Annotated in this window: 111 protein-coding genes, 3 tRNA genes and 1 pseudogene (1 of these 115 running past the window's edge); 52 read left to right on the forward strand and 63 right to left on the reverse strand. The window is 69.4% G+C overall.

What is annotated here, in order from left to right; all coding sequences use genetic code 11:
* Positions 1-387: 387 nt before the first annotated feature.
* Positions 388-1,716 (reverse strand): M20/M25/M40 family metallo-hydrolase, encoded by a 1,329-nt coding sequence (locus RZO50_RS00005; protein ID WP_322597669.1) that lies wholly within the window; start codon positions 1,714-1,716, stop codon positions 388-390.
* A gap of 83 nt (positions 1,717-1,799) precedes the next feature.
* Here RZO50_RS00005 and RZO50_RS00010 point away from each other — a divergent pair, with 83 nt between their 5' ends.
* Both RZO50_RS00010 and RZO50_RS00015 read left to right on the forward strand, forming a co-directional pair.
* Entirely contained in the window at positions 1,800-2,783 is a 984-nt protein-coding gene (locus RZO50_RS00010; protein WP_322597670.1) for a Gfo/Idh/MocA family protein, read from the forward strand.
* 19 nt (positions 2,784-2,802) lie between these two features.
* On the forward strand, positions 2,803-3,657 hold the full coding sequence (locus RZO50_RS00015) for an NYN domain-containing protein (RefSeq protein WP_322597671.1): 855 nt from the start codon (positions 2,803-2,805) through the stop codon (positions 3,655-3,657).
* Positions 3,658-3,724: 67 nt separating this feature from the next.
* On the opposite strand, the gene RZO50_RS00020 is transcribed toward RZO50_RS00015, so the two are convergent.
* From RZO50_RS00020 to RZO50_RS00035, 4 genes are all read right to left on the reverse strand, one after another.
* The gene (locus RZO50_RS00020) at positions 3,725-5,242 is read right to left on the reverse strand and encodes an ATP-dependent DNA ligase (RefSeq protein ID WP_322597672.1); all 1,518 of its coding nucleotides are present in this window, start codon (positions 5,240-5,242) and stop codon (positions 3,725-3,727) included.
* Positions 5,236-5,670, reverse strand: coding sequence for a DoxX family protein (locus tag RZO50_RS00025; protein ID WP_322597673.1), 435 nt, complete (start codon positions 5,668-5,670; stop codon positions 5,236-5,238). Before RZO50_RS00025 ends, RZO50_RS00020 begins: the two co-directional genes overlap by 7 nt.
* A 54-nt stretch (positions 5,671-5,724) precedes the next feature.
* A complete protein-coding gene (locus RZO50_RS00030; protein WP_322597674.1) occupies positions 5,725-8,265 on the reverse strand; it encodes an ATP-dependent Clp protease ATP-binding subunit in 2,541 nt (846 codons plus the stop codon).
* A gap of 115 nt (positions 8,266-8,380) precedes the next feature.
* Entirely contained in the window at positions 8,381-8,836 is a 456-nt protein-coding gene (locus RZO50_RS00035) for a DUF3817 domain-containing protein (protein WP_322597675.1), read from the reverse strand.
* A gap of 67 nt (positions 8,837-8,903) precedes the next feature.
* Here RZO50_RS00035 and RZO50_RS00040 point away from each other — a divergent pair, with 67 nt between their 5' ends.
* Entirely contained in the window at positions 8,904-10,007 is a 1,104-nt protein-coding gene (locus RZO50_RS00040; protein WP_322597676.1) for a class I SAM-dependent methyltransferase, read from the forward strand.
* A gap of 3 nt (positions 10,008-10,010) precedes the next feature.
* Here RZO50_RS00040 and RZO50_RS00045 read toward each other — a convergent pair whose 3' ends face one another.
* From RZO50_RS00045 to RZO50_RS00065, 5 genes are read right to left on the reverse strand one after another with little or no spacing between them, the layout of a single operon-like run.
* Positions 10,011-10,400 (reverse strand): DoxX family protein, encoded by a 390-nt coding sequence (locus RZO50_RS00045; protein WP_322597677.1) that lies wholly within the window; start codon positions 10,398-10,400, stop codon positions 10,011-10,013.
* A 36-nt stretch (positions 10,401-10,436) separates the two neighbouring features.
* Entirely contained in the window at positions 10,437-11,939 is a 1,503-nt protein-coding gene (locus RZO50_RS00050; RefSeq protein ID WP_322597678.1) for an ABC transporter ATP-binding protein, read from the reverse strand.
* Entirely contained in the window at positions 11,936-12,712 is a 777-nt protein-coding gene (locus RZO50_RS00055; protein WP_322597679.1) for an ABC transporter permease, read from the reverse strand. Before RZO50_RS00055 ends, RZO50_RS00050 begins: the two co-directional genes overlap by 4 nt.
* 59 nt (positions 12,713-12,771) lie before the next feature.
* A complete protein-coding gene (locus RZO50_RS00060; RefSeq protein ID WP_322597680.1) occupies positions 12,772-13,758 on the reverse strand; it encodes an ABC transporter permease in 987 nt (328 codons plus the stop codon).
* Between the two features lie 5 nt (positions 13,759-13,763).
* A complete protein-coding gene (locus tag RZO50_RS00065) occupies positions 13,764-15,398 on the reverse strand; it encodes an ABC transporter substrate-binding protein (RefSeq protein WP_322597681.1) in 1,635 nt (544 codons plus the stop codon).
* A 136-nt stretch (positions 15,399-15,534) separates the two neighbouring features.
* Here RZO50_RS00065 and RZO50_RS00070 point away from each other — a divergent pair, with 136 nt between their 5' ends.
* The gene (locus RZO50_RS00070; RefSeq protein ID WP_322597682.1) at positions 15,535-16,779 is read left to right on the forward strand and encodes an alpha/beta hydrolase family protein; all 1,245 of its coding nucleotides are present in this window, start codon (positions 15,535-15,537) and stop codon (positions 16,777-16,779) included.
* A gap of 81 nt (positions 16,780-16,860) precedes the next feature.
* Here RZO50_RS00070 and nrdF read toward each other — a convergent pair whose 3' ends face one another.
* The 4 genes from nrdF to nrdH are packed head-to-tail and all read right to left on the reverse strand — an operon-like array spanning position 16,861 to position 20,699.
* The gene (gene nrdF, locus RZO50_RS00075) at positions 16,861-17,835 is read right to left on the reverse strand and encodes a class 1b ribonucleoside-diphosphate reductase subunit beta (RefSeq protein ID WP_322597683.1); all 975 of its coding nucleotides are present in this window, start codon (positions 17,833-17,835) and stop codon (positions 16,861-16,863) included.
* Between the two features lie 24 nt (positions 17,836-17,859).
* A complete protein-coding gene (nrdE, locus tag RZO50_RS00080) occupies positions 17,860-20,016 on the reverse strand; it encodes a class 1b ribonucleoside-diphosphate reductase subunit alpha (protein ID WP_322597684.1) in 2,157 nt (718 codons plus the stop codon).
* The gene (gene nrdI, locus RZO50_RS00085) at positions 19,998-20,462 is read right to left on the reverse strand and encodes a class Ib ribonucleoside-diphosphate reductase assembly flavoprotein NrdI (RefSeq protein ID WP_322597685.1); all 465 of its coding nucleotides are present in this window, start codon (positions 20,460-20,462) and stop codon (positions 19,998-20,000) included. Before nrdI ends, nrdE begins: the two co-directional genes overlap by 19 nt.
* Before the next feature lie 3 nt (positions 20,463-20,465).
* A complete protein-coding gene (gene nrdH, locus RZO50_RS00090) occupies positions 20,466-20,699 on the reverse strand; it encodes a glutaredoxin-like protein NrdH (protein WP_322597686.1) in 234 nt (77 codons plus the stop codon).
* Between the two features lie 384 nt (positions 20,700-21,083).
* Here nrdH and RZO50_RS00095 point away from each other — a divergent pair, with 384 nt between their 5' ends.
* Positions 21,084-22,289 carry an MFS transporter gene (locus RZO50_RS00095; RefSeq protein ID WP_322597687.1) on the forward strand — a complete coding sequence of 402 codons (1,206 nt, stop codon included), beginning with the start codon at positions 21,084-21,086 and terminating at the stop codon, positions 22,287-22,289.
* Positions 22,290-22,299: 10 nt separating this feature from the next.
* Here RZO50_RS00095 and RZO50_RS00100 read toward each other — a convergent pair whose 3' ends face one another.
* Complete coding sequence (locus RZO50_RS00100) at positions 22,300-22,704, reverse strand: pilus assembly protein CpaE (RefSeq protein ID WP_322597688.1); 405 nt, start codon at positions 22,702-22,704, stop codon at positions 22,300-22,302.
* A 38-nt stretch (positions 22,705-22,742) separates the two neighbouring features.
* Positions 22,743-23,747 carry a TIGR00341 family protein gene (locus tag RZO50_RS00105; RefSeq protein ID WP_322597689.1) on the reverse strand — a complete coding sequence of 335 codons (1,005 nt, stop codon included), beginning with the start codon at positions 23,745-23,747 and terminating at the stop codon, positions 22,743-22,745.
* A gap of 76 nt (positions 23,748-23,823) precedes the next feature.
* On the opposite strand from RZO50_RS00105, the gene RZO50_RS00110 reads away from it, so the two are divergent.
* The 4 genes from RZO50_RS00110 to RZO50_RS00125 all read left to right on the forward strand — a co-directional run bounded on the left by RZO50_RS00110 (position 23,824) and on the right by RZO50_RS00125 (position 27,137).
* On the forward strand, positions 23,824-25,002 hold the full coding sequence (locus RZO50_RS00110; protein ID WP_322597690.1) for an acyl-CoA dehydrogenase family protein: 1,179 nt from the start codon (positions 23,824-23,826) through the stop codon (positions 25,000-25,002).
* A gap of 67 nt (positions 25,003-25,069) precedes the next feature.
* Positions 25,070-26,275 carry a DUF445 domain-containing protein gene (locus tag RZO50_RS00115; protein WP_322598704.1) on the forward strand — a complete coding sequence of 402 codons (1,206 nt, stop codon included), beginning with the start codon at positions 25,070-25,072 and terminating at the stop codon, positions 26,273-26,275.
* Between the two features lie 19 nt (positions 26,276-26,294).
* Entirely contained in the window at positions 26,295-26,636 is a 342-nt protein-coding gene (locus tag RZO50_RS00120; protein WP_322597691.1) for a gamma-glutamylcyclotransferase family protein, read from the forward strand.
* Between the two features lie 30 nt (positions 26,637-26,666).
* Positions 26,667-27,137 carry a SixA phosphatase family protein gene (locus tag RZO50_RS00125; RefSeq protein ID WP_322597692.1) on the forward strand — a complete coding sequence of 157 codons (471 nt, stop codon included), beginning with the start codon at positions 26,667-26,669 and terminating at the stop codon, positions 27,135-27,137.
* A gap of 15 nt (positions 27,138-27,152) precedes the next feature.
* Here RZO50_RS00125 and RZO50_RS00130 read toward each other — a convergent pair whose 3' ends face one another.
* Positions 27,153-27,626 (reverse strand): YbaK/EbsC family protein, encoded by a 474-nt coding sequence (locus RZO50_RS00130; protein WP_322597693.1) that lies wholly within the window; start codon positions 27,624-27,626, stop codon positions 27,153-27,155.
* Positions 27,627-27,747: 121 nt separating this feature from the next.
* Between RZO50_RS00130 and RZO50_RS00135 the strand changes: the two genes are divergently transcribed.
* Complete coding sequence (locus RZO50_RS00135) at positions 27,748-28,827, forward strand: Glu/Leu/Phe/Val dehydrogenase family protein (protein WP_322597694.1); 1,080 nt, start codon at positions 27,748-27,750, stop codon at positions 28,825-28,827.
* Here the strand turns inward: RZO50_RS00135 and RZO50_RS00140 are convergent, their stop codons facing one another.
* Positions 28,828-29,454, reverse strand: coding sequence for a hypothetical protein (locus RZO50_RS00140; RefSeq protein ID WP_322597695.1), 627 nt, complete (start codon positions 29,452-29,454; stop codon positions 28,828-28,830). It lies immediately after the preceding gene.
* Between the two features lie 76 nt (positions 29,455-29,530).
* Here RZO50_RS00140 and RZO50_RS00145 point away from each other — a divergent pair, with 76 nt between their 5' ends.
* Complete coding sequence (locus RZO50_RS00145) at positions 29,531-30,199, forward strand: TetR/AcrR family transcriptional regulator (protein WP_322597696.1); 669 nt, start codon at positions 29,531-29,533, stop codon at positions 30,197-30,199.
* 19 nt (positions 30,200-30,218) lie between these two features.
* On the opposite strand, the gene RZO50_RS00150 is transcribed toward RZO50_RS00145, so the two are convergent.
* The 5 genes from RZO50_RS00150 to galU form a co-directional block, all read right to left on the reverse strand.
* Complete coding sequence (locus RZO50_RS00150) at positions 30,219-31,838, reverse strand: MFS transporter (RefSeq protein WP_322597697.1); 1,620 nt, start codon at positions 31,836-31,838, stop codon at positions 30,219-30,221.
* Between the two features lie 77 nt (positions 31,839-31,915).
* A tRNA-Ala gene (locus RZO50_RS00155) sits at positions 31,916-31,991 on the reverse strand.
* 59 nt (positions 31,992-32,050) lie between these two features.
* Positions 32,051-32,932: a large exoprotein gene (locus RZO50_RS00160; protein ID WP_322597698.1), complete on the reverse strand. Its 882-nt coding sequence runs from the start codon at positions 32,930-32,932 to the stop codon at positions 32,051-32,053.
* A 72-nt stretch (positions 32,933-33,004) separates the two neighbouring features.
* Entirely contained in the window at positions 33,005-33,634 is a 630-nt protein-coding gene (locus RZO50_RS00165) for a GNAT family N-acetyltransferase (protein WP_322597699.1), read from the reverse strand.
* 25 nt (positions 33,635-33,659) lie between these two features.
* Positions 33,660-34,547 (reverse strand): UTP--glucose-1-phosphate uridylyltransferase GalU, encoded by an 888-nt coding sequence (gene galU, locus RZO50_RS00170; protein ID WP_322597700.1) that lies wholly within the window; start codon positions 34,545-34,547, stop codon positions 33,660-33,662.
* 57 nt (positions 34,548-34,604) lie between these two features.
* Between galU and RZO50_RS00175 the strand changes: the two genes are divergently transcribed.
* Genes RZO50_RS00175 through mscL form a run of 3 tightly spaced genes read left to right on the forward strand, consistent with a single transcriptional unit; the run spans position 34,605 to position 35,952 of the window.
* Positions 34,605-35,201: a 5-formyltetrahydrofolate cyclo-ligase gene (locus tag RZO50_RS00175; RefSeq protein WP_322597701.1), complete on the forward strand. Its 597-nt coding sequence runs from the start codon at positions 34,605-34,607 to the stop codon at positions 35,199-35,201.
* Between the two features lie 21 nt (positions 35,202-35,222).
* Entirely contained in the window at positions 35,223-35,504 is a 282-nt protein-coding gene (locus tag RZO50_RS00180; RefSeq protein ID WP_322597702.1) for an FmdB family zinc ribbon protein, read from the forward strand.
* A gap of 22 nt (positions 35,505-35,526) precedes the next feature.
* A complete protein-coding gene (mscL, locus tag RZO50_RS00185; protein ID WP_322597703.1) occupies positions 35,527-35,952 on the forward strand; it encodes a large conductance mechanosensitive channel protein MscL in 426 nt (141 codons plus the stop codon).
* Positions 35,953-35,964: 12 nt separating this feature from the next.
* Here mscL and RZO50_RS00190 read toward each other — a convergent pair whose 3' ends face one another.
* Both RZO50_RS00190 and RZO50_RS00195 read right to left on the reverse strand, forming a co-directional pair.
* Positions 35,965-36,150, reverse strand: a complete 186-nt coding sequence (locus RZO50_RS00190; protein ID WP_322597704.1) for a hypothetical protein — start codon at positions 36,148-36,150, stop codon at positions 35,965-35,967.
* A complete protein-coding gene (locus RZO50_RS00195) occupies positions 36,137-39,871 on the reverse strand; it encodes an AAA family ATPase (RefSeq protein ID WP_322597705.1) in 3,735 nt (1,244 codons plus the stop codon). The genes RZO50_RS00190 and RZO50_RS00195 overlap by 14 nt, the downstream gene beginning before the upstream one ends.
* A gap of 182 nt (positions 39,872-40,053) precedes the next feature.
* Between RZO50_RS00195 and RZO50_RS00200 the strand changes: the two genes are divergently transcribed.
* From RZO50_RS00200 to RZO50_RS00220, 5 genes are all read left to right on the forward strand, one after another.
* Positions 40,054-40,557, forward strand: a complete 504-nt coding sequence (locus RZO50_RS00200; RefSeq protein ID WP_322597706.1) for a methylated-DNA--[protein]-cysteine S-methyltransferase — start codon at positions 40,054-40,056, stop codon at positions 40,555-40,557.
* An 88-nt stretch (positions 40,558-40,645) separates the two neighbouring features.
* Positions 40,646-41,497 carry a helix-turn-helix transcriptional regulator gene (locus tag RZO50_RS00205; protein ID WP_322597707.1) on the forward strand — a complete coding sequence of 284 codons (852 nt, stop codon included), beginning with the start codon at positions 40,646-40,648 and terminating at the stop codon, positions 41,495-41,497.
* A gap of 55 nt (positions 41,498-41,552) precedes the next feature.
* Positions 41,553-41,894, forward strand: coding sequence for a histone-like nucleoid-structuring protein Lsr2 (locus tag RZO50_RS00210; protein WP_322597708.1), 342 nt, complete (start codon positions 41,553-41,555; stop codon positions 41,892-41,894).
* A 41-nt stretch (positions 41,895-41,935) separates the two neighbouring features.
* A complete protein-coding gene (locus tag RZO50_RS00215) occupies positions 41,936-42,292 on the forward strand; it encodes a Fe-S cluster assembly protein HesB (protein WP_322597709.1) in 357 nt (118 codons plus the stop codon).
* A gap of 131 nt (positions 42,293-42,423) precedes the next feature.
* Complete coding sequence (locus RZO50_RS00220; RefSeq protein WP_322597710.1) at positions 42,424-42,894, forward strand: MarR family transcriptional regulator; 471 nt, start codon at positions 42,424-42,426, stop codon at positions 42,892-42,894.
* A 1-nt stretch (position 42,895) separates the two neighbouring features.
* On the opposite strand, the gene RZO50_RS00225 is transcribed toward RZO50_RS00220, so the two are convergent.
* The 3 genes from RZO50_RS00225 to RZO50_RS00235 all read right to left on the reverse strand — a co-directional run bounded on the left by RZO50_RS00225 (position 42,896) and on the right by RZO50_RS00235 (position 45,958).
* A complete protein-coding gene (locus RZO50_RS00225; protein WP_322597711.1) occupies positions 42,896-43,204 on the reverse strand; it encodes a DUF7882 family protein in 309 nt (102 codons plus the stop codon).
* A gap of 67 nt (positions 43,205-43,271) precedes the next feature.
* Positions 43,272-43,535: a hypothetical protein gene (locus RZO50_RS00230; RefSeq protein WP_322597712.1), complete on the reverse strand. Its 264-nt coding sequence runs from the start codon at positions 43,533-43,535 to the stop codon at positions 43,272-43,274.
* Positions 43,535-45,958, reverse strand: a complete 2,424-nt coding sequence (locus tag RZO50_RS00235) for a phosphoketolase family protein (RefSeq protein WP_322597713.1) — start codon at positions 45,956-45,958, stop codon at positions 43,535-43,537. Before RZO50_RS00235 ends, RZO50_RS00230 begins: the two co-directional genes overlap by 1 nt.
* Positions 45,959-46,101: 143 nt before the next feature.
* Between RZO50_RS00235 and RZO50_RS00240 the strand changes: the two genes are divergently transcribed.
* The 3 genes from RZO50_RS00240 to RZO50_RS00250 are packed head-to-tail and all read left to right on the forward strand — an operon-like array spanning position 46,102 to position 48,119.
* Positions 46,102-46,743, forward strand: a complete 642-nt coding sequence (locus RZO50_RS00240; protein ID WP_322597714.1) for a TetR/AcrR family transcriptional regulator — start codon at positions 46,102-46,104, stop codon at positions 46,741-46,743.
* On the forward strand, positions 46,736-47,149 hold the full coding sequence (locus RZO50_RS00245; RefSeq protein ID WP_322597715.1) for a nitroreductase/quinone reductase family protein: 414 nt from the start codon (positions 46,736-46,738) through the stop codon (positions 47,147-47,149). The genes RZO50_RS00240 and RZO50_RS00245 overlap by 8 nt, the downstream gene beginning before the upstream one ends.
* A 10-nt stretch (positions 47,150-47,159) precedes the next feature.
* Positions 47,160-48,119, forward strand: coding sequence for an aldo/keto reductase (locus RZO50_RS00250; RefSeq protein ID WP_322597716.1), 960 nt, complete (start codon positions 47,160-47,162; stop codon positions 48,117-48,119).
* 42 nt (positions 48,120-48,161) lie between these two features.
* Here the strand turns inward: RZO50_RS00250 and RZO50_RS00255 are convergent, their stop codons facing one another.
* Positions 48,162-48,578: a glucose-6-phosphate dehydrogenase gene (locus tag RZO50_RS00255; protein ID WP_322597717.1), complete on the reverse strand. Its 417-nt coding sequence runs from the start codon at positions 48,576-48,578 to the stop codon at positions 48,162-48,164.
* A 137-nt stretch (positions 48,579-48,715) separates the two neighbouring features.
* On the opposite strand from RZO50_RS00255, the gene RZO50_RS00260 reads away from it, so the two are divergent.
* Positions 48,716-49,039 carry a hypothetical protein gene (locus RZO50_RS00260; RefSeq protein ID WP_322597718.1) on the forward strand — a complete coding sequence of 108 codons (324 nt, stop codon included), beginning with the start codon at positions 48,716-48,718 and terminating at the stop codon, positions 49,037-49,039.
* A 477-nt stretch (positions 49,040-49,516) separates the two neighbouring features.
* Here RZO50_RS00260 and RZO50_RS00265 read toward each other — a convergent pair whose 3' ends face one another.
* Positions 49,517-50,662 (reverse strand): restriction endonuclease, encoded by a 1,146-nt coding sequence (locus RZO50_RS00265; RefSeq protein WP_322597719.1) that lies wholly within the window; start codon positions 50,660-50,662, stop codon positions 49,517-49,519.
* A 512-nt stretch (positions 50,663-51,174) separates the two neighbouring features.
* Between RZO50_RS00265 and RZO50_RS14695 the strand changes: the two are divergent.
* From RZO50_RS14695 to RZO50_RS00275, 3 genes and pseudogenes are all read left to right on the forward strand, one after another.
* Positions 51,175-51,321: pseudogene (locus tag RZO50_RS14695) on the forward strand (DUF4236 domain-containing protein); the annotation flags it as partial.
* Between the two features lie 93 nt (positions 51,322-51,414).
* Positions 51,415-52,245: a hypothetical protein gene (locus RZO50_RS00270; RefSeq protein WP_322597720.1), complete on the forward strand. Its 831-nt coding sequence runs from the start codon at positions 51,415-51,417 to the stop codon at positions 52,243-52,245.
* A 167-nt stretch (positions 52,246-52,412) separates the two neighbouring features.
* Entirely contained in the window at positions 52,413-53,303 is an 891-nt protein-coding gene (locus tag RZO50_RS00275) for a dihydrodipicolinate synthase family protein (protein WP_322597721.1), read from the forward strand.
* A gap of 103 nt (positions 53,304-53,406) precedes the next feature.
* Here the strand turns inward: RZO50_RS00275 and RZO50_RS00280 are convergent.
* From RZO50_RS00280 to RZO50_RS00310, 7 genes are all read right to left on the reverse strand, one after another.
* Positions 53,407-53,478, reverse strand: a tRNA-Arg gene (locus RZO50_RS00280).
* Between the two features lie 43 nt (positions 53,479-53,521).
* A complete protein-coding gene (locus RZO50_RS00285) occupies positions 53,522-56,938 on the reverse strand; it encodes an error-prone DNA polymerase (RefSeq protein ID WP_322597722.1) in 3,417 nt (1,138 codons plus the stop codon).
* Positions 56,938-58,521 (reverse strand): DNA polymerase Y family protein, encoded by a 1,584-nt coding sequence (locus RZO50_RS00290; RefSeq protein WP_322597723.1) that lies wholly within the window; start codon positions 58,519-58,521, stop codon positions 56,938-56,940. Before RZO50_RS00290 ends, RZO50_RS00285 begins: the two co-directional genes overlap by 1 nt.
* Entirely contained in the window at positions 58,521-59,240 is a 720-nt protein-coding gene (locus tag RZO50_RS00295) for a hypothetical protein (RefSeq protein ID WP_322597724.1), read from the reverse strand. Before RZO50_RS00295 ends, RZO50_RS00290 begins: the two co-directional genes overlap by 1 nt.
* Before the next feature lie 113 nt (positions 59,241-59,353).
* A complete protein-coding gene (locus tag RZO50_RS00300) occupies positions 59,354-59,851 on the reverse strand; it encodes an HNH endonuclease (protein WP_322597725.1) in 498 nt (165 codons plus the stop codon).
* A 316-nt stretch (positions 59,852-60,167) separates the two neighbouring features.
* Complete coding sequence (locus RZO50_RS00305) at positions 60,168-61,094, reverse strand: M23 family metallopeptidase (protein WP_322597726.1); 927 nt, start codon at positions 61,092-61,094, stop codon at positions 60,168-60,170.
* Between the two features lie 212 nt (positions 61,095-61,306).
* Positions 61,307-62,008: a metal-dependent transcriptional regulator gene (locus RZO50_RS00310; RefSeq protein ID WP_322597727.1), complete on the reverse strand. Its 702-nt coding sequence runs from the start codon at positions 62,006-62,008 to the stop codon at positions 61,307-61,309.
* A gap of 112 nt (positions 62,009-62,120) precedes the next feature.
* Here RZO50_RS00310 and RZO50_RS00315 point away from each other — a divergent pair, with 112 nt between their 5' ends.
* Entirely contained in the window at positions 62,121-62,480 is a 360-nt protein-coding gene (locus RZO50_RS00315; protein ID WP_322597728.1) for a three-helix bundle dimerization domain-containing protein, read from the forward strand.
* Between the two features lie 49 nt (positions 62,481-62,529).
* Positions 62,530-63,645 (forward strand): phosphoserine transaminase, encoded by a 1,116-nt coding sequence (gene serC / locus RZO50_RS00320; RefSeq protein ID WP_322597729.1) that lies wholly within the window; start codon positions 62,530-62,532, stop codon positions 63,643-63,645.
* A 21-nt stretch (positions 63,646-63,666) separates the two neighbouring features.
* Here serC and RZO50_RS00325 read toward each other — a convergent pair whose 3' ends face one another.
* Positions 63,667-64,257, reverse strand: coding sequence for a DUF3027 domain-containing protein (locus RZO50_RS00325; protein WP_322597730.1), 591 nt, complete (start codon positions 64,255-64,257; stop codon positions 63,667-63,669).
* The gene (locus RZO50_RS00330; protein WP_322597731.1) at positions 64,241-64,624 is read right to left on the reverse strand and encodes a cold-shock protein; all 384 of its coding nucleotides are present in this window, start codon (positions 64,622-64,624) and stop codon (positions 64,241-64,243) included. The genes RZO50_RS00325 and RZO50_RS00330 overlap by 17 nt, the downstream gene beginning before the upstream one ends.
* Before the next feature lie 152 nt (positions 64,625-64,776).
* Here RZO50_RS00330 and RZO50_RS00335 point away from each other — a divergent pair, with 152 nt between their 5' ends.
* The 7 genes from RZO50_RS00335 (at position 64,777) to RZO50_RS00365 (ending at position 72,644) form a co-directional block, all read left to right on the forward strand.
* On the forward strand, positions 64,777-65,043 hold the full coding sequence (locus RZO50_RS00335; RefSeq protein WP_322597732.1) for a multidrug ABC transporter ATPase: 267 nt from the start codon (positions 64,777-64,779) through the stop codon (positions 65,041-65,043).
* Positions 65,044-66,759 carry a helicase-associated domain-containing protein gene (locus tag RZO50_RS00340; protein ID WP_322597733.1) on the forward strand — a complete coding sequence of 572 codons (1,716 nt, stop codon included), beginning with the start codon at positions 65,044-65,046 and terminating at the stop codon, positions 66,757-66,759. It begins immediately after the preceding gene.
* A gap of 45 nt (positions 66,760-66,804) precedes the next feature.
* Positions 66,805-68,448, forward strand: a complete 1,644-nt coding sequence (locus RZO50_RS00345) for a DNA repair helicase XPB (RefSeq protein ID WP_322597734.1) — start codon at positions 66,805-66,807, stop codon at positions 68,446-68,448.
* A gap of 50 nt (positions 68,449-68,498) precedes the next feature.
* A complete protein-coding gene (locus RZO50_RS00350) occupies positions 68,499-69,704 on the forward strand; it encodes a saccharopine dehydrogenase family protein (protein WP_322597735.1) in 1,206 nt (401 codons plus the stop codon).
* 64 nt (positions 69,705-69,768) lie between these two features.
* On the forward strand, positions 69,769-70,461 hold the full coding sequence (locus RZO50_RS00355; RefSeq protein WP_322597736.1) for a response regulator transcription factor: 693 nt from the start codon (positions 69,769-69,771) through the stop codon (positions 70,459-70,461).
* Between the two features lie 158 nt (positions 70,462-70,619).
* Complete coding sequence (locus RZO50_RS00360; RefSeq protein WP_322598705.1) at positions 70,620-72,224, forward strand: sensor histidine kinase; 1,605 nt, start codon at positions 70,620-70,622, stop codon at positions 72,222-72,224.
* 132 nt (positions 72,225-72,356) lie between these two features.
* Positions 72,357-72,644, forward strand: coding sequence for a WXG100 family type VII secretion target (locus tag RZO50_RS00365; protein WP_322597737.1), 288 nt, complete (start codon positions 72,357-72,359; stop codon positions 72,642-72,644).
* A gap of 79 nt (positions 72,645-72,723) precedes the next feature.
* On the opposite strand, the gene groL is transcribed toward RZO50_RS00365, so the two are convergent.
* The 5 genes from groL to RZO50_RS00390 form a co-directional block, all read right to left on the reverse strand.
* Positions 72,724-74,343: a chaperonin GroEL gene (gene groL / locus RZO50_RS00370; RefSeq protein ID WP_322597738.1), complete on the reverse strand. Its 1,620-nt coding sequence runs from the start codon at positions 74,341-74,343 to the stop codon at positions 72,724-72,726.
* A 182-nt stretch (positions 74,344-74,525) separates the two neighbouring features.
* On the reverse strand, positions 74,526-74,729 hold the full coding sequence (locus RZO50_RS00375) for a cold-shock protein (protein WP_322597739.1): 204 nt from the start codon (positions 74,727-74,729) through the stop codon (positions 74,526-74,528).
* Between the two features lie 137 nt (positions 74,730-74,866).
* Positions 74,867-75,466 carry a LytR C-terminal domain-containing protein gene (locus RZO50_RS00380; protein WP_322597740.1) on the reverse strand — a complete coding sequence of 200 codons (600 nt, stop codon included), beginning with the start codon at positions 75,464-75,466 and terminating at the stop codon, positions 74,867-74,869.
* A gap of 44 nt (positions 75,467-75,510) precedes the next feature.
* The gene (locus RZO50_RS00385) at positions 75,511-75,756 is read right to left on the reverse strand and encodes a DUF3263 domain-containing protein (RefSeq protein ID WP_322597741.1); all 246 of its coding nucleotides are present in this window, start codon (positions 75,754-75,756) and stop codon (positions 75,511-75,513) included.
* A 27-nt stretch (positions 75,757-75,783) separates the two neighbouring features.
* Entirely contained in the window at positions 75,784-76,761 is a 978-nt protein-coding gene (locus RZO50_RS00390) for a DUF2332 family protein (protein WP_416211470.1), read from the reverse strand.
* A 90-nt stretch (positions 76,762-76,851) separates the two neighbouring features.
* Here RZO50_RS00390 and msrB point away from each other — a divergent pair, with 90 nt between their 5' ends.
* Both msrB and RZO50_RS00400 read left to right on the forward strand, forming a co-directional pair.
* Entirely contained in the window at positions 76,852-77,259 is a 408-nt protein-coding gene (gene msrB / locus RZO50_RS00395; RefSeq protein WP_322597743.1) for a peptide-methionine (R)-S-oxide reductase MsrB, read from the forward strand.
* A gap of 17 nt (positions 77,260-77,276) precedes the next feature.
* Positions 77,277-77,810: a nitroreductase family protein gene (locus RZO50_RS00400; protein WP_322598706.1), complete on the forward strand. Its 534-nt coding sequence runs from the start codon at positions 77,277-77,279 to the stop codon at positions 77,808-77,810.
* A 2-nt stretch (positions 77,811-77,812) separates the two neighbouring features.
* On the opposite strand, the gene RZO50_RS00405 is transcribed toward RZO50_RS00400, so the two are convergent.
* The 3 genes from RZO50_RS00405 to RZO50_RS00415 form a co-directional block, all read right to left on the reverse strand.
* Positions 77,813-78,742, reverse strand: a complete 930-nt coding sequence (locus tag RZO50_RS00405) for a DMT family transporter (protein ID WP_322597744.1) — start codon at positions 78,740-78,742, stop codon at positions 77,813-77,815.
* Positions 78,743-78,778: 36 nt separating this feature from the next.
* A tRNA-Thr gene (locus tag RZO50_RS00410) sits at positions 78,779-78,851 on the reverse strand.
* A 31-nt stretch (positions 78,852-78,882) separates the two neighbouring features.
* A complete protein-coding gene (locus RZO50_RS00415) occupies positions 78,883-79,884 on the reverse strand; it encodes a DsbA family protein (protein WP_322597745.1) in 1,002 nt (333 codons plus the stop codon).
* Between the two features lie 223 nt (positions 79,885-80,107).
* Here RZO50_RS00415 and RZO50_RS00420 point away from each other — a divergent pair, with 223 nt between their 5' ends.
* Together RZO50_RS00420 and RZO50_RS00425 are read left to right on the forward strand one after the other, a co-directional pair.
* Positions 80,108-81,211 carry an ABC transporter ATP-binding protein gene (locus RZO50_RS00420; protein WP_322597746.1) on the forward strand — a complete coding sequence of 368 codons (1,104 nt, stop codon included), beginning with the start codon at positions 80,108-80,110 and terminating at the stop codon, positions 81,209-81,211.
* 70 nt (positions 81,212-81,281) lie between these two features.
* Entirely contained in the window at positions 81,282-82,586 is a 1,305-nt protein-coding gene (locus RZO50_RS00425; protein WP_322597747.1) for a DUF4032 domain-containing protein, read from the forward strand.
* A 6-nt stretch (positions 82,587-82,592) separates the two neighbouring features.
* On the opposite strand, the gene RZO50_RS00430 is transcribed toward RZO50_RS00425, so the two are convergent.
* The 3 genes from RZO50_RS00430 to cysS are packed head-to-tail and all read right to left on the reverse strand — an operon-like array spanning position 82,593 to position 85,662.
* Positions 82,593-83,231 (reverse strand): NAD(P)-dependent oxidoreductase, encoded by a 639-nt coding sequence (locus tag RZO50_RS00430; RefSeq protein WP_322597748.1) that lies wholly within the window; start codon positions 83,229-83,231, stop codon positions 82,593-82,595.
* Positions 83,232-83,258: 27 nt separating this feature from the next.
* The gene (gene rlmB / locus RZO50_RS00435; protein ID WP_322597749.1) at positions 83,259-84,260 is read right to left on the reverse strand and encodes a 23S rRNA (guanosine(2251)-2'-O)-methyltransferase RlmB; all 1,002 of its coding nucleotides are present in this window, start codon (positions 84,258-84,260) and stop codon (positions 83,259-83,261) included.
* On the reverse strand, positions 84,253-85,662 hold the full coding sequence (cysS, locus tag RZO50_RS00440) for a cysteine--tRNA ligase (RefSeq protein ID WP_322597750.1): 1,410 nt from the start codon (positions 85,660-85,662) through the stop codon (positions 84,253-84,255). Before cysS ends, rlmB begins: the two co-directional genes overlap by 8 nt.
* 73 nt (positions 85,663-85,735) lie before the next feature.
* Between cysS and RZO50_RS00445 the strand changes: the two genes are divergently transcribed.
* Both RZO50_RS00445 and RZO50_RS00450 read left to right on the forward strand, forming a co-directional pair.
* The gene (locus RZO50_RS00445; RefSeq protein ID WP_322597751.1) at positions 85,736-86,656 is read left to right on the forward strand and encodes a DMT family transporter; all 921 of its coding nucleotides are present in this window, start codon (positions 85,736-85,738) and stop codon (positions 86,654-86,656) included.
* 25 nt (positions 86,657-86,681) lie between these two features.
* Positions 86,682-87,158 (forward strand): GNAT family N-acetyltransferase, encoded by a 477-nt coding sequence (locus RZO50_RS00450; RefSeq protein WP_322597752.1) that lies wholly within the window; start codon positions 86,682-86,684, stop codon positions 87,156-87,158.
* A 31-nt stretch (positions 87,159-87,189) separates the two neighbouring features.
* Here the strand turns inward: RZO50_RS00450 and ispD are convergent, their stop codons facing one another.
* Together ispD and RZO50_RS00460 are read right to left on the reverse strand one after the other, a co-directional pair.
* Positions 87,190-88,395 (reverse strand): 2-C-methyl-D-erythritol 4-phosphate cytidylyltransferase, encoded by a 1,206-nt coding sequence (gene ispD / locus RZO50_RS00455; RefSeq protein WP_322597753.1) that lies wholly within the window; start codon positions 88,393-88,395, stop codon positions 87,190-87,192.
* 20 nt (positions 88,396-88,415) lie between these two features.
* Positions 88,416-88,898, reverse strand: coding sequence for a CarD family transcriptional regulator (locus tag RZO50_RS00460; RefSeq protein WP_322597754.1), 483 nt, complete (start codon positions 88,896-88,898; stop codon positions 88,416-88,418).
* 128 nt (positions 88,899-89,026) lie between these two features.
* Here RZO50_RS00460 and RZO50_RS00465 point away from each other — a divergent pair, with 128 nt between their 5' ends.
* The gene (locus tag RZO50_RS00465; protein WP_322597755.1) at positions 89,027-89,548 is read left to right on the forward strand and encodes a DNA modification methylase; all 522 of its coding nucleotides are present in this window, start codon (positions 89,027-89,029) and stop codon (positions 89,546-89,548) included.
* Between the two features lie 60 nt (positions 89,549-89,608).
* On the opposite strand, the gene RZO50_RS00470 is transcribed toward RZO50_RS00465, so the two are convergent.
* Complete coding sequence (locus tag RZO50_RS00470; protein WP_322597756.1) at positions 89,609-90,292, reverse strand: response regulator transcription factor; 684 nt, start codon at positions 90,290-90,292, stop codon at positions 89,609-89,611.
* A complete protein-coding gene (locus RZO50_RS00475) occupies positions 90,289-91,488 on the reverse strand; it encodes a sensor histidine kinase (RefSeq protein WP_322597757.1) in 1,200 nt (399 codons plus the stop codon). Before RZO50_RS00475 ends, RZO50_RS00470 begins: the two co-directional genes overlap by 4 nt.
* Positions 91,489-91,645: 157 nt before the next feature.
* On the opposite strand from RZO50_RS00475, the gene phoU reads away from it, so the two are divergent.
* The gene (gene phoU / locus RZO50_RS00480) at positions 91,646-92,329 is read left to right on the forward strand and encodes a phosphate signaling complex protein PhoU (protein WP_322597758.1); all 684 of its coding nucleotides are present in this window, start codon (positions 91,646-91,648) and stop codon (positions 92,327-92,329) included.
* 71 nt (positions 92,330-92,400) lie between these two features.
* On the opposite strand, the gene RZO50_RS00485 is transcribed toward phoU, so the two are convergent.
* Positions 92,401-93,150 carry a phosphoglyceromutase gene (locus tag RZO50_RS00485; RefSeq protein ID WP_322597759.1) on the reverse strand — a complete coding sequence of 250 codons (750 nt, stop codon included), beginning with the start codon at positions 93,148-93,150 and terminating at the stop codon, positions 92,401-92,403.
* 33 nt (positions 93,151-93,183) lie between these two features.
* Between RZO50_RS00485 and RZO50_RS00490 the strand changes: the two genes are divergently transcribed.
* Positions 93,184-94,026, forward strand: coding sequence for a class I SAM-dependent methyltransferase (locus RZO50_RS00490; RefSeq protein WP_322597760.1), 843 nt, complete (start codon positions 93,184-93,186; stop codon positions 94,024-94,026).
* Positions 94,027-94,033: 7 nt separating this feature from the next.
* On the opposite strand, the gene RZO50_RS00495 is transcribed toward RZO50_RS00490, so the two are convergent.
* From RZO50_RS00495 to RZO50_RS00510, 4 genes are all read right to left on the reverse strand, one after another.
* Positions 94,034-95,128: an FUSC family protein gene (locus RZO50_RS00495; protein ID WP_322597761.1), complete on the reverse strand. Its 1,095-nt coding sequence runs from the start codon at positions 95,126-95,128 to the stop codon at positions 94,034-94,036.
* Positions 95,129-95,138: 10 nt separating this feature from the next.
* A complete protein-coding gene (gene ygfZ / locus RZO50_RS00500; RefSeq protein WP_322598707.1) occupies positions 95,139-96,236 on the reverse strand; it encodes a CAF17-like 4Fe-4S cluster assembly/insertion protein YgfZ in 1,098 nt (365 codons plus the stop codon).
* A gap of 5 nt (positions 96,237-96,241) precedes the next feature.
* The gene (locus RZO50_RS00505) at positions 96,242-96,844 is read right to left on the reverse strand and encodes a nitrobindin family protein (RefSeq protein ID WP_322597762.1); all 603 of its coding nucleotides are present in this window, start codon (positions 96,842-96,844) and stop codon (positions 96,242-96,244) included.
* A 134-nt stretch (positions 96,845-96,978) separates the two neighbouring features.
* Positions 96,979-97,269 (reverse strand): hypothetical protein, encoded by a 291-nt coding sequence (locus RZO50_RS00510; RefSeq protein ID WP_322597763.1) that lies wholly within the window; start codon positions 97,267-97,269, stop codon positions 96,979-96,981.
* A 113-nt stretch (positions 97,270-97,382) separates the two neighbouring features.
* Between RZO50_RS00510 and RZO50_RS00515 the strand changes: the two genes are divergently transcribed.
* From RZO50_RS00515 to RZO50_RS00530, 4 genes are read left to right on the forward strand one after another with little or no spacing between them, the layout of a single operon-like run.
* Positions 97,383-98,084 (forward strand): response regulator transcription factor, encoded by a 702-nt coding sequence (locus RZO50_RS00515; protein ID WP_322597764.1) that lies wholly within the window; start codon positions 97,383-97,385, stop codon positions 98,082-98,084.
* Positions 98,085-98,132: 48 nt separating this feature from the next.
* Positions 98,133-100,298, forward strand: a complete 2,166-nt coding sequence (locus tag RZO50_RS00520; protein ID WP_322597765.1) for an RNA degradosome polyphosphate kinase — start codon at positions 98,133-98,135, stop codon at positions 100,296-100,298.
* A complete protein-coding gene (locus tag RZO50_RS00525; protein ID WP_322597766.1) occupies positions 100,295-101,236 on the forward strand; it encodes an NUDIX hydrolase in 942 nt (313 codons plus the stop codon). The genes RZO50_RS00520 and RZO50_RS00525 overlap by 4 nt, the downstream gene beginning before the upstream one ends.
* A 1-nt stretch (position 101,237) precedes the next feature.
* Positions 101,238-101,738 carry a hypothetical protein gene (locus RZO50_RS00530; RefSeq protein ID WP_322597767.1) on the forward strand — a complete coding sequence of 167 codons (501 nt, stop codon included), beginning with the start codon at positions 101,238-101,240 and terminating at the stop codon, positions 101,736-101,738.
* 9 nt (positions 101,739-101,747) lie between these two features.
* Here RZO50_RS00530 and RZO50_RS00535 read toward each other — a convergent pair whose 3' ends face one another.
* The 3 genes from RZO50_RS00535 to RZO50_RS00545 are packed head-to-tail and all read right to left on the reverse strand — an operon-like array spanning position 101,748 to position 107,597.
* Complete coding sequence (locus RZO50_RS00535; protein ID WP_416211568.1) at positions 101,748-103,025, reverse strand: M1 family metallopeptidase; 1,278 nt, start codon at positions 103,023-103,025, stop codon at positions 101,748-101,750.
* The gene (locus tag RZO50_RS00540) at positions 103,019-106,969 is read right to left on the reverse strand and encodes a Pls/PosA family non-ribosomal peptide synthetase (RefSeq protein ID WP_322597769.1); all 3,951 of its coding nucleotides are present in this window, start codon (positions 106,967-106,969) and stop codon (positions 103,019-103,021) included. Before RZO50_RS00540 ends, RZO50_RS00535 begins: the two co-directional genes overlap by 7 nt.
* A gap of 1 nt (position 106,970) precedes the next feature.
* Positions 106,971-107,597, reverse strand: coding sequence for a hypothetical protein (locus tag RZO50_RS00545; RefSeq protein ID WP_322597770.1), 627 nt, complete (start codon positions 107,595-107,597; stop codon positions 106,971-106,973).
* Positions 107,598-107,781: 184 nt separating this feature from the next.
* Here RZO50_RS00545 and RZO50_RS00550 point away from each other — a divergent pair, with 184 nt between their 5' ends.
* The 4 genes from RZO50_RS00550 (at position 107,782) to pstB (ending at position 111,862) form a co-directional block, all read left to right on the forward strand.
* Positions 107,782-108,885, forward strand: a complete 1,104-nt coding sequence (locus RZO50_RS00550; protein WP_322597771.1) for a phosphate ABC transporter substrate-binding protein PstS — start codon at positions 107,782-107,784, stop codon at positions 108,883-108,885.
* A 112-nt stretch (positions 108,886-108,997) separates the two neighbouring features.
* Entirely contained in the window at positions 108,998-109,966 is a 969-nt protein-coding gene (gene pstC, locus RZO50_RS00555; RefSeq protein ID WP_322597772.1) for a phosphate ABC transporter permease subunit PstC, read from the forward strand.
* A complete protein-coding gene (gene pstA / locus RZO50_RS00560) occupies positions 109,966-111,057 on the forward strand; it encodes a phosphate ABC transporter permease PstA (RefSeq protein ID WP_322597773.1) in 1,092 nt (363 codons plus the stop codon). The genes pstC and pstA overlap by 1 nt, the downstream gene beginning before the upstream one ends.
* 25 nt (positions 111,058-111,082) lie before the next feature.
* Entirely contained in the window at positions 111,083-111,862 is a 780-nt protein-coding gene (gene pstB, locus RZO50_RS00565; protein ID WP_322597774.1) for a phosphate ABC transporter ATP-binding protein PstB, read from the forward strand.
* A 57-nt stretch (positions 111,863-111,919) separates the two neighbouring features.
* Here pstB and RZO50_RS00570 read toward each other — a convergent pair whose 3' ends face one another.
* Positions 111,920-112,775 carry the 3' portion of an aminodeoxychorismate lyase gene (locus RZO50_RS00570; protein ID WP_322597775.1) on the reverse strand. 29 nt of this gene lie beyond the right edge of the window, so 856 of the gene's 885 nt are visible here — the last part of the coding sequence; its start codon lies beyond the right edge, outside the window; it ends in the stop codon at positions 111,920-111,922.

The raw sequence follows: 112,775 nt of genomic DNA on the forward strand, positions 1-112,775 counted from the left end.
AAAAAAGTGGCCGAGGTTATTTGGCATTTGACAAGTGCACGCTGTTGAGTTCTCAAAGATCGGATGCACCAACCAGCCCACAACCAAGCAGGCCCAGAAGGGCAACTTCACAAACATACCCCATCCCCACCACACCCGCAACCCAGCACGCTGTCACACGCACCAGAAAGGAATGCACCCGATGAAGGAGAGGAACCCATCCTAGACCCGAAAGCCACAGCCCTACAAGAGAGCCACATTCAGAGGGGGTGGTCCGCTACTTGAGGGGGCGGGGCCTTCCGGCCGCTCCGCTCTCCCCTTTGGGGCGAACAACAAGAACATTACGCACAATCCCCCCACCCAGCAAACCCAACCCACACCCCGGGCGTGTCGCGAGAGCGGTTCCGGTTAGGACGCGGTGAGAAGTGCCCGGTAGAAGCCGATTCCGCGGGTCCACACGTCGATCCGGATGCGCTCGTTGTGGGAGTGCAGGGCATCCCGCTCCCCGCGCGTGAGGTGGAAGGGGGTGAACCGGTAGACGTGGTCGCTGAGCGAGGTGAACCATCGACTGTCGCTGGCGCCGAGCTGCAGGTACGGCGTGGTCACCACCTCGTCGCCGAGCGAATCCCCCACTGCCTGCGCGATGCGCCTCCACGCCTCGCCTCGCCACGGCGAGACCGGCGAGGGCTCTGAGGCATGACGCACCTCGATCTCGATGCTCGGATCGGCGATCACCCTCCGCATCCGTGCCGTGACCCCGGCCACGGAGTCGCCGGTCAGCAGTCGCACATTGACGGCGGCGCGCGCCGTCGTGGCCAAGACGTTCTCTCCCGGCGCCCCGCTCAGTTGCGTGGTCACCGCCGTCGTCCGCACGATCGCGCGCATCTCCGGCCCGAGTGCGCCGAAAGCGCGCACCACCAGCGGCGCGGTGAGACCCAGATGGGAGAAGATCGCGCGGAGCGGCTGCGGCGCGTGCGGAGCGACCGTGGCGAGCATCGCCCGCACCGGAGGCGCCATCCGCACCGGGAACGGATGGCGGTGCAACCGGTCGATCGCCCGCGCCAAGCGGGCCGTCGCCGGTCGCCGAGGCGGCGTGGAGGCGTGCCCGCCTTCCTCACGCGCGGTGAGAAGCACCGTCATGATGCCCCGCTCGGCCACCCCGACCATCGCGGTGGGAACCGCGAGCCCCGGTATCACGCCGTCGACCACCGCTCCGCCTTCGTCGAGAACGAGCGCCGGGCGCACCCCGCGTGATGCGAGGGCCTCGACCATCGCCGCAGCCCCGTCGCCGGCGGTCTCCTCGTTGTGCCCGAACGCCAGATAGACATCGCGCGCCGGCGTGAACCCCTCCGTGAGGAGAGTCTCGACGGCCTCGAGGATCGCCACCAGCGCACCCTTGTCATCGATCGCGCCGCGCGCATGGAGGGCAGCGTCGCGCCCCTCGCCGACCACGGTCGGCACGAACGGATCGGTCTCCCACTCCTCGTCGACGACCGGCACCACATCCTGGTGGGCCATGAGGACCAGCGGATCTTCCGCGACGGCGCCCCTCCAGCGGTAGAGACGGGAGTACCCGGCGACGACCTCGCATTCGAGCAGGTCGTGCACCCGGGGGTACAGGCGCTCGAGCGCATCGGCGAAGTCATCGAACGCGGCCCAATCGGTGGCCGTCTCGTCCGCGGACGAGACGGTGGGGATGGCCAGGAGCTCGCGGAATCGCTCGAGGGAGGATGTCACCCTCCGAGCGTATCGGTCGCGTCCGGCCGACGGCCGCGTGGCCGTTGTCGAAGGCGTCGTGCGCTCCCCGATACAGTCGAGGCATGACCGGACTTCGTTGGGGAATTCTCGCCACGGGTGGCATCGCCCATTCCTTCGCCCGCGACCTGCGCACGGCAGGTCTCGATCTCCAGGCGGTGGGATCTCGCCGACCCGAAGCGGCTCGGGCCTTCGCGGAGGAGTTCTCGATCCCTCGCGCACACGCGTCGTACGAAGAGCTCGTCGCCGACCCGGACGTCGACATCCTCTATGTCGCCACTCCGCACCCGATGCACGCCGAGAACGCCCTGCTGGCCCTCGAGCACGGCAAACACGTGCTCGTTGAAAAACCCTTCACCCTCACCGGCGCCGAGGCGGTCGCGGTGCGTGACGCCGCGCGCGCGAGGGGGTTGCTGGCGATGGAGGCGATGTGGACCCGCTACCTCCCGCACATGATTCGGGTGCACGAGATCATCGCCGCCGGCACCCTCGGTGAGATCCGCGCCGTCTTCGCCGACCACACCCAGCGCATCTCAGCCGACCCCGGGCACCGTCTGAACGCCTTGGAGCTCGGCGGTGGCGCACTCCTCGACCTCGGCATCTACCCGGTCTCCTTCGCATGGGACGTGCTCGGCGCCCCCGAGTCCGTGAAGGCGACGGCGCGCCTGGGCGACACGGGCGCCGACACCGAGGTCGCCACGATGTTCACGCATGCCTCCGGCGCCGTCTCGACCACGCTGTCCGCTTCGCGCAGCGCAGGACCGAACACCGCGCACATCGTGGGCACCGAGGCGCGCATCGACATCGACCGCGTCTGGTACACCCCCACCTCGTTCCGGGTCACGGGCCCCGACGGCGCCGTGATCGAGGAGTTCACCTCCGACGTCGAGGGACGGGGGATGCAGTTCCAGGCCCTCGCCGCGGAGGAGATCATCGCCTCCGGCCGCACCGATTCCGACCGCCTGCCCATCGACGAGTCCGTCGCGATCATGCAGACTCTGGACGAGGTGCGCCGCCAGATCGGGTTGCGCTACCCGCAGGAGCACTGACCCCGGATCGAGGAGCCCCATGGCCGACCTGCAGAGCGAACGCGTCGCCGTCTACATCGACTTCGACAACATCGTCATGTCCTGGTACGACCGCGTGCACGGACGAAACGCCTACTCCCGCGACCGCCAGAAGATCATGCAGGATCCGACGGCGGAGGAGATCGCCGGCCGCCTGTCGGCGGCCACGATCGATGTCGGAGCGATCATCGACTACGCGGCGTCCTTCGGCACGCTCGTCCTCACCCGTGCCTACGCCGATTGGTCGTCGCCGGTGAACGCCGAGTACCAGACGCAGCTCGTGGCTCGCGCGGTCGATCTGGTGCAGCTGTTCCCCGCGGCCGCGTACGCCAAGAACGGCGCGGACATCCGCCTGGCCGTCGACACCGTCGAGGACATGTTCCGGCTCGAAGACCTCACCCACGTCGTGATCGTCGCGGGCGACAGCGACTACGTGCCGCTCGCGCAGCGCTGCAAACGGCTCGGCCGCTACGTCGTGGGCGTGGGAGTGTCCGGTTCGACGGCCAAATCGCTCGCGGCGGCCTGCGACACCTTCGAGGCCTACGACACGCTGCCCGGGGTCACCGCACCGTCGGCCGACACGGCCGGCACGCGCAAGAGCCGCGGACGCAAGAAGGCGGTCGACCCGGGTGCGGACCTGCTGGAGCGCGCACTCCGGCTCGAGAACGACAAGGAGGCGGCCGAGTGGCAGCACGCCTCAGCGGTGAAGAGTCTCATCAAGCGCCTGGACCCCTCCTTCAGCGAGAAAACGCTCGGCCACAAGAGCTTCACCGATTTCGTCAAGGCGCACCCGAAGGTCGCCGAGATGGACGAATCGGGCAACATCGTGCTGATCCGGTTGGCCGCCGACCGCTGAGACCGTTCACGTCCGCGCCGGAATGGCGAGCGCGCCGCACCGGTCGGCCGCCAAGACCCCGTCGCCTTCACTCCCGCAGCAGCGTTCGGAGCGTTTCGATCGTGTCGCTCTCGGCGGCGGGTTTGTCCGGTCGGTACCCGCGGACGCGCGCGAACCGCAGCGCGACCCCGCCGGGGTAGCGGGTCGAGCGTTGGACGCCGTCGATCGCGATCTCGACGACCGCGTCCGGACGCACGCGGATCCCCGCCTTCGTCCGCTCCGTCTCGCGCGATCGGAAGAGGTCGGTCTGCCAGCGCAGGGTCTCGTCCGTGAGCCCCTTGAAGGTCTTGCCGACCATGACGAACCCCTCCTCCGCGCCCCGCAGGGGATCGCGTGCGCCGAGGTGGAGATTGGAGAGCAGCCCCGCTCGTCGACCCGAGCCCCACTCGACCCCCAAGACGACCAGGTCGAAAGTGAGCACCGGCTTGACCTTCACCCACCCCGTGCCGCGACGACCTGCCGAATAGAGGCTGTCGACCGCCTTCACGACCACCCCCTCGTGCCCGGCGGCGAGCGCCTCCCGCCAGACGTCTTCAGCGGCGTCGGGGTCCGAGGTGATCCGCCCGGGCACATGCCACCGGCCCGCAACCCGGGCGAGCGTCTCTGCGCGCCGCTCGAGCGGATCGTCGAGCAGATCTCGACCGTCCAGGCGCAAGATGTCGAAGAACCACGGCTGCAGCGCGATCTGCGCAGCCGATTCCGATCCGAATCGCGCCATCGTGTCCTGAAACGGCCGGGGTGCACCCGCGTCGTCGAGGGCGAGGGTCTCCCCGTCGAGGATGACCTCGCGGGCGGGAAGCCCGCGGACGACCTCGACGATCTCAGGCACCCGCCGTGTGATGTCCGCGAGGCTGCGCGTGAAGACACGCACCTCGTCGGCGGACCGGTGGACCTGAATGCGCGCGCCGTCCAGCTTGTACTCCACCCGCGCTCGCCCCGTCATCCCGAGAGCCAGAGAGACGCTGGGCGCGGTCGCAGCCAGCATCGGGGAGACCGGGCGGGAGACCTCGAGCGTGACCGCATCGAGGTCCGCAGCCGACCCTCCGAGCGCGATTTCGGCAGTCTCCCCCAGATCGCCGGTGAGCATCGCAGCCCGACGCACCGCGGCGACGGAACGGTCGCCGGCCGACGCGATCGCGTCGGTCAGCACCCCGTCGAGTGCGCCGGTGCGCAGCTCGCCGAGGATCACGCGGGATACGAAGTCCCATTCCGCTGCGGTGCACGCCGTAGCGAGCGCCTCGAGCACGGCGGTGCGCCGTGCTCCCGACCCGGCCCCCGAGGTCGCGGCCAACCGGTCGAATGCGGCATCCACGTCCAGGACCGTCAGCGCCGAGCGGGCGGCATGCTCGGTACGCGGCCGGGAGAGCGTGCGCCAGCCCACCCCCAGCCGGCCCTGCCTCGGCGAGGCGGTCAGCCAGCCCACGACCGCCCGGAGTTCCCCGATGTCGGCGCGGTCGAGCAGTCCGGCGAGGACGGACACCTTCCGCGAACGCGACCGGGTCGCTCCCAGAGCGTCGGCGGCCTCGACGACCTCGTCGATCAGCATCCGCGCTGCCTTGTCGCCCAGAGCGCCCAGGCCACCAGCAGCGGTTGCAGGAACAGCCTCCCGAGGCGAGCACGGTCGGTCGCCAGACCCGGAGCAGAACGGCCGGTCCGCCACTGGTGGACGTTCCCGGGGAAGACCGCGACGAAGAACGCCGCCACGAACCCGCCGACGCGCGCGCGATCGGCCGGGAAGATGACGAGAGCCGCAGCCGACAGGACTTCGACGGCGCCGGATGCCACCACGATCAGGTCCTTGTCCGTTCGCAGCAGTCGTGTCGCCCAGTCGGGAACGACGATGCGGTATCCGCGGCGACCCCAGGTGAGGTGGGACAGACCTGCGGCAGCCAGCAGCGCGGCCATGCCTGCACGCGCCGCGGTCCGCGCACGCTCACGGCGCGGCTGCGGGATCTCGATCCGGCGGCGTCTCATGTCTCGAGCATGCCCCATCCAGAGCCTGTCGGGGCCGGGACGGGGCACACCCGGTCAGGCGACGAGGGGGGCGACGCGGCGCGCGGAAACGCGAAGTCCTGTGTCGTCGGAGTCGACGGTGATCGTGTCGCCCTCGACGAGGTCGCCGGAGACGAACAGGTCCGCCACGCGGTCCTCGATCTCGCGCTGGATGACGCGCCGCAGCGGACGAGCCCCGTACTCCGGTTCGTGCCCGAGTTCCGCCAGACGCGCGACGGCCGCGTCGGTCACGTCGAACCCGATCTCGCGGCTCGCGAGGCGCGACGACGTCGCCGTCAGCAGCAGACGGACGATCTGCTGCAGGTGCGCGGCCTCGAGCTTGCGGAACAGCACGATGTCGTCGATCCGGTTCAGGAACTCCGGGCGCATCGCCTCGCGAAGCTTGCCCATGACCCGGTCGCGTAGGTCCTTCTCGGAGCCGAATCCGGTCGCGCCGCCCCCGTCTGGCAGGAAGCCGATGGCCCCGCCCCGGGACGCGAGGAATTCGGATCCCAGGTTGGAGGTCATGACGATCACGGCATTGCGGAAGTCGACGGTGCGACCCTGACCGTCGGTCAATCGTCCGTCGTCGAGAACCTGCAGCAGCAGGTTGAAGACGTCCGGGTGGGCCTTTTCGATCTCGTCGAAGAGGACGACCGAGTAGGGGTTCCGCCGCACACGCTCCGTCAGCTCACCCGCATCGTCGAACCCGACGTAGCCGGGAGGGGCGCCGACCAGGCGCGAGACCGTGTGGCGTTCGCCGAACTCGCTCATGTCGAAACGCACGACCGCCCGGTCATCGTCGAACAGTGAGCGCGCGAGCGATGTGGCCAGCTCGGTCTTGCCGACCCCGGTGGGGCCGAGGAAGAGGAAGGAGCCGACCGGTCGCCGGTGGTCGCCCACGCCGGTGCGGTTGCGGCGAATCGCCCGCGCGACGGCGGCGACGGCGTCGTCCTGCCCGATGACACGCTCGTGAAGCTCGTCTTCGAGTGCGCCCAACCGCTCCCGCTCCGACTCGGTCACCCGGTTGACGGGGATCCCGGTCGCACGGCTGACGACAGCGGCGATGTCGGGCTCGTCGACCACCCCGGCCATCTGCCCGCCCGGGGCGGCCGCACGGTCGATCTCGGCCTGCACCTCGGCGATGCGGTCCCGAAGGAGGGACGCCTCCTCGTAGTGCTCGGCGGCGACGGCCGCGTTCTTCTCGGCCTCCAGGGTCGCCCGGCGCTCGACGAGGGCCGTCACGTCGAGCGCCGGCCCCCGCGCGAGTCGACGCCGGGCTCCGGCCTGGTCGATGAGGTCGATGGCTTTGTCGGGCAGCACGCGATCGACGAGGTACCGGTGGCTCAGCTCGACCGCTGCGCGGATGGCCGCGTCGGTGTAGGTGATGCCGTGGTGATCCTCATACGCGGGGGCGACCCCCGCCAGGATTCGAACGGCGTCTTCGACGGAGGGCTCACCGACCCGGACGGGCTGGAAGCGGCGTTCCAGCGCGGGGTCCTTCTCGATGGTGCGGTACTCCTTCAGGGTGGTGGCTCCGACCAGGCGGAGCTCGCCGCGGGCGAGTCGGGGCTTGAGGATGTTGCCCGCGTCCATACCGCCCTCCCCGCCACCGCCGGCTCCGACGACGGTGTGCACCTCGTCGATGAACACGACGAGGTCGTCACGGTGCGCTGCGACTTCGTCCATCGTCCGCGTCAGGCGCTCTTCGAAATCACCGCGGTACCGCGTACCCGCCAGCATGGCGGGCAGGTCGAGGAGGACGACGCGGGTGTCCGCGAGCTGCCCCGGGACCGAGCCGGCCGCGATCGCCTGGGCGATGCCCTCGACGACCGCCGTCTTGCCCACACCCGCTTCGCCCACCAGCACGGGGTTGTTCTTGGTGCGGCGGCTCAGGATCTCGATGGTCTGCTCGATCTCGCCGTCACGCCCGATCACGGGGTCGAGGGCGCCCTCGCGCGCCTGGGCGGTCAGGTCGGTGCCGAACCGATCGAGCATGGGGGTGTGCGAGGGGTCGGTCTCTCCTCCGGGAGCCGTTTCGGGATCACCGGCGACCGTCTCGCGGACTTCCTGGGTGAGGGACTCCGCCGTGACGCCGGCTCGGGAGAGGATCTGTCCCGCCGGGGTGTCCTGCGCCAGGACGAGCGCGAAGAAGAGATGCTCGGGATCGACATAAGTGGACCCCGACGATCGCGCGACCTGGTACGCGTGGAACAGCGCCCGTTGAACCGACGGTGTGATGACGGCCCCGTCCACCGGCGCCGCCGCGGTGGCGGCCGGGAGTCGCTCCTCCGCCGCTCGGACAATGGCGCGCGGATCTGCCCCGACGCGCTCGACGGCGTCCTTCGACGGGGAGCGGTCCACGAGCACGCGCAACACGTGCAACGCATCCAGTTCCTGCTGCCCGCGCTCCAGCGCGTAGCGACCCGCCGCCTGGAGGATGTGCTGCGTCGCGGCACCGAGGAACCGGCTGAGGTCGATCGACCGCTCCGCGCGGGCGCGCTCGCCCGCAAGGTAGCGCGCGAGGAACTCGTCGAAGGCGCTCTGGCCGTCGTCGGGGGTGAAGTCTTCGGGCATTCCCGCTCCTTGCATCAAAGATGAGTCACGTGCGCTCAAGATTAAGAGTTGAGCGATCGCATATCAACTTCAACGTCGACGGGGCGATGCTATTCCGCCGAAGCCCGAGAGATCGTCATTTTCCGCCGGGAGGGCCGAGGATCAGCAGCACCACGAAAATCACGGCGACCGCGGCGACCAGCAGCAGAGCGAGCACCCACGGGCGCCGCAGGAACCACCGCATCAGGGGGTCGTACCACCGGTCGGCCTCCGGGCCCGGGTCCAGCCGCCAGGGCCCCTCCAGTCGCCCCGATCGGTGCAACCAGATCTCGGTGGGGACGGTCGCGTACGGGATCACCGCGCTGACGACGGCCACCGCCGTCGGCCCGAACGCCCACCGCTGGTTCATCGCCACCAGCAGCGCCGTGGCCCCGTAGGAGAGAAAGACGAACCCGTGGATCCCGCCCCCGATCGTCACCGCGATCGACAGGTCGAGGGTCGCTCGGAGGATCAGCCCGGCGATGAGCAGCGTCCACGAGACGACCTCGGCGAAGGCGAGGATGCGGAAGAGCGATAGCGGAGTGCGGAACACGGGTCCTCCAGTCGGGTCGCCCCCAGCCTAAGCGGGAGGAGGGGGCCGCACGGGCTACCGTGGGACGGTGCACCCCGAGCTCGACCGCCTTCGACGGCGTCCCGATGTGGAGGCGCCCGGATTGCTCGCGGTCGACGCCGCGGACCGGCTGATCCTCGACGCGTCCCTGGACGCACGCCGCACCGCCGGGGCTGGTCAGCTGTGCGTGATCGACGACGCGTACGGCGCCCTGACAGTCGGATCAGCACTCGCCGGGGCGGAGCAGATTCGCGTGCATCAGGATGCGGTGACCGGGGAGCGCTCCCTCGCCGCCAACGCCGCCGAGCTCGCACCGTCGGCCTCGTACCGCTCCCTCTCCCTCTCGCGCGAGCTGGTCCACGGCGCGACGGTGGTCCTGCTGCGCCTGCCCCGCTCGCTGGAACGACTGAACGACCTCGCGGGGATCATCGCCGCATACGCCGACCCGGATGTCACCGTGTTCGCCGGCGGGCGCATCAAGCACATGAGCGTCGCGATGAACGACGTGCTCTCTCGCCGATTCGCCCGGCTGGACATCACGCACGCCCGCCAGAAGTCGCGCGTCCTCATCGCACGGGCGCCTCGCGACGGCGCCGACCCCTCACCGCGACGCGCGCTGCACGATGGGTTGACCGTCTGCGCCTACGGCGGCGCCTTCGCCGGAGCCTCGATCGACGTCGGGACGCGCCTGCTGTTGTCCCACCTCCCGACGCCGCGGGAGACTCCGGCCATCGACATGGCGTGCGGGACCGGCATCGTCGCCGCCACCTGGGCGAACCGTTTCCCGGAAGCCCGCGTCATCGCGAGCGACCAATCGGCCGTCGCGGTCGCCTCGGCCTGGGAGACGGCGGCCGCCAACGGCGTCGCCGACCGGGTCCAGGTGATGCGCGACGACATGCTCGGTTCGCAGCCGGATGCGTCGGCGGACCTGATCGCGCTCAATCCACCGTTTCACTCCGGCGCGGCCGTGACCGATCGGATCGCGCCGAGGATGTTCGCCGACGCAGCCCGTGTGCTCATGCCGGGCGGCGAGCTGTGGACCGTGTGGAATTCCCACCTGGGCTATCGGGCCGCACTCGAACGCACGGTAGGGCCGACCCGCCAGGTGGCGCGCAACGCCAAGTTCACGCTCACCGCGTCGACGCGTCGCTGACGCTCACCGCCGCGGGTCGCGCGTGCACCACAGGGCCCAGCACACCAGCACGGGCTGGAAGAACAGCCTCGCAAGGCGCTTGGCATCGGTGTCCAGACCGAAGCCGTCACGGCCGCGGGTGAACTGCTCGACGTTGCCGGGGAAGATCGCCGCGAAGAATGCCGCGAGAAGAGCTCCCACCCGTCGTCGCGAACCCGGGAGCGCCACCAGAGCCGTCCCGAACATGACCTCGACGACGCCGGAGGCCACGACGACGGCGTCCTTGTCGAGCCCGGTCTTCTCGACCGCGAAGTCGGGGACCTGCGCCTGAAACTCCTTTCGCGCCCAGAAGAGGTGACTGATGCCCGCGAACACCATCGCGGAGGCCAGAAGCCAGCGGGAGAAGGTCCTCATGCTCCGATGCAACCATGCCGCTGCGGACCGCGGCGGTCACATCGGCGGCGCGGCGGCGATCAGTTCGCCGGTGAACGGATCCTTCGGCGCGGCGAGCACCGCCTCAGTGTCACCGTGTTCGACGACGCGTCCCGCCTTCATGACGACGATCCGGTCACTGACCCGTCGGATCACAGCCAGGTCGTGCGAGATGAAGACCATGGCCAGCCCCTCCCGTCGCTGCAACCCGATGAGCAGATCGAGGATGTCTCGCTGGGTGGTCACGTCCAGGGCCGACACCGGCTCGTCGCAGACGAGCAGTCGCGGTCGAGCAGCCAGCGCACGAGCAATGGCCACACGCTGACGCTGCCCGCCGGACAGCGCCGCCGGTCGACGGTGCAGCACCTCCGCACCGAGTCCGACATCGGCGACGAGCTCTTCCGGTGAGCGACCCGATGTCCCGGCCGCCGTTCGAAGGATGCGCTCCACCCGCCACCGCGGATCGAAGGAGCCGAGCGGGTCCTGCGGGATGAGCCGGATCCGGCCCGCGAGACTCGTGCGGACCTCTCCCCCGTCGGGCCGTTCGGCTCCGACCAGGATCCGAGCGAGGGTGGATTTCCCGGATCCCGATTCTCCGACCACCCCCACGACCTCGTTCGCGCGCACCGCGAGGTCCACATCCGCCAGGGCCGACATTTCTCCACCGGTCGGGAGGCGATATCGCCGCGTCAAGGCGGTTCCGGACAGGACGCTCGGTCCGGCATCGACCCGACCCGATGAGGGCTTCGCTCCGCGCGGCACGGCATCCCGCAGCGCGCGCGTGACGGCGTGTCGCGGTGCCCGCCAGACGTCATCGACCGTTCCCACCTCGACGACCCGCCCCGCATCGAGTACGACGACACGGTCGGCGACCCGACGCACCGCGTCGAGGTCGTGGGTGATCAGCAAGATCCCCTGTCCCTCGTCGCGCAACCGCGCCAGCAGCGCCAGGACGCGGGCGGCGACGGTGGCATCCAGCGCCGTGGTCGGCTCGTCGGCGATGAGCAGCTCGGCGCCTCCCGCGAGGGCGGAGGCGATGAGCACCCGCTGCCGCATGCCGCCGGACAACGCCTCCGACCGTTGCCCCAGCCGGGCGCGGGCATCGGGCAGCTCGGCCTGCTCGAGCGCCTTCACAACGCGGTCTCGCCGCTCCCGCCGCGGCACACCGTTCACCGCCAGGACTTCCGCGACCTCCGCCTCCACCGTGCGCAGCGGATCGAGCGACTGGAGCGCATCCTGCAGCACCAGCGCGACCCCGCCGCCGCGCAGCGCACGCCATCGCCGCGCCGTCGCCCGCCGCATGTCCTGACCGTGGACGTCCAGCACCCTCGCCGAGACCTGCGCGCCCGGTTCGACCTGCGTGAGCCCGAGGAGCGTCCGCGCGAGAACGGATTTTCCCGCCCCCGAAGGCCCGACGATCGCGACACACTCCCCCGCGCCGACGGCGAGGTCCACATCGTCGAGCACCACTCCGGATCCCGGCATCGCCACCCGCAAGCCGGCCACCTCGAGGACGCTCATCGCTCGCCCCCGCTCGACAGCCGGCGCCCCACCACCGTGAGCACCAGCGCGGTGACGACGATCGCGAGCCCCGGGAACACGGTCATCCACCACGCCGAGGTGATGTACACGCGTCCCGCGTTGAGCATGGCGCCCCACTCGGGCGAGGGCGGCACCGCTCCCAGACCGAGGAAGCTCAGGGCGGAGACCCACACGATCGCCTGCGCGACGCCGACCGCCGCGATCGAAGCGAGCGGTGCGAGTGCATTGGGGAGGATGTGCCGTGTGAAGACCGTGCGGGCGGATGCGCCCTCGAGCCGCGCGAACCCGACGTAGTCGCTGCGGACGACCGTGCGTACGCGAGCCCGCAGCACACGCGCGTAGCCCGGCGCGGTCGCGGCGCCGATCGCGATCACGGAAGCGGCCACCCCGGGTCCGATGATCGCGACGAGCAGGAGCGCCATGACGAGGGTCGGCAGGGCGAAGAGGACCTCGATGATGCGGCCCAGCGCCGCATCGAGCCGGTCCGGACCGAGTCCGGCCGCGAAGCCGAGCACGAGGCCCGCCCCCACGCCGATCGCCGTGGCCGCCAGCCCGACTCCCGCCGACGCGGCAGCCCCGTGGACCACACGCGTGTAGATGTCGCGTCCCGACTCGTCCGTCCCGAACGGATGACCCCAGCGCGGCGAGAGGAAGGCCTCCGTGGGCTGGATGGCGAGGGGGTCGCCCGGTGCGAGCAGTGCCGGCCACAAGACCGCCACCATGATCAGGCCCAAGACACCCGCCGCAACCATGCCCCCTCCCCCGAGTCGGGTTCGCAGCGCCGTCGCCCCGACACGCGGCGCGGGCGCCATCACGAACCGACCGCCACGTCGGGGGCCCGCAGGAGCCGCGGATGACGGCCGCGCAGGCGAGGATCGATCACGAGTTCGAGCGCGTCGGTGATGATCACGACGGCGACGTAGAGGAGCGCGACGACCACGACGGCACCGATCACGAGCGGCACGTCCCGCTGCATCGCCCCGTCCAACAGGAGGCGGCCCAGGCCCGGGCGTGCGAAGAGCGACTCGACCACGACCGCACCGGAGATCAGGCTGCCGAATGCCCAGCCCGACAGGGCCAGCGCGGGCAGCACGGCGTGGCGGAGGGTGTGACGCAGACGAAGCCGGATCTCCGATGCCCCCCGCGCGCGCACCGTCGTGGCGAAGGGCGCCCGGTCGGCCTCCTCGAGCGATTCTCGGAGGACGAGCGAAAGGAACCCCGCGATCGGGATCGCCAGGGTCACCACCGGCAACACGAGCCCCGCCGGGTCCAGACCGGCGCTGGTCGCCGGCAGCACCCCCCACCCCGCGGCGAAGACGAGGATCAGCACCGCGCCGAGCCAGAACTGCGGGGTGACCGTCGCGATCACCTCCACGCCGCGCAGCAGACCACCCAGCGGCCGTGCGGCACGACCGCGCGCGGACGCGACGATCACGACGCCGACCACCGCCAGCGCCCACGCCAGGAGCAGGGAGAAGAACGCGAGGACAAGGGTGGCAGGCAGCTGCGCGGCGACGAGGTCGAGGACCGGCTGCCGCCTCGCGTACGAGTCGCCCAGCTGAAGAGTCGCGATACGCCAGAGCTGCGACAGGTACTGGACCACGAGCGGCCGATCCAGCCCGTACGCCTCGCGGGCACGGTCGGTCGCCTCTTCGCCGGCCTGCGAGCCGGGGCCGCCCAGGATCGCCTCGAGCGGGTCGCCCGTGGCTCGCAGCGCGAAGAAGACGATCGTCGCGACCAGCCAGACGACCAGGATCGCCCGCGCCAGTCGCGCTCCGACCCAGCGGACGACCCTCACCCGATTCAACCCACCAGGCGGGCGTCGATGAAGGAGGGCGTGGCGACGGTGCCGAGGACGGCGACATCGGTCACGCCTCGGGTGAGGAAATGGTTCTGCTGGTCGTAGAGGGGCAGGATCGCGTAGGACTCCAGGACGATGCGCTGCGCCTCGTCGTAGAGCGCGGCACGCTGCTGCTCATCGATCGTCGCGGACGCCTCATCGAGAAGGGCGTCCAGCGCCGGGTCCGACAGCTGCGCGTGGTTGGCGAAGTAGCCCGAGGGCGCCGGCACGATCCCGTCCGAGTGGTAAAGGATGCGCAGCACGTCCGGACCGACCTTCGTATACGGCGCACTGACGACCTCGTACTCGTCGGCGGCGAGGGTGGCGTACCAGGTGGACAGATCGGTCGGGTCCAGCACGACCTCGAACCCTACTGCGGCGGCGTTCGCCTGGATCTGCTCGAACAGCGACTGCTCCGCCGCAACAGACTGGTTCGTACTGACCGGGAAGCGCACGGTGAGGCGTTCACCGCCCTTAGTGCGCACGCCGTCGTCGTCGCGCCCGGTCCACCCGGCATCATCGAGCAGACCTTCGGCGCGGTCGACGTCGGTGACGAACAGCTCCGGGACCGACACGGCGGTCGCCTCGGTGCTGGCAAGAGGTGAGTACGACCGGGTGACGGTTCCGAGGTAGAGCGTCTCGATCCCGGGTTCGGGGTCGGCCGCGCGGATGAACGCCTCTCGGACGAGGGGGTCGTCGAAGGGCGCATGCCCGGCGTTCAGTTCGAGTCGGTTGACCGATCCCGGGCGCGGCGCGTCGATGTGGTCGATCTCGTCCGATGACTGCGCGGCCGCGATCGCATCCGGCTGGGGGTTGTCGATGACGTGCACCTCGCCCGAGGTGAGGGCGGCCTGCCGCGTGGCCGCATCGGGGATGAATCGCCACTCGATCGCGTCGAGATGAGCGACCCCATCGTGCTGCGCGTCGGGCGCGGGGGTCCGGTAGTCGTCGTTGCGCACGAAACGGATGTGATCCTGCACCACCCACTCGTCCACGACGAAGGGCCCCGTCCCGATCGGGGCGAGGCAGTTCTCCTCCTGCCCGCGTGCCATCCCGGCGGGTGACTGCATCGCGGTCCACTGCTGACTCAGCGACTCCAACAAGGCCGAATCGGGCTCCGAGAGGTGCAGCCGCACCACATCATCGGCGACCACTTCGACCTCGACGACCTTCTGCACCGCCAGGTACCCCGTGGATGACCCCGTGTCGGGATCCTGAAGGTGTTCGATGTTCGCCTTGACCGCCGCGGCATCGAAGGGCGTGCCGTCGGTGAAGGTCAGGTCTTGCTGCAGAACGAAGTCCCACGCGAGTCCGTCCTCGCTCACGCTCCACTCCGCAGCGAGCCAGGGCTGGATCTGGCCGGTCGCATCCCTGCCGACGAGCGGTTCGAGGTACTGCGTGGACACCAGCGCTTGCGGGTAGTTCCCGCCGACGTGCGGATCCAGGCAGGTCGGCTCGGCATCCCCGGAGGCGTACACCAGCGTGCCCCCCTCCTGGCTCTCGACGGATTCGGCGTCCCCCGCGGCGCAGGAGGTGATCACCAGTCCGACAGCGAGAAGGAGCGGCACGGTGCTGGACAGACGGGCGCGAACGGACATCGTTCCCTTTCCGGGAGGCTTATTTATGGATGCGATCCAATAATAGACACTGTTCGAACGGTGGGGATTCACCCCCTTGCCCCCACCGGCGCGGGGTGGTTTCCTGGCGGCGTCCACCGACGACGAGGGGGCCGCGATGGGGAATCCGTCGGCGCATACAGAGGGACCGTTCGTTTCGCCCTTCGCAGGCGACTTCGCCGCAGACCCCGGCTTCGACTTCGACGTGCGCCTCGCGGTCGGGCATGCCGCGCACGGAGGCGCGGATCCCGGTGAGGTGCTCTCGGCCGTGAGGACGGTGCCCGCCGGCGACACGTCCGGGTGGTTCGACGCGTGGCGCACTCTCGGCGAGCGCGTGCTCGCCGCGGCCGACGACGCCGACGCGGCCGGTCATATCCAGACCGCCGCCGCCCGCTACCTCCGGGCAGCGAACTACCTCGGTTTCGCGGTGTCGTCAGCGGCGGCGCTGCCCGACGTCGACCCCCTGGTGACCACCTTCCACGCGCACCGTCGCGCGTGGACGTCGTTCGTGGCGCGATGCGGCCACCCGACCCGCAGCGTGTCGGTACCCCACGGCACCGTTCCTCTGCCCGGGGTGCTGTTCCTGCCCTCCGGAGCGGGCCCCCATCGCACTGTGGTGTTGAACAACGGCAGCGACGAAGCGATCAGCCGACTGTGGACCGACCTCGCACGCCCGGCGCTGGCGCGCGATTGGGCGGTGTTCGTCTTCGACGGACCGGGCCAGCAGTCGCAGCTGTTCGAACACGGGGTGCCCTTTCGCCCCGACTGGGAGCAAGTCCTGCACCCGGTGGTGGATGTTCTCAGCGCCCGAGAGGACGTGGACGCCTCCCGCCTGGCTGTCTGGGGAGTCAGCCAAGCCGGCTATTGGGTGCCGCGCGCTCTCACCGCGGAGCATCGGTTCGCGGCGGCGGCCGTCGACCCCGGCGTCGTCGACGTCTCGGCGAGCTGGATCGCCCACCTCCCGTCGGAACTGGTCGCACTCCTGGACCGGGGCGAGACAGCCGCGTTCGATGCAGCGCTGCGAGAGGGAGTCGATCCGGATTCCGCAGAAGCCGCCATGATGCGGTTCCGCTCGCGCCCGTACGGCGTCGGTGAGAGCTTCGGCGAGGCGTTCCGCGCGGTACGCGCCTACCGGCTGACCTCGGACGACGCCGCTCGCATCCGGACGCCGCTGCTGATCGCCGATCCCGACGGGGAGCAGTTCTGGCCGGGCCAGTCGCGCGCGCTCGCCGCGATGACATCCGGGGTGGCCACCCTCGCGCACTTCCCCGCGTCCGAAGGCGCCGGCCTGCACTGTGAGCCCCTGGCCCGACTCCGTGTCGCCGAGGCGGTTCTCGACTGGTTCGACGACACCGTGGGCTGAGCGCCCGCGGACGGACTCTCCGCACGGCGGAGGGGCCGGCGCATCGTCTGCGCCGACCCCTCCGCCATCAGGATCCAGAGATCAGAAGTCCCAGTCCTCGTCCTCGGTCGCCTCGGCCTTGCCGATGACGTACGACGAGCCCGACCCCGAGAAGAAGTCGTGGTTCTCGTCGGCGTTCGGCGAGAGAGCCGAGAGGATGGCCGCGCTCACGTCGGTGACGCTCGAGGGGAACATCGCCTCGTAGCCGAGGTTCATCAGCGCCTTGTTGGCGTTGTAATGCAGGAACTTCTTGACGTCTTCGGTCAGACCGACACCGTCGTAGAGATCCTGCGTGTACTGCACTTCGTTGTCGTAGAGCTCGTACAGCAGCGAGAACGTGTAGTCCTTGATGTCCTGACGGGTGGCCTCGTCGACCTTCTCGAGCCCCTTCTGGAACTTGTAGCCGATGTAGTAGCCGTGGACGGCCTCGTCGCGGATGATGAGGCGGATGAGATCCGCGGTGTTGGTGAGCTTCGCGCGGCTCGACCAGTGCATCGGCAGGTAGAAGCCCGAATAGAACAGGAACGACTCCAGCAGGGTCGAGGCGACCTTGCGCTTGAGCGGCTCGTCGCCCCGGTAGTACTCCATGACGATCTGAGCCTTCTTCTGAAGGTTCGGGTTCTCGATCGACCAGCGGAACGCCTCGTCGATCTCCTTCGTCGAGCACAGCGTCGAGAAGATCGACGAGTAGCTCTTGGCGTGCACCGATTCCATGAACGCGATGTTCGTGTAGACCGCTTCCTCGTGGGGCGTGATCGCATCCGGAATCAGCGACACCGCACCGACGGTGCCCTGGATGGTGTCGAGCAGGGTGAGCCCGGTGAACACGCGCATCGTGAGCGTCTGTTCCTCCGGGGTGAGGGTGTTCCACGACTGGATGTCGTTGGACAGCGGCACCTTCTCGGGCAGCCAGAAGTTGTTCACGAGGCGGTTCCACACCTCGAGGTCTTTGTCGTCCTGGATGCGGTTCCAGTTGATCGCCTGGACCTGATCCAGGAGCTGCAGCTTCTCAGCCATGGTTCCTTCTTCTCGGGTGATTCGTCACAACATGCAGGAGACGCACTCGGACATGTCGGTGCCCTCGAGGGCGAGCTGACGCAGGCGGATGTAGTAGATCGTCTTGATCCCCTTGCGCCACGCGTAGATCTGGGCCTTGTTGATGTCACGGGTGGTGACGGTGTCCTTGAAGAACAGCGTCAGCGACAGGCCCTGGTCCACGTGCTGGGTCGCGGCGGCATAGGTGTCGATGACCTTCTCGTAGCCGATCTCGTACGCGTCCTGGTAATACTCCAGGTTGTCGTTGGTCATGAACGGCGCGGGGTAGTAGACCCGACCGAGCTTGCCCTCCTTGCGGATCTCGATCTTCGACGCGATCGGGTGGATCGAGGACGTCGAGTTGTTGATGTACGAGATCGAACCGGTCGGCGGGACGGCCTGCAGGTTCTGGTTGTAGATGCCGTGCTCCATGACGCTGGCCTTCAGCGCACGCCAGTCGTCCTGGGTCGGGATCGACATCCCCGCGAACAGCTCCTTGACCTTCTCGGTCTGCGGAGCCCACTCCTGCTCGGTGTACTTGTCGAAGAACTCCCCCGAGGCGTATGTCGAGTCGCGGAATCCGTCGAAGGTCGTCCCCCGCTCCCGGGCGATCGCGTTCGATGCGCTGAGGGCGTGAAACAGCACCGTGTAGAAGTAGATGTTCGTGAAGTCCAGGCCCTCTTCGGAGCCGTAGTGGATGTGCTCTCGAGCAAGGTAGCCGTGCAGGTTCATCTGGCCGAGACCGATCGCATGCGAGCGGTCATTGCCGTCCTCGATCGAACGCACCGAGCGGATGTGGCTCTGGTCGCTGACGGCCGTCAGCGCACGGATCGCGGTGTCGACGGTCTTCCCCAGATCTCCCCCGTCCATGGCCAGGGCGATGTTCATCGACCCGAGGTTGCACGAGATGTCCTTGCCGATCTGGTCGTAGGACAGATCGTCGTTGTAGGTGGTCGGGGTGTTGACCTGCAGGATCTCCGAGCACAGGTTGGACATGTTGATCCGACCCTTGATCGGGTTGGCCTTGTTCACCGTGTCTTCGAACATGATGTACGGGTAGCCGGACTCGAACTGGATCTCGGCGATCGTCTGGAAGAACTCCCGCGCGTTGATCTTGGTCTTCTTGATGCGCGGATCGTCGACCATCTCGCGGTACTTCTCAGTGACGGAGATGTCGCCGAAGGGCACGCCGTAGACACGCTCGACGTCGTACGGCGAGAAGAGGTACATGTCTTCGCCGTTCTTGGCCAGCTCGAAGGTGATGTCGGGCACCACGACACCGAGGGAGAGGGTCTTGATGCGGATCTTCTCGTCGGCGTTCTCGCGCTTGGTGTCGAGGAACCGCATGATGTCGGGGTGGTGCGCGTTGAGGTAGACCGCGCCGGCCCCCTGACGGGCGCCGAGCTGGTTGGCGTAGCTGAAGCTGTCTTCGAGCAGCTTCATGACGGGGATGATGCCGCTGGACTGGTTCTCGATCTGCTTGATCGGCGCACCTGCTTCACGGATGTTCGACAGAAGCAGCGCCACGCCGCCGCCGCGCTTGGACAGCTGCAGGGCGGAGTTGATGCCACGGGCGATCGACTCCATGTTGTCTTCGATACGCAGCAGGAAGCAGGAGACGAGCTCCCCACGCTGCGCCTTGCCGGTGTTCAGGAACGTGGGCGTGGCCGGCTGGAAGCGACCCGCGATGATCTCCTCCACGAGTTCGACGGCCAGCTTCTGGTCGCCGTCGGCGAGTCCGAGCGCGGTCATCACGACGCGATCCTCGAAACGCTCGAGGTATCGCTTGCCATCGAAGGTCTTCAGCGTGTAGCTGGTGTAGTACTTGAAGGCACCCAGGAAGGTCGAGAAGCGGAACTTGCGCTCGTACGCGAGGTCGTTGAGCTTCTGGATGAACTCGAACGGGTACTTCTCGAGGACCGAGCCCTCGTAGTACTCCTTGTCGACCAGGTAGTCCAGGCGCTCCTTGAGCGAGTGGAAGAAGACCGTGTTCTGATTGACGTGCTGCAGGAAATACTCACGCGCGGCACGACGGTCGGCGTCGAACTGGATGTTCCCGTCGGCGTCGTACAGGTTCAGCATCGCGTTCAGCGAGTGGTAATCCTGCCCCTCGAACCGCGGGTTGCTCTTGAAGTCCGTCTCGGTCACTGCTGCTTCCACCATCGTTCCAATCCCTCGCTGACGCGGTCGATGTCTTCCGGCGTGCCGAACAGCTCTATGCGGTACAAGTGCGGCACGCGGCACTTGCGGCTGATGATGTCTCCGGCGACACAGAAGTGTTCGCCGAAGTTGGTGTTCCCTGTCGAGATGACACCCCGGAGCAGTGATCGGTTTCCCTCGTCGTTGAGGAACCGGATGACCTGCTTCGGGACGGCGCCCTTCTCCTCACCTCGACCCTGACCACCCCCGTAGGTGGGGGTGATCAGAACGAAGGGCTCCTCGATCCGGAGACTCGGCTCCGTCGAGTGCAGGGGAATGCGCTCAGCCCGCATGCCCAGCTTCTCGATGAGACGTGTCGTGTTGCCGGACACGCTCGAGAAGTAGACGAGCAGGGGCACGGCGGCCCGGTCGGCAACCGCGCCGCGCTGGTCTGCGACAGCGGTTGCCACGGGTCAGACCAGACGGCCGGCGAGCTCGTCGATCTTGTCGGGACGGAAGCCCGACCAGTGGTCCTCGTCGGTGATGACGACGGGCGCCTGGAGGTACCCCAGGGCCTTGACCTGCTCCAGGGCCGAGGCGTCCTCGGAGAGGTCCAAGACCTCGTATTCGATGCCCTTCGAGTCCAGTGCCCGATAGGTCGCCGTGCACTGCACGCAGGACGGCTTGGTGTAGACCGTGATCGCCATTCTTACCCTTTTCTCCCCTCACATCCGGTGGTGTCACCGGCAGCACGCCACCGGGACCTCAATACTACATATGGGTGCGGACATTGGATAGCACCACAAGGGATAGTAGTTACATCCGTGTCATTTTCCACCGCCGTCAACACTCTCACCACAGGTTCTCCACCGATTCATCCACAGGATCAGCGGGTCGCCGAGATGCTCGGATCCGCCCGATTCCGCGGTCGTCGGGCAGCCTCCGCGTCCCTGTCCACAGAACGGACGCTAAACCGCACCTCCGACATCCCACAGGCTGTGGACGCGCCGATCGGCGTGTCGCCGTCGGGACCGGCCCGGCGCCTCGAGCGGATCACCGCCGCGACCCCCGCCACCGCGTATCGTTGATCCGTGGCGGGATACCGGGAACTGCTGCGCACACCGGGGGTGGGGCGCATCATCGCCGCGCAGCTGACGGCGCGTTTCCCCAACGGCATGGCGAGCCTGGCTCTGCTGCTGCACGTCGAGCAGGTCACCGACTCGTACGGTGCCGCCGGTCTCGTCCTCGCCGCGGCCTCCATCGGTCAGGGCATCGCGGGCCCCGTCACCAGCCGGTGGATGGGCGTCTGGGGGATGCGAAAGGTCCTCACCCTGACGCTCATCGTGTGCGCCGCCTCGATCGCGACGATCGCCCTGGTGGAGATGGTGGTCCCGGCCTATATGGCACTGGGACTCATCTCGGGCCTTGCGACCCCGCCCGTGCAATCGGCGGTGCGCACGATCTATCCGAAGATGGTCAACTCGCGGCAGCTGACGCCCCTGTTCTCCCTCGATGCGTCCCTGCAGGAGATCATCTGGATCCTCGCCCCCGTGGTCATCACCTTCGTCTCCACGCAGGTCGGCACGGTGGAGGGGCTCCTCCTGGTGGTGGTGATCCTCGTCGGCGGCGGCGCATGGTTCATCTCCTCTCCCGAACTCGGCCGCGTTCGCATCCCCCGCAGTCGTCGGCGTCTGGGGATCGTGCTGACCAAGCCGCCGGTCGTGCTGGCGACGGTGTCGGGGTTCCTCCTCATCGGCGCGTGCGCCGCCGTCGAAGCGGGTGTGGTGGCGACCTTCGGGCACAGCGGATTGGAGGCAGGCCTGGTCCTGGCCGTCTTCGCGATCGGCAGCCTTGCCGGCGGGCTCGGGTTCGGTCACCTCCCCATCGGGCGGTGGGCGATGGCACGTCGCCTGGCGATCGTGGCTGCAGGCCTCGCCCTGGCGATGATCTCGCTCGATGTCTGGTGGCTGGGCGGCACCCTGCTGCTCGCGGGGGCCGGTATCGCGCCCGCCTTCGCGGTCATGTTCGCGATGACCTCGGTCAGCGTGAAGTTCAGCGAGACCGCCGAGGCCTACGGCTGGATCGGGACGGGCCAGTTGATCGGCGCCGCCGCCGGCTCCGCGGTGGCCGGGTTCCTCATCGACGGCGTCGGGCCGCAAGGCGCCTACGTCGCGGCGACGGCGTTCGCGGTCGTCGGGACGGTCGTCGCGGTCGTCTTCGTCCGGGGCTTCCCCGACCTGCGCGGACGTGACGCCTCACCCATGCCCGACACGGAACCCGTCTCGACGATCCTGTGAGCTGCGCCCCTCATGCCGCGCGGCGCAGCAGCTCCAGAACGGCCAGCGCGTATGCGTCGCACGGTTCTGGATGCTCGAAGACGAGGTCTTCCTGAGCCACGCGAATCGCCACCTCGTGCGTGTCGGCCAGGCGACGCAGGCTGCGGAAGGTTCCCCGGAGCATCTCCCTCAGCTGGGCTTCGTGCGGGAGCCACAGGGCGTCCTCCAGCGCGACCGAGTCGAGCGCCCATTCCGTGGTGCCGTTGAAGGCCAGGATGCGCCCCGTCGGGTACTCCCGCGGCTCCACGGTCATCTCGCTCACCGTGAACACGTCCGCCTCGAACTCCGGTTCGTCGAGCTGGAACCGGTCCCCGGACTCGGGTCGCCAGACCAGGCCCGCCTCGCGCAACGCCACGGCCATCTCGGTGGAGATCATCCCGCCATTCTTCCGCGCCTCGACAGAGCCGGGGCCGCTCAGCGAGGGAGCACGACGTGTTCGACGGCCGGAGAGACGACGACGTCGACCTCGATGAACGAGGGCAATTCGGCTTCGAGGTCCTGCCGCAGCGGTTCGAGCGGGGGAATGTCGCCGTCCTCGGTCGTCACGTCGACCGTCGCCGTGGTGACCGTCCAGGTGATGCTCTGCACCTGGGCATCCTCGTCTCCCGAGAGCCACGCCACGGTCGAGGCCCGGATGAGTGTGGTCCAGTGGGTGACCACCAGCGTGACGGCGGTGTTGAGCAGGAGGGGCACGACGATGATCACCGACAGCACCGCGACCACCGCGTACGCGCGACGCCGGTTCGCCGTGCGCGACGCCCCGGGCTCGCGCGCGTACCCGGCGAGGGTGAACACGATGCTCCCGGCGATCACGAGGGAGACCACGTTCGATGCGAACAGCAGCAGCGCGCCCAATGCTTCCTCCCACGCCCCCTGCCCCGCACACACGCCGACGACCCCCAGCGGCGGCACCAGCGAGATCGCGATGGCCACCCCCGGCAGGACCGCGCTGAGGTCGCGCCGGGTCATCGCGAAGGCCCCGGCCGTTCCGGTGGCCAGGGCCGCGACGAGATCCATCAGCTGAGGCGAGGTGCGTCCGGTGATCTGCGAGTTGTTGTTCAGCTCAGCCGGATCGGCGATGAAGGTCGACAACACCCATCCGATCACGACCACGATGAGCAGTCCCATGAGCACCCACAGGAAAGAGCGCGCGACCAGGCCCCGATGACCGGTGACGATCCCCGCGGCGACACCGAGGATCGGCGTTCCCAGCGGCGCGATGATCATGGCTCCGATCACGGTGGCCGTGGAATCCGACAGGACGCCCGCCACAGCGATCACCGCCGAGAGCACGAGCATGATGAGGAACCCGCTGCGCTTGGCCAGAGCGTCACCGCGCCGCAGATCCACCGCCTGGAGCAGATCGGCCATGGACTGCCGTTGCGAATCCGGTATCAGCAGCTGCGACAGACGGGACATGCGATCATCATGGTCCATGCTCGGTGTCGGATCGACCCATCGGCCACCGGCCACTCCAGCGGGGCAGAATGGCGGCATGGCCTCCGATGCGTTCGACCCCGCCGACCACCTCGACGACGCGTTGCTCGAGCGCATCAGATCCCGCGCCGCGACCCACGATCGCGAGAACACCTTTCCGCATGATGACCTCGACGACCTCCGCTCCGCGGGCTACCTCGCCGCGCTCGTGCCCACCGAGCTCGGCGGGCGCGGCCTGACGCTGGCCCAGATGGCACTCCTGCAGCAGCGTCTTGCCGGGGCGGCGCCGGCCACAGCCCTCGCGGTCAACATGCACCTGGTGTGGACGGGAGTCGCCAAGGTCGCCTCCGATCGGGGCGTGGACGCGCTGCGCTTCGTGCAGGAGGGCGCCGTGGCCGGCGAGGTGTTCGCCTTCGGGATCAGCGAGGCGGGCAACGACCTCGTGCTCTTCGGCAGCGACACCGAGGCGTCTCCGCGTCAGGACGGCGGGTACACCTTCACCGGCACGAAGATCTTCACCTCGCTCGCACCCGCGTGGACGCAGCTGGGCGTGCACGGGCTGGACACCACCTCCGCCGACGGGCCGCAGATCGTGTTCGCCTTCGTCCCCCGGACGGAGGAGCACGACGGACGCATTAACACCTCGGACGACTGGGACACCCTCGGCATGCGTGCGACGCAGTCCCGGACGACCCGGTTGGACGGGGCGCTCGCTCCGGCCGACCGAGTCGTGCGCCGCCTCGCGCCGGGCCCGTCGCCCGATCCGATGGTGTTCGGGATCTTCAGTGTCTTCGAGATTCTCCTCGCCTCGGTCTACACCGGGATCGCGCGCCGGGCGATCGACGTCGCGATCGAGACCGCTGCGGCGCGGACCTCGAAGCGGACCGGGCGCTCCTACGCGCAGGACCCGGACATCCGGTGGCGCGTGGCCGACATGGCCCTGGCCTACGACGCCCTCCCCCCGCAGATCACCGCACTCGCCCACGACGTCGACACACTCGTCGATCATGGCGCGCGCTGGTTCGCCCTGCTGGCGGGCCTCAAGCATCGCGCGGTCACCAGCGCCAAAGACATCGTCGGCGAGGCGATGCTGGTCGCCGGGGGTGCCTCCTACTTCTCCGGTTCGGAACTGTCGCGCCTGGCCAGAGACGTCCAGGCGGGCCTGTTCCACCCCTCCGATCCCGAGTCGGCCCACTCCGCCCTCGCCACGGCCTGGCTCGGCCCGCTCGAGGACTGACGTGGAACGGCGCGGCGCCGCCCCGCTGAGCGCGGCCGACCGGGTGCGCCTCGCGGGTCTTCGGCGGATGAAGGCGGTCGCCCTGGGCGCACTCGTCGCCATGGCCATCCTCTTCGCCGTCGCCTTCCCCCTCCAGGACGACATTCCCGCGATGGCATACGTGCGAGCGGCGGCGGAGGGCGGCATGGTCGGAGCCCTCGCGGACTGGTTCGCGGTCACGGCCCTGTTCCGGCACCCGCTTCGGATACCGATCCCCCACACCGCCATCATCCCGCGCCGCAAGGATGAGATCGGCCGAACCCTGGGCGAGTTTGTCGAGACCGAGTTCCTCCGCACAGACGTGGTGCGCGACAAACTCGAAGCCGCGTCGATCTCCTCCCGCGTCGGCGCGTGGCTGACCGACCCTGACAACTCCCGCCGCGTGGCCGCAGAGGGCGCGGCGGCCGCTGCCGGCGTTCTCCGCGCCGCCAGCGACGACGACGTGCGCGACATCATCGAGTCGCTCGCCCGAGAACACCTGATCGAGCCGGACTGGGCGCCGCCGCTCGGCGAGCGCCTCGCGCGCGTGGTCGATGCCGACGCCCACCGGCCCGCGGTCGACCTCGCCGTCGAGACCGTCTCGGCCTGGTTGCACGCAAACCGCGCGTCGTTCTCCGGACTGGTGTCCAGACGGCTGCCCTCGTGGGTGCCGCGAGTGGCGCACCGGCTCGTCGACGACACCGTCTACAACGAGGCCGTCGCTTTCGTCGACAAGGTCCGAACCGACCCCGACCACCAGGCGCGCCACGCGATCGACGGCTACCTCTCGCGCCTGGCCGACAATCTCCAGAACGATCCGGCCACAATCGGACGGGTGGAGGATGCGAAGACCTCCGTCTTCGACAGCCCGCGGGTCCGATCACTCGCCGCGGATGCGTGGGGCACGGCGAAGACCGGCCTGCTCGCCGCGCTCGCCGACGAGCACAGCGACCTGCGGCGACGCAGCGTCGAGGCGCTGGTCCGAATCGGAGAGCGCCTCGGCTCCGACGACGCGCTGCAAGACCGCGTGGACGCGTGGATCACGGACGCCGCGGTGTTCGTCATCGACCGCCACCGCCACGACATCGCCTCGGTCATCTCCGACACCGTCGCCGGATGGGACGCCGAGGACACCTCCCGGAAGATCGAACTCATGGTCGGTCGCGACCTTCAGTACATCCGCCTGAACGGCACCGTGATCGGCGCGTTGGCCGGCCTCCTCATCCACACGATCGCCCACGCGCTGCTGGGGTGAGCGCCGCTACGCTATCGGCGTGGACGCCCCGCACCTGCTGTTCAGCTACGGCACCTTCCAGCACCTCGGCATGCAGTTGGACACGTTCGGTCGGCCGGTCGACGCGGAGGATGACGTCCTTCCCGGTTTCACCGTCGACTACGTCGAGACCGACGCCGGACGCGACTCCGATCTTCCCGGCGCGGACGTGCAGCCGGTCCTGCGCCGGACCGGGGACGCGCGCGACAAAGTCACCGGGGTCGTTCTGCACGTCACCGACGATGAACTCGACGCGGCGGATGAGTACGAGGTGGCGCAGCACCGTCGCGTCGCGACCGTCCTCGGCAGCGGACGCACCGCCTGGGTGTACGTCGCCGCCTGATCGCCGAATGAGCTCGTCCGAAAGGAAACCATGATCCGTCTCACGATCGTCCGCCACGCCAAGTCGGACTGGTCCTCCCCGGACCTGGCCGATCACGACCGCCCGTTGAACGCGCGCGGACGTCGCGACGCACCGGTGATGGCGGAGCGCCTCGCCTCGACCGGTGCGCGGCCGACGGTGATCCTCTCGAGCACGGCGGTGCGGGCGCGCACCACGGCGGAAGCCTTCGCGCGCGTACTCGGGGTCGACGTCCGCCCCGACCCGGATCTCTACGGGGCCTCCGCCGCGGACCTGCTGGCCGCGGCGTCGGGGTCGGGGCTCTCGGACGTCATGGTCGTCGCGCACGACCCGGGGATGACCGATCTGGCCGATCGCCTCTCGCGCGGTCGTATCGACCGGATGCCCACATGCGCGATCGCGACCTTCGCGTGGGATGTCGAGGACTGGTCGCTGATCGATGCCGTCGATCCCGTGAGCTGGGAGCACCTGACGCCGCGATGAGGGGCGCGTCCCTGCTCAGTCGACGCGACTGACGGTTCCCCCGGTCAGTCGCACGAGCTGGTCGAAGTTCACGGGGAAGACCGTATGCGGCGTGCCCGCCGCGGCCCAGATCTCATCGACGTCGGCGAGGTCCTGATCGACGATCGTGCGCAGCCGCTCGGGATGCCCGCACGGCGCGACACCCCCGATCGCCTGCCCCGTCGCCTCGCGCACCTGATCCGGGGTCGCCCGCCGGATACCGGCGATCCCCAGCCGCTGAGACAACCCTGCGGTGTCGACGCGGTGGGCGCCGCTGGTCATCACCAGGAGCGGCCCGTCGTCGGTCCAGAACACCAGGCTGTTGGCGATCGCACCGACCTCGACGCCGAGGGCGGCGGCGGCCAGCGCCGCCGTCGAGGCCGCCTCGGGAAGAACCACGATCTCCCCGTCGATTCCCTCCTCGCGCAGTCGATCGCGGACGAGGACACTGCGCGCCGGGAGCTCTGCCATGGCCACAGACTAGCGTCGCCCCTCGCCGCGCCGCGTGCCGAGGGGCACAATGGGGGCACGGACGACGCAACGCCGCGATGTTCCGCAGAGCAGCCCACAAGGCCGGCCGAAAGAGGAAGCGATGACGCACACCCTGCCCCTGCCCGACTTCACCCACGAGCGCGTGGAGGTGACGACGGGCCCCCGCAGCGGCCTGTTCATCGCCGTCGCACTGCACTCCTCGACACTGGGTTCCGCGCTGGGCGGGGCTCGCATCTGGAGATACCCGCACTGGAGCGACGCCCTCGGCGATGTCCTCCGCCTGTCTGCCGCGATGACGCTCAAGAACGCCGCCGCCGGGCTGGCCGCCGGCGGCGGAAAAGCCGTGATCGCCCTGTCTCCCGACGAGAAGCTGGATGCCGCACGTCGCCGCGACGCCTTCCTCGATCTCGGGGACGTCGTCGATTCCTTCGGCGGCGCCTACCGCACCGCGGAGGATGTCGGCTCCACGACCGACGACATGCTGACGGTGAGCGAGCGCACCGCCCACGTCGTCGGACTCCCCGACAGCGTGGGCGGTTCCGGGGAACCTGCCGGGCCGACGAGCATCGGCGTGTACGAGTCCCTCCGCGCCACGCTCGAACGGGTCACCGGCACCGCCGATGCCGCCGGCCGGCGCATCACCGTGTCCGGTCTCGGCCAGGTGGGCAGCCGCCTGGCCGTTCGGCTGGCGACCGACGGGGCCGTCCTCACGGTGACCGATGTCGACCCGGCCAAGCGCGACCTGGCCACGCAGCTGGGTGCGTCCTGGGTGGAGCCCGGGACCGAGCACCGCGTCGAGGCGGACGTGTTCGTGCCCGCCGGTGTCGGCGGCGTCCTCACCGACGAGGTCATCGACACTCTCGCCGCACGGGCGGTGTGCGGGCCCGCCAACAATCCCCTCGCCGATCGAGGCGGCTCCGATCGACTGGCCGAACGCGGCATCCTGTACGCCCCGGACTTCGTCGCCAACGCCGGCGGGGTCATCTACCTCGACCTCGAAGCCAAGCGGATGGGCACACGTGCCGAGATCATGGAACGCGTCACCGGAGTGGGCGAGACCATGCGGCGCGTCTTCGCGCTCGCGGAGGAACGAGGAGTCACCCCGCTGGTGGCCGCGGAGGCACTGGCCGGCGAGCGGTTGCGGTCCGGTGCCGGCGGCGCTGCGACGGTGCCGGTGTGATCAGATCCTGATCGGGAAGGTGAGGAGGATCCCCACCCCGACGAGCCCGACGAGGACCCCGAGACCGAGGAAGACCCGCGAGGCCCACGCGGCGATCTTGCGTTGCGACATCGCCGTGAGGAACAGCACCAGCGCGAACAGCACGGTCAGCAGTGAGTAATCGTCGCCGCGTTGGTTGTTCTCGAGCGCCTCGGCGAACTTCTCGTCCGCACGCGCGGAGTACTCCGCCGCCTGCTCCGTTCCGGCGGGGACGTACTCGTCTTGGACGAACGGACCGCCCTCGTCGCCGCCCTGCGCTTGCCAGGCGTCGAAAGCGACACGGAAGTCGGGGTGGAAACGCTCTTCGATGAACGCCGCCAACTGCTCGTTGCCGGCTGCGGTGGCCTCGACCCACGAGGCGTAGACCGTCAGGTCGAACTGGCGCTGATCGCGCGCTTGGCCGTCGTAGTTCGTCGCCTGGACCCGGGCGCTGGAGGCCTGACTGAACGCGATGGACATCTCCCCGCCCCACTTCGAGGCTTGGAAGCCGCACCATGCCGTCAGGACGGCCATGGTCGACAGCAGCACGACGGCGACGATGTCCCGCAGGTCGCGGGAACGGGTGCCGTCGGATGGGGCCTCGGACATCGACTCTCCTCATATCCGGACAGGGTGAGATGAGCGTAGCGCCTCCGACACCCGCGACCGGTTACCCTCGATACTCATGAGCGCACCCCGGGCACCGCGACCGGAGGTCGCCCGCAGCCGCGAACAGCTTCTCGACGCCGCCGAGAAGCTGTTCGAGACCCGTGGGCTGGAGTTCTCGCTCCACGACCTCGCCACGCAGGCGCGCCTGGGCGTTGCGACGACCTACCGACGTTTCTCCTCGCACGATGACGTGATCCGCGCGTTGCACGCACGTGCCTATGAGTCGTACGTGGGCATCTACGACGATCTGGAAGGTCTCGGCGATGGCTGGAGCACGGTCGTGGGGTACCTCGAGCGCGCCGTGGCGATGAACAACGCACATCCGATCTTCCCTGCCACCGCCCGGCGGATGGCCCACATCGATCCCGATTCGACGGTGGGCGCCGACCTCGCGCCTCGGCTGCAGGCGCACGTCGAGCGCGCTCAGGCCGAAGGGACCCTGCGCTCGGATGTGAACGGCGTCGACCTGGTCGCGATCGTCGCTGAGCTCGGAGTCCTCACCGTCCTCGCTGAGCCGGCCCGATCGACGATGGCCGCCCGGCATCTCCGGCTGATCACGGCGGGCTTGCGCGTCGAGTCGCAGGCTTTCGGGGATCTGGGCGCGAGCGCCGCAACCGACATGGCACGGCTCCGCGAGCTCGCAACGCGGTCGGCTGCCTCCGGCCGGCGGGACAGCCCGGCCTGACGGCGGGTCGCCCGACGAGTCACCCGGCGGTCCCGCGCGCCTCCTCGTTCGCCGCACCCACCTTCGGTGGCAGGTTCCGCGAGAGCAGCAGGGAGATCACCAGCAGAGCGAAGACGATGAACACCGCCTGCTGGAGGGCTTGGATCTGCGAGTCGGCGTAGTCCTGGGCGATCGCGGCCGCGACCTCCGGGGTCGCGCCGCCCTCACGCATCAATTGCTCGGCCTCATCCTGCGACACGATCGGCACCGCCCCTTCGATCGAGGTCGTCAGCTGGTTGCGCTGAGCGGCGGTCACATCGGCGCTCTCGGACACCGCCGCCGTGAACCCGCCGGCCAGGAGCAGGATGAACACCGATCCGACCACGGCGGTGCCGAACGACGAGCCGAGGTTCTGGAACGTGCCCTGAAGACCGCCGACCTCGGAGGTGTCGGTCCGGTCGACCGCCGACATGTTCACATTCCCGAGCTGAGAGGCGAGCAGGCCGAACCCCGCACCGACGACGAACATCCCCACGGCGAAGGGCCACCCGGCCAATTCGGGCCGGATCGACACGAGGATGAAGAGCAGGCCGATGGCCATCGTGATCTGACCCGTCTGGGCGATGCGGCGCGCCGATCGTCTCGCCGTGAGCCAGGAACCGACCGCGGAGAAGACAATGAGTCCCGCCGACAGCGGAAGGATCTTCAGGCCGGTCCCCAAGGCGTCGTACCCCTGCATCGTCTGCAGATAGACCGGGATCACGAAGAAGAGCGCCGCGATGGCGAAGTACTGCACCAGGAATCCGGACAGCCCGCTGCGGAGGGCGCCGATCCGGAACAGATCCACTTTCAGCAGCGGCACACGGTCGGTGCGGGTCAGCATGCCCTGCCGCCCCGCGAACCACCACAGCACGATGCCCCCGAGCAGAATCAGGTAGGTCACCGGTGATACGCCGAACGGTGCGACCTCCACACCGGCCACCGTCGGCGGCGCGAGCGGGACGAACCATCCCCAGGTCTTGGACTGCAGCACACCGAAGACCACGAGCGCCATTCCGCCGGCGGAGAGCGCGACGCTCGGCACGTCGATGCGCAGCGTCCGGTCCGCGGGCGCGTCCCTGATGCGCCCGGAGGCGAGAAGGATGGCGATCATCACGACGGTCTCGCCGACGAAGACGAACCGCCACGACGCGTAGGTCGTGACCAGTCCGCCGATGAGGGGACCGGCGGCAGCGGCGAGTCCGGTCACGGCACCGAGAGCGGAGAACGCGGTGACCCGGGCGCGACCGTCGTAGTTGATCGCGGCCAGTGCGGCGATCGCGGGGATCACCAGGACGGCGCCGAGCCCCTCGACCAGGGACCAGCCCAGAAGCAGCACGGTCAGATTCGGACTCAGCGCGGTCACGAGCGACCCGACGCCGTACACCACGGCACCGATCCGGAACGCTCGGGCGCGCCCCCACCTGTCACCGAGTTTCCCGCCGGTCAGCATGAATGCCGCCATCGTCAGCGTGTAGAAGGTGATCGCGGCTTGCATGCCGGTGATCGTCGTGTCGAGGTCGGCCGCGACCTGCGAGATCGACACGTTCATGACGGTGCTGTCGAGCACCATCACGAACTGGGCGACGGCCAGGATGACGAGCACTCCCCATCGGTTCACAGGACCGACCCTACCGACCGGCACCGGCCGGCCGAAGATGCGAATGCCCCTCGGCGTACCGAGGGGCATTCGGGTTTTGGTGGACCTGAGGGGATTCGAACCCCTGACCTCTTCATTGCGAACGAAGCGCGCTACCAACTGCGCCACAGGCCCGTGAACCTCAGCAACACTATCACGCGGATCGGGTGGGCCTCCCCCGCCCGCTGGGCGGGTCAGCCGGCGGCGCGGCGGGCGAGCAGGTCTCGTACGTGTTCCTCGATCTCGGCGTCGTCGACGAAGCCCATCCGCGCGTACTCCGGACGCGCTTCCCGAGCCGCCGGCTCCGGGATCGCGACGGGCCGACGACGTTCTTCCTCGGCGCGCATCGCCTCGTCGAGCGCGGCGGCTCGCAACGAACGGCGCGCGTCTTCGACGTCGAGTGCAAGGGAAGCACGCGATCCCGTCGATGCAGTGAGCGGGCGCGGCAGGTTCCGCGGAGTCCACGTGGGCCGCGACGACGGCGCCAGGGCGAGGTCTTGCACATCGGCAGATGTCCGCGGCGCGGCGGCGACTGCGGCCGGTCGCGCCGCCGCGCGGACCGCGACGCGCCACATGCGGTGCAGCAGGACCGCGCACAGCGCCGAGACCGAGGCCCCGCCCCACAGCCACACGCTCGAACCGCCCAGCATCGTCGACCACGCGCCGGCGATCGCGACGACGATGGCGACACCACCGGTTCCCGTGAACACGGCACGGGCACGGCGTCGCGCGCGACGTCGCCGTGCCTCCGGCTGCGCGCGGGCCACGGCGCGTTCCAGTCGGGCCTGCTCGAGGTCGAGCCGCTGCTTCTCCAGCGCCGCCTGTTCCCGTTCGGCGGCGGCCTGTCGCGCGAGCTTCTGCTGGGCGGCCGCGGTGCGGGCGTTCAGCTCGAGTCGGACCTCCTGCGGGGTCTCACTCGTCTCGGCGAGCACACGAAGAGCCTGATTGAGCCGCACCGCATTGCGCTCGGCCGCGTCGAACTGGCGACGGCTGTTCCAAGAGGGCAGGAGGTAGACCAGCCACAGCAGCACCGCGACCAGTACGATCACGCCTCCGCCGAGCACCTGTCCACCCATGGCGTCCACGGTATGCGACCGCGACGGTCGGATGTCGCATCCATCGGCGTGTCGTGTGCGACGGGGCCTTTCTCACGCCGGCAGACGATCGGCCGGCGGAATCATCGCCGCATCGCGCGGGGCTCGCCCCTCGACCCAGCGACGCAGCACCCCCTCGGGCACTTCTTCGGCCACCAGCGCGAAGCAGTAGTGGTCACGCCAGTCCCCGTCGATATGGATATAGCGTCGCCGGAGCCCCTCGTAGCGGAAACCCAGCTTCTCCACGACCCGAAGGCTCGCCTCGTTCTCCGGGCGGATGCAGATCTCCATCCGGTGCAACCGCAACTCCGTGAAGCAGACGTCGGTCGCCAGCGCCACCGCCGTCGGCGTGATCCCCCGACCGGCGAACCGCTCGCTGACCCAGTAGCCGATGGTCGCGGAGGCGAGGGAGCCTCTCGCGATGCCCCAGACGTTCAGCTGTCCGGCGACGACGCCGTTCTCCTCCATGACGAAAGGGATGCCGCCGCCCTCGCGGTACTGCTGCAGCAGTCGTCGCACCGCCGAGCGCATGTCGAACGAGACGGGCCCGTCGGGATTCGTCGCCTCCCACGGTCGCAACCACGTGCGGTTGGTCAGCAGCTCCTGCTGCAGCACGCGGGCATCACGCTGTCGGATGAGCCGGATCGAGACGGGCCCGTGAGCACGGGGAGACGCGAGGTCCATGCGCTCCCCTCCTGCTCGCGCGGCGTCAGAGGGACGCCGCGAACTCCTTGAACCAGGGGCGCAGGTCCGGACCGAGGTCGTCCCGGTCGGCGGCGAGCTGCACGATGGCCTTGATGTAGTCCACCCTATCGCCGGTGTCGTAGCGGCGTCCGCGGAAGACGACGCCGTAGACGCCGGGCCCCTCGGGGTCGGCGGCCATCTCCTGCAGGGCGTCGGTGAGCTGGATCTCGCCGCCCTTGCCGGGGCCGGTGCGCTCGAGGATGTCGAAGACGGCAGGGGGCAGCACGTAACGGCCGATGATGGCCAGGTTCGACGGCGCGTCTTCGCGCTTGGGCTTCTCCACGAGGCCCTTGACCTTCACCACGTCGTCCTGGTCGGTCTCCTCGACCGTCGCGACGCCGTACATGTGGATGTGCTCGGGGTCGACTTCCATCAGGGCGATGACGGCCGCGCCGGTGCGCTCATGCTCTTCCATCATCTTGGTCAACAGCACATCGCGCTCGTCGATGAGGTCGTCGCCGAGCAGCACCGCGAAGGGGGCGTCGCCGACGTGGGCGCGCGAGCGGAGCACCGCGTGACCGAGTCCCTTCGGCTCGCCCTGACGGACGAAGTGGATGTCGGCCAGCTCGCTGGACTTCTGCACGCGGGCGAGCTTGTCCTCGTCACCCTTCTCCTTCAGCTTCACCTCGAGCTCGGGGACCGAGTCGAAGTGGTTGGAGAGGTTGTTCTTGTTGCGACCGATGATGATCAGCACATCGTCGATGCCCGCAGCCGTGGCTTCTTCGACCACGTACTGGATGGCGGGCTTGTCGACGACGGGGAGCATCTCTTTGGGCATGGCCTTCGTCGCGGGCAGGAATCGGGTTCCGAGTCCTGCGGCGGGAATAACGGCCTTGAAGGGCTGTGACGGCATGGCCAGATCCTACCTGCCGCATGTGTCGTCCCTGTGACGGCGACATACAATCGACCCATGTCCGACACGACCGACGACGCCAAGCGCGCCCTCCGTGCCGAACTGCGCGAGCGCCGACAGCTGCTCTCCGCGCACGCCGTCGAATCCGCGGCGGACCAGCTGCATGCGCGACTGGACGAACTCGTCGCCCGTCATGATGTCGCGGCGATCTCCTGCTTCCTGTCGACCCCGTTCGAACCGTCCACACGCGCCTTCGTCGAGGGCGCCGTGGCCCGGGGCATCCGCGTGCTGCTGCCCGTCACACGGGCCGACGGCCTTTTGGACTGGGCGGTGGCCACGGAGGACGGCGACATCTCGGAGGGCCTGTTCGGACTTCCCGAGCCGGTCGGCGAGCTCCTCGGCCCCATCGCCGTCGGCGATGTCGACCTGATGATCGTTCCCGCCGCGGCCGTCGACCGCACCGGCATGCGTCTGGGGTGGGGCCGCGGGTACTTCGACAAGACGATCGGATCGATGGAGGGGTGCCCACCCGTCTATGCGGTCGTCTACGACAGCGAGGTCCTCGACGAGGTCCCCGCCGACCTGCACGACCAGCCGGTGACCGGCGCGGTCACCCCCACCCGCATCCTCGATTTCGCCACCGCGGCGAGCTGAGCCGATCATCGAAAGTCGCCCATGCCCACCTACGCCTACGCGTGCAAGCAGTGCTCGCACCGTTTCGACGCCGTTCAGTCCTTCTCCGACCCGACCCTCACGGTGTGCCCCGAATGCGGTGGCACCCTCCGCAAGGAGTACGGATCGATCGGTGTGACCTTCAACGGCTCCGGCTTCTACCGCACCGACTCCCGCTCGGGCTCGTCGTCGGGCGCGGCCTCCGCCAAGACTGGCGAGGGCGCGTCGTCTTCGACATCATCGAAGTCCGAGTCCACATCCGCCCCGGCGCCGTCGAGTGCGTAGGGACAGCCCAGAAGGAGAGGCCATGATCAAGGGTTTCCGGGAGTTCATCCTCCGCGGCAATGTCATCGACCTGGCTGTCGCCGTCGTCATCGGCGCCGCTTTCACCGCCATCGTGACGGTGCTCGTCGAGTCGCTCATCAATCCGCTCATCAGCCTCTTCTTCAAGGCGGACAGCCTGCAGGAGGCCCTGCAGCTCACCGTGCCCTCCCTGATGGGCGGCGAAGCGACCTTCGCCTTCGGCGCGATCATCGCGGCGGTGATCAACTTCCTCGCCGTCGCCGTCGTGGTCTACTTCGTCTTCGTCCACCCGATGAACCGCCTGAAGGAGCGCCAGGCCGCGCGCGTGAAGTCCGACGAGCCGGAGGAGGAGCCGCTGCCGACCGAGACGGAGCTTCTGGTGGAGATCCGCGACCTGCTGAAGAAGCAGGGTGAGACCCCGAAGGTCTGAGGCCGTGCCGCCTCAGTAGTGGGGCGGCACGTCACGGCGCATCCGCTCGTCGTTGGGCCCGGATGCCGATGTCTGCACATCGGTGTCCGGGCCTTCGTCGTCGGAGCCCGGCTCGGCGGTGGTTCCCGGCGCCGGCGTCAGCTTCGCTCGGCGCGCGCCGCGCACCTTCTCGACGCGCTGCCGCTCACTCGATGACATCGATGGGCTGTGTGTCGGCGTCGGCCCGGGGCCCCTCCGCCGAGACCCCGAGAAGCCCGGCGATGCGCTCCGCGACCGACGCGGGGTCGCTGTACAGATCGAAAGAGTGCACGCGCACGTAATGCCATCCGAGGCGCCGCAGGATCTGCGGTCGCAGACGCAGCGACTCGCGCAGCGAATCGGCGACGGTCTCGGGGTCGCTCTCGACCACGACGGCTTTGCCGTCGTGCTGGGCGACCAGCGGAAGCAGGCCCCGGTAATCGACATCCACCGCGACCCCCAGGCGCCGCAACTCCCGCGCCAGCGAGCGGGTGAGCGGATCGGCGAGGTCCTCGAGGCGGGCATCGCGCTGACGCGCGGCGAGCCCCCCGAGGATGCTCATCAGGGTCGCCGCGCCGTGCTCGAGTCGACCGTCGTCGAACGAGGAGGGCCGGATGGAGGAGACGATGACCATCGAACGGCGCGCGCGAGTCATCCCGACGGTGAGCAGCCGATCGCCGTCGGGTCTGGACAGATCACCGAAATCGCTCAGCACCCGCCCGTGTCGGGTGAGCCCGAACCCCAGCGAGAAGATCACGCGGTCGCGGCTTTCGGCCACCGACTCCTCGAGGCTGAGCACAGCGAACGGCTCCGCGGTGTCGCGCGAGACGAAGTCGGCCACATCCGAACGCCCGGCGAACGCCGCCTCCACGGCGGCTCGCACACGCGCAGCGTGTTTCGCACTGGCCGTGACGACCATCAGGGATTCCTGTCCTCGGTTCACGGCGTGCTCGACGACCAGGGTCACCACGCGCGCGACTTCGGCGTCGGGGCTCTCGACGGCGCCGGTGACCGGGTCGGGCACCCCCGTGCCCCCCTCGACGTAGTCGACGCCGAGGCTGCCGCGCCCGAGGTAGGACCCGGCCCACGGCAGCGAGGAGAGCTCGCCGCCGTAGAAGGCGTCGTTGACGAGCTCGGCAAGGTCCTCGCCCCCGGCCCGGTAGCTGCGCGTGAGGGTCGCGATCGGCACCAGTTCGGCGACGCGTTCGAAGACGCTGACGGCGTCGAAGGGCTCGGCCTCCTCCGCCTCGAGGACGTCGTCCTCCGACATCGCACCGGCCGCGACGCGGAACGGCGTGGGCTTCTGGGTGACAGGGTCGCCGAAGACGACGACCTGACGCGCGCGCCGCAGCGCGGGCACGGCTTCGGCCAGGGCGAGCGAGGCGGCGTCGGCGACGATGACCACGTCGAAGCCGGCCGCCTCCGGGATGGCCGGCACATCGTACGGGGACGCGAGCCAGACGGGAGCCAGCGTGCGCATCAGGGTCGGGGCCGCCTCGAGCACCTGCACGGCACTCGCGGAGTCCTTCAGAGCTCGTTTGAGAGCAGCGGCCTCGTCGGCGTGGTCGACCAGACCGATGCGCCACTGCGTGGCCAGCTGCGCCGCCAGAAGTGGCCCTGACGCGGCCGCGTGGGCTTCGTCGACGAGCCGGAAGTCCCGCTCGAGTCGGTCGACGACCGCGGTGTTGGCGCCCAGGAGCGCACGGTCGGCGCGGAGAACGTGCTCGAGAGCGGACTGCCACCACGCGAACTCGAGCTCGGCACCGACGGCTTCTTCGGGGACGTGCCGCACCGACAGCTCCGACAGCAACGGCTCCAGCCCCATCTCGGCCAGCTCGGTGCGGAGGGTGGCCCGCTCGACGAGGTTGTCGAAGTACGACGATTGCGCGGCCAGAGACGCGAGCGTGCGCACGAGAGCGGCCACGGGCAGCGACGCCAGCGTCTGCGAGCCGGTGCGGCCGAGCACCGCATCCAGTTCTGCCAGTTCGGTGTCGACGCGCTGCCACGCCGAAACGACGTCGGCGAGCCCCAGCGGCACCTCGGGCGCGATCCCGGCATCGACCAGACGCTGCCAGCGCGTGCGCTGCTGCTGGATGCGCACGAGCGCCTCGTACATGTCGGGAACGTGCACGCCCGGGCGGATGTACTCCTTCGACAGACGCTTCAGCCGACGGCGGTTGGCGCCGCTCATGGTCGTGGCTTCGCGGCGTGGCGCGTGGGCCTGGATGAGCTCGGCGAGCGGACGCTCGAACACGGTCGGGCTGAACCGGTCGAGCGAGTCCCGGATCCCCTGCAGCACCTCGAGGTATTCACCGAGGTCGGCCACCGTCCGGAACGGATGCATGCGCGTCTGGGCGATCAGCTCGTACCCGCGCTCGAGAAGGGCGGGCACATCGGCCCGGTGCAGGCGCCCGGCGAGGTCGTGCGCGGCGCGAGCGGCCTCGGTCGAGGCGAAGGAGACGCCGTACCAGGGGGAATCGTCGGGTCCGAAGCGGAACTCGCCGAGTCGCGCCGCCGCGGCGAGCTTGGCGGCGGCGGTATCCCGCGACGACGCCAAGCGCAGCAGCGTACCCACCGGGAGCCGGGCGGTCGTCGACGGAGGCACCTCCCGCGCGGCGAGTCGTGAGAGAGCGCGGAGGATATCGAGGACGGACACCTTCAGGGCGTCGTCGGTGCGGGTGACGGCGGTGCGATAGTCGCGCAGGACACCGCGCAACCGCACCAGTGCGTCGTCGATGTCGGCCACCTTGGGCGCCTGGGCCTTCTCGTTGCGCCCGATGGCCCGGATGAGGTCGCGTCGCAGCGAGCGGGGCGTCACGGCCAGACCGGACAAGCCGATGCCCGCCATCCGGTGACGGATGCCGTCGAGCGTCGACCGGCGCGCGCTGACGACCAGCACGCGTTTGCCGTCCCGCACCAGCGCACCGACGGCGTTGATCACCGTCTGCGTACCACCGGTGCCCGGGAGGGTGTGCACCGCGAGGGACTGCCCGGCGAGGATGCGGGCGAGCACCGCCTCCTGTTCCGCGTCGGCGTCCAGCAGGAGCGTGTCCGCGCCCGGCGGACGCTCGTCGGGGTGCGGTGCCGCGGGGATCTCGCGCCGTGCGGTGAGCACCTCACGGTCGGCGAGGTGTCCGGCCAGAGCGTTCAGCACGGGGTGGTCGAGGTCGCGTGTGTCGCGCGCCATCGTCTCGCCCACGTCGGCGAAGCACGACACGACCAGGCGCGGGTGCACGCGGAAGTGGTCGAAGGATCCCGTCAACGCGCGAAGATGATCGATCACCGGCTGGGGTTTGAACACCCCCTGGTCGTACGCCAGCGCGGCCAGCGCGTCGCCGTCGAGGTCGATGCCGAAGTGCGTGCGAAGAGCGCGCACCAGCTCGGGGTTGACGGAGAACGAACCGTGGAGTTTCACCTCGAAGTCGTTGTGGTGGCGGCGGATCGCCAGGGGGCGCAGGAGCACCGGAGCCGAGCACTCCAGCCCACCGAGCCGCCACGTGGCCAGCCCGACGGCGAGGTGCACCGTTTCCAGACCGCGCGCGGTGCGCAGCTCCACGTTCTTGGCGGTGATCTGCTCCGCGGCGATCCGAGCGGTGCGCAGGGCGACCTCATCGCGGAACAGGTTCGACAGCAGCGTCGACCGACCGGTGATGAACTGGGGCAGGCTGCCGGGGTGGGCGTTGGTGATCTCGATGCCGGCGTCGACCGACTCGTCGAAGTGCAGCAGCGTCGACCGGCCGCCGAGGCGGGCGGCTTGACGCCGCAGCCGGTCGCGTTCCGGCTCGGCGACATGGGTCACCCGCACACCCGGCTCCGAGAGATCGAGGTCGCCGGGGGTCACGGTCGCCGCCGGTCCGGCCACCTGCTCACCGACCGCGACGCTTCCTTCTGCTCGCCACACGACAGTCACACTATGCGCGCGAGGGGCTCTGCTCTTGCATCCCGGCAGAGTTTCGCGGTATTGGAGACCATATGCGAGGTCCTGGATGACTTCCCCTCCCCAGGGAACGCACCCGCACCGTCACTCCCCCAAGCCGGTCGGAGAGTGTGCGAGCACGGCGGCGGCACGGGGAGGATGTCGACATGACGACGCGTTTCCTGGTCCATCCGACGCCGATCGGCGACGTCCTCCTCACCGCCGCCGATGACCTCGTCCGCTCACTGCACCCGGTCCGAGACCTCCACGCCGAGCTCATCGGCCACGAGCGCGTGGCCCTGCTCCCCTTCGACGAGGACGACCCGCTCGCCCGGCGCTGCACCGCCCAGCTCGATGAGTACTTCGCGGGTGCGCGACGCGAGTTCGAGATGCCGCTGGATTGGGACCGCGTGTCCGGCTTCACCCGGGCGGCGTTGCAGGCGGTGTGCGAGATCCCCTACGGCGAGACCGCCGGGTACGGGGAGGTGGCCGCGATGGCCGGGTCGCCACGCGCCGCCCGTGCTGTCGGAACCGCTTGCGCCACCACGCCGTTCTCGATCGTTGTCCCCGTGCACCGCGTGGTCCGGGCCGACGGATCGCTGGGCGAGTACGGCGGGCGCCCCGAGCTGAAGCGACGTCTGCTGGATCTGGAACGGGCGGCGGACGAGTAGGCCGTCCGCCGCCCGGTGACGGCCCGCACCCGCGGTGTTATCGTCGACCTCGACGGCACCGGGGCCGTCACCGACCACCGGGAACGGCATGTCTGCGGGAATCAGCGGCGAGAGCGAGGACGCCCTCATCGAGCGTGCGGTCACGCGGCTGACCGAGCACACCCCGTTCCCGGTCGCTTTCGGGGGGTACACCCGCGACGGCGCCGTCCACGTCAGCGCGATCTCCGGCCGTCACACGCATACGCTGCGCGGACTGGTCGTCCACGAGAACCGTGGCCTGGGCGGGCGGGCCATGGTCGAGGCCCGGCCCCGCCTCGCCCTCGACTACCGCGTCTCGCGAGCGATCACCCACGACTACGACGGTGCGATCCTGGGCGCGGGCATCGTGACGCTGTTCGCCGTGCCCGTCGTCGTCGGCGGGGTCACGCGCGGCATGCTCTACGGCGGCTCTCGACGCGCCACGCCCGGCGGCGACTCCGTCGCCCGCCCGGCGCTGGCAGCCGCGGAGGCGATCGCCGGCGAACTGCGCATCAGAGATGAAGTCGAACGCCGCCTGGCCACGATGACCCACGCGGGCGAGGACCGACCGTTGTCCCCGGCCGCGCGGGAGGAGGTCAGAGAAAGCTACGCCGAGCTGCGCAGCATCGCCGCCGAGGTGGACGACCCGACCGTGCGCGAACGTCTCGGCCGCCTGGAGGCGCGATGGGCGGCCCTGGCCCTCGGCGAGGTGCCCGCCGTCACGTCGGCCTCGCTGTCGCCGCGGGAGACCGATGTCCTCGCCGGTGCCGCGCTCGGATCGACCAACGCGCAGATCGCCGCCTCGCTGGGGCTGAAGGAGGCCACGGTGAAGTCCTACCTGCAGTCCGCGATGAGCAAGCTCGACGCGCCGACGCGTCATGCCGCCGTCGTGCGTGCGCGAAAGAGCGGGCTTCTTCCCTGACCGCGACGGCGCGCCGCGGGTCGTGCCATGGCGCGCTGCTCAGTAGGGTGGCCGCATGGCCCGCAGAATCGTGCACCAGCTCGTCGACGACCTGGATGGCAGCGTCCTCGAAGTCGGAGAGGGCGAGACCGTCCTCTTCTCCCTCGACGGCACCGCCTACGAGATCGACCTCACCGACCAGAACGCCGCCGCGTTCCGCGAGGTGCTCGCCCCCTACGTCGACGCAGCGCGACGCGTCTCGGCGTCCCGTTCGAGCTCCACCGCGGCTCCACGCCGGCGCAAACCGAGCCAGGACTACGCCGCCGTCCGCGAATGGGCGAAGGAGAACGGTTACCAGGTCTCCGACCGCGGGCGGGTTCCCGCCACCGTCCTCGAGGCGTACGAAGCCGCCCACTGACCGCCGCCTGCGCAGCGTGGGAATTCCCTGACAATGGCGGCGTGCGGTTGCACCGCTCGTCGAATCTCGGAATCGTGGCCGACTCGAACGTCCCGAACGAGAGGAGAGCCTTCATGCTCACGCTCACCGAGAACGCCGCCACCGCGGTCAAGACGATCATCGCCCAGCTGCCCGACGCCGACCAGGGCGGCGTGCGCATTCGCGACACCGGCTCGCAGGAGACCGGCTTCGAGCTCGCCGTCGCGTCGTCGCCCGAAAACGGCGACCAGGTCGTGGAGGACCACGGCGCACGTGTCTTCCTCGACGACGGCGCGAACACCGCGCTCGATGACCGCGTCCTCGACGCGGAGATGAACCAGGACGGATCGGTGCGCTTCGCCATCGCCAGCCAGTCCTGACCCCAGGTCTTCCGAAGGGGCCCGGCGCGCATCGCGCCGGGCCCCTTCGATGTCTCCGGGCGACGCAGCGGCGTCGCCCGTTCGGTAGCATCGTGACCCACGCGTGACGTCGTCGACGGAGTGAGGGTGACATGACCGACATCGCTGAAGCGGCGGACGACACCGCCCTCGATCGCTCCGAAGTGGCACGCTCCATCGAACGTCTGCGACTGGCGGAGAATCGGCTGGCTCGGCGGCGTCAGAACGCGTGCGGGCCCAGCGAGAACGCCCGCGCCGCGACACGGTTCATCTTCGACATGAGCGATCAGGGCATCCTCGTGACCCCGACCGAGGTCGCGGAGCACCTGGAGATTTCGACGCCGTCCGTCACGGGTATCCTCAATCGTCTGCGCGCGGGCGGCCTCATCACCTTCCTCCCGCATCCGGACGACGGTCGCAGCAAGTACGTGGTGCCGCTCGATCGTGACGACGACCTCGACGGAATCGATCCACTCACCGCGCAGATCCGGGGCCTCGCCGATACGCTGTCGGCCGATCAGGCCGCCGCGGTGGCCGCGTTCATCGACCTCGTCACCGACGCCGTCGACGACGAGTGCCGCTGACTCAGCCCGCGACGGTCGCCGTCTCGGCCGGTTCCGGACTCACCGACAAGCCGTGCGGTCCGCTGGCGTCCTGCAGCAGGTTCTCGATCCAGGCACGGTTCAGCGCGGGGTTCCTGCTGCCGTAGAAGTGGAACACGATCGAAACCGATGGATGCACCCAGACGCTTCGGCTGCCGACCGTCTCGGGGTGGTGGAAGAAGAACGGCTCGGCGCGGCGGAGCTTGTTCATGAAGACCACCCGCAGGTGTGCGAGGGTGCGGTCGTCGATGTCGAACGAGTACCCGTCACTGCCATAAATGAGTTTTCCCACCGAGATAAGCTACACGGAGGGAGCAAACGAAGTAACTCCGATTAGGCGACCTAACTAGTTTCGGGTTTCAGAGCCACGAATCGATGTCGAAGTGCTGGTCGCTGAAGGGGTCTGCGGGGAGGTCCGACTCGATCACGTCCGTGTGTTCGATCCGCACGTTGGAGTGGGGTGTGATCAGAACGTCGGTGACGGTGGCATCGGTGGTCGCGAACTCGACGTAGCCCCCGCCGTCGAGGACCGCCTCGAGCACCGCCTGCTTGGTGTCTTCCGCAAGGGCCTCCTCGGAAAGGACGTAGGTCCTGTCGTCGATGACGAACTGGTGCCGACGCATCACACTCCCTCGCTTCCCATCCCCCGACGGTACGTGTGCGCATCGCCCGCGTCGATGGGTTGAACTGCACCGGTGGGTGAGATATGCCTTTCGCCCCCACTCCCCACCGCGGGGTGGTCGACCCCGTGGTCACGCGTGTGAGCACGGGCTTCCTCGCGTCGTCGATCGAGTTGTGCGCGGAGGGCGGCGTGACGGTCCGCGGCGCCGGGAACGCGATCGAGCACGTCGGCGGCCAGCCGATACCGGTCGATGTCGTTGATCAGGCGCATGTCGAACGGCGTCGTGGTCGTGCCCCGCTCGATGTACCCCCGCACGTGGAGCTGGGCATGCGCCGCGCGCCGATACGCCAAGCGGTGCACCAGCCAGGGATAACCGTGGAAGGCGAAGACGGTCGGCACGTCCGGCGGGAACAGTTCGTCGAAGGACTTCTCGTCCATGCCGTGCGGATGCTGCGAGGGCGTCTGCAGGCGCATCAGGTCGATGACGTTCACCACCCGCACCCGCAGCCCCGGCGCCTCCTCGCGCAACAGCCGTGCCGCGGCGATCACCTCTTCGCTCGGGACGTCTCCCGCGCACGCGAGCACCGCATCCACCCCGTCGGCATCGGTGCCGGCCCATGCGAGCCGGCTCGCTCCGTGTTCGAGGTGGCGTACCGCCTCGTCGGGGGTGAACCACTGCGGGGCGGGCTGCTTGCCGGCGACGATGACGTTCATGCGATCGGTGGTGCGCAGGCAGTGGTCGACCGTCGCGACGAGCGTGTTGGCATCCGGCGGCAGGTACACGCGCACGATGTCGGCGCGCTTGTTCACGGCGAGATCGAGGAAGCCGGGATCCTGGTGGGTGAAGCCGTTGTGATCCTGCTGCCACACGTGGCTGGAGAGCAGGTACGTGGAGCTCGACACCGGCTCTCGCCACGGAATGCCGGAAGCCGACTCCAACCACTTGGCATGCTGGTTGAACATCGAGTCGACGATGTGGGCGAACGCCTCGTAGGTCGCGAAGAGGCCGTGTCGGCCGGTGAGCAGGTATCCCTCGAGCCAGCCCTGCCCCTGATGCTCGCTGAGCACCTCCATGATGCGCCCGGTGCGCGAGAGGTTTTCGTCGCGCGGATCGGAACCGGCGTTCCACCTCTTCCCGCTCGCGTCGAACACCGCCGGTGCGAGCCGGTTCGAGGCGGTCTCATCGGGTCCGAACAGCCGGAAGTCGGTCGGGTTGCGCTCGATCACCTGTGCCAGATAGTGACCGAGCTCCCCCATCGCAGAGCGCTCGGTGGCCTCGGGGTCGAGGCCGGTCAGGTGGTCGGCGATGTCGGGCAGGTCGAGCTCACGTCGCAGCAGACCGCCGTTGGCGTGCGGGTTCGCCGACATGCGCCGGGCGCCCTCGGGCGTCACCTGGTCGATCGCGTCGACGGGGCGACCGTCGTCGTCGAAGAGATCCTCGGGACCGTAGGAGCGCATCCAGTCCTCGAGGATGCGGCGGTGCGCGTCGTCGTCCCGAGCGGCGTCGACGGGCACCTGGTGTGCGCGCCACGTGTCTTGAACCGGATTGCCGTCGACCTCGACGGGTCCGGTCCAGCCCTTCGGCGAGCGCAGCACGATCATGGGAGTGCGCGGGCGCACGACGTTCAGGTCGCTCCGCTGCTGCGCGATCGCATCGAGCGCCTCGTCCATCGCGTCGGCCATGCGACGGTGCGCCTCCTCGTGGGGATCGGCGGCGTCGATGGTGACGAAGATCGGCTCGTGCCCGTATCCGCGCAGCAGGTCGGCCAGCTCCGATTCGGGGATGCGCGCCAGCAGCGTCGGGTTCGCGATCTTCCATCCGTTCAGGTGCAGGATCGGCACGACGGTCCCATCGGTGCGGGGATCGACGAACTTGTTCCCGTGCCATCCGGTCGCCAGCGGCCCGGTCTCGGCCTCGCCGTCTCCGACGACGCAGAAGACCGTCAGTTCGGGGTTGTCGAACACCGCGCCATAGGCGTGGCTGAGCGAGTACCCCAGTTCACCACCCTCGTGAATCGACCCGGGTGTGTCCGGCGCGGCGTGACTCGGGATGCCGCCCGGGAACGAGAACTGCCGGAACAGGCGCCGCATGCCCGCCGTATCTCGGGTGACCTCGGGGTACAGCTCGGAGTAGGTTCCGTCCAGCCACGCCGCGGCCACCATCCCGGGACCACCGTGACCGGGACCGGCGATGAACATCGCGTCGAGGTCGCGCGCGCGGATCACGCGGTTCGCGTGCGCGTACGTGAAGGTGAGGCCGGGGACGGTGCCGAAGTGGCCGAGCAGTCGGGGCTTGACGTGCTCCGCGGCGAGCGGGCGGCGCAGCAGGGGGTTGTCGAGGAGGTAGATCTGGCCGACGCTGAGGTAGTTCGCGGCGCGCCACCAGGCGTCCAGGCGTGCGAGGTCGATGTCGTGGGAAGCCATCTGTCCACGCTCTCCCGCATCCGGAACCGGGGATAGGGGGTTGAGACGTGTGGAGACGCTCGCTAACGAATCGCGTTGCGCCCGCTCGGGCGCCGCACCAGCTATGGTGAGTTAAGCCACTCGCCTCTGGTAGCGTGGCGTGCATGACGACGACAGGCTCCTCCTATCACCAGCGGGTCGCGCAGCAGAAGCGCGCGCTCATCTTGGATGCGGCTACCGCGTTGTTCAGCGATCTTGGCTACGACAAGACATCGTTGGCCAACGTGGCGCAACGTGCTGGCGTGTCGACGGCGACCGTGTTCAAGCAGTTCCCCACCAAGGCGGATCTCTTCGAGGCGATGGTGCTGCAGTTCTGGGCCGCGGGCGCCGCCACCGACCTCACGCCTCCTCCGCCCGGTGACCCCGAGGCGGGACTGCGGTCGCTCGGTGAACACTACGCCCGGGTGCTGCGCACCCCAGGGATGGCCGGCTTGCACCGGATGGTCATCGCCGAGGCCCCCCGCTTCCCCGAGCTGGGGCGTATCCAGTTCGACCTGGGAAAGGAGCCGCTGTTCGAGCTCGTCCGCGACTATGTGGTCTCGGAAGCCCGCGCCGGGGCACTTCGCGTGCCCGACGATGTGCGGGCCACCACCGAGTTCCTGGGGATGATCTCGAACTTCGTGCTGTGGCCGCAGTTGCTGCTCCCGGAGTGGTCGCCGAGCGACGTCGCCGTGCAGGAGACGGTCGACAGCGCGGTGCAGACGTTCCTCGCTCGCTACGCGAAAGGCACGGAAGACGTTGGATGAACGCATCCGCAACGCCTTGGCCATCACCCCTGCGTCGTCAGCATCCGCTCGCACGGTGGACATCACGACGATCGGCGCGAAGACAGGCCGACCGCGGCGCATCGAGATCTGGTTCTACCGGGTCGACGGCGAGATCTATCTCACGACGCAGCCCGCGCGTCGCGCCTGGTATGCGAATCTCCTCCGGAACCCCGACTTCACCTTCCATCTCAAGGGTGCGGTGCGAGCGGACCTCGCCGCGACCGCCGCGCCGGTCGTGGCTCAGCACGAACGGGCGCGGGTCTTCACGTCGATCATCGCCGACCTGGACCAGCCCCTCCACCGCTTCTACATCTCGCAGCCGGTGCAACCACTCGAACAGTGGATGACCGGCAGCCCCCTCATGCATGTCACCTTCTCGGACTGAAAGCAGGCTGATGCACAACCGCACCCTCGGAAACCTCGGACTGACCACCTCCGCGATCGGATACGGATCCATGGGCATCTCCATGGCCTACGGCTGGAGCACCGACACCGGGCGTGATGCGATCGTCGCCGCGTTCGAGGCCGGCGTCACGCACTTCGACACCGCCGAGCTCTATGGCTGGGGTGAGAACGAGAAGGCGCTCGGATCCGCGGTTGCGCCGTTCCGGAACGACATCACCATCGCAACGAAGTTCGGGTTCACCCCCGACTTCGGCTTCGACAGTCGCCCGGATCACATCCGAGCGGTGGTCGAGAACAGCCTCCGTCATCTCGGCACGGACCACATCGACGTTCTGTATCAGCACCGCTTCGATCCGACGGTTCCGATCGAAGACGTCGCCGGAACCGTGAAGGAACTCATCGACGCCGGCCGCGTCAGGTATTTCGGTCTGAGCGAAGCGGGAGAGGAGACGATCCGCCGAGCACATGCCGTGCAGCGCGTCTCTGTGCTCCAGACGGAGTACTCGCTCTTCGAGCGCGACGTCGAGGCGCTCTTTCCGGTCTTGGCAGACCTCGGGATCGGTCTCGTTCCGTACTCGCCTCTCGGCCGGGGCTTCCTGACCGGAACCGCCAAGCCCGCCAGCGAGTACGAGCCCGACGACATGCGCAGAACAGACCCTCGCTGGCAGCCCGGCCCCTTCGAGCAGAATGTCGCGGCCACCAATGCCCTCACCGATCTGGCGAGGAGCATAGGGGTGACCGTCGGTCAACTCGCGCTCGCGTGGCTTCTCGCTCAGGGCGACCACATCGTGCCGATCCCAGGAAGCCGCAATGCCGCGCGGGTGCGCGAGAACGCAGCCGCCGCCGAAGTGGTGCTCGACCAACCGACCCTCGACCGCATCGACGACATCCTGCCCCACGGAGGCTGGGGCGCCCGCTACACACCCGAGAACATGCCCTCCTGGAAGTAGCAGCGCGACACGACGGCGGTCGCAGAAGTGCCAGGCGAGGACTCAGCTGACACGTTGTCCGCACATGCCGCACTCGCCGGTGGCGGAGACCTCGATGAAGCAGTCGGGGCACTTCGCGCGGGCGATCGGCTCGACGGAGCTCACCCGTCGCGGTGCGGGGCGACGTTCGGGGGCGGGGCGACGCGGCGCGCGCGGTGCCGAGCCTCGGCGGGGCGGGGTCGCCGGTGCCGTGGCGGCCGGGGAGGCGGGCACGTGCGCGCTGCAGTAGAAGCGCACGTAGCCGCTGTGGTTCTTCGGGTGCCGGTGTTTGACCGCCCACAGCTCGGTGCGGGCGACCGGGTCGGAGTCGGCGCCGCAGGAGAAGCAGCGTGCCGGTTCGCCGTCGGCGACGTCGGCCACCCGGGTGGGCTTGTCGAACGGGAGACCATCCCGCCAGTCCGATGACGCGACGATCTTCATTCCCCTGCCTCTCCTCGGATGACGATCCGCTTCCACGGTACGTCGTCGCCTGCCGACACGCCCAAGCAGGTGTCAACCCCGGTGCGGGCCGCGCACCCGCGGGGGTAACGTCGCGGCCCGAGGAGAGGAGGTCGACGATGGCCGAAACAGATCCGACCCGGGTACGTGCCCAGCGATCGCTGCAGGAGGGTGGCCGCAGACGGTGGTTGATTCCCGGAGCGATCTTCGCCGCGATCTGCATCGCCTTGTTCATCGGGATGCTGCAGCTGCAGACTCTCGTTCCGACGATCGGCCTCGTGCTCACCGCATCGCTGTTCGCGGCGATGGTGGTCGTCGCCGTCACCGTCGGACGGGCGCGCACCAGGAATCGTGCAATGGCGTGGCTCATGGGGACGATGGCGGTATCGGCGCTCGTGTGCGCCGCCCTCGTCATGGCCGGCGAGTGGTCGGCGATGGTGTAGGTCATCCGTTGCGCTGACCGCCCGTATCCTCCTCCCCGGTTCAACCCTCGCTCGATGGTCAACTCCGGCTCGAGCACACGGCGCGTGACAGCCTCGATGCCATGCCGTTCGCGGACGGCGATCGGGCATTGTCAGCGGCGGGTCTTGCGAACAACTCCATCGCGCGGGCGGACGGCGAGCCGCGGCGACCCCGTCAAGATCGGATGACGACCGGCTGTCAAGCACCTGGACCGCGGCACGTTGTTTGCGGTCTTGTCATCGATCAACCGACGATCGTGCCACGCCAGGGTCGCATCAACCCGCCACTCGACGTTGATGCCTTTCGTATTCATCTCCTCGCGGAACCGCTCGTAATCCTTGAAGCTCTTGGGTTGCAACCCGCGCGGTGGGTGTCACAACTTCCGGCGTGGGCAGAGGATGAGACTGCGCACCACGGCACCGCTACGCATTGCCCTCAAAGGGATCGGCGAGCCGTCCCTATTTCCAGCCCTCCGCAATAGTTTGGTCGACGGCGCGCTTGCCAATCTCGTTCAGACCGGCGAGCGTGCCTGCGACCGCGTCATAGTGGAAGAGGGCCAGGCCCACGCGGTTGGCGAAGGCGAACCCTTCGGAGGTCAGCGTTCCCGACGTAAACAGCAGCCCTCTCTTGTCGTCCGATGCTGCGACACCGAATAGCGCTCGAACGTCCTGGATTGGGACGAACCCCGCGATGTTCTTAACCTGTGCGACGTATCCGGCGGCGACCACATCGATGCCCCCGTCGCCGGAGAAGCGCGTGACTTCTGCGTCCAGGACTCCCAAGTGCCTCATCCACATCGCGACTAGATGCTCGGCCCCCTCAGCAGAAACTCCGAACGGCTGGGGCGGAGGCGCCGGGGCAGAACGAGTCCTGTGTCGCTCGAGCGCCTCGCGCCCAGCTTCGGCGAGGATCACCGCTCGCCCCCGTTCGGCTTCGGACTGGCGCTTCGCCTGCTCTCGCGCGATTTCGTCGCGCTCGCGTGCGGCGGCGATTTCCTGTCTACGACGGGCGGCCTCGAGATCCGCCGCGTGCACACGCTCCGCGAGTGCACGTTCTTCTTCGCTCGCCTGCCAGCCGGCAATACGGGTCGTGCGTGTGGCCGCGCGGCTACGGGCCGCCGCCAGGCTCGACTTGTCAGCCCGAAGGTCGTCGCGGAGAACTCGCGCCCGGGCCATCAAGGTGTCGCGCTGGCCCAGGATGTGATCTTCCTTCCAGCCAGCCATGAGTAGCCCATGCTGAAGATGATCGACAACTTCGTCGGGAACCCATGATGACCGTGACCCGACCCAGAGTGCAGCCGCTTCCTCGACCAGATTCTCAAGATTGACACATTCGCGACTCCGCTGAGGAACTTGGCCTGCCTCAACCCAGTGCTTCATGACGAACGTTTCGAGGGCGTCGCGCAGCCACGCAAGCGAATTCGCAGCCTCTTCGGGCGCCGGCCAGTTCGCCCAATCGATGGTCTCGTGGATACGAACTGCCGCATCGCTAATCCGCCGCGCTGCATCGATGTCAAGTCCCGAGGCGGCCACTCCCGGCCCTTGCGACAGCAACTCAGCGGCGGCGTCCAGGCGGGCGAGGGCTTCCTTGCGATCGACAATCACCACTGAATACTGCCAGGGAGCCGAGACACGGCGCGCTTGGGTGATCGCCGGGCACCGCCCCGAGGAGGTTGCTCTCGAGGTCACAAAGCTCGCCTGCCCTGTGAGTGGCACGACCGCCGGACAATTGCGCCCGGTACTCGTCCTATCGGGCGTGGCATTCACACCATCGCCCCTCAACGTCTCAACGTCCGGCCCAGAAATGCCGTTCATGGGACAGCCCCCACGGGGCGCGCGATGCACCCCCATTCGGGCCCGGGGCAGACCCCGTCCTCGCATCGGGATGACGCCGCGATCCCAATTGCTACCGTCATCCTTCGAGAGGCGAGGCTGGCGCGCGCGACGGTCTCCGGTTGTCGCTCGAATCACCGCGTTCATGTGCACGCGAGGGCGCCGCCAGCGCGCACTGCCCGCAAGGGGATCCGCGAAGGCCTACAACGCGCGAGTCCCGAGTCGATAAGGTCGGATCTGGGGACCGTAGCGACGGGCGTCGCGAAGGGCAAGATCGGGGAACGATGGGGTTCTACGTCAGAAAGAGCGTCAAGGCTGGGCCATTCCGCTTCAATCTCAGCAAGTCCGGCGTTGGCATCAGCACGGGGGTTCCGGGGTTTCGAGTAGGCACTGGTCCTCGTGGGAATTACGTCCACATGGGACGGGGTGGTGTCTACTACCGCGGTTCGCTCGCCTCAGGTAGGCCAGCCGCTGGCAGCGCGGCGATCATACCGCCGAGAGCGTTTGACCCGAACGCAGTGATCATGGAAGACGTCACAGGGGCGACAACGCTCGATATGCACCCGACAGGTGGTGGCGACGTCGTCGATCAACTCAACGCAGCCGCGAAGCACTTCTCGACCTGGTGGATCGTCGCCATCGCGGCTTTTGTGATCGGGGCCGCAATCCTGCCCTGGGGGATGCTGGTCTGGGTGCTGGCGGCACCGCTCTGCTGGTGGCTCTTCCAGCGGGACGCGGCTAAACGGAAAGTCGTGCTCTTCTATGACGTGAATGACTCCGCCGCGACGTGGTTCGACTCGCTAGTCGCGCAGTGGCCTTGGTTCACCGACGCTCAGAGACTCTGGAGAACCGTGTCGTCGGGGCAGGTGCAGACCCTTTACCAGCACAAGACGAACGCCGGCGCCAGCAACCTCGTCCGCAAGGAGTCAGCCACCGCCACACTCACCGGATCGAAGCACCTCGCGACGAACGTTGCAGTGCCAACCATCACCGCCGGATCTGCCAGCATTCACTTCCTCCCTGACCGTTTGCTCATTCGCGAAGGAAAGCACTACACGGACGCGAGCTATCGCGCTCTCAACTCGGTCGGGAAGCGCCAACGGTTTATCGAGAGCCCGGGTGTGATCCCGAAAGACTCGCAGCAAGTCGGGCAAACATGGCAATACGTCAACAAGGGTGGAGGACCCGATCGGAGGTTCGCCAACAACCCGGTTCTCCCGATCATGCTCTACAGCGACCTCGAGCTGAGGACACCACAGGGCCTCGACTGGGAGATCCAATGCTCCCGACCCGACGCCGGACCCTCCATCTCACAGGTCATTGCCGCAGCGCCCATCCCCGAGGTAGATCCCTAGCAGGTCGATTCTTTGCAACGTCCTGAGATGTCGAGCGAAGCAATTCCGCGCTCCGCTTCCCGCCCGAAGCCCGCCCCTAGACCGCCCACCGCCCGCAAGGGGATCCCTCGGCGCCGGTGGCTGCAGGTGCGCCGGTCGCGATTGAAAGACCGGGTAGCTTGAGCCGTATGTTCCACGGGCTGAGTGCTTTTCCGATCACTCCTCTCTCAGGCGAGTCGGTCGATGTCGCGGCATACGGACGCATCGTGGAGCGGCTCGCCGACGCACACGTCGACTCGATCGGCGCACTCGGTTCGACCGGTTCATACCCGTACCTCTCCACCGCAGAGCGGGCCCGAGCAGCTCGGGCGGCCGTCGCCGCAGCGGGCGAGGTCCCGGTCATCGTCGGGGTTGGGGCGCTGACACTCTCCGACGTGTTGCGCAACGTGGAGTCGGCTCAGAACGCCGGCGCCGCCGGGCTGCTGTTGTCGGTGATGACCTACCAGCCGCTCACCGATGAAGAGGTGATCGGTTTCATCGAGGACGTCGCCGCACACTCCTCCACGCCCATCTGCATCTACGACAACCCGCGCACCACGCATGTGACGTTCACCGACGAGATGTTGATCCAGCTCGCTGGTCTGGCGGGCGTGCGCTCCATCAAGCTGCCGGGAACACCGGTGCCGGACTTCACCGACCGAGTCGACGCGCTCCGTGCGGCGGTGCCCGCCTCGATCACCCTTGGAGTCAGCGGCGATGCCTTGGCCAGCAACGCGCTGCTGGGCGGTGCGGATGTCTGGTACTCCGTCATCGCCGGCACCCTGCCGGCACCGGCGCTCGAGCTCACCCGGGCGGCCCACCGCGGCGACCGCGCCACTGTGGACGACCTCGCAGCCCGGCTCGCCCCGCTCTGGGACCTCATGGCACGGTACGGCAGCTACCGCGTCGTGACGCAGCTCGCCGCGATCATCGGACTGACCGAAGCCGCGACCCTCCCTCGCCCCGTGCGGCCGCTCCCCGCCAGAGCCGCCACCGAGCTCGAAGCGATCACACCACAGCTCACCGCTGAGCGATCCTGAGTCGAGTGCGGTGCAGGCAGACCGGCTGCAGGCCGATAGGTATGCGGACGATCAAGCAACCCTGCATGACTTAGACACACCCCGGCCTGTCGCGACCCATCGGTGCCCCTGGAGGGACTCGAACCCCCAACCGTTTGCTTAGGACGCAACTGCTCTTCCATTGAGCTACAGAGGCTGGCCGCAGAAGTCTACCGGCCAAGGCTCGGCGGTCCGTCGCGTCAGCGGAAGTTGCGCGCGTTGTGGGGCACATCCACCCGCAGATCGTCGAAGCGGTCGGCGAGCAGATTCGTCACGCCCTCGACCGAACGCTCCAGCATGCCCCGCACGATGAGCGCCGGCGCATCGCGCACGACCCGCCGATACCTGTTCCACACCCCGACCGAGCAGATGACGTTCACGAGCCCGTGCTCGTCTTCGAGGTTGATGAAGGTCACCCCCGACGCGGTGGCCGGGCGCTGCCGGTGGGTGACGAGCCCGGCGACCTCGACGCGGCGTCCGGTCTCGTGGGTGCGCAGCCCCGCCGAAGTGAGCACGCCGCGTGCATCGAGGCGGGACCGGAAGTGCGTCATCGGGTGGTCGTCGGTGGAGACGCCCGTCGCCCACAGGTCGGCGGCGAGCACGTCGTAGCCGGACGGGTCGGTGAACAGCGGCGGCTGCACCGCGACCAGCGAGTCCGGAAGGTATTCGGCGCGATCCTGCGCGGCATCCCCCGCCATCCAGATCGCCTCGCGCCGGCTGAGCCCGAGACACTCGAACGCCCCGGCCGTCGCGAGCGCCTCGAGCTGGGCGGCGGTGAGCCCGGTGCGCCGCACGAGATCCCGCATGTCACGAAACGGCCCGCCGTGCTCCCGCTCGGCGACGATGCGACCGGCCGGCGCCGCACCGATGCCCTTGATCGCCGCCAGCCCCAGCCGCACCGCGTATCCGGCGTCGCGGCGATGATCCGCCGACTCATCCACCCCCTGCGGGTCGAAGTCGCCGACGGGATCCTGGATGCGCTCCGCGCACGCGGCGCGTCCGGTGGGCGCCGCGACCGCATCACCCGAGACCGGTTCGAGCACCGCTTCGACCCCGGAGGCGTGCAGGTCGGGGCGCCGCACCTCGACGCCGTGACGGCGGGCGTCGGCGGTGAGGGTCGCCGGCGAGTAGAACCCCATCGGCTGGGCGCGCAGCAGTCCCGCGAGGAACGCCGCCGGGTAGTGCAGCTTGATCCACGAGCTGGCGTAGACGAGCAGGGCGAACGACAGGGAATGGGATTCGGCGAAACCGAAGTTCGCGAACGCCTGGATCTTCGCGTAGAGCGCGTCGGCGGCCTCACCGACCAGGCCATTGCTGGCCATGCCCTCATACAGCTTCTCGCGCAGCGACTCGATGCGCTCCACCCCGCGTTTGGAGCCCATCGCCCGCCGCAGCAGATCGGCGTCTTCACCGGTGCACTCCCCCACCGCCATCGCCATCTGCATCAGCTGCTCCTGGAACACCGGCACGCCCAGCGTGCGCTCCAGCACCGGCTCGAGCTTCGGATGCGCGTAGACGACCGGTTCGTGACCGAGCTTGCGCCGTACGAACGGATGCACCGCGCCCCCCTGAATGGGACCGGGCCGAATGAGGGCGATCTGCACCACCAGGTCGTAGAACCGGCGCGGCTGCAACCGCGGCAACAGCCCCATCTGGGCACGGGATTCGACCTGGAAGACCCCGATCGAATCGGCACGGCACAGCATGTCGTACACCGCCCGCTCCTCCTTGGGGATGGTCGACAGCTCCCACTCCTCCCCCGTGGCCGCACGGATCATGTCGAAGCAGTACTGGATCGCGGCGAGCATCCCCAGGCCCAGCAGGTCGAACTTCACCAGCCCCATCCATGCGGCATCGTCTTTGTCCCACTGGATGACGGTGCGCCCCGCCATGCGCGCGTGCTCGATCGGCACCACCTCGCCGACGGGCCGGTCGGTGAGCACCATGCCGCCGGAGTGGATGCCGAGGTGTCGCGGGGCCTTCAGCAGCTCGGACGCGTACGCGATGACACGGTCCGGGATGTCGTGGTCGGGCGCGCTGTCGAGCGAAGCTCCCCAGCGCTCCACCTGCTTCGACCACGCATCCTGCTGCCCCGGCGAATGCCCCAACGCCTTCGCCATGTCGCGCACGGCATTCTTCGGCCGGTACTGGATGACGTTCGACACCTGCGCGGCACGCTCCCGCCCGTAACGCTCGTAGACCCACTGGATGATCTCCTCGCGGCGATCGGAGTCGAAATCGACGTCGATGTCGGGCTCCTCATCGCGCAGCGACGACAGGAACCGCTCGAACGGCAGCTTGTAGGCGATCGAGTCCACCGCGGTGATGTCGAGCAGATAGCAGACCGCGCTGTTGGCGGCCGACCCGCGCCCCTGACACAGGATGCCCCGCCGCCGCGCCTCCTGCACGATGCCGTGCACGATGAGGAAGTAGCCGGGGAAGTCCTTCGTCTCGATCACCCCGAGCTCCTTGTCGATGCGCGCGGCGTCGTCGTCGGTGAGATCCGGATACTTCCGTGGCACCGCCTCCCACACCAGGTGACGCAGCCAGCTCATCGGCGTGTGACCGTCGGGAACCTCCTGACGCGGCAACGAGGGCCGGGCCCGACGCAGCGGGAAGGCCAGCTCGTCGGCGAGCGTCACCGTGCGCTCAATCACCCCGGGATACCGCGCGAACCGCTCCGCCATCTCGGCCCCCGAGCGCACGTGCGCACCGTCGTGGGCGGGCAGCCACCCGTCGATCTCATCGAGACCCCGGTGCGCCCGCACCGCGGCGACCGCGGCGGCCAGGTGTGCGCGCTCGGGAACGGCGTAGTGCACGTTGTTGGTGGCCACCACGTCCAGGCCCCGCTCCCGCGCGAGGGCGAAGAGCACATCGTTGTGTCGCGAATCCAGCGGAGAGCCGTGATCGATCAGCTCGACGCACACCGCATCGGCGCCGAACCGGTCCACGAGCCGGTCGAGCTCTGTCGCGGCACCGGCGGCCCCGGAGGCGGCGAGCGCGCGGCGCACGGTGCCCTTGCGGCATCCGGTCATGATCACCCAGTGGCCGGCCCCCGACACGTCGCGGGAGCGCGCGGCCAGGTCGTCGAGGTCGTAGACCGGCCGGCCCTTCTCGCGCCCGGCGAGCTGGGCGTGGGTGAGGGCGCCGGCGAGCCGGTGATAGCCCTCCTCGCCGCGGGCGAGCACGAGCAGGTGAGCGCCGGCGGGGTCGGGTTCACCGTTCTGCGGCGCGGGCAGCTCGAGAGACAGCTCCGCCCCGAACACCGTCTTCAGCCGCAACCCCTCGGCCGCCTCGGCGAAGCGGACGATGCCGTAGAAGCCGTCGTGGTCGGTGATCGCGAGGGCATGAAGCCCCTGGCGCTCCGCCTCTTCGGCGAGATCCTCGGGCGAGGAGGCACCGTCGAGGAACGAGAAGGACGAGTGGGCGTGCAGCTCGGCGTAGGGCACGGCCCCCGCCGGGCGCTGGATCACCGGCGGCACGTAGGGGGCACGCTTGGTCGACCAAGCCGGACTGTCGCCGCCGTCGGCCCCGGCGGGCCGGTTCCCCGGCCGCCGCCGATCGCTGAGCAGCCCCTCCATCTCCGACCACGGCACCGGCGGGTTCCGCCAGCCCATCAGTCGTACCTCGCCTCGGCCCGCCACTCGCCGGACTGGCACACCAGCAGCCAGGCGACACCGGCGGTGTCGATCATCTGGAACCGGTGCGCCCGACGCGCCCTCGCGGCATCCCACGTGCGCTCGAAGACCGGCCACGGGCCCGCCCATGAGCGGACGCCCCGGCGCGAGCCGCCCTCGGTCATCTCGGCGGGGGGATCGCTGAGGCGACCGCGGTCATCGACGGACACACTCTCGCCGCGCGGCGAGACCACGCTCACCGCGGGGGGCTCGGCGAACACCGTCCCCGGGAGCGGGTCGGGGAGGCTCCCCGGCCACGGCTGCCCGCGATCGTGCTCGAGGACCGCGCGGTCTCCCCACGGCACCATCACCTGACGCTCCGACAGCCACCGGCCTCCCCCCACCGCCGGTGTCACCACGCCCCGGTGCCCGAGCATCGCCTGCACCCGCGACAGCGCGTGGTGCACGCGCTCCTCCGCCCCCGAACCGAACACCGTGGGGGCGTGGTGGGCCGCCGCGTCGACCGCCTCGGGAGAGATACGCACGACGGACACGCCGCTGGCCAGCATCCCCTCGGCGGTGTCCTCGCTCAGCTGCCAGCGCACCCGGTCGACCACCGAGGCGGCATCGAACGACCCCGGATGCAGCCACACCCGCTCACTGCGCTCCCCCCGATCGCCGGTCAACTCCACGCGCAGCTCGGTGCACACCAGGTCGACCGCGCCGAGGCCGGCGAGGAACTCCTCCGCGGCCACACGCATGCCGAACGCCACCTGGTCGGCGATCTCCAGCGGCGGTTCGAACGCCACCTCCCGGTGCAGCTCCGGCGGCGGCACCCGGGGCTCGACACCCCGGGAGTCCTCCCCCGCGGCGAGGGAGTGCAGCCGCACACCCCGCTCCCCGAACCGCTCGCGCACCCGATCGACCTCCATCGCGGCGAACTGTCCGAGGGTGTGCACCCCGAGCCGCGCGAGGAGGCCGGCGATCTCCCCGGGTGCGGCCCCGACCCCGGTGACGAACGCGTCGTCGAGCACGGCCACCGACAGACCGGAGAGGTACGCGCCCGCGCCACCGTCGACGACCACCCGCACCGTCTCGCGCGGCGTCGTCCCCGCGCGCGCGGCCTGCTCCGCGGTGAACGGCCCGTCGGCGATCCCCGCGCGCACGTCGGCCACGCCCAGCGCGCGCACCGCCTCGCGCAGCACTTCGGCGGCATCCCGCTCGCCCCCGTAGTACCGTGCCGGCCCCCGCGCCCGGAGCGCGCACAGCCCCGGGCGCATGATCTGCACCCCCGGAGCCCGCTCCTCCACCGCCGAGACCACCGATGCGAACACCCGGTGATCCCGCGCCGGGTCGGCAGCGACGATCTCGAGATCCGGGCATCGGGCCTGCGCGTCGCGTCGACGCTGCCCCCGCCGCACGCGTTCGACGCGCGCGGCCGCCGAACAGGCGATCACCATGTTGTTGTCCACGACCGCGAGGGGATGCTCCACCGGCGCCGCACGCTCACGCGACAGCGCCACCACCGGCCAGTCGGGCACCCACAGCACAAGGCTGCGGGTCTGCACCGGAGCCTCGGACATCACCCCACCGCCTCGAGACGCATCCGTCCCGTCTGCCGGATGCCGTCCTCTTCGCGCCTGCGTACGACGTTTCCGTCCGCCGCGGGAAGAGACAGCCGCCCCCGTCGAGGGGTCGGCAGTCGACGACTCGAGACCGCGACGGTCACGCCCCGGTCAGACAGATACCCGTGCCCCGCCCCGAGTCCCGCCCACTCCGGCTCACTCACCCGGATCGTCGCCTCCGCCTGGGGCCAGTTCCCCTGCACCAGAAGCACGCCGTCGCGATCACGCAGCCGCGCGGCGAATCGTGCGGCATCGGCTTCTCCGACGCGCGAGGCCGGTCGCACCGCGACGATCGGCATCACCTCGGACACGGTGGCCGCCACGGCCAGCCAGCGCGGCCCCGGATCGGGGATGAGGACCAGCCGCGACAGCGAGACGCCGAGACGCTCGGCCGCCTCGACACCGAGATCGGGCATGCCCACCGCCGCACACCACGACCCCGCCTGGGAGGGAGCACCCAGGAGCGCGAAGAGCAACGACGGCGACGGATCGACGGCGTAGACCGACCCCGACCGCAGCCCTCCACCGGGGAGCAGATCGGCGAGGGCGGGATGAACAGGAAGCGTGGTTCCGCCCAGGCGGCGGCCCTGCACCTTCTCGAGCTGCGCACGCAGCGCGCGCACGTCGCCGCTGCGGTCGCCCCGGACCGTCTGCTGCATGCTCGCCACCCCTGCCACCTCCACAGGTTAGAACATGTGTTCTAACCAATCAATGCGATGACGTGACGATAGCGCCCGGCTCCGACATGGAGAGCGGGAAATCAATATCTATGTTCGATTGTGCAGGTCACTCAGGCGGCGAGCGCGAGATACGGCTCCCACTGCGGGTCCGTGCGCTCGGTGCCACGCACCGTCCATTGCGCGCCCCGCGGAGGCCCCGGTGTGAATCGCAGTTTCCACCCCATCTCCTGCGGCGTGCGATCGCTCTTGACGTTGTTGCACCGCAGACAGCAGGCCACCAGGTTCTCCCACGAATCGGCACCGCCCCGAGAGCGCGGGACGATGTGATCGATCGTGGACGCCGACGCGCCGCAGTACCCGCAACGGTGGGCGTCCCGGCGCAACACGCCGCGCCTCGTGACCGGCACGCGGCGACTGCCGGGAACACGCACGTACCGGGTCAGCAGGATCACCGCCGGGCGGTCGTAGGAGGCCACGGTCCCCCAGACGGGGTGGTCGTCGATGTGCTCGACGACCGTGGCCTTGTCATTCATGACCAGCACGAGCGCCCTCTTGAAGGACACGACGGCCAGCGGCTCATACCCCGCGTTCAGCACCAGGGTGCGCATAGTGGTTCCTCTCGAACGGCCGGGACGGCTTCGCGGTTATTCGAATCACAACGGATCGAGAGGCTTCGGGCATGAAAAAAGGCGCTGTCACACGGACAGCGCCTTTGAGACCACGGCAGGGCCGCGGCTTCCCCTCATGGAATGCCGGAGGACGAGGAGTCCGAGCGCATCCATGGTTCGGATGCGAGGCGCACTCTCCATCGGCTTCCCTCCGCTTCTCTCAGCGTCGGTCTCAGGGTAGTGCACCGAGAGACGCCGAGGGCGGATTCCGAGGGTGAACGAAACATGGCGCGTCCGCGAACACGCCGGTGTGGAGTCAGCCGGCGTTCTGCTGCACCCACGCCCAGGGGTCGACGTTGGACCCGCCGATGGCGACCTCGAAGTGGAGGTGGTTGGCCGTGGAGCGCCCGGTCGTCCCGACCAAGCCGATGACCTGTCCCGGCGCGACGGTCTGGCCGGCGACGACCTGACGGCTGCCGTAGATCATGTGTCCGTACGTCGTCGTGACCGACTGCCCGTTGATGACGTGGTCGATGACGACGGCCACGCCGTAGCCGCCGAGGCTCTCCTGCGACATGCGCACCACGCCGCCCGCGGCGGCGTAGATGGGAGTCCCCGCCGGGGCGAGCAGATCGACGCCCATGTGCGAGCCGCCTCGGGCGAGGAACCCGTCGCCGACGGTGTAGCCGCCGGCCAGCGGATACCGCACCGCGCCGGATCCCGGAGCGACCATCGACAGGTCCACGGAGTACGAGCTCTGCGACGACTCCTGCTCCGCGCTGGCGGAAGCGGCGGCCAGTCGCGCCCGCTCCGCAGCGGCTTCCGCGGCCGCTTCTTCGGCCTTCTTCTCTTCGATCTCCTCGGCGGTGGTCGCGGAGTAGCTCTCGCGACCGAGGTCGACAGGCTCCTCGGCGTCGCCGGCGTCGGCGGCCGAGGCGATCACGAGGGACTGCGCGTCTTGCTCAGCGACCTGCTGCAGGGTCTGCGGCTCTTCGGAGGGAAGAGTGATGGCGCCGTACGCGGGGAGGCCGACGGTCGCGACGAGGCCACCGACCATGCTGAAGATCACGAGGTTGCGCAGCGGGCGACGCGTGGCCGACGCGGCGTCGCGGGCCCGAGCCGCCGGGGCCGTCGCTCGGCGCGCGACGCTGTTCTTCGCACGGGTTGCCATCTGCCGTGCGCGGTCGCGTCGAGAGGCCGGGACGGCGACGTGGTCGTCGTGCGGGTGGTTCTCTTCAGCCAAATCAATCCTCCGGCGCCTCGACGCCGGGGGCGCTGACTCGTCGGCACTGGTGTCGGGGGCACAGTGTGCGGTTCGCTGCGAAGGCGACGAGCCAGGGAGGCGACCTTCTCAGCATCCCCACCCGGGCGTGAGCGGGGGTAAGGGACCGGGCCAGGCTACCCGAAGATAACGAATAAGTCACGCTCGGGGCGCACCGGGTGGAGCGTGGGAGGTCAGGCCGCGTCGTCGACCAGGAAGATGTGCGAAGCGACTTCGACGGGCAGTTCGAGGGCGTCGGCCGCTCCGGCCATCTGCACCAGCACATAGCCCTCGCTGAAGCGGAACTCGCCCTGCCCGCCCGGGACCACTCCGGCCTCCCGAAGCTGCTCCAGCAGTTCGGGATCGACCTGCACCGGCTCGGCGAGGCGCCGCACCGTGCCCGAGACGGCCCCGTCCGCACCGTTCAGACGGCGCACGAGGCCCACGACACCCTGCTCGAACGTCGCACCGGGCACATCGCCGAGCAGGTCCAGCCCGGGGATGGGGTTTCCATACGGCGACTCCGTGGGGTGACCGAGGAGCTCGACCAGACGGCGCTCGACCTGCTCGCTCATCACGTGCTCCCACCGGCACGCCTCTTCATGGACGTACGCCCAGTCCAGCCCGATCACGTCCGAGAGCAGACGCTCGGCGAGGCGGTGCTTGCGCATCACGTCCACGGCCTTCTGTCGACCGAGGTCGGTCAGCTCCAGCCGACGGTCGTCGGAGACGACCACGAGACCGTCGCGCTCCATGCGCCCCACCGTCTGCGACACCGTCGGACCGGAGTGTCCGAGGCGCTCGGAGATGCGCGCGCGAAGCGGCACGATGTTCTCCTCCTCCAACTCGAGGATCGTGCGCAGATACATCTCGGTCGTGTCGATGAGATCGGTCATGTCGCGGTCCCTCACAGCTGTCGAACGGGCAGAGACAGCCTATCCGCCCCCGACGACGGCCGGTGCGGACGACCCCTTGCGCCCGCGACCGACGCGGGCGCACACTTCACCCATGAGCGAAGAACCGGCGGCCTCGCCCGCCCGCGACGAAGACGTCGCCATCGACCACGCGATCGACCGACTGGCGGAGAGGTTCCCCTCGGTCGCGCGGACGCGGGTCGAGCAGATCGTCGACGAGGAACGCCGTCGACTCGACGGCGGGCGCGTGCGCGATTTCATCCCCGTCCTCGTCGAGCACGAGGCCAAGGAGCGACTGCGCCGCGAAGCGGTGCCCGCGCCGCTGGAAGAAGTGATGGACGGCGGTGGCGCCCGTCGAGCGGAGTCCGGCGGGCGCGAGGACGACCCGATGGAACGTCAGCGCCGCGGCGAGCACACCGGTCTGCTGCAGGGGGATGCCGGCGGCGGCCGGTAGCGCACCGGCGGCGTTCCGAGGGCGCCGACGGGAACCGTAGACTCGTCCCATGGCGCACGTCGAGCTCCCCCGTGACCTTCTGCCCACCGACGGACGATTCGGTTGCGGCCCGTCGAAAGTGCGGGGCGCCCAGTTGGAAGCGCTGGTGACACGCGGCGCATCCGTACTCGGCACGTCGCACCGCCAAGCGCCGGTGAAGAACCTCGTCGGACGGGTGCGCGAGCACCTCACCCAGCTGTTCTCCCTGCCCGAGGGATACGAGATCGTCCTGGGCAACGGCGGATCCACCGCATTCTGGGATGCCGCCGCCTTCGGCCTCATCGAGAACCGCAGCCAGAACCTCGTCTTCGGCGAGTTCGGCGGCAAGTTCGCCAAAGCAGCCGCGGCGCCGTGGCTCACCGCCCCCGATGTCCGCAACGCCGAACCCGGCACGCGGGCGATCGCGGAGCCGGTGGCGGGCGTGGACGTGTACGCGTGGCCCCACAACGAGACCTCGACCGGCGTGGCCGCGCCGGTACGGCGCGTGTCGGGCGATGACGGGGCGCTCACGGTGATCGACGCCACCAGCGCCGCGGGCGGGATCGACGTGGATCTCGCCGAAGCCGACGTGTACTACTTCGCCCCGCAGAAGAACCTCGGTTCGGATGGCGGGCTGTGGTTCGCCGCGATGTCGCCGGCGGCGATCGAGCGGGTCGAGCGGATCGCCGCCACCGACCGATACATCCCGGACTTCCTGAGCCTGAAGAGCGCGGTGGACAACTCCCGCCTCAACCAGACCCTGAACACCCCGGCACTGTCGACACTGCTGCTGCTGGAAGACCAGCTGGCGTGGATCCTCGACAACGGCGGTCTGAGCTGGGCCGCCGCGCGCACCGCGGAGTCATCGACCGCGCTGTACGAGTGGGCGGATGCATCCCGCGTCGCTCGTCCGTTCGTGGCCGACCCGGACGACCGTTCCCCGGTCGTCGTCACGGTCGACTTCGACGAGTCGATCGATGCGGCGGCCGTGGCGCGAAGCCTCCGCGCCAACGGCATCGTGGACACCGAGCCGTACCGCAAGCTCGGGCGCAACCAGCTGCGGGTGGCGACCTTCGTCTCGATCGACCCGGATGACGTGCGCAGCCTCATCCGCGCGATCGATTACACCGTCGAACGCCTCGGCTGAACGCGAGCCGGCGCCGACGGATCAGTCGGCGTCGGGCCCCGCGTCGCTCTCGTCGGCGACGTCGTCAGGCACATCCTCCGGGTCGTCCCCGTCGGGGGCGAGCTCGTCGATGTCGACACCGTCGACGTCACCGGCGTGGAGGATCGAGGTCGCCCCCTGGTCCTCGGAATCGTCCTCGTCGGAGTCATCCTCGTCGTCGGAATCGTCCTCGTCATCGGAGTCATCGTCGGAGTCGTCCTCCGCGGCGGCGGCCTGGGCCGCCTGATAGTCGGCGAGCCGCTCGGCCCACGGCACCCACTCCGGCGCGAGAAGAGCATCCTCACCCGGGAGGAGCTCCACCTCCAGCACCGTCGGCTCCGCGTCACCGAGCCGCGCCAGGCTCACCGTCCAGAACCAGCCCGGATACCCGGCGAGGCGGTTCGCGAAGAGGAGCGAGACGACGCCATCGGGTTCGGCACGGTGCCCCGCGGGCTCGCCGATGGTGGCGTCGGGGGTGATCTCACGCAACGCAGCGAGCGCGAGGTCGTGCGCCTCGAGCAGCGCAGGGTCGGCGAGCAGGGCCGCCTCGGCGACCTGCCGCTCCGGGTCGGGGGTCTCAGGCGTCGAGGTCATCCGCCACCTTGCGCAGCACCGCGGCGATCTTCTTGGAATGCGATCCGCTGGGGTACCGGCCGCGTCGCAGGTCCCCGCCGACTCCGTCGAGCAGACCGACGAGGTCCTCGATGATCACGGCCATGTCGTCGGCGGGCTTGCGCGCACGCTTGGACAGGCTCACCGGAGACTCGAGCACCCGCACCGACAGGGCCTGGAGTCCGCGCTTGCCGTCGGCGACACCGAACTCAAGACGAGCGCCGGGCTTGGGCGCCGGGGTTCCCGCGGGGAGCGCGGTGGCGTGGAGGAAGACGTCCTGGCCGTCATCGGTGGAGATGAAGCCGAACCCTTTGTCCTCGTCGTAGAACCTGACTTTGCCGGTGGGCATCGAAACCTCGCTGATCGGTGCCCGTACGCGGGCAGGGTGAAACCGGGGCCGATCCGACCCCGCATCAAGACTACGTCACCGGCCGGAGTGGACGAACGCCGGATCCGGAGCCGGAGAGCACCGTGGAGGACCCCTCCGCTACGCTGAGACGGATGAGCACCCGAACCCCCGGCGGCGATGTCCCGATCCGCCGCATCGACCGCATCCTGGCGTTCATGTCGCTCGGACTGCTCGCCCTGTCGATCGTGTGCTTCTTCGCGATCATGATCGGCTCGGGCGCGGGCGCCGATATGAGCTCCGGCATCTGGCCCACCGTGGGATTCACGGTCTACTTCGCGCCACCGATCGCCTTCGTGATGCTGCTCGCGGTGCTCATCATGACGCTCGTGCGGAGGTCGCGGGCCAACCGCGGAGCCTGAGTGGTCTCCGACGAGCGCGCACTGGCCCTGCAGCTGGCAGGACTGGATGACGCGCGGCTCGCCGAGGTCCTGACGTGGCGCGCGGTGTCGGCCGGAGTCGCGTGGCGCGACTTCTTCGACGCCGCCGAAGGTCTGCTGGAGCCGGCCTCGATCGACCGCGCCCTCCAGCATCTGCCTCGGCGAGCCCTGGCCGACCTGACGCGGCTCGCCGACGGTGGCGACGGCACGGCGCCGGCGGTCCCCGCAGATGCGCAGCTGCTGCTGCCGCACGGTGTGCCCGGTGCCGTCGCAGCGCGCGTGCGTCGACTGCGAGAGACACAGCCGACAGCACTCACCCCACCCGACGATGCGCCCCCTCCTGCGGCGACACCGCCGCAGGAGGCCTCGGCCGCCGAGCGCGCCTTCACCGCGACCGGTGCCCTCGCCGACCTGCTGCTGGCAGCGGGCAGCGGCTCCCTCGCCCTCACCACGACGGGGTCCGTCGCCGCCGCCGATCGGCGCCGCCTGCAGGAGGCGGGCATCGTCGCCGATGCGGCCGAACTCGACGACCTCGTCGCCGTCGCCCACGCCGCGCGCCTGGTGGACACGGGCGACCGGGAGGCGACGGTATCGGCGGAAGGCGACCGCTGGTTGCACCGCCCGACCGCGGAGCGCTGGGAGAGGATCGCCGCCGGCATCGTCGGCGCGCTGCCGGCGGGACTCCGCGACGTGCACGGCGGTATCGTCACCGCCGCCCAGCGACCGGATGCCTACCCCCTCGACACGGACTGGCCCGATGCGGCCGAGACCTGGACCCGCATCCTGGTGCGGTGGGGGCTCAGCACCGCAGAAGGCGCAGAACCGATCTGGACCGCGGGTCTGCGCACCGGCGGGTCGATCGACGCGGGCGCACTCCGCGAGCATCTGCCCGCCGAGATCGACCGCGTCTATCTCCAAGCCGACCTGTCCGTCATCGCACCCGGCCCGCTGCTGCCGGACCTCGAGCTCCGCCTGCGCCGGATCGCCGCGCGCGAGTCGCGCGCACAGGCCTCCACCTACCGGTTCACCGGCGACTCGCTCGACGCCGGCCTCACCGACGGCGAGACCGCCGAAAGCATCCGCGAGTTCCTCAGCGCGCTCTCCCTCACCGGAATCCCGCAACCGCTGGAATACCTCCTCGACAGCACCGCGCAGCGCCACGGTGCCGTGCGGGTGCGCGCGGACGCCTCTCGAGCCATCACCGTCGTCGAGGTGGACGACCCGCACAGGCGCGAGGCACTGTCCGTCGATCAGGGGCTGCGGCCGCTCGGGCTCGTCCCCGAGGGCGAGCTTCTGCTGACCCGCGTCACGCGGGACGCGGTCGCCTGGGCGCTCGCCGACGCCCGCTACCCGGTCACGGTGATCGACGACGACGGCAACCCCACGTCGCCGCGACGGTCGCGACGTGCCACGAGGGCCGCCGCAGACGGGCCGGCACGGTACGGCGAACTCATCGCGCGTCTGCGCGCCGGGCACAGCACCGACAGCGACGAGGCATGGCTCGAGCGAGAGCTTGAGCAGGCGGTGCGCGCCCGTGCCGCCATCCGCGTCTCGGTCCGGATGCCCGACGGAAGCGACCGCGACCTCATCCTCGAGGCCTCGGGCCTCGGCGGTGGGCGACTGCGCGGGCTCGACCGCTCCGCCGACGTCGAACGCACCCTCCCCCTCCGCAGCATCGTCCGCGTCGCGCCCGCCTGACCGGCGCGGCGACCCGGCTGCTCGGGGCCGGTAGACTCGAACGCTATGGCTGACGGCCCCCTCATCGTTCAGAGCGACCGCACGGTGCTCCTCGAAGTCGCGCACCCCGACGCCGAGAGCGCACGTCACGAGTTGGCGATCTTCGCCGAGCTCGAACGCGCCCCGGAGCACATCCACACCTACCGCATCACGCGATTGGGTCTGTGGAACGCCCGCGCCGCCGGGCATGATTCCGACGACATGCTGGCCACCCTCGACCGGTGGTCGCGGTTCCCCGTGCCGCCATCGGTGTCCACCGACATCCGCGAGACGGTCGCCCGCTACGGCCGGCTCACCATCGAACGCACCGACGACGGCGATCTCATCCTCCGCTCCGACGACGCGCCGGTGCTCGCCGAAGTCGGCAAGAACAAGCGCATCCAGCCCCTGCTGATCGGTCATCCCACGCCGGACAGCTACGTGGTCGATGCGTGGGCACGTGGGCACATCAAACAGGAGCTGCTGAAGATCGGCTGGCCCGCGGAGGACCTCGCCGGTTACACCCCGGGCACTCCGCATGACATCGATCTGGCCGAGGACGGCTGGACGCTGCGTCCGTACCAACGCCAGGCCGTCGACACCTTCCACGACGGCGGCTCGGGTGTCGTGGTGCTCCCCTGCGGTGCCGGCAAGACCCTGGTCGGCGCCGGCGCGATGGCGGCGACCAAGACGACGACCCTCATCCTCGTGACCAACACCGTCAGCGCCCGTCAGTGGCGCGACGAGCTCCTCAAGCGCACCTCGCTCACCGCCGAGGAGATCGGCGAGTACTCCGGCCAGTCCAAAGAGGTCAAGCCCGTCACGATCGCGACCTACCAGATCCTCACCGCCAAGCGGAAGGGCGAATATGCGCACCTCGCGCTGCTGGATGCCCTGGATTGGGGTCTGGTCGTCTACGACGAGGTGCACCTTCTGCCGGCACCGGTGTTCAAACTCACCGCCGACCTGCAGGCGCGACGGCGTCTGGGCCTGACGGCGACCCTCGTGCGCGAGGACGGGCGTGAGGGCGACGTGTTCAGCCTCATCGGGCCCAAGCGGTTCGACGCGCCCTGGAAGGAGATCGAGTCGCAGGGGTTCATCGCCCCGGCCGCGTGCTACGAGGTACGTGTCGACCTCCCGGCCGACGAACGCCTCGAGTACGCCGCCGCAGCCGATGACGACCGCTACCGGATGGCCGCGACGGCTCCGGCCAAGATCGACGTCGTCCGCGACCTGGTGGCCCGACACCAAGGGGAGCGCATCCTCATCATCGGGCAGTATCTCGAGCAGATCGACACTCTCTCGGATGCCCTCGGCGCACCGAAGATCACCGGCCAGACGCCCGTGGACGAGCGCGAAGAGCTCTATCAGGCGTTCCGCGAGGGGGAGATCTCGGTGCTCGTGGTCTCGAAGGTGGCGAACTTCTCGATCGATCTCCCCGAGGCCTCGGTGGCCATCCAGGTCTCCGGCTCCTTCGGGTCGCGACAGGAGGAGGCGCAGCGACTCGGGCGCCTGCTGCGGCCCAAGACATCCGGCCACACCGCGAGTTTCTACACGCTCATCGCACGCGACACCGTCGACCAGGACTTCGCCCAGAATCGGCAACGATTCCTCGCCGAGCAGGGGTACGCGTACACGATCATGGATGCCGACCGGCTCGACGCCGCCTGACAGGACGGGCGCGGCCCACCCCGTCACGACGCGCGCATAGAGTCGAAGACATGACGGAAGCTTCGCGTGACCTGGATCTGGTCCTCCTCGGCGCGACGGGGTTCGTCGGCCGTCTGACGGCGGCGCATCTGGCCCGGCACGCCCCGGCGGGCATGCGCATCGCCCTGGCGGGAAGATCGCAGCGGCGTCTGGACGAGGTGCGCACGAGCCTGCAGGTCGACTGGCCCGTACTCGTCGTCGACACGGCCGACGAGGAGAGCGTGGCCAGGATGGCCGGACGAACCACCGTCGTCGTGACGACCGTGGGCCCCTACCTCCGCTACGGCATGACCGTCGTCGCCGCGTGCGCCGCCGCCGGCACCCACTACGCGGATCTCTCCGGAGAGACCGCCTTCGTGGCCGAGAGCGTGCGACACCACGACGCCGTCGCCCGCGACAGCGGCGCTCGCATCGTCCATTCGTGTGGATTCGATTCGGTCCCCTCGGACCTCGCTGTGGGACTCGCGCACCGCGAGGCCGGCGGCATCCCCCTGATCGAGGCGACCGGCCAGGTTCGCACGCTGCGCGGCGGCATCAGCGGCGGCACCGTCGATTCGATGCGGCAGCAGATCATCGAAGCTCGGACCCAGCCGCATCTGCGCCAGCTCATCAGCGACCCTTACGCGTTGTGCACCCGACCTCCGTCGCTCCTCCCGGACTCGGAGTGGCGTGGCGGGATCCGTCGCGACCCGGCCACGCGGACGTGGCAGGCCCCCTTCGTGATGAGTCCCTACAACCGCCAGATCGTCAACCGGACCAACCATCTGACCGGATGGGGGTACGGCCAGCACATGCGGTACCGCGAAGTCGTCGACACCGGCCGAGGCCTGAAGGGGCGCGCGCGGGCCGCAGGTCTGGGTGTCGGCATCGGCGCCCTCGCGGCGGCCATGTTCTTCGCGCCGACACGGGCGCTCGTCGACCGGTTCCTCCCGGCACCCGGCGAAGGCCCTTCCGAACAGACGATGGCCGAGGGCCGCTTCCACCTCGACGTCGACGCGTACCCCGTCAGCGGACCCGCGGTGCGCGCAACCGTCGCCGCCCCGTACGATCCTGCCTACGGGGGGACCGCGATCATGCTCGCCGAGTCGGGCCTCGCCCTCGCCGGCGCCGAGGGTGGTCCGGGGGGCGTGTCGACGCCGATGAACGCGCTGGGAACGGTGTTGCCGGACCGCCTGCGCGCGCACGGTTTCACCGTCTCGGCGCAGACCTTGGAGTGACCGGATGCCCGGCGAACCGCGCGATATCCAGCTGGTTCCTGAAAAGCCTGGCAATAATGACCCTATGACCGCACCGCGCATCCTCGTCGTGGACGACGAGCCGAACATCCGTGACCTGCTGATCACGAGCCTGCGTTTCGCCGGGTTCCAGGTCCGCGCCGTGACCAATGGCGCGCAGACGATCTCGGCTGTGCTCGAGGAGGAACCCGACCTCATCGTGCTCGACGTCATGCTCCCCGACATGAACGGCTTCAGCGTGACCAAGCGGCTCCGCGGGGCCGGCTACACCGCACCGATCCTCTTCCTGACGGCCAAAGACGAGACCGACGACAAGATCACCGGCCTGAACGCCGGCGGCGACGACTATGTCACCAAGCCGTTCAGCCTCGACGAGATCGTCGCCCGCATCCAGGCGATCCTCCGCCGCACCATGCAGGCCGACGAGGACTCGATCATCCGCGCCGGGGAGATCACCATGGACCAGGACACCCACGACGTGCAGGTCGGCGACACCGCCATCGAGCTGAGCCCGACGGAGTTCAAGCTGCTGCGGTACCTCATGTTGAACCCGAACCGGGTGCTGTCCAAAGCTCAGATCCTCGATCACGTGTGGGAGTACGACTTCAACGGTGACGCCGGAATCGTGGAGAGCTACATCTCGTACCTGCGCCGGAAGATCGATCCGCACTCGTCCGAGCCGCTCATCCAGACCAAGCGCGGTTTCGGCTACATGCTCAAGACCGGCAAGTCCGCCTGATCCGGCCCGCCGGACGCAAACGGGAGGAGGCGGGCGCCCTGGGTTCCGAGACGGATGCCGTCACCCGGTGGTGGCGCGGCATCAGCTTGCGCGCGAAGGTCACCGGCGTGACCGTCACCCTCCTCGCGGTGGGACTCTTCGCAGCCGGCTTCGGCACGATGACCTTCCTGCGCAGCACCCTCTACAACAGCATCGACGCGAGCGTGCGCGGGTACGCCTCCACCGATGCGGTGAGCGGGCTGATCGATGTGGAGGTCGAAGGAGGACAGGTCTCGTTCACCCCTCGCGATGAGGACGATGTGCCGCCCACACCGTACTTCGTCGCCGTGTACGGCCCGGACGGCGCCCTCGAAGCCGTCGCGGGCGGTTCCGGAGGTATCGAGCCGGATTTCCCCGACACCTTCACGTTGCAGGCGACCGCGGCGCGCGGGCTCTCCCCGTTCGCCCTCCCCGACGTCGAGGGTGACGAGCGCTTCCTCGCCGCCGTCGACGTGTTCCAACCCGACGGGGTCGGCGACCTCTTCACCCAGATGGTCGTGGTCTCCACGGCGTCGACGAATCAGGTCGTGGCGACGTTCCTCGGCATCTACGCGGTCATCTCCGTGGTGATCCTCGGGGCGGGAGCCCTCGGCACACGGTGGCTGGTCACGCTCACCTTCCGCAGCCTCGGTCAGGTCGAAGACACCGCGATGTCGATCGCCTCGGGCGACTTCAGCCAGCGGATGACCGATATCGAACCCCGCACCGAAGTGGGTCGCCTGAAGATCGCCATCAACACCATGCTCGGCCGCATCGACGCGGCCATCTCGCAGCGCGAGGCGACGGTGCGCCAGATGCGACGCTTCATCGGCGACGCGAGCCACGAGTTGCGAACGCCGCTGGTGACCGTGCGCGGCTACGCGGAGCTCTACCGGATGGGGGCGATCCCACCGGGCGACGACACGGCGCAGGCGATGGATCGCATCGAGAAGGAGGCGATCCGCATGGGCGTGCTCGTCGAAGATCTCCTTGCACTGGCGCGCCTGGATGAGCGCCGAGACGTCGACATCACCCCCGTCGACCTCCGCCCGGTCGCGCGGGACGCGGCATTGGATGTCCGCGCGACATCACCCAAGCGCACGGTCACGGTCATCGAGGCGATCGACGCCGTCCTGCCCGGTGGCGACACCCCCGCCGGCGAGTCCGACACCGACGCGAAGAAACGTACGTCGCCGCCCACGGCGGTGATCGCCCGCGCCGGCGCCTCGCTGCTGCGCCGCCGCTCGAAGACGCCACCGTCCGCACCCGCGGACCCCGACGCCGACACCCTGCCCATCGCGGTGCGGCGTCCCCAACCGGTCGTCAGCGGGGACGAGAACCGCATTCGCCAGGTGGTCGCGAATCTGCTCGGCAACGCTCGGCGGTTCACCGGCGATGACTCCCCCATCGAGCTGCGGGTGGGGGTCGACCCCGTCGCCTCGACGGGGTGGATCGAGGTCGTCGACCACGGCGAGGGCGTCCCGGACCAGCTCAAGGAGAAGATCTTCCAGAGATTCTGGCGGGCGGATACCTCGCGCACCCGGGAGACGGGCGGAACCGGACTCGGTCTGTCGATCGTGGCATCGATCGTGGACGCGCTCCACGGCGACGTCCGGGTTCTGGACACCCCCGGGGGTGGAGCCACCTTCCGCGTCTCCTTCCCCCTGGCGCAGCAGCGAGAACCCGAGGAGCACCTCCTCATCGAGACCCAGCCGCTCCCCCGCCTCGAACGCGACGATCTCTGAGGCGGGCGGGGCAGACACCTCTCCTCCCCACCCGGACGTCTCACCGGCCGCGTCCACGCCTGGGCGCAGCGTGCACATCCACCCGACGCGGGCGGGCCTACCGTGAGGAGCTCCTACAGAGAGGGGTCTCCCATGGCAGTGTTCTCCGTCGACAGCGATGCCGTCCTCAGCACCACGGCCGCCGTCCGCGGCACCGTCGATCGCGTACAGGGCGAGGTGCACGCGATGATGGCGCACCTCACGCAGCTCCAGTCCTCGTGGAGCGGACCGGCCGCCGTCGCCTTCCAGGGGGTGGTCGAGCAGTGGCGCGGCACCCAACGGCAGGTCGAGGACTCCCTGGCCACCATCAGCGGCGCGTTGGAGCAGGCGGGGCGTCAGTACGCCGAGGCCGAACAGGCCACGACCGGACTGTTCCGCTGAGAAACGACGGAACGCCCCTCCGGGAGGAGGGGCGTTCCGTGCTGTCAGCTCAGCGAGCGGACCCTGATCGCGTGTCGCGTCAGAAGTCCATGCCACCGGTCGGGTCGGCCGGAGCGGCCGGGGCCTTCTCGGGCTTGTCGGCCACGACGGCCTCCGTCGTCAGGAACAGACCCGCGATCGACGCAGCGTTCTGCAGCGCCGAACGGGTGACCTTCGCCGGGTCGATGATTCCCTGCTCGAACAGGTCGGCGTACTCACCGGTCGCGGCGTTCAGGCCGTGACCGATGGGCAGCTCCGCGACCTTGTTCGCCACGACACCGGGCTCGAGACCCGCGTTGAGGGCGATCTGCTTCAGCGGAGCCTCGATGGCGACCTTGACGATGTTCGCGCCGGTCGCCTCGTCACCGACGAGCGCGACGTTCGCGAACGCGCCCTTGCCGGCCTGGATGAGGGCGACGCCACCACCGGCGACGACACCCTCCTCGACGGCGGCCTTCGCGTTGCGGACCGCGTCTTCGATGCGGTGCTTGCGCTCCTTGAGCTCGACCTCGGTGGCCGCGCCGGCCTTGATGACGGCGACGCCGCCGGCGAGCTTGGCGAGGCGCTCCTGGAGCTTCTCGCGGTCGTAGTCGCTGTCGGTGTTGTCGATCTCGCGGCGGATCTGGGTGACACGACCCTCGATCTGCTCGGCCTCGCCGGCACCTTCGACGATGGTGGTCTCGTCCTTGGTGATGATCACCTTGCGCGCACGGCCGAGGAGGTCGAGCGTGGTGTTCTCGAGCTTGAGGCCGACCTCTTCGGTGATGACCTGGCCGCCGGTGAGGATCGCGATGTCCTGCAGCTGGGCCTTGCGACGGTCGCCGAAGCCGGGGGCCTTGACGGCAGCCGACTTGAAGATGCCGCGGATCTTGTTCAGCACCAGGGTCGCGAGCGCTTCGCCCTCGACGTCCTCGGCGATGATGAGGAGTTCCTTGCCGTCCTGGATGACCTTGTCGACGATCGGCAGCAGATCCTTGATGTTCGAGATCTTCTGGTTCGCGATGAGGATGTACGGGTCCTCGAAGACGACTTCCTGGCGCTCGGGGTCGGTGACGAAGTAGGGGTTGATGTACCCCTTGTCGAAACGCATGCCCTCGGTCAGCTCGAGCTCGGTGCCGAAGGTCTGCGACTCTTCGACGGTCACGACGCCTTCCTTGCCGACCTTGTCGATCGCCTCGGCGATCAGCTGGCCGATCTCGGGGTCAGCGGCGGAGATCGACGCGGTCGCGGCGATCTGCTCCTTCGACTCGACCTCCTTGGCGTCGGCGAGCAGCTGGTCGGTGATGGCCGCAACGGCCTTCTCGATGCCGCGCTTGAGCGAGATCGGGTCGGCGCCGGCCGCGACGTTGCGCAGGCCTTCGCGGACCAGAGCCTGAGCCAGGACGGTGGCGGTGGTGGTGCCGTCGCCCGCGACGTCGTCGGTCTTCTTGGCGACCTCCTTGACGAGCTCCGCGCCGATCTTCTCGTACGGGTCGTCGAGCTCGATCTCCTTGGCGATCGAGACGCCGTCGTTCGTGATGGTGGGAGCGCCCCACTTCTTCTCGAGCACGACGTTGCGCCCACGCGGGCCCAGGGTCACCTTGACGGCGTCGGCCAGCGTGTTGAGGCCGCGCTCGAGGCCGCGGCGGGCCTCCTCATCGAAAGCGATCATCTTTGCCATGTGTGTGTCGTCCCTCCCGGACGTTGGCTTTCGGTCTATTAGCACTCATACAAGACGAGTGCTAATACATTCTGGCACTCTCCCCCGGTGAGTGCAAGCCACTCCCCGGGCACAGGGGAAGGGCGGGATGCCACAGCATCCCGCCCTTGTCCGCGCGCGATATCGCGCGAGCGTCGGTCGCGTCAGGCGACGACGCGGACGGCTTCCGCCTGCGGACCCTTCTGGCCCGACCCGACGGTGAATTCCACCGCCTGCCCCTCTTCGAGGACGCGGAAACCGCTCATCTCGATGTTCGAGTAGTGGACGAACACATCCTGCCCGTCCGTCACGGTGATGAAGCCGTAACCCTTCTCGGCGTTGAACCACTTGACGGTGCCCTGGGCCATGCGAATCTCCTGTAATGCGGTGGGACAGGCTCATCGTAGGCAGACGGAAATTCACGGAACGGTCATCTCAGCAACTGTTGACATCGCTGAACAGAAACGTTTACCGGCCCGAAACACCGACAGCGCATCTCCGCCGATCAGGGGGCCGGCGTCTCCTCGGGCGGGTCGGTGGTGCGATCCAGTCCGATCACGACCGTCAGCTGAGCGGCCTGACTCTCATCCACATCCGACGTGGCGGCGTCATCGACCGGCTGGTAGAAGTCACTCTGCTCGAGACGGGCGCCGCCCAACAACTCCGCCACCCCGGCTGCGGCCGCTTCGTCGCCCGGGAACGCGTAGTAGACGGTGGTCTCGGCGAAGTCGGTGGTGCCGGCCTCACTCGCGTTGATGTCCTCCGCCGACCAGCCCGCCGCCACCAGGGTGTCCTTGACCTGCGTCGCGAGGCCCGACTCGGGCGTCGCGTTGAGCACGAGGATGTCGTACGACGTGTCGACGACCGGCTCGACCGTCGCGGTGGGGGTGGGAGTGGGCTGCGCGTCCGGGGTCAGCGAGACGCGACCACTCATCACGAGCGTGGCGAAGATGCCCGCCACGATGAGCACCAGCGTGGCCACGGCCGCCCACAGGAAGACCACCCAGCCGCGCATGTGAGGGTTCTCGGCCCGGTGGGCACCCACTCGCCCGCTGTCCGCGGGGAGATCGTCGAAGCGATCCCGCGGGTAGGTCGATGTCGGCACCCCCCGATGCTACCCGCCGCGGCCGGAATCGCCGGAACGGGACGTCAGCGGGGTGAGACCCCCGATTCCCGGGCACGCTCGACCTCGTCGCGTCGCCGCCGCAGGCGCTTGACCAGCATCGGGTCGTACTCCTGCGCGTCGACGCCGTCGATCAGCCGGTCCAACAGCTGGTAGTACCGGGCGGGGGCGAGACCGAGGTCGGCTCGGATGGCTTCCTCTTTCGCCCCGACGTGGCGGCGCCACTCCCCCTCGAAGTCGAGGAGGGCGCGATCACGGTCCGACAGAGCCATCCCTTCACGGTAGTCGCGCGGCGCAGCTCATCCCGCCAGCCACTCCACAGATGCGCCGAGCGGGTCGGCGTAGGCCAGCGGAGCTCCGTCGCGGTGGAGGACGAACCTCCCCTCGCCTGGGTCCAACTCTCGCGTCCACCGCTCGTGCGCCCCCGCCGGGTCCAGCGAGATCCAGGTGCCGCCCGCGGAGGCGATGGACCCGATGAGCCCCTCGCGCGAGCGTCGTGGGAGATGGGGCATCAGGCCGAGAGTGGACACCACCGCCGTGACCCCATCGGGCACCGCGCGGATGAGACGGTCGATCACGGCGGGATCGCCCGCGTCGGCCTGCTCGACGCGGACCCCTTCCGCGCGGGCGAGATCGAGTGCCGCCCCCACCCGCCGCTCCCGGTCGCGCTCTCCGGGCCAGACCAGCGCGCGCAGGAACGCACGGTCACCGACGTCGGCAGGGTCGAGCGGCAGAAGGTCGATGCCCGCCCGGAAGAGGATCTCGGGCATGCGCACCGGCGGGTTTCCGCTCACCGACGATTCGAGGACGACCGCCGAGACCCCCGCCGCCGGGTCCAGCCTGAGGGGCGACGCATCCGCCCGGGTGTAGCGGTAGGAATATCGGTCGGGCAGAAGGCACAGCCCCGCACTCGCGCCGAGCTCGATGAGGGCGATCGGGCCGGGGACGGTCGCCAGCGCAGGGAGGAGCGCGGCGCACCGGAGCGGCTCATTGGTCTGCAGCGCGCGTACCGCCGCGGCGGACACGAGCGCGTCGGCGTGGGTGAGCACCCAGTCCCGCCACTCCCCGAACGACCCCTCGGGCGCACCGAGGAGGCGCGTGAGCGCGAAGACCAGGGGAGGCTGACGCCGCGCGGCGGGGATGCGCGCGAGCACCTCCTGGACGGCGTCATCGGCCGCGACGCCGACGGCCCACTCGGCGTACAGTGCCGAGCGTCCCGGCGCCTCGAGGCGCGCGAACCGCCCGTATCTCTCGGCGACCGCCATCAGCTCGTCCACGCCCACCATTCTGCTGGTCCGGCGTCATCCGCGTCATACACGGCCCGACCCACGGTTCGCTGCGGTTGAATGGAGAGGAAGGAGATCTCCATGGACTATTCCGTCGACAAGACAGACGCGCAGTGGCGCGAGCAGCTGACCCCCGAGCAGTACCAGGTGCTGCGCGAAGCGGGTACCGAGCGACCCTGGACCGGCGAGCTCCTGGACGAGGAGCGCGCGGGGCTGTACACCTGCGCCGCCTGCGGCGCGGAGCTGTTCAAGAGCGGCACGAAGTTCGACTCGCATTGCGGGTGGCCGAGCTTCTACGAGTCGATCCGGCCGGAGGCGGTCGAGCTGCTCGAAGACAACACACACGGCATGGTCCGCACCGAGGTGCGCTGCGCCTCGTGCGGGTCCCACCTCGGCCACGTCTTCCCGGACGGCTTCGGCACCCCGACGGGTGACCGCTACTGCATGAACTCCCTCTCGCTGAACTTCACGCCCGAGGACGGCGCGTGACGAGAGTCCTGGAGGCGATGCGCGACCGGCGCTCGCTCTCCAAGGTGACCGAGGACGCCCCCGACGCGAACGAGCTGCGGGAATTCGTCGCCGCCGCCGGCCGCGTCGCGGACCACTCCTCGCTCGCCCCGTGGCGCATCATCGAGATCCGCGGCACGGCTCGCGAGCGTCTGGGCCGCGCTCTCAACAAGGCCGACGGGCGCAAGGGCGTGTCGTCGAAGGCGCTTCGCGCGCCGCTCGTGCTCGCGGTGGTCGTCAGCTATCGCAAGAGCAAGGTGCCCCGGTGGGAGCAGGAGGCGGTCGCCTCCGGCGTCGCGCACATGCTCAGCCTCGCCCTGGACGATGCCGGCTGGGGCGTGTTCTGGCGCACCGGCCACCGCACCCGGAGCAAGGCGGTGGCGAAGGCACACGGTCTGACGAAGAACGAGGAGCTGCTGGGGTGGCTCTACGTCGGGGGCAAGCCGAACCGGTCACGTGCATTGCGGCGCAAGCGCATCGACCCGGACCGGTTCATCTCATCGATGCCCGGCCGGAAGAAGTCGAAGGGCTGAGCTCACCGTCGCCATCGCGGCACGACGGCGACGGCCGCCCCGACGAGCGCGACCGCGGAGACGGCCAGCCCCAACGGCAGAGACGGGCTGGCCGGCGTCGGCCAGAGCGCGTCGAGCGCGACCGACGTGGTCAGCTGTCCCACCACCGCGCCCAGTCCCATCAGCAGCACGCCGGTGCGATGGACGACAGCCGCGCCGATGAAGATATACGCGACGCCCAGTGCACCCCCGGCATAGAGCCAGGGATCGCTCGGGAACGCCCGCGGAGGCCCGGCGAGCGCCACGTGGACGGCGGCGGCGATGACCAGGACGAGGGTGCCGCCGGCGAAATTGACGGCCGTGGCCGTCAGAGCGGACCCCACGCGCCGCCTCAGCCGCCCGTTGGTGGCCTGCTGCCAGGCGATGCCCGCCCCCACCAGGAACGGGAGGACGAGCATCCACCCGGGGACCTCGCGACTCGAATCCGCCGAGACGGACCAGAGCACGGCGCCGATCGCGATGGACCCGCCCGCGACCCGCGACATCGTCACGGCGACCACACCGGCCGGGCCGAAGCCGACCCGGTCGAGGATCAGCCCATTGACCGCTTGACCGGCGACCATCCCGACCGTGAACAGCGACACTCCGATCACCGCGACCGTGAGGCTCTGCGTCGCCACGCTGAAGGCACCGGCGAATCCACCGATGAGCATCCACCACGGTACGGACCTCTCGCGGACGCCTTCGCGCAGGACGCGCAGTCCGCGGCGGCCCGCGGGCACGGCGAGACTCAGAACGACGAGGATCACGAGGCCGGACCCGAACGACACGGCGGCCGCGAGGAAGCCGTCCTCGAGCGACGCTCCGAGCGAGCCGTTGACGCGCGCCTGCAGTGCCGTCAACACGCCGATCGCGACAGCGCCGACCATCGCGAGCGGACGGCCGGAGGTCATCTTCCCATCATGCACGCTGATCGGATCGACCTCTCGAGCCGGCTACGGGACTCGAACCCGTAACCCCCTAATTACAAGTTAGGTGCGCTACCAATTGCGCCAAGCCGGCAGAGCGACCAGTCTACCCAGCCGCCGGAGACTCACGAGGTCGGGGTCGGGGTGGGCGCCGGGGTCGCCTTGTAGTACGCGTCACTGGAGACGGTGAGGACGAACTGAGCGAACTCCTTGGCGTCGTCGAGGGCACCCACATAGGGCGTGCCGTTGACGAGGACCATGGGCGTGCCCGTCAGCGAGACGTCGTCGGTGTCGGGGATACCGTCGAGCGCACGGTCCGTTGCCGACTTGGCCCACGCGGCGAAGCGCTCCTCCACGATGCAGTCCCGGACCGTCTGCGGTTCGTCGGCGCCGGAGGCCTGAGCCAGATCCGCCAGTTCGATGTCGGAGTACCCCTCCGTGTCCAGATCGGGCTGCTGACGCAGCAGCGTGTCGTTGTACTTGAAGAAATCGTCCGGCGAATGGTGCGCCATGCACGCCGCCGCGCTCGCCGCACGCAGCGAGTACTTCGTGCCGTTGGACTTCGCGGTGAGCATCGCGACCGGGTAGTAGCTCAGGGTCGCGGCGTCTTCGCTCACCCACTTCTGCAGCTGCTGCACGTTGGCGACCTGGAAGTCCTTGGCTCCGCTGGAGAGGTAGTCGACGTAGATGCGGATGTCGACCACCCCCGGCTCGGGGGTCTCGGTCTCGACCGGCTCGGCCTGGGCCGACATCGCCGCGCTGCCGGATGAGTCATCGCCGTCGGCGGATTCCTCGTCCGCGGCGGCGTCTTCGTCCAGTTCGGCTGTGGTGGGCTCCGCACCCACCGAGCCGACTCCGGTCACGTCCGTGACCTCGAACCCGTCGTCGCTCACGTTCGCCGGCTGCGCCAGAGGGCGGGAGGCGTTGCTGGAGACGGTCCAGGTGATCACGACGGCGACGGCGGCGACCACGGCGACGGCGACCGTCGCGAGCGACACCCGCTGGATCAGCCGCGTGCGCGACTGCCGCTGCTGCACCTGCTTGGCCTTGGCCCGCACGGCGTGCCGGCGGTCTTCAGGGGTGGGTTCGGGAGTGGGGGTGTCGGGTGTCGATTCGTCGTGTGACATGGAACCTCGTGGAAAGACGTGGGGCCGTGATCCTCCGGCGTGCCGCTCGGGGGAGCGCGGCTTCGATGATGCTAGCCACCCACCCTGGGAAATGACCAGACACCTCGTGCACACCGCCTCGTGGCATACTGGACCCACGCCCGATGATGGGCGCGCGGGAATGACCCCGCTTCCATTCACTACGGATCGTCCGGCACGTACCTGCCGGTGAAGGAGAAGAACCATGGCGTCCGTCACGTTCGACAACGCAACCCGCCTGTACCCCGGAGGCCAGCGCCCCGCGGTCGACAAGCTCAACCTCGAGATCGCGGACGGCGAATTCCTCGTCCTCGTCGGTCCCTCCGGTTGCGGTAAGTCCACCTCGCTGCGCATGCTCGCCGGCCTCGAAGAGGTCAACTCCGGCGCGATCCGCATCGGCGACCGCGACGTCACCGACGTCCCCCCGAAGGACCGCGACATCGCGATGGTCTTCCAGAACTACGCGCTGTACCCCCACATGACCGTCGCGGAGAACATGGGCTTCGCCCTGAAGATCGCGGGTGTCGGCAAGGAAGAGCGCGCCCAGCGTGTGCTCGAAGCCGCCAAGCTCCTCGATCTCGAGGAGTACCTCACCCGCAAGCCCAAGGCTCTCTCCGGTGGTCAGCGTCAGCGTGTCGCGATGGGTCGCGCCATCGTGCGTCAGCCGCAGGTGTTCCTCATGGACGAGCCCCTGTCGAACCTCGACGCGAAGCTGCGCGTGCAGACCCGCACCCAGATCGCGTCGCTGCAGCGCCGCCTCGGCGTCACCACCGTCTACGTCACGCACGACCAGACCGAAGCGCTCACCATGGGCGACCGCATCGCGGTCCTCAAGGACGGTCTGCTCCAGCAGGTCGGCACGCCGCGCGACCTGTACGAGTCGCCCGCCAACGTCTTCGTGGCCGGCTTCATCGGATCGCCGGCGATGAACCTCTTCCCGGTGCACCTGACCCAGGGCGGCGTCGAGTTCGGCAACAAGGTCGTCGGCGTCGACCACGAGACGCTCGGCAAGGCGCACGGCTCCGAGGTCACCGTCGGCGTGCGGCCCGAGGACATCATCGTCGCCCCCGAGGACGACCAGGGCCTGTCGGTCAAGGTCGACCTCGTCGAGGAGCTCGGCGCTGACGGCTACCTGTACGGCCACGCGGACATCAACGGCAAGCGCACCGACATCGTCGCGCGCGTCGACGGCCGCAAGCACCCGATGGCTGGCGAAACCGTCAAGCTCGCTCCGGTCCCCGGACACATCCACGTGTTCGACGCCGAGAGCGGTGAGCGCCTCACCTCTGAGGCCATCCACTCGGCGTAATCGCAACACACCATCGCGGCGCGGGGCGGGTCACAGACCCTCCCGCGCCGCGATCGTTCCAGGAGGAATCGTGGCGGAGTCCCTGTCCATCACTGCCAGCTCGGTCGACCCGGGGCTGCTCGCGCTCCCCTGGTCCACCCCGTTGGCCGACTGGCCCACGAGCACCATCGTGTTCCTCCCCAAGGGCATCTCGCGCCACCTGGTACGGTTCGCGAACCTGTCGGGCCGAGTGGTGGCCATCAAAGAGACCACCGAGGAGATGGCGCGCCGCGAGTACGACATGCTCGGCAATCTCCATCGACTCGACGCCCCCTGTGTCGAACGGGTCGCCGTGATCGCCGGGCGCACCGACGCCGACGGCCAGCCCCTCCCGGCCGCCCTCGTGACCGCGCATCTGAAGTTCTCGCTCCCCTACCGTGCCCTGTTCACCCAGGTGCTGCGCCCGGACACGGCCACTCGTCTCGTGGACGCACTCGCCGCCCTTCTCGTGCGCCTGCACAACGTGGGCTTCTTCTGGGGCGACGTCTCGCTGTCGAACACCCTGTTCCGACGCGACGCCGGGGCGTTCGCCGCCTATCTGGTCGACGCCGAGACCGGAGAACTGCACGAGTCGGGCCTGACGGCGGGGCAGCGCGCGCACGATCTCGACGTCGCCCGCACGAACATCGCCGGTGAGATCATGGACCTGGAAGCCGGCGGCCGACTCGAAGGCGGCGTCGATGCACTGGCGATCGCCGACGGCATCGTCGACTCGTACCACTCCCTCTGGGCCGCCCTGACCGACCGCGAGTCCTTCGGCGCCGACGAGTCGTGGCGCATCACCGAGCGGGTTCAGCGCCTGAACGCGCTCGGCTTCGACATCGGTGAGATGTCGATCACGACCACTGACGACGGAACACGTGTGGCCATCCAGCCCAAGGTCGTCGACGCCGGACACCACCAGCGTCGCCTGATCCGGCTGACGGGGCTCGACGTCGAGGAGAACCAGGCCCGCCGGCTCCTCAACGACCTCGATGAGTTCCGCGCGCGGATCTCCCGACTCGGCAGCGATGAGGAGGTCGTGGCACACGAATGGCTCACGCGGGTGTTCGAACCGGTCGTGATGGCCATCCCCTACGACCTGCGCGCCAAACTCGAGCCCGCCGAGGTCTACCACCAGGTGCTGGAACACCGCTGGTATCTGTCGCAGTCGCGTGGCGGTTCGGTGCCGCTGGCCGAGGCGCTGGGCAGCTATGTGGACGACGTCCTCCGCCACCGGCGCGATGAGGCGACCGTGATGGGGCCGCCCACCGAGACGATGTCGCTGCCGGTCGTCACCGCCGACCTGCCGGTCGTCGAGGACGGCGATGGAATCGACTGGCGCGATCTGGTCTGAATCCAGTCAGTACCCGACCGAGAACGCCTCACCGTTGTGTCGGGGCTCCTCGATCTCGTCGAGGACGGCCACCGCGAGATCCGCTCCCGAGATGAACGAATTCCCCTCGGGATCGACGACCAGGACCGGTCCGCCGTCACGATAGGCACCGGTCCGCTCGCCCGGGTTCCAGGCCCCGAATCCGCCCGCGGGATGGACGTAGAACCACTCGCGGCGCGGTCCTGCCTCGAGGTCTTCCAGGATCGCGAGGGCCTCGAGGGCCTCCGGCTTGTACTCCTCGGCGAACTCGGGCGTGTGCACCAGACGCGGACCGTCCGGGCGCACCCGGCTCCCGCCCGCGCCGCCCACGACCCCGAGGCGGACCTCTGCGGGAAGTTCCGCGGCGAGCTCGGCGACGGCCGGTCGCAGCATCCCGGCCATATCGGCCCGCGCCGCCACGGCGACCACGACGGCGTCGACACCCTGCATCTCGGTGACGAGCGTGGGCACGTCGGCGATGCTGCCTTCCAGGTACATCGCGTGCTCGACGCGATCGGAGACGGCCTTGCGGGCGACGACCAGAACGGTGTGACCGCGCTGGGCCGCCTCTGCCGCGATGTGGCGTCCGGCGTATCCGGTGCCGCCGATGACGGCGATACGTGCCATGGGAGGGGTCCTCTCGATCGGGTCGGGCTAGGCGCGCGCGGTGCGGATGGTGGCGACCTGGTACAACGCGACGGACGCCGCGATGCCGGCGTTCAGCGACTCGGTGGCCGCCGAGATCGGGATCGACACGATCTGATCGCACGTTTCGGTGACCAGACGCGACAGTCCCTTGCCCTCCGAGCCGACGACGATCACCACCGGCCGGTCCGCCAGCTCGAGAGCCGGAAGCGACACGTCCCCCTCGCCGTCCAAGCCCAGCACGAACACACCCTGCTTCTTGTACTCCTTCAGCGTCGAGGTGAGATTCGGCGCGAGGGCGACCGGAATGCGTGCCGCCGCACCGGCGCTGGTCTTCCAGGCGGCGGAATTGACGCTCGCCGAACGACGCTGCGGGAGAATGATGCCGTGACCGCCGAAGGCGGCCGTCGAGCGGATGATGGCGCCGAGATTCCGCGGGTCGGTCACTCCGTCTAGCGCGACCAGCAACGGAGTCCCCCCGTTGTCCACGACCCCTTCAAGCAGATCCTGGGGGTGGCCGTATTCGTACGGCGGCACCTTGAGGGCGACGCCCTGGTGCACCCCGTCGAACCCGGCCATGCGGTCCAGCTCCGGGCGGGTGACCTCGAGGATCGGGATCTCACGGTTCGTCGCGAGGGCGAGCATCTCTTTGACCCGGTCGTCCATCTCCACGCGCTGGGCGATGTAGAGGGCGGTGGCGGGGATGCGCGCACGCAGTGCCTCGAGGACCGAGTTGCGCCCCGTGACGGTCTCGGTGTCGTCGGACGCGCCGCCGCGGCCGGGACGGTTCGGGTTCGACCCCTGCGGCTTGCCGCCGGGGCGACCTTTCCCGCCCGCGGCGGCGTAGCGCTCCTGCGCGGCCTTCCGCTTGCCGGCGGGGTGCCAGGCCCGGTCCTCGGCCTTCGGGGTCGGCCCCTTCCCCTCGAGCGATTTGCGCTTCTGTCCGCCGGTCCCCTTCGTGGGGCCCTTCTTCTTGCCGCGGCTCGCGCCGGGTCGTCCTGGCTTAGCCATCACTCACGCTCCAGTGGGTTCCATGGGGGGTGTCTTCGAGGGTGATCCCCGCCGCCGCGATCGCGTCGCGGATCCGGTCGGCGGTCCCCCAGTCCTTCGCGGCCCGGGCATCGGCGCGCTGCGCCAGCATCGTCCGGACGAGTGCGTCGAGCGCCCGGCCCGCGGCTCCGTCGCCCGTGCCCGACCAGACAGGGTCGAGCGGGTCGAGTCCGAGCACGCCCGTCATGACCGCGACCTCCGCGAAGGCGCGCGCGACGCTGTCGCGATCATCCGCTTCCACGGCCGCGTTTCCGCTCCGCACGGTCTCGTGCACGACGGCCAGTGCCTGCGGGACGCCGAGGTCGTCATCCATCGCCGCAGCGAATCGCTCCGGCACCGCTGCGGTCAGACGAAGATCCCGGGTCTCGTCGCGGAGCAGGCGCACGGCCCGCTCGAGGAAGCCCCGGATCCGCTCCAGCGCGGCCTCGGCTTCGCGGAAGCTCGACGCCGACACGTCCAGGCCCGAGCGGTAGTGCGCCGCGGCGAGCGCATAACGGACCACGAGCGGATCGTGATCGGCCAGCACCTCGTCGGCGAGGAGGAAATTGCCCAGCGACTTGGACATCTTCTGGTCGCCGACGGTGACCAGCCCGTTGTGGACCCAGTACTGCGCGAAGCCGTGTCCGGCCGCCGCGGACTGGGCGAGTTCGTTCTCGTGGTGCGGAAAGCGCAGGTCCAGCCCGCCGCCGTGGATGTCGAACGCCTCGCCGAGGTAGCGGTGAGCCATCGCGGAGCATTCGATATGCCACCCCGGCCGGCCGGGACCCCACGGCGACTCCCACGTCGCGGTGGGCGGTTCGCCCGGCTTCGCGCCCTTCCACAGGGCGAAGTCGTGCGAATCGCGCTTGCCCCGCGGATCTGCGTCAGCGGCGGCCTCCATGGCGTCCACGCTCTGCCGGGTGAGCGCACCGTAGGCCTGCCATGAGCGCACGTCGAAGTACACATCACCCTGCGCGGCGTAGGCGTGTCCGCGCTCGATGAGCCGTGCGATCAGGCCGATCATCTGGGGTATGGACCCGGTGGCGCGCGGCTCGTATGTCGGAGGGAGGATCCCGATCGCGTCGTACGCGCGCGAGAACTCCTGTTCCATGCGATAGGCCAGCGCCCACCACGGCTCGTCGGGTCCGGCCTTCTCGAGCACCTTGTCGTCGATGTCGGTCACGTTGCGGACGAAGGTGACCCGCTGATGGTGATGCGCGAGCCATCGCCGCAGGAGATCGAAGCTGAGCGCCCCGCGCAGGTGTCCCAGGTGGGGACCGGACTGGACGGTCGGGCCGCAGACGTACATCGTGACGTTGTCGGGATCGATCGGCACGAAGTCGCGCAGCAGGCGCGCCTTGGTGTCGTAGAGCCGGAGAGTCACCCGCCCAGCCTACCCGCGGCGCGCCGCGCGCCCGGCCGCGATGCGGAGCGCCGCGGTGGGGTAGAACAGTGTGGTGCTGCACGTTCTCGCCGTCCTGACCGCCGCGGTGCTGTTCGGCACGACCGGCACCGCGCAGGCTCTCGGGCCGGAGGAGACCACTCCGCTGTCAGTCGGGGTGATGCGGCTGGTCGTCGGCGGGATCGCCATCGCCATGATCACGTTCCCGCTGGCCGCCCGCCGCATCCGGCGCTCCCCCGCACCCCGGCCGGCGTCGGCCCCATGGGCCCTCGCCGCACTGGCCCTGACCGCCGTCGCGCTGGCGGTGTACCAACCGCTGTTCTTCCTCGGCACGGCACGCAACGGCGTGGCGGTGGGCACCGTCGTCGCCCTGGGCTCCGCGCCGATCCTCGCCGGGGTGGCCGAGTGGGCCCTCACCCGGCGGCGGCCGACGGGGACCTGGATCGCCGCGACCGCGCTGGCCACCGTCGGCGTCGCCGCACTGGGTCTCGCGGGCGGCGGCGAGGCCGGCACCGACCCCGCCGGTCTCGCCGGTTCGATCGGCGCGGGTGCCAGCTTCGCCGCGATCGCCGTGGCGCAGCGGCGGCTGCTGGAAGCCGGGTGGGACCCGTTCCTGGTCGTCGGCGTGATGGGTGCCGGAGCGGGGGTGATCGCGCTCGGCGCGGTGCCCTTCATCGACCTGGCGTGGCTGGCCGACCCGACCGGCATGGCCATGGCGGTGTGGCTCGGGGTCGCGACGATCGCCGCGGCCTACACCCTGTTCACATGGGGTTTGAGCGGGCTGACGGCCGCCACGGCGGCCACGCTCACATTGGGCGAGCCGCTGACGGCGACCCTCCTCGGCGTCGTCGTGCTCGGCGAGCATCTCCCCCCTCCCGCCCTCCTGGGGTTGGTCGTCCTGGGTGCGGGTCTCGCACTCCTCGCCTGGGGCGCTCGCGCCCCGCGGGATCCGGCGCCGTTCGCGGTGGAGGGCTGATGATCGACACGGTGCGGAGACGACGATGACACCCCTGCGGATCGTCCGCGACGACCTCACCTCCCCGGCGACCCTCGCTCTGCTGCGGCAGCACCGGGACGCGATGCGCGCCGGCACACCGCCCGAGAGCTGCCATGTGCTCGAGCTGTCCTCCCTCCGCGATGCGTCGGTCATCGTCCTCTCCGCCTGGTCCGGTTCGCGCATCGCGGGCGTCGGCGCGGTGAAGCTGTTGGACGGCGAACGGGGCGAGATCAAGTCGATGCGCGTCGCGGATGCCGTTCGAGGCACCGGCGTCGGTCGCGCCATCCTGGCGGCCCTGGTCGACGTCGCCCGCTCCGAAGGGCTGCAGACCCTGTGGCTGGAGACGGGATCTTCGGCGGATTTCGCGCCCGCGCACCGCCTCTACCGCCGTGCGGGCTTCACGCCGTGCGCCGCGTTCGACGACTACGTCGACGACCCCCTGTCGCTCTTCCTGACCCGGCCGGTGACGCTGCCGTCCTGAACGCCGCCGGGCGAGGGCGGCCACCGGGGGCTCAGGCCGGCAGTACGAGGGCCACGGCGGTCACCGCGACGCCTTCACCCCGCCCGGTGAACCCCAGCCCGTCGGTGGTCGTCGCCGATACCGACACGGCGGCTCCGCCCAGTGCCGCCGACAGCGCTCGCTCCGCCTCCAGGCGGCGGGGCGAGAAGCGCGGCCGGTTCGCTTGGATCTGGACGGCGACATTGCCGACGTGCCATCCCGCCTCACCGAGGATCGCGACGGTTCGCCTGAGGAACACCTCGCCGTGGGCGCCGTCGTATTCGGGCCGATCGGTGCCGAACGACGTTCCGATGTCGCCGAGCCCGGCCGCCGACAGCAGCGCGTCGACGATCGCGTGTGCCACCGCGTCACCGTCGGAGTGCCCCGCCAGGGCGGGTTCGCCCGGCCAGGTCAGCCCCGCCAGGCGCAGCTCGCCCCCCTCGGCGAAGCCGTGCACGTCCGTCCCGACCCCCACCCGTGGCGCGCCGGACGCAGAGGGGACCCCGGTGCGAGGCGGAGATGACGGAGAAGACGCGAGGAGGTGTCGCGCGCGTTCGAGGTCGGCGGGTGTGGTGATCTTGAACGCCGACGCATCGCCGGGCACCGCGGTCACCTCGTGTCCCGCCTCGGCCACAAGTGCGGCGTCGTCCGTGTGCTCCGACGCCGCGGATGCGTATGCGGCGTCGAGCACGCCGCGGCGGAATCCCTGCGGCGTCTGCGCCGCGGAAAGCTCGGACCGGTCGACGGCCCCGATGATCGCCCCCCGATCGACGCGCTTGATGGTGTCGATCACCGGCAGCACCGGCACGGCGCCGTCCGCTCCGGACTCCAGCTCGTCGATCACCCGACCGAACACCTCCGGCGGGGTCAATGCGCGCGCCGCGTCGTGCACGAGCACGAACCGGACGTCGCCCCACAGCGCCGCCAGGCCTGCCGCGACGGACGCCTGCCGCGACGGCCCGCCCGTGACCACCGTCACGAGGTCACGGCGGGGGCCCGCGGCCTCGACGGCGTCCGTCAGCGCGTCCCCCTCGCGTCCGGCCGGTGCGACGACGACGACCTGCGCTGAGGGCGCCTGAAAGACCCGCTCGAGGCAATGCCGGAGGATCGAGTGCGCGTCGATGCCGACCAGCGCTTTCGGACCTCCGGCGTTCAGCCGCGTGCCGTCACCGGCCGCCACGACGATGACGGCGACATGGGGAACCGGGGTGATGCTCACGGCATCACGCTAGCGGGCGATCAGCTCGCGAGGACCTCGTCGAGCATGACGCTCGCCTTGTCTTCGTCGGTCTTCTCCGCGAGGGCGAGCTCGGAGATGAGGATCTGCTTTGCCTTCGCGAGCATCCGCTTCTCGCCCGCGGAGAGACCGCGGTCCTGATCGCGACGCCACAGGTCGCGGACGACCTCGCTGACCTTGATGACATCGCCGGAGGCGAGCTTCTCGAGGTTGGCCTTGTACCGACGCGACCAGTTGGTGGGCTCCTCGGTGAAGGGAGCGCGCAACACCTCGAAGACCTTGTCGAGACCCTCCTGGCCGATCACGTCGCGGACGCCGACGAGGTCGACGTTCTCCGCCGGAACCTCGATGACCAGATCGCCCTGGGTGACGTTGAGCTTCAGGTATTTCTTCGTCTCGCCCTTGATCACACGGTCTTTGACCTCGATGATGGTCGCCGCTCCGTGGTGGGGGTAAACGACGGTTTCGCCAACCTCAAAAAGCATGGAGTTATGTCCCTTCGGCAACCTCCAGAATACCACAGGCGACATACGCTAGAGTTCTCCGCCGCACAGCGGAGCCCATCGATCGCCGGGTCTGCGTCCCCGCCCGCGACACCCTAGAATCGGAATCGATGCCGTCATCCGTCCCGGGAGGATCCGTGATCTCGAACAACCGCACCACTGCGCGACGACTGGCGTCCCTGGCGCTCGGCGCGGCCGTCGTCCTCGGGGCGACCGGCTGCAGCATGATCTCCACCCAGGCGACGACCATCCAGTACTCGCCCGGGGACGGAATGATGATCCCCGACACCTCCGGCCCCCTCCAGGTCCGCAACGTCCTGGTCGTCACCGACGACGGGGAGCAGGGCAACCTGGTCGCGGCGGTCGTCAACGGGACGGGGTCTGCGCACACGCTGCGCATCGACATCGGAGAGGCCGGTTCGGTCGGCTCCGCCACGATCCGCGTTCCCGCCAACACCGTCGTCAGCCTCGGATCGGACGAGACCGAGCCGCTGCTGATCGAAGACCTCGGCGGGGCGATGCCGGGATCGGACATCCCCATGTCGTTCCAGTCGGGAGACGGCGAGACCACCGTCGTTCCGATCCCCGTCCTCGACGGCGCACAGGACTACCTCGCACCGCTCGTACCCTGAGCCGGAGACACGAGCAAGGCCCCGGGTGAACCCGGGGCCTTCTTCGTATCGGCGGCGGCGTCAGGCTTCGAAGCGATACCCCAGCCCTCGCACCGTCACCAACATCGTCGGGTCACTCGGTCTCTGCTCGATGCGCGAGCGGATGCGCTTGATGTGCACGTCGAGCGTCTTGGTGTCGCCGAAGTAGTCGGTGCCCCACACGCGGTCGATGAGCTGGCCCCGGGTGAGCACGCGGCCGGCGTTGCGCATGAGCACCTCGAGGAGTTCGAACTCCTTCAGGGGCATACTGATCTCGCTGCCGTCCACCGCAACGGTGTGCCGGTCGATGTCGAGGGTCACGCGGCCCCCTTCGAGGATGTGATCCTCCAGATCCGCTTCCGCCTGGGCGTTGCGGCGGAGGACCGCGCGCATACGGGCGAGCAGCTCGCGCGTCGAATAGGGCTTGGTGACGTAGTCGTCGGCGCCGAGCTCGAGCCCCACCACGATGTCGACCTCGGAGTCCTTCGCCGTCAGCATGATGATGGGCACCTGCGAAGCCGTCCGAACCTGCCGGCACACCTCCGTCCCCGGCATCCCCGGAAGCATGAGGTCCAGCAGGATGATGTCGGCTCCGCGCTCGCGGAACGCCGTCAAGGCGAGCGCGCCGTCCTCCGCGATCTCCACCTCGTATCCCTCCCGCCGCAGCAGGTAGGCAAGGGGGTCGGCGAGGTCCGGCTCGTCTTCGACGATCAGCACGCGGGTCATCGGTGGTCTCCGTTCTTCTGCGCCTTCATCTTCTCTTTCTTCTTCTTCCGCTTGCCCGTGGACTGCTCCAGGGGTGGCTCGATGAGCGGCAGCCGGATGGTGAAGGTCGAACCGCGACCGGGTCGAGACCACAACCGCACCTCTCCTCCGTGGCGCTGGACGGCGTGCTTGACGATCGACAGGCCGAGGCCGGTGCCGCCGGTGCGCCGGGAGCGCGCCTGATCGGTGCGGTAGAAGCGTTCGAAGATCCGTTGCTGGTCGGCCTCCGGAATGCCGATGCCCCGGTCGGTGACCGCGATCTCCACGACGTCATCCACGCGTTTGACCCCTACGCCGACCTTGCTGGCTGCCGGTGAGTAGGCGATGGCGTTGGTGATCAGATTGCTCAGCGCCTCCGAGAGGACCTGCGCGTCACCCCGCACGAACAGGTCCCGGTCGCCACCCCGAACGATCTCCACCGCCGACGCGGACGCCTGGATCATGCTCGCCTCGATGGCGGACGTGAGCACTTCGTCGACGGCGACGTCGCGCATCTCGGTGAGCTCATCGCTGGCCTGCAACCGCGACAGGTTCATGATGCGGGAGGTCAGGGACCCCAGGCGCTGGGCCTCGGCGGTCAGGCGCGCGGCGAAGATCCGCACCTGTTCCGGGTCGTCGGCGGCGGACTCGATCGCCTCGGCGAGCAGCGTGACCGCTCCGACCGGGGTCTTCAACTCGTGGCTGGTGTTGGCCACGAAGTCGCGCCGCATCTGTTCGACCCGCTCACGCTCGGTGATGTCCCGGAGCACGATCAGCGTGAGCCGCGCCGACACGCGCGTCGCGCGCACGGTGACGAGCCGAGGCTCCGCCGGGGGCGCGCCTCGCATCAGGCGGAAGGTCTCCGCGGCCACACCATCCGCGTCGCGCGCCTTCCGTGACACGCGCCGGAGGTCGTCGTCGGTCAGCGCCACTCCCTCGACGATGCCGTACGGGGCGGCGGCGGCCGAGGAGGCGAGGACGGTCGAGGATGCGTCGAGGATCGCGGCAGGGTCCTCCATGCCGTGCAGGACTTCGCGGATTCCCTCCGGGATCCTCCGTGAGACCTGGGCCTGAGCGCGATCACGTGCCCGGAACGAGAGGAAGATCACCACGGCGATCCCGGCTCCGATCAGGATGCCGACCGAGAGCGCGAGCAGCGCAGCAGCCGTCGTGGTCATTCGACCAGCGTAAACGGACCATGACCGCCCGCTTCACGCAAGCTGGAGTGCCGCTCGCGCAAGATCAGTACTATTCACCCCTGGGGAACCGTCCGTTCACCTTCCCTGACGAGAATCGCCGGGGCCGCACCCCGCACGACCAACGAAAGGTGCTGCAATGCGCGAAGTCTTCCACCAATCCCTCGAGGACGTTCAGTCACGTCTGGTCGAGATCGCCGAGCTCGTCACGATCGCAATGGACAAGGCGTCCACCGCATTCGAGAAGAGCGACGTGTCTCTCGCCGAAGAGGTCATCGAGGCCGACATCATCATCGACGAGAAGGCGGTGGCCCTCGACGAGCTGGCCATCGAGATTCTCGCCCGCCAGCAGCCGGTCGCACGCGACCTGCGCATCGTCGTCAGCGCCCTGCGCATGAGCGCCTCGCTCGAGCGCATGGGCGATATCGCCGAGCACGTCGCACAGCTCGTGCGCATGCGCTTCCCCGAGCGCGTGGTCCCCCACAAGCTGAAGGGGACCTTCACGAAGATGGGCGAGCTGGACGTGGCCGCCGCCCGGACTCTCACCGAACTGCTGCGCACCGAGGACCTGGCCCTCGCGGAGGAGATCCGCGGGATCGACGACCAGATCGACGCGCTGCACGTCAGCGTCTTCGAGAAGGTGCTCTCGGAGTCGTGGGACCACGAGGCGTCGGCGACCGTCGACGCCACGCTGGCCAGCCGCTTCCACGAGCGTTTCGGCGACCACGCGGTCTCGGTCGCGAAGAAGGTCGTCTACCTCGCCACGGGCGACTGGGCCAGCCACGACCAGGAGATCGACACCACGGCTGTCGCCGCCGACTGACCTCGGCCGTCACGCGAAAGGGCGGGCACCGGATTCCGGTGCCCGCCCTTTCGCGTCGTGTCCGTCGTGCCTCAGCCCTTGCCCTGAGACGCCACCGCCGCCGCACCGGCCGCGGCAGCCTCCGGGTCCAGGTACTCCCCCGGACCGAGCGGCACGAGGTCTTCGCCGAGGCGATACACCAGCGGCATGCCGGTGGGGATGTTCAGCGCGGCGATGTCGTCGTCGCTGATGCCCTCGAGGTGCTTGACCAGTCCGCGCAGGGAGTTGCCGTGCGCGGTGACCAGAACGGTCTTTCCCGCCTGCAGGTCGGGGACGATGTCGCTGTGCCAATACGGGAGCATCCGGTCGATGACGAGCTTGAGGGACTCGGTGTCGGGGACCTCGCCGTCGATGCCGACATATCGCGGGTCGCCGACCTGGCTGTACTCGTCGTCCGGGGCCAGCGGCGGCGGCGGGACGTCGAAGGAGCGGCGCCACAGCATGAACTGCTCTTCGCCGAATTCCTCCAGCGTCTGAGCCTTGTCCTTGCCCTGGAGGGCTCCGTAGTGGCGTTCGTTCAGGCGCCACGAGCGCTTGACCGGGATCCACAGCCGGTCGGCCGTGTCGAGGGCGATGTCGGCGGTCTGGATCGCGCGGCTCAGCAGCGACGTGTGCAGCACGTCGGGAAGAACCCCCGATTCGGCCAGCAACTCGCCGCCGCGCGCGGCTTCGGCCTTGCCCTGGTCGGTCAGGCGCGCATCGACCCAGCCGGTGAACTGGTTGGTCTTGTTCCACTCGCTCTGACCGTGGCGGAGCAGGATCAGCGTGTACGGCTCGCTCATACCCGCAATCCTACTGACTGCGAGGATGGTCGCGTGGCCCTTCCTCCCCGCCCTCGGCGAGACGCACCCGTCGGTCGGCCGACTCGGGGCACCACCGGGACCAACCGCCTCCGTCGCGTGGACAGATGGATCGCGCGGCATCCGGTTCTTCGCCGGACCGATGACCCGCTGGTGGTCGACCTCGGCTTCGGGGCGAGTGCCGTCACCGCACTCGAACTGCACGCCCGTCTGACCCGCGAACGCGCAGACGCCCACGTGATCGGCCTCGAGATCGACCAGAGCCGCGTCGACCGCGCGAACGCCCAGCTCGCCGACGTCCGGTCGGGAACGACGTCCTTCGCATCGGACGCGGCGGTCTCCTTCGCGCGCGGCGGTTTCGAAGTCCCGATGCCCGGGGAGCGACGCCCCGTCATCATCCGCGCATTCAATGTGCTGCGGCAGTACGACGAGTCCGACGTCGCGCCGGCGTGGGCCCGCATGACCGCGCGCCTGCAGCCCGGCGGCCTTCTGGTGGAGGGCACGTGCGATGAGATCGGGCGGGTCGCGAGTTGGGTCGCCGTCGACGATCGCTGCCGCCCACTCTCGCTGACACTGTCCCTCCGCCTGAGGGATCTGGGATCCCCCGCCGTCGCTGCCGAGCGACTGCCGAAGGCGCTGATCCACCGCAACGTCGCCGGAGAGCCGGTGCACGCCTTCCTGCGCGACCTCGTCGACGCCTGGGAACGCGCCGCCCCGGAAGGGGCATTCGGGCCCGTGCACCGCTGGCGGCGCGCCGTGGCCGTCGTGGCGGAGTCGGGCTGGCCGGTGCTCGAGCGCGCGCGCGTCCGTCTCGGCGAGGTGACCGTGCCCTGGGCGAGCGTCGCCCCGCGCACGTGAGCCCACGTCACAGTCGCGGAAGACAGGCCCTCGCTTGGTCGGGGGTCATCCCGGTCGCGGTCAGCAGATCGGTCACCAGAGGCCGCATCGCCACGATGAGGTTCTGCTCGCCCAGGTCGGCGTCGGGCAGGATCGCGCGCGGATCGAGCCGCGCGGCGACGGCCTTGCCTGCCTCTCGAGCGGCCGGCTCGAGAGCGATGTCGTCGAGCGCGTCTTCGAGCAGCCGAACCACACGGGAGATCTCGGCGAGCACCTCCGCGACGACGACGCGGGGCCGGCGATCGTCGGTCTGGTACACCGCTCGGCGGGCTACCACGCGCATGTTCCGCGTCGCCAGGTCCATGGCCTGACGGACGCGGTCGTGACGTTCCAGCTCGCTCTTGGCCCGCCGGAGGAACGGCGAGATCCGCGCGATCGACAAGCCGGAGTCCAGCGAGTCGGTCCACCGGTCGACGTGCCGCTGCAGAGCACGCGCACGCTGCAGACCCCGCTCCGCCCGGAGGCGATCGCCGCGCCGGAGCGCCTGGACGAGGGTGTCCATGGTCTTGCCGAGCGCGGCGAAGAGCGCGGCGGCGTCACGCCGTTCCGCCTTGTGGGGGTTGCGGGGGATCAGGGCCGTGACGGCGAGTGCGGCCATGCCGCCGACGACACCGTCGATCAGACGCAGGAACGGTGTCTCGGCCGGCACCACGACGACGATGATCGCCTGAATCGCCGCGGCGATCGTGAAGCCCGCGTGCGCGGACAGCACCCTCGCGACGGTCATCGTGCACAGCAGCGCGAGAGCAAGCTGCCACCACCCGGAACCCGCCGTCATCAGAATGAGCTCCGCCACCAGAATGCCCACGAGCATGCCGATGACGGTCTGCAGCACCCGCCGCGGACGGGCGTCGCGCACCAGACCCAGGCTCGAAACGGTGACCGTCGCGGCGACCAGGGGCGCCGGGTGTCCCAGAAGGTAGTGCGCGAAGGAGTACGCGGCGGTCGCCGCGACCACGATCTGCACGATCGCGTTGGCCGATTCCTGCAGGCGCTTCAGGCGCGGGCGGGGGTCGAGCTGCGCACGCCACCCGATCGGGATCGCCTCGGTCAGAGGCGGCATGCCGCTCACGTCAGCCCGCCGCGGTGCGACGCCCGAGGCGAGGCAGACGCGGCACCGACGCGGTGCGACCCGCATCGGGCGGCACGATGGTCTCAGCCGCCGCCGCGATGGCCCCCTCCGGCGTGTCCACCGTCACATCGCCCGGCACCGGGGCCGATCGCTTCACGACCGCAAGCGCGATGGGTCCGTCGTCGTGGTGGAAGGCGACCGACGTGACCTCGCCGATCGCGTCGCCGTCCGAACGCACGGCCGCGCCCCGTTCAGGCAGCACGCTGTCGCTGCCGTCGAGGTGCAGCGCCACGAGGCGCCGCGGCGGGTGACCCAGGTTGTGAACTTTCGCGACGGTCTCCTGCCCGCGATAGCACCCCTTGTCGAGGTGCACCGCGGTCCTCAGCCAGTCGGCCTCGTGCGGAAGGAGCCGTCCGTCGACCTCGTCCCGCCAGCGGGGCCGCCACGCGGCGACACGCAGCGCATCGGCGGCGACCGTGCCGGCCGCGGCGACGTCACCCGCGATGACCGCCTCGACCAGCGCCGCAGCGCGGTCGGGGGCCACGAGGGCCTCAGCCCAATCGCGCGCGGCGCCGGGGTGGGGGTCCGCGCCCGCGTACGCCCATCCACCGGGTGAGACGTGAGGCCACGGGTCCCGCCACACCAGCGGCACGGAGGTGGCAGCGGCCCATGGCGCCACAGCCTCGGCCGTTCCACCGATCACGACGAAGCGGTCGCCGGCGTCGACGGGTGAGACGCGAAGACGGAAGCGCATGCGCATCAGCCAGGTCAGGAGCGGCTCGGCGTCATCGGCATCGACGATCAACCACGTCGTCTCCCCGTCGTCGACGACGGATGCCACGTGCTCGATGCGCCCCTGCGGATCCAGGATGAGCGTTTCCGTGGCGCCCCCGGGCGGAAGCTCACGCAGCGACTGCGATGAGACCGAGTCCAGCCACGTCAAACGGTCCTCCCCGGACACCGCCAGCACCCGCCTGTCGCCGAGGAAGGCGACCGCGCGAGCCGACGCGAGGGCGCGCTGCTCGATCAGGGGCGAGCCGGCGTGATGCAGGACGCCGTCGACGACGACGGCACCCGGGATGCGCTGCAGCTCGGGCATGGGCGTCACGGCGCGCGCACCAGGCGAGCGGACGCGTGGGAGCGGAGCTCGGTCCCCAGCGCGGCGATGTCCCACGCCCACAGCAAGTCGCCCTCGACCAGCCCGTACATGCGGGTCGCGGCGGCGTACTCCCGAGCACCGGCGGTGCGCACGACGGCGTCGGTGGCCAGGTCGATACGGGGACCTTTGACCTGTCCGAGGTAGAGCTCGCCGACCCCGTCGGAGTGGACGATCTGCGCCTGGATGTCGAATCCCCCGGCCGCGTTGCGCAGCGCCTCGACGTCGTCCGCGCGACGCGCCGGGCCGGCCGCGCGCGGCGGCAGCAGAGCGGGACCGGCGTCGGTGTCCAGGACGGGGCGGGCCAGCCGCCAGAAGCCCACCTCGGAGACGAGGGGGATGCGTTCGCCGGCCGGACCGGTCGTCCAGGCGTCGGCGGAGTAGTTCACGTGGTCTCCACCGTCGTGGCTGAAGCTCACGCGATGGGTGAACTCACCCGAGAAACGCGTGTCGCCGGCGGTGTAGTCCAGGAACCCGGGGCCCTCCCAGACGCCGAGGAGCCACGAGAGCGGCGCGAGGTCGGCGGCGATGTCGGTCGGCAGGTCGAGCACGACGCGCTCCGTCAGCGCTGGCCGCGGTACAGGTTCTTGACGACCACGCCGGAGATGAACACGATCGCCAGCGACGCCAGGCCGAGAAGGCCGATGAAGAAGAGTTCCAGCGCGACGAGATCCATGCCCCCACCCTATCCCGGAACGACCCCGGCGAGACCGAACCCGAGGCTGATGACACCGAGGATGACGAGCGCCCCGACGACGCTCGATGCGACACGCTGGATGAACCGGTGCGGACGCCCGTAGGACAGTTGCACCGCGAAGGAGAGGATCAGGCACCCGCCGAGAGCCACCGGCAGCCAGGCGGCTCGCCATTCCGAGGGGACGAACAGGCCGATCGCCACTCCCACGACGGCCGCGACGATCCACACCGCGACGACGCCGCCGAAGGTCGACCGAGGAGCGAGGGGTGGAGTGGACATCTGTGCCATTGTCCCCCACCGTCGAGCCGCCGCCAAGCGGAGCATTCGAAGGAGCGCACGGACACGCCCTAATATGGGGCGCACGGCGTGTTCGGCGTCGAGAGGATGGCGTCTTGGCACAGCTTCTGGTTCTCAGCTCCGCTCAGGGGGGCGGCCCTGTCCTGCCTTCCCTCGAACTGCTGAGCCACCGCGTGCAGCAGATCCCCGCGGAAGCCGCACAGCTCGTCAACGCGCCGAGCGCGGATGTCATCTTCATCGACGCGCGGGCCGACCTGGTGGGCGCCAAGTCGCTGAGCAAGATCCTGAACACCACGGGTGCGGACGCGCCTCTCATCCTCATCGTCACCGAGGGGGGACTGACCGCGGTGTCGACGGACTGGGGTGTCGACGACGTGATCCTGGTCACCGCGGGGCCCGCCGAGGTCGACGCCCGCATCCGGCTCGCGGTGGGCCGCAAGGGGCAGGATCAAGGCTCGACCCGCATCCAGACCTCCGGCATCTCCATCGACGAGTCGTCTTACTCGGCCAAGGTGCACGGCAAGCCCCTGGACCTCACCTACAAGGAATTCCAGCTGCTGCATTTCTTCGCCACCCACCCCTCGCGCGTGTTCACCCGTGAGCAGTTGCTCAGTGAGGTGTGGGGGTACGACTACTTCGGGGGCACCCGAACCGTCGACGTGCACGTGCGGCGCCTGCGCGCCAAGCTCGGCGACCTGGAGCAGCTCATCGGCACCGTCCGCAACGTCGGATACCGCTTCAACGTCTACGAAGACGACCACCTCCCCCCGCCACGCGAGCGGGGAGACGCGTCGTAGCCGTCCACGTTCACGCGGAGGTCACCTTCGTCCTGCAATGATGTGTGGATGATCGAACCAGAGGTGCTCGACGCCGGCCTCGGCGACGCGGACGACGACGATTTCGACCAGTCGGAAAGCTTCGACGCCCACCTCCCGGAACATCGGTACCTCGACCGGGAGCTCAGCTGGTTGGCGTTCAACCAGCGCGTGCTCGAACTCGCCGAGGACGACAAGACGCCGCTTCTGGAGCGCGCGAACTTCCTCGCCATCTTCGCCAGCAACCTCGACGAGTTCTTCATGGTGCGGGTGGCAGGCCTCAAGCGACGCATCGTCACCGGACTGGCCGTCCCGACCAACGTCGGGCGATCGCCGCACGAAGTGCTCACCGACATCTCCTCCGAGGCGCACGCGCTGCAGGTGCGCCACGCGGCAGCCTGGACAAACCTCGTCAAACCGGCCATGGCGGACAAGGGCATCGAAGTCCTCGGCTACGACGCCCTCGACGACGACGACCGCGCCAAGCTCTACACCTACTTCCAGACGCAGGTCTTCCCGGTCCTCATGCCGCTGGCGGTCGACCCCGCGCATCCCTTCCCGTACATCTCGGGACTGTCGCTGAACCTCGCGATCCGCATCCGGAATGCCCGGACGGGCCGCCAGGAGTTCGCGCGACTGAAGGTCCCGCCGATGCTTCCTCGCTTCGTGGAGGTGTCCCGCGACGACCAGCGCGTGCGCTACCTGCCCCTCGAGGACCTCATCGCCAACAACCTGAGCGACCTGTTTCCGGGGATGGAGGTGCTCGACCATCACGCGTTCCGGCTGACCCGGAACGAGGACTTCGTCATCGAGGAGGATGAGACCGAGAACCTCATCCAGGCTCTCGAGGCAGAGCTCATGCGGCGCCGCTTCGGCCCTCCCATCCGCCTCGAGGTCACCGACGACATGGACGACCTCACCCTCGATCTGCTCGTGAGCGAGCTGGACATCACCGAGCAGGAGGTCTACCGCCTCCCCGGACCCCTCGACCTGCGCGGCCTGTTCGACCTCGCCCGCATCGATCGGCCGGACCTGCATTACAAGCCGCACCTGCCCACCACCGCGCTGGCGTTCCAGCCCGGCGACAACACCGAGCGCAGCGACATCTTCACCGCGGTGCGCAAGGCCGACGTGCTGGTCCACCACCCGTACGAATCCTTCGCCACGAGCGTGCAGGCGTTCCTCGAGCAGGCGGCGAAAGACCCGCACGTCCTCGCGATCAAGCAGACGCTCTACCGCACCTCGGGCGACAGCCCGATCATCCAAGCGCTCATCGACGCCGCCGAGGCGGGCAAACAGGTACTCGCCCTCGTCGAGGTCAAGGCGCGATTCGACGAGGCGAACAACATCGTGTGGGCCCGCAAGCTCGAGAAAGCCGGAGTGCACGTGGTGTACGGGCTCGTCGGACTGAAGACGCACTGCAAGCTCGCCCTCGTCATCCGCGAGGAAGAGGGCGTGCTGCGCCATTACAGCCACGTGGGCACCGGAAACTACAACCCCAAGACCAGCCGCCTCTACGAGGACTTCGGCCTGTTCACCGTCGATGACGAGGTCGGGCGCGATCTGACCCGCCTGTTCAATGAGCTCAGCGGCTACGCGATCGAGAAGAAGTTCAAGCGTCTGCTCGTGGCACCTCTCCATCTGCGCAAGGGGCTCCTGCGGTTGATCGAGAAAGAGCGGAAGAACGCGCTCGCCGGCAAACCCGCGCGCATCCGCATCAAGGTGAACTCGATGGTCGACGAGCAGATCATCGACGCGCTCTACCGCGCCAGCCAGGCCGGCGTGCCGGTGGAGGTGTGGGTCCGCGGCATCTGTTCCATCCGCCCCGGCGTCGACGGCCTCTCGGAGAACATCACGGTGCGCAGCATCCTGGGGCGCTATCTCGAGCACTCGCGCATCTTCTGTTTCGACAACGGCGGAGATCCGCAGGTGTACCTCGGCAGCGCCGACATGATGCACCGCAACCTGGATCGACGCGTCGAGGCCCTGGTGCGCGTGGTCACCCCTGCCCACGTGCGCGAGATCGACGACCTGTTCACCCTCGCGATGAGCGATACGACCAGTTCGTGGTGGCTGGGTCCGGATGCGGAATGGACTCGGCACTCGGAGAACGCCGACGGCGAGCTGCTGCTGGACCTGCAGGACCGTCGGATGCACGACGTGCGCCGTCGCCGCCGCGCGCGAGCCACGCGATGACCGCGCGCACGGTCTACGCCGCCGGCGGTGTGGTGTGGCGTGTCGTCGACGGCAAATTGCGCATCCTGCTGGTCCATCGCACGAAGTATCGAGACCTGAGTCTGCCCAAGGGCAAGGTCGATCCCGGCGAGACGCTCCCCGAGACCGCCGCGCGCGAGATCCACGAGGAGACCGGCATCCGGGTGAGCCTCGGCGTTCACGTCGGCATCTCGCATTACCGGCTGCCCCGTGATCGCGAGAAGATCGTCCACTACTGGGCAGCCGAGGCCACCGACGCCGCGGTGCGGGCGAGCTCCTTCGTCCCGAACAAGGAGATCGCCGGGCTGGAGTGGGTGTCGCCGAAGAAGGCGCTGAAGCGACTGAGCTACCCGGTCGACGTGGACATCGTCGAGAAGTTCCGCGCACGCCTGGACGAAGGCGCCCTGCGCACCTTTCCGCTGGTGATGCTGCGCCACGGCAAAGCGGTCTCACGCGACGACTTCGACGGATGCGTCGACAGCGAACGCCCGCTGGCTCCGCGCGGACGCAGACAGGCCCAGGAGCTGGTCGGCCCTCTCCTGGCGTTCGGTGTCCGCAAGATCGTCTCCAGCCCCGCCGTGCGGTGTACGACGACGGTCCGCCCGCTGGCGGCCGCGCTCGGATCGAAAGTGCATCTGGAACCGGGGGTCAGCCAGGATGCGTGGGAGGAGGGATGCTCGGACGTGCGCCGCGTGGTCGGCGACCGCGTGCGCGCCCGGCGACCGGCGGTGCTGTGCAGCCACGGCCCGGTTCTGCCCGACATCGCCGCGGAGCTCGCATTGGCGACCGGCAGCATCCCCGGCTCCTACCTGGGGAGCGTCTCGAGCCTGGACACCGGCGACTTCACCGTCGTCCACCTCTCGGCCGACAACCCCGGCTCGGGGATCGTCGCGACGGAGAAGCACTCCTCCGGCGCATGAGATGACGCTGATCCGCCTCGCCTGGGGCCCGGTATCCGGTGAGCCCCGTCGCGCGGTGGCCGACGCGCTGCTGCGAGAACTCGCCGCGGGGGCGGGGATCTCCCGCGTGTGCACGCGCTGCGGGGGCGACCACGGCGCGCCCCTGATCGACGGAGGGCGCGTGCGGGGGTCGGCGTCGTACGTGCGCGACGGGCGGGGTCATGTCATCGCCGCGGTGGTCGCCGTCGCGCCACGTCAGGGGATCTCCGGCTTCGGCATCGACGCTCAAGCGGGCGAACCGGAGGACCCGACCGGTGTCGACGGGGTCCCCACTCTCCGGGACTGGGTGCGCATCGAGGCCGCTGCGAAGGCGGACGGGCGATTGCTGCGCGCCGGCGCCGCCCGCGCCACGACGAGGGGCGAGGGCTGGGTCGCCGCCCTCGACGGCGGACAGCCGATCCACGGCCGCGACCTCGAGGGTCCGCCCGGCGTCGTCGTCAGCGCAGCCTGGTGCCCCACCTGACGCTCGGCGTCACGCAGACGGCAGCGGCGGCAGTGGCCGGGTGTGGAGCCACTCGTCGAAGAAGGCGCCCATGGCACGCCCCACGGTCGACTCGGCCAGCGCGATGAAATCGGCCGTCGTCGCGAGCGTGTGCCGGTGTTGCGCCGTCCACTCGCGGACCATGCGCACGAACGCGTCTTCTCCGATCAACCGCCGCAGGGCCACGAGGGTCAGCGCACCGCGTTTGTACACGCGATCGTCGAACATGTCCCCTGCCCCGGGGTCTCCGATCACGATGTCCTGAGGCAGCCCGGCCAGCCGCGTGTGGGCGTCCGCCGCGAGGTCGTCGACCGTCGGTCCACCCGATTCCTCCGACCACACCCACTCGGAATAGCAGGCGAACCCCTCGTTCAGCCAGATGTCGCGCCACGCGCCGATGCCCACGCTGTTCCCGAACCACTGGTGGGCCAGTTCGTGGGCGATCAGCCGCTCATGCTCGGGTGCGAGATGGTTGACCCCGAACACCGCCAAGCCCTGTGCTTCCAGGGGGATCTCGAGCTCATCCGGGGTGACGACCAGGGTGCACGCTTCTTGGGGGTACGGTCCGAAGACGCGCTCGAAACACGCGAGCATGCGAGGCACGTCCGCCAGCGCGCGGCGCGCACGTGGGAGAAGCCCACCCGGGGCGAAGATCGTCGCCGACCCCAGCGCCTTCTCCCGGTAGGGACCCACGTGGACGGCCGCAAGGTAGGTCGCCGTGGGCACGTCGCTTCGGAACTCCCAGCGCGTCGCGCGGCCCTGCTTGGTCACCGCGACACGCCGTCCGGTCGCCGCCACGGTGTACCCCGTATCGGCGGTCACGGCGATCGTGAACGACGCCCGGTTGTCGGGCCTGTCGTTGCAGGGGAACCAGGTGGGCGCGCCGATCGGCTGGGAGGCGACGAGCGACCCCTCCTCCAACTCCTCCCAGCCGATCGGCCCCCAGGTGGAGCGGCGCGGCGACGGGCGACCGGAGTAGCGGACCTCGAGGGAGAACGACTCGCCGGCGGCGATCGGATGCGGTGAGGTCACGCGAAGATGTCGCGGACCCTGCTTGAAGGTGGCGAGCACCCCGTCGACGCTCACACGACTCGCGCGAAGCCCGATCAGGTCGAGCGAGACGGCACGCAGATCGACCGCCGCAACGGCGTTGATCGTCGCGCGCGCCTCGAGGTGATTCGTGCGCACGGCATACCGGAGGTCGAGATCGTACGACTCGACGTCGTAGCACTCGTCGCCGCTTGTGGGCGTGTACGCATCACTCACGATGTCGACTGGTAGGCGCGGACCTTGACCGCGCGCCACGGACCGATCGGATTGCCACTCCACCGCGAACCCACCGGCACGTTCTCGCCGCGCATCACCAACGACGCCGGCCCCACGGTCGCGTCGGCCGAGATGGTGGCGGCGGGAAGGATCACACTGTGCGGGCCGAGGGTCGCCCCGGACTCGAGTTCGACGGCATCCATGCTCATGATTCGATCATGGAACAGGTGCGTCTGCACAACGCAGCCGCGGTTGACCGTCGACCCGTCGCCCAGGGTCACCAGGTCGGGTTCGGGGAGCCAGTACGAATCGCACCACACCCCGTGGCCGATTCTTGCCCCGAGCGAGCGGAGCCACACCGCCAGCGCCGGGGTCCCGGCTGCTGCTCTGGCGAACCACGGCGCGGCCACCATCTCGGTGAACGTGTCCGAGACCTCGGTCCGCCACACGAAGCTGGACCACAGGGGCTTCTCCCCCGCGCGGATCGGACCGACGATGACCCACTTCGCGATCGTCGACACCGCCGCGGCGACACCACCCGCGACCAGGAGAACGGGGCCGGACAGCACGAGGGTCCACACCGGCCCGAACACCTCCCAGGACGCCGCCAGGGCGAACAGCACGCTCAGGCCCAATGCGCAGCTGACGAAGACGGGGACGATGCGCAGCATCTCCCACAACGCCCGCGCGACCCGCAAGCCGGCCCCGGGACGATACGTGCGGCTCTCATCGACCTCGGTCGCCACACGTCGCAACCGCACCGCCGGAGAACCGAGCCACGAGGATCCGGCCTTGGCCTTGGCCGGAGCGACGGAAAGAACCGCGACCAGGCCGTCCTTCGGCACGCGATGCCCGGGACCGGCCATCCCCGAGTTGCCGAGGAACGCTCGCTTTCCGATCCGCACCTTGCCGATGCGCATCCATCCCTTGCGCAGCTCGTAGGAGGCGACCATGGTGTCATCGGCCAGGAACGCGCCGTCCTCGATGCGCGTCATCGACGGCAGCAACAGCACCGTCGATGCCTCGACGTTCTCACCGACCCGCGCTCCCAGCATGCGCAGCCACACCGGGGTGAACAGGCTCGAGTAGAGCGGGAACAGGAACTGACGTGCCGAATCCAGCAGCCGCTCGGTCGTCCACACCTGCCATCCGACCCGCGAGCGGACGGCATGCGTGCCCTCCGTCAGGCCGAGGGCGAGCAGTCGCACGCCGACGACCACCGCGCCGGCGTACACCAGCCCCGCGGCGAGCACCGCCGGCACGAGCCATGCCATCGCCCCCGCGAAGGCGCCACCGAGCGAGTCCGCTCCTCGCATGCCGATCGCGAGGACCAGCCCGCCGACGGCGAACGAGGCGATGGGCAGCAGACCGAGGAACAGCGACGACACCGCATACGCCCCGAGCCAGCGCCGCGCAGGGGGTGGCGCATCCTCGGGCCACCGATCATCCCCGGCTGCCCCGACGCGGACGGCGGGCGAACCGGCCCACTTCTGATCGGCTCGCACGCGGCCGAAGACCGCGGATCCGGGCGCGATCTCCGCGCGGCGGCCGATGCGCGTGCCGGGGGCCAGTGTGCTCCGCGCGCCGACGGCGGCGTCTGCGCCGATCCGCACGGGTCCGATACGGACGCGGTCGCCGTCGATCCAGTAGCCGGTCAGGTCGACCTCCGGCTCGATCGAGGCACGCGGCCCCACCTCGAGCATGCCGGTGATCGGAGGAAGCGTGTGCATATCGACGTCTCGGCCGATCTTCGCCCCGAGGAGGCGAGCGTAGAAGGTCACCCACGGCGCACCGGCCAACCCCACCGCGTCGATCTGGTCGGCGAACTGCTCGGCGAGCCACAGACGCAGGTGCACCCAGCCGCCGCGCGGATGGTCGCCGGGTTTGACGCCTGCCAGAAGCACCCGCGCCGCGAGTGCGGCGATGCCCATCCGACCGAACGGGGTCGCGAAGACCACCAAGCCGACCAGGAGGATCCCCCAGGGCACCTCGGGCAGCACCTCGAAGCCCGGTACCAGGCGGAGGATCGCGCTGGCCGTCAGCAGGTACAGCAGCCACCGGATCCCGGTGACGATGAACAGCGGCACTCCGAGGATCGACTGCATCCACTGCATTCGGCGGGGAGTGGGCTTCGGCGTCGAGTACTCCCCTGCGGGTGTCGCCGCCGCGACCGCGCCGATCGCGGCGGCCATCGCCGCCAGCCGCGGCACGTCGTAGATGTCGGCCACCGAGAACTCCGGCACGCGCACGCGGATCCGGGAGACGAGTTGCGCCGCGGCCAGTGACCCGCCGCCGAGGTCGAAGAAGTCGGCAGCGCCGTCGGTGATCGGCATGCCGAGCACCGCCTGCCACTGCTCCGCCAGCCAGGCCTCGTCATCGCTCAGGCCCGCCGCCGCAGCGTCGTCCGCGCCCGGCAGCGGCCAGGGCAACGCCGCACGGTCGACCTTCCCCGACGTCCGCACCGGGAGATCGTCGATCTCCGCGAGGATGGGAACGACACCGGCGGCGAGGCGCTCGGTGAGTCGGGCGCGTGCCGCCGCACGGTCCAACGGGGCGTCGGTGACGATGTACCCGACCAGCACCGACACTCCGGCCTCGGTCTTGCGGACCGCGGCGCAGGCGCCGGTCACCCCCGGAAGGTCACCGAGGGCCGCCTCCACCTCGCCGAGCTCGATGCGCCGCCCGCCGATCTTGACCTGATCATCGGCGCGACCCTGGAAGATCAGCCCCTCGCGTTCGTACCGGACGAGATCGCCGGAACGGTACGCCCGGTCCCATCCCAACGACGGCATCGGCGCGTACTTCTGCGCGTCCTTCTCGGGGTCCAGGTACCGCGCCAGCCCGACCCCGCCGATGATCAGCTCACCGGACTCGCCTTCGCCGACCCGCTTACCCTCCGCGTCCACGACCGCGAGGGTCCAGCCATCGAGAGGCAGCCCGATGCGTACCGGCCCCTCGCCCCCGAGCGGGGCCGCGCATGCCACCACCGTCGCCTCGGTGGGCCCGTAGGTGTTCCAGACCTCGCGGTCGTCCGCCGCGAGCCGCGCGGCGAGTTCGGGCGGGCACGCCTCACCACCGAAGATGAGCAGACGGACGTTCTCGATGGCGCTCCCCGGCCACATGGCGGCAAGCGTCGGCACCGTCGAGACCGCCGTGATGCTCTGGCGCAACAGCCACGGTGCCAGGTCATCACCGGAACGCACGAGCGACCGGGGTGCCGGCACAAGGCAGGCACCGTTGCGCCACGCGAGCCACATCTCCTCGCACGACGCGTCGAACGCGACCGACAGACCTGCCAACACGCGGTCCCCCGGTGCCAGCGGGGCATCCTGCAGGAACAGGTTCGCTTCGGCATCCACGAAAGCGGCCGCGTTGCGATGGGTCACCGCGACGCCCTTGGGCACTCCCGTCGAGCCGGAGGTGAAGATGATCCACGCGTCGTCGTCGATGCTCGGTGGAGGCACCGCCACGACGGCCTGGGTGTTCGGGTGCGGCTCGACGTCGGCATAGAGCATCGCCACCCCCGATGCCGACTCCCCCCGGACAGCGGGATCCGTCGGGACGTAGACGCCCCCCGCGCCGATGATCCCGGTCACGGCGGCTTCACCGAACACCAGCGCCGCGCGCTCGTCGGTGTCATCGGCGTCCACCGGCACATAGGCCGCCCCCGCGGCGAGGATGCCGAGGATGGACACGTACAGGTCACGGGACCCGGAGGGGACCCTCACCCCGATACGGTCGCCGCGACGCACTCCCGCCTCATGAAGGCGCGCGGCGGTTCGCCACACCAAAGCGGAGAGCTCCCGGTAGCTCAGCGCTCCGGCGCCGTCGTCCAGCGCTGAGGCTTCGGGGTGTCGGTCGACGGTGTCGCGGAAGACATCGATGAGGGTTCGCGGCGGCGTGAGGGACGACCCGGCGTCCAGCACGTCCTGGGCATCGGCAGGCACGTCAGGTGAGAAGTTCGATGAGCTGGGGCTTGGTCATGCGCGAGTAGCCGGTGCGCCCCTCCGCACGCGCACGCGCCCGCAGCTGCGGCACGGTGAGTGCCGAGAGGTCCGTCGGTGAAGCGGCGCGCGAGGCGGCCCGTCGGCGCGCGGGCGGCGCGTCATCCGAATGATCGGCGCTGATCTCCGCCTCAACCTCGGCCTGCGCGGCGGCCGCCTCCCGGTCGGCCTTCTCGGCCGAACGCTGCGCCTTCGCCGCCAGCTTGCGAAGTTCCTTGGCCTCGGCCTTGCGTCGGGCCGCCTCCGCCTCGATCCGCTCGGCCTCCGCAGCGGCGGCCCCCGCTTCCGCCCGCCGCGTCGCCTTGGCCTCCGCTTTCGCGAGCGCCTTCGTCGTCGCCTTCTGCAGACGGGTCACCGCCCGCTTCGCGCGCTCGGCGACCTTCTTCGGCTTCTTGCGCACCTGCTTCTTCGACGCGTCCGCGGCGTCGGCCGCCTCCGCGGCGAGGTTCCGCACGTCGGCAGCAGGCTTCTTCGGGAGAGCCTTCGCCACCTTCTTCGCGTCCTTCGCCGCATCCGCGGCTTCCGCCATCGCATCGAGCGCCTTGCGCTCCGCCTTCGTCGTCTTGGCCATGGGCACCACGGTAACCAGTCGTCGGCGGGCGTAGACACCAGGCCCGCCGCCTGGCCCGAATACCCCATCCGCGTTCACCGGGTGTTCACCTCCCGCGCGCACTCTCTTAAGGCTGCGTGCTTAGCGTGCACGGCGAGCCCTGCACCGGGCCGCAACCAGAACCCCCTACACGTGAGGATTCACAGTGAAGCTCAACCGTATTGCGAAGATCGGCGCCGTCGGCGCCGTCGCCGCACTGGCCCTGACCGCCTGCGCCGCAAATGAGGGCGGCAGCGCGTCGGACTCGACCGACAGCGACAGCACGCTCTCGGGCACGCTCGACGCGACGGGCGCGTCGTCGCAGACCGCCGGCCAGGAGGCCTGGGTTGCCGGCTTCCAGACCGCGAACCCGGACGTGACCATCAACTACGAGCCCACCGGATCGGGCACGGGCCGCGAGAACTTCATCGCGGGCGCCAGCAACTTCATCGGTTCGGACCGTGCGTTCAACGATGAGGAGATCGCCGCCGGCAACTTCGGCGCGTGCGCGGACGGCGGGTCGGCCGGCATCGTCGAGCTCCCCCTCTACATCTCCCCGATCGCCGTCGCCTTCAACCTCGACGGCGTCGACTCGCTGAACATGGACGCGGCCACCATCGCAGGCATCTTCTCCGAGGAGATCACCAACTGGAACGACGAGGCGATCGTCGAGCTGAACCCCGACGCCGACCTCCCCGACCTGGCCATCTCGCCGGTCCACCGCTCGGACGACTCGGGCACCACCGAGACCTTCACCGAGTACCTGCACCAGGCTGCTCCCGACACGTGGACCTTCGAGGCGGACGGCGTGTGGCCGCTCAACTCGGGTGAGGCCGCTCAGGGCACGTCCGGTGTCGTGGACGCGACCCGCAACGGCCAGGGCGCCATCACCTACGCCGACGCTTCGCAGGTCGGCGACCTGGGTACCGTCGCGGTCGGCGCGGACGGCGACTTCACGGAGTACTCCTCCGAGGCAGCCGCCAAGATCGTCGAGACCGCCCCGCGCGTCGAGGGGCGCTCCGAGGGCGACCTCGCTCTCGAGATCGACTACTCGGCCGTCGAGTCCGGTGTGTACCCGATCGCTCTGGTGAGCTACCTCATCGGTTGCGTCGAGTACGAAGACGCCAACACCGCCGAGCTCGTGGCGGCGTACTTCACCTACATGGCCAGCCCGGAGGGCCAGCAGGCCGCGGAGGAGAACGCCGGTTCCGCTCCGATCTCGGACTCGCTGCGTGAAGAGGTCGACTCCGCCATCGCGCTGATCGGCTGAGAATCCCTGTTCGCCCGGTCTGCTCGAACATCGCATCGAGCAGACCGGGCGCCACCGTCCGATCCATAGCCGCACACAGGCGCTAGCTACCCACCCGAGGCGAAGGCACACAATGGCGACGACCACCCCCACCAGTCCACCTCCGAAGACCGACGGCAAGCGGGCTGCCCGCCGCCGCCCCGGTGACCTCGCATTCTCGGGGACCGCCCTCGCCGCAGGAGTCACGATCCTCGTCCTTCTCGCCGCGGTATCCGTGTTCCTGATCGCCGAGTCCATCCCGGCTTTCACCTCCGACCCCGACGAGAACCCGATCCTCCGGGGCGAGACGTTCGTCGAGTACGTGTGGCCGCTCATCTTCGGCACCATCTGGTCGGCCATCCTGGCATTGGTCGTCGCCGCGCCGCTGGCCATCGGCATCGCGCTGTTCATCTCGCACTACGCGCCTCGCCGCGTGTCCGCCGTCCTCGGCTACATCATCGATCTGCTCGCCGCTGTCCCCTCGGTCGTCTTCGGGCTGTGGGGCGGCCTCGTCTTCGCCGGAATGGCACAGCCGTTCTACGCGTGGCTCAACGAGTACCTCGGCTGGATTCCCCTGTTCGGCGGCCAGGTCTCCTCCACGGGTCGCACGATCCTCACCGCGGCGCTCGTCCTGGCGATCATGATCCTGCCGATCATGACCGCGATCAGCCGCGAAGTCTTCCTCCAGACTCCGGTGCTCCACGAAGAGGCCGCTCTCGCCCTCGGCGCCACCCGCTGGGAGATGATCAAGATGGCCGTGTTGCCCTTCGCCCGAGGCGGAATGGTCTCCGCTGCCATGCTCGCCCTCGGCCGTGCGTTGGGCGAGACGATGGCGGTGACCATGGTGCTCTCGGTCTCCGGCGTCGTCACCTTCGAACTCCTCACCGCCACGAACCCGACGACCATCCCCGCGAACATCGCCCTGTCCTTCCCCGAAGCATACGGTGACGGCATCAGCGTCCTGATCGCCACCGGACTGGTCCTGTTCGTCCTCACCTTCGCCGTCAACGCGCTGGCACGCTGGATCGTGTCGCGCCGCGCCGAGTTCTCGGGAGCCAACTGATGACCACCGTCGAGAAGACCTCCGCCCCGGCGAAGACGAACTCCCTCACGAGCGGACGCCTCCCCGCCTCCGTGCCGTGGGTCCTGCTCATCGCCTCGCTGGCGATCATGGGTGTCGTCTTCGCTTTCGCGAACCTCGGCAACCCCATCGGGGACTACAACATCGCCGCAGCGGTGTTCCTCGGCACGGTTCTGTTCGTCATCGCGATCTACGCGATCTCGACGGTCGTCGAGGGACAGCGGAAGGCCGCAGACCGGTTCATCACCGCGATCGTCTCCGCGGCGTTCGTCGTCGCGCTCCTCCCCCTCATCTCGTTGCTGTTCACCGTCATCGTGAACGGTCTCCAGCGCTTCGACATCGACTTCTTCACCATGAGCATGCGCAACGTCGTCGGCGACGGCGGCGGGGCGGTGCACGCGGTCTACGGAACGCTCCTGATCACCCTGGCCGCGACGATCATCTCGGTCCCCATCGGGCTCATGACCTCCATCTACCTCGTTGAATACGGCGCGGGCAGCCGACTCGGCAAGGCGATCACCTTCTTCGTCGACGTCATGACGGGCATCCCGTCGATCGTGGCCGGCCTGTTCGCCTATTCGCTCTTCGTCGTCTTCTTCGGTCCCGGCATCTCCAACGGCTTCATGGGAGCCGTCGCACTGAGCGTGCTGATGATCCCGGTCGTCGTCCGCTCCTCCGAGGAGATGCTCCGACTGGTCCCGAATGAACTGCGCGAAGCGTCGTATGCGCTGGGAGTGCCCAAGTGGTTGACCATCGTGAAGGTCGTGCTTCCCACCTCGATCGCGGGCATCACGACCGGCGTGATGCTGGCCATCGCCCGCGTGATCGGTGAGACCGCTCCCCTGCTGCTCACGGCGGGCTACACGCAGAGCCTGAACCTCAACCTGTTCGACGGCAACATGATGACGTTGCCGGTCTTCGTCTACAACCAGTACGCCAACCAGGGCACCAGCCCCGACTCGGCCATCGCCCGCGCGTGGGCAGGCGCCCTCACGCTGATCCTGATCGTCATGGTGCTGAACCTCGCCGCGCGAGCGGTCGCGAAGTTCTTCGCCCCGAAGACCGGTCGCTGACCCACACCCGAGAGAAAGAACCGTCTTGTCCAAGAGCATCGAAGTCAACGACCTCAACGTCTACTACGGCGACTTCCTCGCCGTCGAGGGTGTGTCTCTCGACATCGAGCCGCGTTCGGTCACGGCCTTCATCGGCCCGTCCGGGTGCGGCAAGTCCACCTTCCTGCGCACCCTCAACCGCATGCATGAGGTGATCCCCGGAGCCCGCGTCGAAGGCGAGGTCCTCCTCGATGGCGACGACCTGTACGGCAACGGCGTCGATCCCGTCGCCGTCCGCCGCCAGGTGGGGATGGTCTTCCAGCGCCCGAACCCGTTCCCGACGATGTCGATCCGCGAGAATGTGCTGGCCGGGGTCAAGCTCAACAACAAGCGCATCTCGAAGAGCGACGCCGACGACCTCGTCGAGAAGTCGTTGCGGGGCGCGAACTTGTGGAACGAGGTCAAGGACCGCCTGGACCGACCGGGCTCGGGCCTGTCGGGCGGCCAGCAGCAGCGTCTGTGCATCGCTCGCGCCATCGCCGTCTCGCCCGACGTCGTCCTGATGGACGAGCCCTGCTCGGCGCTCGACCCCATCTCGACCTTCGCGATCGAAGAGCTCATCGGCGAACTGAAGAACGACTACACGGTCGTCATCGTGACCCACAACATGCAGCAGGCCTCGCGCGTGAGCGACCGCACGGCGTTCTTCAACATCGCCGGCACGGGCAAGCCCGGCAAGCTCATCGAGTACAACGACACCAAGACGTTGTTCACCACGCCGCAGGAGCAGGCGACCGAGGACTACGTCTCGGGCCGCTTCGGATAAGACCCGCGCCCGTTCGACGAAGCCCCGCACGGTTCTCCGTGCGGGGCTTCGTCGTTCTCACTCCCGGGGACGCAGGAGATAGGCGTTCAGGGCGGCGGTGAAGTCCTCATCGATCGACAGGGGCGTCGCGTCGAGGGAGGAGACGGGTGCGGCGAGGCGAACACTCGAGACCAGCCACGCGGCATCCGCGTCTGCCAGCATCGAAACCGGGACCGTTTCGTAAGCCGTGTCATGGCCGAGATCGCGAAGATGGGCGAACAGGCTCATCTGCGTCGTCCCGTGCAGGATGCCGGCACCGGGTTCCGGGGTGACGAATCGGTCGCCGAAACGCAGGATGACCGAACTGGTCGGACCTTCCAGGACCACCCCGTCGTTCGTGACGAACAAGGCGTCGTCCGCGCCGCGTCGACGCGCCTCGCGGAGGGCTGCCATGTTCACCGCGTACGAGAGCGTCTTGGCACCCAGGAGCAGCCAGGGCGCTCGAGCGGGCGCGCCGCTGTCGAAACCGCGATCCAACGTCACCACCCGCACCCCTGTCGTGCGCGCCGCGGAATTGTCGGGAGCCACCGCGGCGGTCACCCACGCGGTCGGGGTCGGTCCATGCTCGACCCCCCTGCTGAGGATCAGCTTGATGACGCACTCCCCCGCCGGGCACTCGACGGCCACCCGGTCGATCGCCTGACGCCATTGCGTCAACTCGGGAGCCGGCAGATCGCACAGCGCGGCCGAGTGCGCGAGCCGCTCCAGGTGCGGCCCGACCTCTTGGGCGTGACCGTCGACGACACCGATCGACTCGAAGATCCCGTCGCCGCGCTGCGTACTCAGCTCACCGATACTCAACGCCGGCGCGGACGGGTCCACGGCACGGAAGGTCGATGCGTAATCGATGGCGTCGACACCCGCCGCGACGGGG

The sequence above is a fragment of the Microbacterium xanthum genome (genome assembly GCF_034531355.1).
Lineage (GTDB): Bacteria > Actinomycetota > Actinomycetes > Actinomycetales > Microbacteriaceae > Microbacterium > Microbacterium xanthum.

Bases quoted from the DNA above. Each gene is read 5' to 3' on its own strand.
- nrdE (WP_322597684.1), bottom strand. From the start codon at position 20,016: ATGGTGGAAGCAGCAGTGACCGAGACGGACTTCAAGAGCAACCCGCGG.
- RZO50_RS00530 (WP_322597767.1), top strand. From the start codon at position 101,238: ATGACGCTGATCCGCCTCGCCTGGGGCCCGGTATCCGGTGAGCCCCGT.
- galU (WP_322597700.1), bottom strand. From the start codon at position 34,547: ATGCCGTCACAGCCCTTCAAGGCCGTTATTCCCGCCGCAGGACTCGGA.
- RZO50_RS00270 (WP_322597720.1), top strand. From the start codon at position 51,415: ATGGAAGACGTCACAGGGGCGACAACGCTCGATATGCACCCGACAGGT.
- nrdF (WP_322597683.1), bottom strand. From the start codon at position 17,835: ATGGCTGAGAAGCTGCAGCTCCTGGATCAGGTCCAGGCGATCAACTGG.
- RZO50_RS00025 (WP_322597673.1), bottom strand. From the start codon at position 5,670: ATGAGACGCCGCCGGATCGAGATCCCGCAGCCGCGCCGTGAGCGTGCG.
- RZO50_RS00485 (WP_322597759.1), bottom strand. From the start codon at position 93,150: ATGAGCGAGCCGTACACGCTGATCCTGCTCCGCCACGGTCAGAGCGAG.
- RZO50_RS00275 (WP_322597721.1), top strand. From the start codon at position 52,413: ATGTTCCACGGGCTGAGTGCTTTTCCGATCACTCCTCTCTCAGGCGAG.
- RZO50_RS00015 (WP_322597671.1), top strand. From the start codon at position 2,803: ATGGCCGACCTGCAGAGCGAACGCGTCGCCGTCTACATCGACTTCGAC.
- RZO50_RS00495 (WP_322597761.1), bottom strand. From the start codon at position 95,128: ATGCCGCCTCTGACCGAGGCGATCCCGATCGGGTGGCGTGCGCAGCTC.
- RZO50_RS00065 (WP_322597681.1), bottom strand. From the start codon at position 15,398: ATGTCCGTTCGCGCCCGTCTGTCCAGCACCGTGCCGCTCCTTCTCGCT.
- rlmB (WP_322597749.1), bottom strand. From the start codon at position 84,260: ATGGCTAAGCCAGGACGACCCGGCGCGAGCCGCGGCAAGAAGAAGGGC.
- RZO50_RS00325 (WP_322597730.1), bottom strand. From the start codon at position 64,257: ATGACCTCGACGCCTGAGACCCCCGACCCGGAGCGGCAGGTCGCCGAG.
- mscL (WP_322597703.1), top strand. From the start codon at position 35,527: ATGATCAAGGGTTTCCGGGAGTTCATCCTCCGCGGCAATGTCATCGAC.
- RZO50_RS00470 (WP_322597756.1), bottom strand. From the start codon at position 90,292: ATGACCCGCGTGCTGATCGTCGAAGACGAGCCGGACCTCGCCGACCCC.
- RZO50_RS00055 (WP_322597679.1), bottom strand. From the start codon at position 12,712: ATGGTTGCGGCGGGTGTCTTGGGCCTGATCATGGTGGCGGTCTTGTGG.
- RZO50_RS00070 (WP_322597682.1), top strand. From the start codon at position 15,535: ATGGGGAATCCGTCGGCGCATACAGAGGGACCGTTCGTTTCGCCCTTC.
- RZO50_RS00030 (WP_322597674.1), bottom strand. From the start codon at position 8,265: ATGCCCGAAGACTTCACCCCCGACGACGGCCAGAGCGCCTTCGACGAG.
- RZO50_RS00360 (WP_322598705.1), top strand. From the start codon at position 70,620: ATGACCTTCCTGCGCAGCACCCTCTACAACAGCATCGACGCGAGCGTG.
- RZO50_RS00220 (WP_322597710.1), top strand. From the start codon at position 42,424: ATGACCGACATCGCTGAAGCGGCGGACGACACCGCCCTCGATCGCTCC.
- RZO50_RS00250 (WP_322597716.1), top strand. From the start codon at position 47,160: ATGCACAACCGCACCCTCGGAAACCTCGGACTGACCACCTCCGCGATC.
- RZO50_RS00385 (WP_322597741.1), bottom strand. From the start codon at position 75,756: ATGGCTCTGTCGGACCGTGATCGCGCCCTCCTCGACTTCGAGGGGGAG.
- RZO50_RS00020 (WP_322597672.1), bottom strand. From the start codon at position 5,242: ATGCTGATCGACGAGGTCGTCGAGGCCGCCGACGCTCTGGGAGCGACC.
- RZO50_RS00105 (WP_322597689.1), bottom strand. From the start codon at position 23,747: ATGTCCCGTCTGTCGCAGCTGCTGATACCGGATTCGCAACGGCAGTCC.
- RZO50_RS00330 (WP_322597731.1), bottom strand. From the start codon at position 64,624: ATGCCCACCGGCAAAGTCAGGTTCTACGACGAGGACAAAGGGTTCGGC.
- RZO50_RS00010 (WP_322597670.1), top strand. From the start codon at position 1,800: ATGACCGGACTTCGTTGGGGAATTCTCGCCACGGGTGGCATCGCCCAT.
- RZO50_RS00190 (WP_322597704.1), bottom strand. From the start codon at position 36,150: ATGTCATCGAGTGAGCGGCAGCGCGTCGAGAAGGTGCGCGGCGCGCGC.
- RZO50_RS00260 (WP_322597718.1), top strand. From the start codon at position 48,716: ATGGCCGAAACAGATCCGACCCGGGTACGTGCCCAGCGATCGCTGCAG.
- RZO50_RS00365 (WP_322597737.1), top strand. From the start codon at position 72,357: ATGGCAGTGTTCTCCGTCGACAGCGATGCCGTCCTCAGCACCACGGCC.
- RZO50_RS00345 (WP_322597734.1), top strand. From the start codon at position 66,805: ATGGCTGACGGCCCCCTCATCGTTCAGAGCGACCGCACGGTGCTCCTC.
- RZO50_RS00255 (WP_322597717.1), bottom strand. From the start codon at position 48,578: ATGAAGATCGTCGCGTCATCGGACTGGCGGGATGGTCTCCCGTTCGAC.
- RZO50_RS00465 (WP_322597755.1), top strand. From the start codon at position 89,027: ATGCCGTCATCCGTCCCGGGAGGATCCGTGATCTCGAACAACCGCACC.
- nrdH (WP_322597686.1), bottom strand. From the start codon at position 20,699: ATGGCGATCACGGTCTACACCAAGCCGTCCTGCGTGCAGTGCACGGCG.
- RZO50_RS00450 (WP_322597752.1), top strand. From the start codon at position 86,682: ATGACACCCCTGCGGATCGTCCGCGACGACCTCACCTCCCCGGCGACC.
- msrB (WP_322597743.1), top strand. From the start codon at position 76,852: ATGGACTATTCCGTCGACAAGACAGACGCGCAGTGGCGCGAGCAGCTG.
- RZO50_RS00145 (WP_322597696.1), top strand. From the start codon at position 29,531: ATGAGCGCACCCCGGGCACCGCGACCGGAGGTCGCCCGCAGCCGCGAA.
- RZO50_RS00115 (WP_322598704.1), top strand. From the start codon at position 25,070: ATGAAGGCGGTCGCCCTGGGCGCACTCGTCGCCATGGCCATCCTCTTC.
- RZO50_RS00175 (WP_322597701.1), top strand. From the start codon at position 34,605: ATGTCCGACACGACCGACGACGCCAAGCGCGCCCTCCGTGCCGAACTG.
- RZO50_RS00100 (WP_322597688.1), bottom strand. From the start codon at position 22,704: ATGATCTCCACCGAGATGGCCGTGGCGTTGCGCGAGGCGGGCCTGGTC.
- RZO50_RS00335 (WP_322597732.1), top strand. From the start codon at position 64,777: ATGAGCACCCGAACCCCCGGCGGCGATGTCCCGATCCGCCGCATCGAC.
- RZO50_RS00130 (WP_322597693.1), bottom strand. From the start codon at position 27,626: ATGGCAGAGCTCCCGGCGCGCAGTGTCCTCGTCCGCGATCGACTGCGC.
- RZO50_RS00430 (WP_322597748.1), bottom strand. From the start codon at position 83,231: ATGGCACGTATCGCCGTCATCGGCGGCACCGGATACGCCGGACGCCAC.
- RZO50_RS00240 (WP_322597714.1), top strand. From the start codon at position 46,102: ATGACGACGACAGGCTCCTCCTATCACCAGCGGGTCGCGCAGCAGAAG.
- pstA (WP_322597773.1), top strand. From the start codon at position 109,966: ATGACCACCGTCGAGAAGACCTCCGCCCCGGCGAAGACGAACTCCCTC.
- RZO50_RS00110 (WP_322597690.1), top strand. From the start codon at position 23,824: ATGGCCTCCGATGCGTTCGACCCCGCCGACCACCTCGACGACGCGTTG.
- groL (WP_322597738.1), bottom strand. From the start codon at position 74,343: ATGGCAAAGATGATCGCTTTCGATGAGGAGGCCCGCCGCGGCCTCGAG.
- RZO50_RS00210 (WP_322597708.1), top strand. From the start codon at position 41,553: ATGGCCCGCAGAATCGTGCACCAGCTCGTCGACGACCTGGATGGCAGC.
- RZO50_RS00135 (WP_322597694.1), top strand. From the start codon at position 27,748: ATGACGCACACCCTGCCCCTGCCCGACTTCACCCACGAGCGCGTGGAG.
- RZO50_RS00350 (WP_322597735.1), top strand. From the start codon at position 68,499: ATGACGGAAGCTTCGCGTGACCTGGATCTGGTCCTCCTCGGCGCGACG.
- RZO50_RS00375 (WP_322597739.1), bottom strand. From the start codon at position 74,729: ATGGCCCAGGGCACCGTCAAGTGGTTCAACGCCGAGAAGGGTTACGGC.
- RZO50_RS00165 (WP_322597699.1), bottom strand. From the start codon at position 33,634: ATGGACCTCGCGTCTCCCCGTGCTCACGGGCCCGTCTCGATCCGGCTC.
- RZO50_RS00510 (WP_322597763.1), bottom strand. From the start codon at position 97,269: ATGTCCACTCCACCCCTCGCTCCTCGGTCGACCTTCGGCGGCGTCGTC.
- RZO50_RS00140 (WP_322597695.1), bottom strand. From the start codon at position 29,454: ATGTCCGAGGCCCCATCCGACGGCACCCGTTCCCGCGACCTGCGGGAC.
- RZO50_RS00160 (WP_322597698.1), bottom strand. From the start codon at position 32,932: ATGGGTGGACAGGTGCTCGGCGGAGGCGTGATCGTACTGGTCGCGGTG.
- RZO50_RS00045 (WP_322597677.1), bottom strand. From the start codon at position 10,400: ATGAGGACCTTCTCCCGCTGGCTTCTGGCCTCCGCGATGGTGTTCGCG.
- RZO50_RS00230 (WP_322597712.1), bottom strand. From the start codon at position 43,535: ATGCGTCGGCACCAGTTCGTCATCGACGACAGGACCTACGTCCTTTCC.
- phoU (WP_322597758.1), top strand. From the start codon at position 91,646: ATGCGCGAAGTCTTCCACCAATCCCTCGAGGACGTTCAGTCACGTCTG.
- ygfZ (WP_322598707.1), bottom strand. From the start codon at position 96,236: ATGCCCGAGCTGCAGCGCATCCCGGGTGCCGTCGTCGTCGACGGCGTC.
- RZO50_RS00300 (WP_322597725.1), bottom strand. From the start codon at position 59,851: ATGCGCACCCTGGTGCTGAACGCGGGGTATGAGCCGCTGGCCGTCGTG.
- RZO50_RS00205 (WP_322597707.1), top strand. From the start codon at position 40,646: ATGTCTGCGGGAATCAGCGGCGAGAGCGAGGACGCCCTCATCGAGCGT.
- RZO50_RS00405 (WP_322597744.1), bottom strand. From the start codon at position 78,742: ATGACCTCCGGCCGTCCGCTCGCGATGGTCGGCGCTGTCGCGATCGGC.
- RZO50_RS00355 (WP_322597736.1), top strand. From the start codon at position 69,769: ATGACCGCACCGCGCATCCTCGTCGTGGACGACGAGCCGAACATCCGT.
- RZO50_RS00050 (WP_322597678.1), bottom strand. From the start codon at position 11,939: ATGAGCGTCCTCGAGGTGGCCGGCTTGCGGGTGGCGATGCCGGGATCC.
- pstC (WP_322597772.1), top strand. From the start codon at position 108,998: ATGGCGACGACCACCCCCACCAGTCCACCTCCGAAGACCGACGGCAAG.
- RZO50_RS00475 (WP_322597757.1), bottom strand. From the start codon at position 91,488: ATGACCACGACGGCTGCTGCGCTGCTCGCGCTCTCGGTCGGCATCCTG.
- RZO50_RS00315 (WP_322597728.1), top strand. From the start codon at position 62,121: ATGAGCGAAGAACCGGCGGCCTCGCCCGCCCGCGACGAAGACGTCGCC.
- RZO50_RS00125 (WP_322597692.1), top strand. From the start codon at position 26,667: ATGATCCGTCTCACGATCGTCCGCCACGCCAAGTCGGACTGGTCCTCC.
- RZO50_RS00290 (WP_322597723.1), bottom strand. From the start codon at position 58,521: ATGTCCGAGGCTCCGGTGCAGACCCGCAGCCTTGTGCTGTGGGTGCCC.
- RZO50_RS00310 (WP_322597727.1), bottom strand. From the start codon at position 62,008: ATGACCGATCTCATCGACACGACCGAGATGTATCTGCGCACGATCCTC.
- RZO50_RS00415 (WP_322597745.1), bottom strand. From the start codon at position 79,884: ATGTCACACGACGAATCGACACCCGACACCCCCACTCCCGAACCCACC.
- RZO50_RS00285 (WP_322597722.1), bottom strand. From the start codon at position 56,938: ATGGGCTGGCGGAACCCGCCGGTGCCGTGGTCGGAGATGGAGGGGCTG.
- RZO50_RS00520 (WP_322597765.1), top strand. From the start codon at position 98,133: ATGATCGAACCAGAGGTGCTCGACGCCGGCCTCGGCGACGCGGACGAC.
- RZO50_RS00525 (WP_322597766.1), top strand. From the start codon at position 100,295: ATGACCGCGCGCACGGTCTACGCCGCCGGCGGTGTGGTGTGGCGTGTC.
- RZO50_RS00180 (WP_322597702.1), top strand. From the start codon at position 35,223: ATGCCCACCTACGCCTACGCGTGCAAGCAGTGCTCGCACCGTTTCGAC.
- RZO50_RS00460 (WP_322597754.1), bottom strand. From the start codon at position 88,898: ATGCTTTTTGAGGTTGGCGAAACCGTCGTTTACCCCCACCACGGAGCG.
- RZO50_RS00235 (WP_322597713.1), bottom strand. From the start codon at position 45,958: ATGGCTTCCCACGACATCGACCTCGCACGCCTGGACGCCTGGTGGCGC.
- RZO50_RS00545 (WP_322597770.1), bottom strand. From the start codon at position 107,597: ATGGCCAAGACGACGAAGGCGGAGCGCAAGGCGCTCGATGCGATGGCG.
- RZO50_RS00200 (WP_322597706.1), top strand. From the start codon at position 40,054: ATGACGACGCGTTTCCTGGTCCATCCGACGCCGATCGGCGACGTCCTC.
- serC (WP_322597729.1), top strand. From the start codon at position 62,530: ATGGCGCACGTCGAGCTCCCCCGTGACCTTCTGCCCACCGACGGACGA.
- RZO50_RS00400 (WP_322598706.1), top strand. From the start codon at position 77,277: ATGCGCGACCGGCGCTCGCTCTCCAAGGTGACCGAGGACGCCCCCGAC.
- RZO50_RS00420 (WP_322597746.1), top strand. From the start codon at position 80,108: ATGGCGTCCGTCACGTTCGACAACGCAACCCGCCTGTACCCCGGAGGC.